The sequence below is a fragment of the Rhodococcus sp. JVH1 genome, assembly GCF_000280725.2.
Taxonomy (GTDB): domain Bacteria; phylum Actinomycetota; class Actinomycetes; order Mycobacteriales; family Mycobacteriaceae; genus Rhodococcus_F; species Rhodococcus_F jostii_A.
This window is the reverse complement of record NZ_CP166289.1, coordinates 3,541,030-3,653,674: the sequence shown is the minus strand read 5'-3', so window position 1 is coordinate 3,653,674 and position 112,645 is coordinate 3,541,030. Positions and strand designations below refer to the sequence as shown.

Sequence of the window (112,645 nt, the reverse complement as noted above, 5' to 3'; positions counted from 1 at the left end):
GGAGAACGACGTGATCGGCGCGGTTGGCCTTCGCGATGCCGGCCTTCTCCTCGGTGCTGACCACGGCGATCGTCTCGAGCCCCAGCGCGGCCGCGACCTGCAGGGCCGCGACCCCGACACCGCCTGCGGCGCCGTGCACCAGCACGGTCTCTCCGGAGCGGTAGCGGGCGCGCTCGTCGAGAGCGAAGTGCACGGTGAGGTAGTTCATCAGGAAGCCCGCCCCGGCCTCGAGCGACACCGAATCGGGCAGGGGGAACACCGAGTCCGGCTCCACCGCGACGGTCTGCTGCCACGCTCCGTCCGACGCGAGGACGGCCACCCGCTGCCCGGCACGGATGCCGCTGTCCGTGGGTGCGCTGCGGACCACGCCCGCGGCCTCGACACCGAGCACGAACGGCAGTTCCCGGACGAGCTGGTAGCTGCCCGTGGTCTGCAGAAGGTCGGGAAACGACACTCCGGCGGCGTGCAGATCCACGACGACGCGGCCGGTTCCGTCGGGTTCGTCGATCTCGACGAGCTGGACTCCGGCAGGGCCGGAAGCGGTGGTCAATTGCTGGGCATACACGTGGTGATCTCCTCCGTCGGTCCCTGACTATCCATACCAGACGCAACTGAACGGGCGCTAGATAAATTCGACCATTGACCCTGCCGATGACGCCGTGGTACTAACTTTAACGAGCGATCAGTAATCATGCCGAGGCGGAGGACGAGACGTGCCAGAACAGACGGAGACGACGGAGGCAGCCGCACTGTGGGAGCGGCGCGGAGGCATCGGCATCATCACGCTGAACCGCCCCAAGGCGCTCAATGCGGTGAACGGCGCGTTGTCGACCGCAGTGGGCAGTCTGCTCGAGCAGGCCGAGAACGACCCCGAGGTGCGGGTGGTCGTCGTGACCGGGGCCGGCCGCGCGTTCTGCGCCGGCGCCGACCTCAAGGCCCTCTCCACGGGCGGGAACATCGCTGCGGAGGGGCACCCCGAATGGGGCTTCGCCGGATACGCGCAACACTGGATCAGCAAGCCGACCATCGCCGCGGTCAACGGCTTCGCCCTCGGCGGCGGCACCGAACTGGTCCTCGCCAGTGACCTCGCGGTCGTCGATGAGGAGGCGAAGCTCGGGCTTCCCGAGGTCAAGCGTGGACTGTTCGCCGCCGCCGGCGGCGTGATCCGCCTGCAGCAGCAGATCCCGAAGAAGGTCGCGCTGGAGATCGCACTCACCGGCGAACCGATCACCGCGGCGCAGGGCAAGGAACTGGGCCTGGTCAACCGTGTCGCCCCGGCAGGCACCGCCCTCGACGTCGCGCTCGAACTCGCCGAGCAGATCGCTGCGAACGCACCGCTGTCGGTGCGCGAATCGAAGGCCATGATCCACCGCACCGCAACTGAACCCGACTGGGGCGACCGGGCGTGGGAGGCGAACAACGCCGCCATCGCCACCATCTTCACCAGCGCCGACGCCAAGGAAGGCCCGACGGCGTTCGCCGAGAAGCGCCAGCCGGTCTGGCAGGGCCGCTGACCCGTGAGTACTTGTTAACGCCCCGCGGTTAATAAGTACTCACAGGCGGCGCAGCCGCACACTTTCTCCTCCTCGAAAGGGAACATCATGACCAACGCTGTCATCGTGGACGTCGTCCGCCTCGCCTCCGGTAAGGGCAAACCCGGCGGTGCGCTGTCGGGCACCCACCCGGTGGAACTGCTCGCGCACGTGCTGCGCACCATCGTCGAACGCAACGGCATCGACCCCGCACAGGTCGACGACGTCATCGGCGGCTGCGTCGGGCAGGCAGGCGAGCAGGCCCTCAACATCTCCCGGACCGCGGTGCTGTCGGCGGGATTCCCGGATTCGGTTCCGGCCACCACCGTCGACCGCCAGTGCGGCTCGAGCCAGCAGGCGGCGCACTTCGCCGCGCAGGGCGTGATCGCCGGCGCCTACGACATCGTGATCGCCTGCGGTGTGGAGTCGATGTCCCGCGTTCCGATGGGCACGACGACCATCGGTCAGGACGCGTCCGGCCCGGGTATCGCCGCCCGCTACCCCGAGGGACTCGTCAACCAGGGCATCTCCGCCGAACTGATCGCCGCCAAGTGGAAGTTCGACCGCGACACCCTCGACGCATTCTCCGCGCAGTCGCATCAGCGTGCCGCCGACGCCCTGTCGAAGGGCCTGTTCGACAAGGAGATCGTCCCGATCTCGGTGACCAACGCCGCCGGTGAGACGGTGACGCATACCGCCGACGAGACCGTGCGCGCCTCCACCACCGCCGAGGGTCTGTCCGGGCTGAAGTCGTCGTTCTACTCCGCGAAGTACGCGGCCCGGTTCCCCGAGGCGCAGTGGCACATCACGCCCGGTAACTCGTCGCCGCTGACCGACGGCGCGTCCGCGGCGCTGATCATGAGCGAGGAGATGGCGTCGAAGCTGGGGCTGACCCCGCGGGCCCGGTTCCACTCGTTCGCCGTTGCCGGTGACGATCCGGTCTTCATGCTCACCGCGCCGATCCCGGCGACCAAGAAGATCCTCGCGAAGTCGGGGCTGAGCATCGACGACATCGACGCCTACGAGGTCAACGAGGCGTTCGCGCCGGTGCCGCTGGCGTGGGCGCACGAGTTCGGGGCCGACCCGGCCAAGCTCAACCCGTGGGGCGGCGCCATCGCGCTCGGACACGCCCTCGGCTCGTCGGGCACCCGCCTGCTCAGCACCCTCGTCAACAACCTCGAGGCCACCGGCGGACGCTACGGCCTGCAGACCATGTGCGAGGGCGCGGGCATGGCCAACGCCACCATCATCGAACGCATCTGACCCACCTCCCCGAAAAACCCTGCTTCCGAAAGGTATAGACATGATCGTCAACGACAGCGTCGCACTCGTCACCGGCGGTGCCTCGGGCCTCGGCCTGGCCACCACCAAGGCCCTGCTCGCCGACGGCGCCAGCGTCGTCATCATCGACCTGCCCTCGTCCAACGGTGAGACCGTCGCCAAGGAACTCGGCGACCGCGTGCGCTTCGCTGCCGGCGACGTCACCAGCGAGGCCGACGTGTCCGCCGCACTCGATGTCGCGGAATCGCTCGGACCGCTGCGTGTCGCCGTGAACTGCGCCGGCATCGGCAACGCCATCAAGACCGTGAGCAAGAACGGCGCGTTCCCCCTGGCCGACTTCACCAAGATCGTCACCGTCAACCTGATCGGCACGTTCAACGTGATCCGCCTTGCCGCCGAGCGCATCTCGAAGAACGAGCCGATCGACGGCGAGCGCGGCGTCATCATCAACACCGCCTCCGTCGCCGCATACGAGGGCCAGATCGGTCAGGCCGCGTACTCCGCATCCAAGGGCGGCGTCGTCGGCATGACCCTGCCGATCGCCCGCGACCTCGCGTCGCTGCTGATCCGCGTCAACACGATCGCGCCCGGCCTGTTCAAGACGCCGCTGCTCGGCTCCCTGCCGGAGGCCGCGCAGCAGTCGCTCGGCGGTCAGGTTCCGCACCCCTCGCGTCTCGGCGACCCGTCCGAGTACGGCGCGCTCGCCGCGCACATCGTCAGCAACCCGATGCTCAACGGCGAGACCATCCGTCTCGACGGCGCCATCCGCATGGCACCGCGCTGATCGGCGACCTGTGACTCTGCGCGAGGACGGGCCGACCATGACGGAGCCGCTGTACGCCGACTGGCGGACGTTCGAGGCCCTGCCGCTGACGCCCATCCTCGAGCAGGCATTGGATCTGTTCAACGAGAACGGTTACCACGGCACGACGGTGCGGCAGATCGCCCGTCGTGTCGGGGTGACCGTCCCCGCCCTCTACTACCACCACGAGAGCAAGGAAGCCGTTCTCGTGGCCCTGTTCGAACTGCAAATGCGCGAATTGAACGACCGCGCCGAGGCAGCCGCCCGCGAGGCCGGTGACGACGTGGTGGCGCAATTCTCCAACGTCGTCGAGGCGATCGTCCTGTACATGACGTACCGGGTGCGGCACGTCTCCCTCGACACCGAGTTGCGGCACGTCTCGGCCGACAGCCGCAGCCGCTACGCCGCGTCCCGCAAGCGGCTCGAACTGATGTTGGTCGACCTCGTCGCCGATTGCGTCGCCCGCGACGTGTTCCACAGCGGGGACGTCCCCGAGACCGTGCGCGCCCTTCTCGGGATGTGCCAGTCCATTCCGCGCTGGTACCAGCCGGGCGGGGCACTGACCCCCGAGCAGGTCGCAGACCGCTACGTCGACATCGCCCTACACACCGTCGGGTATCTACCCGCCCACTGACATCGCGCCGGGTCCACCGAGCCGAACTCGTCCCGGCGACAAGGAGAGACCATGCAGCGCACCCTTTTCGACAAGGATCACGAAGCGTACCGGGAGACCGTGCGCGAATTCCTCGCCCGCGAGATCGAGCCGAACTACGAACGGTGGGAATCCGAGCGGCTCATCGACCGCTCGGCGTGGCTGGCGGCAGGCAAGTCCGGGATCGTCGGACTCGGGGTGCCCGAGGAGTTCGGTGGCTCGGGCGTCACCGATTACCGGTTCCGGTACGTCGTCGCCGAGGAGATCGCCCGCACCGCGACGACGTCGTTCGGTTCGGGACTGTCCCTCCAGGACGACATCGCCATCCCGTACATCGTGAACCTCGGCACCGAGGAGCAGAAGCAGCGGTGGCTGCCCGGCATGGCCGCGGGCGAGCTGATCGGCGCAATCGCGATGACCGAGCCCGGTGCGGGCAGCGACCTGCAGGGCGTGAAGACCACCGCGGTGCGGGACGGCGACGAGTGGGTGATCAACGGTCAGAAGACGTTCATCACCAACGGCATTCACTCCGACCTCGTCATCGTCGTCGCGCGCACCGACCCGGGCGCCGGTTCCAAGGGCTTCTCCCTGCTCGTCGTGGAGCGGGGTATGCCCGGTTTCAGCCGTGGCCGCAAGCTGCACAAGGTCGGACTGGCCGGTCAGGACACGGCCGAGCTCGTGTTCGAGGACGTGCGGGTGCCCGCGAGCAATCTGCTCGGCACCGAGGGTCGCGGCTTCGTCCACCTCATGGAAAACCTTCCACTCGAACGTATTTCGATCGCGGTCAACGCGATCGCCGCCGCGAAGGCCGCCTACCAGTGGACGAGGGACTACGTGTTCGAGCGCAAGGCGTTCGGCAAGCCGATCGGCGATCTGCAGAACACCCGGTTCGCGCTGGCGGAGATGCTCACCGAGATCGAGGTGACCGAATCGCACATCGACCGGTGCGTACTCGCCTTGAACGCAGACGAACTCACCGCCGTCGACGCGTCGAAGGGCAAGTGGTGGGCCAGTGAACTGCAGAAGCGTGTCGTCGACCGCTGCGTCCAGTTGCACGGCGGCTACGGCTACATGATGGAGTACCCCATCGGCCGCGCGTACGTCGACAGCCGGATCCAGACGATCTACGGCGGCACCACCGAGATCATGAAGGAAATCATCGGCCGCGATATCGCGGCACGGTAGGCGGCTCCGCCGCCCGTGCGTGGTTGACGAGTCCCTGGACTCCTTAACCGCGCACGGGCGCGAAGCGCCTAGAGCAGGCGGGCTTTCGCGTCGGCGTACTCGCGGGTGAGGCGTTCGACGATCTCCGCGGCCGGGACGACGGCGTCGACGGCGCCGATGCCCTGTCCGGCGCCCCAGATGTCGCGCCAGGGCTTGGCTTCCGACTTCGCGGCGGTGTCCGCCTCCTCGCCGACACCGAAGTCCATGGCGGACGGGTCCGACACGGCGAGGTTGTTCGGGTCGAGTCCGGCGGCCTCGATGCTGCCGCGCAGGTAGTTGCCGTGCACCCCGGTGAACAGGTTGGAGTAGACGATGTCGGACGCGGTGGAGTCGACGATCATCTGCTTGTAGCCCTGGTCCGCGTTCGCCTCCTCGGTCGCGATGAACGCGGAGCCGACGTAGGCGAGGTCGGCGCCTGCGGCCTGCGCGGCGAGGACCGAGCGGCCGTGAGCGATGGAGCCCGACAGCAGGAGCGGCCCGTCGAACCATTCGCGGATCTCCTGGATCAACGCGAACGGCGACAGGGTGCCCGCGTGTCCGCCCGCGCCGGCCGCGACGGCGATGAGGCCGTCGGCGCCCTTCTCCACGGCCTTCTTCGCAAACTTGTTGTTGATGACGTCGTGGAGGACGATGCCGCCGTAGCTGTGGATGGCCTCGTTGACGTCGGCGCGGGCGCCGAGGGACGTGATGACGATCGGGACCTCGAACTCGACGATGGTCGCGAGGTCCTCGTCGAGGCGGTCGTTGCTCTTGTGGACGATCAGGTTGACCGCGTACGGCGCGGACGGTGTCTCCGGGTTGTTGGCGTCGTGCTTGGCGAGCTCTTCGGTGATGCGGGTGAGCCATTCACGCAACACCGGCTGCGGGCGGGCGTTGAGCGACGGGAACGATCCGACGATGCCCGAAATCGACTGGGCGATAACCAGGTCGGGACCCGAGACGATGAACATCGGCGACGCGACCACGGGCAGGCGAAGCCGGTCTTGCAGGATGGGGGGCAGGCTCATGAATTTCTCCTTGATGCAGTGGTTTACGACTGGGAGAGCTGGGCGGCCATCAGCGGGATGAGCGCCTGCAGGCCTTTCACGGGGCGGACCATCACCTTGAACGACGTGATCTGGTCGCGGTCGTTCCAGTGGACGAGGTCGATGCCGTTGACGTGGATGCCGTCGAGTTCGGTGGCGAATTCCAGGACCGCCGAACGGTCGCCGTACCACTCCTCGACGTAGTGGAAACCGGTGCCGTCGAAGACGGTCAGGGCGGCGCGGAGGTACGCGAGGACCTTCGCCTTCCCTTCCTGCGGAGTGAACACGGCGGGGGAGGAGAACACGGCGTCGTCCGCGATCAGGGCGTCGAGGGCGGTGAGGTCGCGATGGTCGACGACGTGGTGCCAGCGGTCGACGACGCCGGGGCGGGCCGGTAGTTCGGCGGTCATCCGCGGAACGCCGGGGTCGGGAGGTCTTCGCCGAACACGTCCGGCAGGTCGTCGCGCACGCTGTCGGGGAACACGGCCGGTCGTTTCTCGAGGAACGCGGAGATGCCTTCGCGCGCGTCCGGTCCGATGCCGCGGATGTTGATGCCGCGTGTCTCGACGCGGTGCGCGATCATCGGGTGCTCGGCGCCGAGCGCCCGCCACATCATCTGGCGCGACAGCGCCACCGACACCGGGGCGGAGTGCTCGGTCAGGCTCCGGGCCAGCGCGTACGCCTCGTCGAGCAGGGACTCGCGGGGGTACAGCTTGTACACGAGGCCGGCGTCGAACGCTTCTGTGGCGGGGAACACCCGGCCGGAGTACACCCAGTCGAGCGCCGTCTGCAGGGGGACGAGGCGGGGCAGGAACCAGGTCGAGCAGGATTCGGGGACGATGCCGCGCCGGTTGAAGACGAATCCGATGCGGGCGTCGTCGGCGGCGAGGCGGAAGTCGGCGGCGAGGGTCATCGTGATGCCCACCCCCACTGCCGGTCCGTTGATCGCGGCGATGATCGGCTTGCGGGATTCGAACATCCGGAGCACCACGCGACCGCCACCGTCGCGGCGGGAGTCGGCTCCCTCGTCCTCGTCCTGCCAGTGATCGAACGTGGCGGCCCCGGCGGACAGGTCTGCGCCTGCACAGAACGCTCGTCCGGCTCCGGTGAGCACGATTGCCCGGACGGAATCGTCCGCGTCGAGTTGGTCGTAGGCGGCAATCAGCTCGTTCTCCATGGTGGTGGTGAACGCGTTGAGCTGGTCGGGCCGGTTCAGGGTGATCGTCGCGATGCCGTCCGCGACGGCGAGTCCGATGTGATCCACCGCCCCAGCATGACATTGTTACCGAACGATCGCTAGAGCGGGTTCTGTGACGGGACCCACTACCCTGGAGTGGTCGTGTGACGATCGGATCGGGGACGGAGACCGAGGGATGTGCGCTGCAAAGGTGGCCGCCGTGGCAACGGGTACCGGGCGGCAGGTGATCCTCGACTCCGCGGTGGCCAACATGAACGAACGCGGCTATCACGGCACGTCCATGCGCGACATCGCCCGCGGCGCCGACATCACCGTCGCCTCGATCTACCACCACTTCGCGTCGAAGCAGGAGATCCTGCAGGACATCATGGTGCGCGCACTCCACGACGCCATCGCGATGACCCGCGGTGCCCTGCTGCGCTCGGGTGGCGCCCCCGCCGACCAGTTGCAGGCGCTGATGCGGGCGTGGGTCATGTTCCACACCACCCGGCAACTGGACGCAATGGTCGGCGCCACCGAGATACGCAGCCTCGACGACGCCGGCCGCCGGCTCGTCGTCGCCCTCCGCGACGAACAGGAGCACCTCTTCCGCGACGTCGTCGAGCGTGGTGTCGAGGAGGGCGACTTCGCGACCGAATTCCCGCGGGACGCCGTCCGCGGCATCATCAACATGGGTCAATCGGTGTGCACGTGGTGGCACGCCGACGGTCCGCTGAAGCCCGAGGAACTCGCCGAGCGCTACGCCGACCTCGCCCTGGCGATGGTGAAACCGACCGTCTGATCGCCGTGGCCGCAGCCCGGGCAGAATCGGGGTAGCGGGTGTCGCGGAAACGGAGCGTGAGATGAAGTTCGCCAGACGGCTCGACGCTCTCCAGCAGAAGTACCCGGCGATGGGCTTCCCGATCGCCGTCACGTACAAATTCCTCGACGACCAGGGTGTGTACCTCGCGGCGTTGATCGCCTACTACGGGTTCATCTCACTGTTTCCCCTCCTGCTTCTGCTCTCGACGGTGCTCGGGTTCGTGCTGTCGGGGCATCCGGAATTGCAGCAGGACATCATCGACTCGGCGCTGAGCCAGTTCCCGGTCATCGGCGCCGACCTGGCGGACCCGCACCGGATCGGCGGCGGGGTGACCGGCCTGGTGATCGGACTCGTCGGCGCCCTCTACGGCGGCCTCGGGGTGGCACTGGCCAGCCAGAACGCGATGAACACGGCGTGGTCGGTACCCCGCAACATGCGGCCCGATCCCATTCGCGGCCGGCTGCGGGGTCTGCTGCTGCTCGGCACGATCGGTCTCGCCGTCCTCGGCACGGCCGCGGTGGCAGCGGTCGGCGCCGCGACGCACCTGTCCGGATCGTTCACCGTGCTTCTCATGCTCGCCGCGATCACGATCAACTCGGCGATCTTCATCCTTGCCTTTCGGCTCGCCACTGCCCGGCCGCTGTCCGTCGCCGACGTCGCGCCCGGCGCCGTCGCAGCAGCCGTGGTGTGGCAGGTGCTCCAATCGTTCGGGGCGTACTACGTGAGCAAGGTGGTGAGCACGGCGTCCGTGACGAACGGGGTGTTCGCCGTCGTGCTGGGGTTGCTGGCGTTCCTCTTCCTCGCCGCCGCGGCGATCGTGGTGTGTGTGGAGATCAACGTCGTCCGCGTCGACCGGCTGCACCCCCGGGCGCTGCTCGGGCCCTTCACGGACAAGGCCGACCTCGTGGAGGGCGACAAACGGACGTTCACCGACCAGGCGAAGGCGCAACGCGCGGTACCGCACGAGGGCATCCACGTCACGTTCGACGAAGTTTCTGCGAAGATGGACAGGCCCAGGCCGCCGTCGAAGGAGGAACGATGACCGATCCGATCTTCGATAAGTCGGAGCAACTGAAACAGGTCCAGCAGGGCATCCTTCCCGGCGAGACGATCATCGCCGTGTACGACTGCATCGGCGCGGGTACCGGCTTCCTCGGGATCACGAACCTCCGCGTCGTCATCCAGGACAAGAGCTTCGTCGGCAAGCGCACCGCGATCACGTCCATCCCGTACAAGAACATCCGCTCGGTCTCGTTCCTCAGCAACAAGTCGTGGGCCGGCCAGTTCTTCTCCTCCAGCAGCATCGCCGTCAACGTCGCCGACACCACGTACGAGGCCGACTTCCGTGGCATGGACAAGGCCCACCACGTGCACACGGTCATCCTCGAACACATCACGTGACGTAGGTCGCTCTGCTCCGGTGGGTCGCCCCAGGTCACGGCGACGCACCCACACACCGCGCCGGTGAGTGGAATCACCCCCGCGTGAATTGTCAATTCGGTTGCAGCCTCGCCCATACTGGTACGAGCCGGTGTGCCACTATCTCGGCCCGGTTCATCCTCAGGCGAGTCCATTGGACGTGCTCGCCGATCCTACGATCAGCCCGACGGGAGTCTTGCTGCCATGACGCCGCCTGCAGTTCACCTCACCGAACCTGTGGTCACCGCTCGTCCGTCTCTGCGTCCGCGGATTCCGTCACCGAGTCGGCGGGGCGCGATGCTGGCGCTTGCCCTCGGCGGGTTCGGTATCGGCACAACGGAATTCGCGTCCATGGGCCTGCTGCCCGCGATGGCCGCGGGGACCGGGGTGTCGGAGCCGGTGGCCGGGCACTTCGTCTCCGCGTACGCGCTCGGCGTCGTCGTCGGGGCGCCCACGATCGCGGCGCTGGCCGCGCGCGTCGAGCGGCGCACGCTGCTCATCGCGTTGATGGCCACGTTCGTCGTCGGCAATCTCGCTACCGCCCTCGCCCCCGGGTACGAGTCGCTGCTGGCCGCCCGGTTCCTCGCCGGGCTGCCCCACGGTGCGTACTTCGGGGTCGCAGCGTTGGTCGCCGCGCACCTAGCGGAACCGGGCAAGCGTGCCAAAGCGGTCGCGACCGTGATGATGGGTCTGTCGGTCGCGAATGTGGTCGGGGTGCCTGCGACGGCGTTCTTCGGCCAGATCCTGGGCTGGCGGTCCGCGTTCGTGCTCGTGGTGATCATCGGAATCGTGACGCTGGTGGCGCTGGCACGTCTGGTCCCGCCGCTGGCCGGGGTGCACGTGAGCAACCCGGTGGCCGAACTCGGGGCACTGAGCCGGGTGCAGGTGTGGATGACGCTGATCTTCGCGACGGTCGGGTTCGGCGGTTCGTTCGCGGTGTACACGTACATCAGTTCGACGCTCACCGACGTGTCCGGGTTGCCGCACGCGATGGTTCCGGTGGCGTTGATGCTGTTCGGTTCGGGGATGATCCTCGGTAACGTCGTGGGTGGCCGCATCGCCGACAACGCGGTGGTCCCCGGGCTGTTCGGGTGCATGATCGCCCTGATCTGCGTCCTGGCCCTGTTCATCGTCGCCGCACACAACCCGGTGACGGCGCTGATCGTGCTGTTCTTCATCGGGATGGCGGTGACGGCGATCTTCCCGGCCGTCCAGTCGCGGCTGATGGACGCGGCGGGTGACGCGAAGACCCTGGCGTCGACGCTGATCCACGGCGCGTTCAATCTCGCCAATGCGGGTGGCGCGTGGATCGGAGGCGTCGTGATCGCGGCCGGATACGGCTACACCGCCCCGGCCGCCGTCGGCGCCCTCCTCGGCGTCGCCGGACTGATCGTCCTCACGATCGCGGTCCTCCTCGACCGCCGGCGCCGGCACGAACCGGCCGCCGACGGCTGACGGTTCAGGCGTGAACCCCGGCGGCGTACCGATCCCGTAGCGTGCCCTTGACGAGTTTCCCGGTGGGGGTTCGGGGGAGGTCGTCGCTGAACACGACGTTCCGCGGTACCTTGAACCGGGCGAGCCGTCCCCGCACGTGGTCGAGGAGTTCACCGGCCAGCGCGTCGTCCCCGATCACACCCGGAACGGTCTGGACCACGGCCAGCACCGATTCACCCATCTCCTCGTCGGGGATCCCGATCACCGCGACGTCGAGAACGGCGGGGTGTTCGGTGAGGGTGTTCTCGATCTCCTGCGGATAGATGTTGACGCCGCCGGAGATGATCATGAACGACTTCCGGTCGGTGAGGAACAGATACCCGTCCTCGTCGAGGTAGCCGACGTCGCCGGTGGTGGTCCACGTCGGGTGCTGTGGGTGCTGGGCGTCGCGGGTCTTCGCGGGGGCGTTGTGATATTCGAACGGCAGGGTGTCCCGCTCGAAGTAGAGGGTGCCGATCTCGCCCGGTGCGAGGTCGGCACCGTCGTCGCCGCAGATGTGGGCGAGGCCGAGCGCGGCGCGGCCGACGGTTCCGGGCTTGCGGAGCCATTCGTCCGAATTCACGAGTGTCATGCCGTTGAGTTCGGTGGACGAGTAGTACTCCGACAGGATCGGACCCCACCACTCGATCATCTGCCGCTTCACCTCCACCGGGCACGGGGCCGCGGCGTGGACGGCGACGCGCAGGCTGGAGACGTCGTACTTCTCCCGGGTCTCGGCGGGCAACTTCAGCATGCGGACGAACATCGTGGGCACCCACTGGCTGTAGGTGACGCGGTACTGCTCGATGTACGCGAGCGCCTTCTCGGCGTCGAAGCGGTCCATCACGACGACGGTGCCGCCGAGGGCCTGCACCGACGCGCAGGTGCGGAGAGGTGCCGCGTGATACAGCGGGGCGGGTGAGAGGTAGACGGTGTCCGGCGTGACTCCCCACACCGTCGCGTTCATACCGGTCATCGTGTCGCCGGGTTCGTGGATCTGACGTACGGGCAGTTCCGGTTTGATGCCCTTCGGGCGGCCGGTGGTGCCGGACGAATACAGCATGTCCGCCCCGCGGGGCTGGTCGGGGAGCGGGACGTCCGACTCCGCGGCGGCGGCCCGGTCGAGCGAGTTGTAGCCGGGAATGGTTCCCCCGAACGCGAGCCGGTGCTCGGTGGCCGGGGTGAGGGCGGTGAGGTCACGCGCAACCGCGTCGAGTGCGGCGTCGACGATCAGCGCCTTGGCACCGCAATCCTCGACGATGTAGGCGATCTCGGGCGGTGTGAGGTGCCAGTTCGCCATCGTGAGATAGAGACCGGAACGCATTGCCGCCCAATAGATGTCGAAGATCGCGGGAGTGTTCGTGGCCAGCACCGCGACGTGATCTCCGCGGCGCAGACCGAGGGCGTGCAGGTGGCGGGCGATCCGGATCGAGCGGGACTCGAGGTCGGCGAAGGTGACCGTCTGCCCGGTGCCCGCCATGATCACGGCCGGCTTGTCGGGGGTGGTGGCAGCATGAGCGCCGGGATACATGGTTACTCCGATTCGTGAGGGATCTCGAGGGGTGACATTGTCCGGCCGTCAGCCGAGTTGCTCCTGCGCGACCTTGGACCGGCGGGCCACACCGGCAACCGAGATCAGTCCGATCACCGCAGCGACGATCACGAAAACGGCAGGGGAGAGGACGTTTCCGGTCTTCTCCACCAGCCAGACGGCGACGAACGGGGCGGTGCCACCGGCGATGACGACGCCGAGGTTCCAGCCCATGGCGACACCGGTGAAGCGGACGTCCTTGTCGAACAGCAGCGGCATCAGCGTGTACGAACCGACCTGGGTTCCGACGGTGTTGACCATGATCAGCAGGTACGCGATCGCGGCGATCCACAGGCTGTGGTGCATGACGGCCATGGCGGGGTAGGTGATGATCGCGAATCCGGCGAGGCTGATCACGGTGAACCGCAACCGCCCGATGCGGTCGGCGAGCATGCCCCCGAGCGGCATCGCGAGCGCGACGACACCGATGACCGCGGTCGCGATCCAGTAGACCGGGGTGCGTTCGTAGCCGAGGCTCTTCATGAGATGGATGCTCATGTAGGTGAGGCCGATGTACGCGGTTCCGTTGCACGCCAGACTGATTCCGACCGACTGCAGGAGGGCGAGCGGCTGCCGCCGGAAGACGGCGACGACGGGCGCCTGGACCGGCCCGGAATCGGTGTCCTCACCGTGGGTTTCCTCGACCCGGGTGCGGGCCCACAGGCAGAGCAGCGTCAGCGGCAACGCGAGCAGGAACGGGACCCGCCATCCCCAGCTCTCGAGTTGCGCGTCGGTGGTCAACGCCGACACCGTGCCCGCGACCGCTGCGGCCATCGCGAATCCCATCGTGGATCCGAGCGGGGTGAACGCCCCGTAGGTGGCCTTGAGATGCCGCGGCGCGGATTCGGAGATGAACGTGGCCGAGCTGCCGACCTCGCCGCCCGCCGAAAATCCCTGGACCATCCGCACGACGACGAGCAGCACGGTGGCCCAGATCCCCGCTTGCGCGTGGGTGGGCAGGAATCCCATCGCCATGCTGCCGAGGCCCATGCAGACGAGCGTCGCGAGGAGGGCCTTCTTCCGCCCGAGCCGGTCGCCGATGTGCCCGAAAACGATGCCCCCGAGCGGACGCATGAGGTACGCGGTGCCGAACACGGCGAGTGCGGACAGCAGCGCGGTGGCTGGGTCGCTGCTGGGGAAGAAGAGCGGGGCCATCACGATCGCGAGGTAGCCGTACAGGCTGAAGTCGTAGTACTCGATCAGGGTGCCCACGCCGCCCGCGATCGCGGCGCGGCGCGCTCGGATGCGGTCTTCGGTCCGCCATTCGGTGGTGGCAGCAGACCCGGTCAACTGGTCCGTCATTGGTGTCCTGACCTTTTCGGAGGCGGGTGAGACGTGCATCACTTCTCGTGGATCATGCCAAGCGAACGATCGATTGGCAAGGTGTTCGGGTGGCGGGCCGTTCTCGGCAGTTCCGGGTATTTAGTCGCAGCATACGGAGATATTGACTTCCGACGTTCACTCGGTTGATGATGAGAACCTGCCGAACGAGCGTTTGGCTGAAGATTGAAGTACTCGAAAGGACGCAGCGGATGACGACGTCCCACGCCGAAGCGGACACCCACGAGGACCGGGAGGATTCGGCAGGCGTCGACCTCACCGCTCTCGCCCACTACCTCGACAGCGCACTCGACGGCGGTGTGCGCGGAGACCTCGCCGTCTCGCTCATCAGCGGTGGCCGATCGAACCCCACCTACCGCGTCGCCGACGCCGACCGGACATGGGTTCTGCGGCGGCCCCCGTACGGGCACGTCCTGCCCAGCGCGCACGACATGAAGCGCGAGTTCACCGTGATCAGGGGACTGGCCGGAACAGCCGTCCCGGTGCCCGACGCGGTGCTGCTGTGCGAGGACAAGAACGTGCTCGGAGCCGCGTTCTACCTCATGGAACTGGTGGACGGAACGCCCGTCGGAACGGTCGAGCAGGCGTCGGCGCTCACCCCGGACGACCGCCGCCGGCTCGGGCTCGATCTCGCCGACACCCTCGCCGCGCTGCACGGCGTCGACCCCGACGCGGTCGGGCTCGGCTCGTTCGGCCGCCCCGGCGGATACCTCGACCGTCAGCTCGACCGTTGGTCCCGGCAGTGGGAGGCCTCGCGCACCACCGATCGCCCCGAGGTGTCCGTGCTGCTCGACAAGCTGCGCCGGGCGCTGCCCACCTCGCACTTCCCGGGCATCGTCCACGGCGACGTCAAACTCGACAACGTGCTCGCGTCCCGCGACGACGCCGGGAAGATCGTCGCCGTTCTGGACTGGGAAATGGCCACGCTCGGCGACACGCTCGCCGACGTCGGGATCATGCTGAGCTTCTGGGACCAGCCCGGCGCCGTCGACAACCCGGTGACCAAGGGGCTCGCCCGACTCGACGGATTCCCCACCCGTACCGAACTTCTCGACCGTTACGCCACGCGGCGCGGCATCGAGATCCCCGACATCGATTGGTACACGGTGTTCGCCGACTTCAAGATCGCCGTCATCCTCGAGGGCATCAACGCCCGGCACGCGCAGGGCGACACCGTCGGTGGGGGTTTCGACGACGTCGGCGACATGGTCGGCCCGCTGTTGCAGCGTGCACTCGGACTCGCTGCCGTGTCGCCCGTGTCCGAACTCCGCCGCTGACCGCGGCACCACCGAAGAGATTGGAGCCACGGAAGTGGATTTCGACTACAGCCCGAAAGTGCTGGAACTGCAAGCGAAGCTGACGAAGTTCATGCAGGAGCGGGTACTGCCTGCCGAGACGATCGCCGAAGAGCAACTGGCGTCGAAGCCGGACCACTGGGGTGCGCCGCCGATCGTGGCCGACCTGAAGGCGGCCGCGAAGCGCGAAGGCCTGTGGAATCTCTTCCTGCCCGCGCGCGAGGGTGCCGGTCTGACGAACCTCGAATACGCGCCGCTAGCGGAACTCACCGGCTGGAGCCCGTTGATCGCACCCGAGGCGTTCAACTGCAACCCGCCGGACACCGGCAACATGGAACTGCTGCACCTGTACGGCACCGACGAACAGAAGCGGGAATGGCTCGAACCCCTGCTCGCGGGCGAGTTCCGGTCGTGCTTCTCGATGACCGAACCCGACGTCGCGAGCTCGGACGCCAACAACGTCCGCCTCGAGATCGCCGAGGACGGCGACGACTGGGTGCTGACCGGCCGCAAGTGGTGGTCCACCGCGGCCCTGCGCGACGACTGCCGGGTGGCGATGGTCATGGGCGTCACCGACCCAGGTGCCCCTGTCGGCAGCCGGCACAGCATCGTCCTCGTTCCCATGGACACCCCCGGTCTGACCATCGTCCGGTCCACGACGGTGCTCGGCTTCACCGACCGCCACGAAGGCGGGCACGGCGAGATCGTCTTCGACGAGGTCCGCGTCCCCAAGGCGAACCTGCTCGGACCGCGCGGCAAGGGCTTCGCCGTCGCGCAGGCGCGCCTCGGTCCGGGGCGCATCCATCACTGCATGCGGTTGATCGGCATGGCCGAGCGGGCGATTGCGCTGATGACCGAACGCGCCCGCACCCGGGTGGCGTTCGGCAGGCCCCTCGCCGACGAGGGTGTGGTGCAGGCGACCGTCGCGGACGCGCGGATCCACCTCGACGCCGCCCGGCTGCTGGTGCTGCGGGCCGCCTGGCGGATGGACGTCGAGGGCACGAAGGCGGCCCGTCACGACATCGCCGCCGCAAAGGTGATGGTCCCGCTCACGGTCAAGCGGATCGTCGACGACGCGATGCAGATCTTCGGCGGCGCCGGCCTGTCGCAGGACACGATCCTGCCGGTGCTGTACGCGCAGGCCCGGTTCCTGCAGATCGCCGACGGCCCCGACCAGGTGCACCGCCGCTCCCTCGCCCGGGCCGAGTTCGCCACCACCCCGGTCCTGAAGGAAGTCCGCGGGTGAACGAGGACACCACGCGCGCCCGGCAGCAGAGCATCGGCGACATTCCGCGGCGGTCCGCGGCGCGTTTCCCGGACAAGCTCGCCGTGGTGCACCGCGACGTCCGGCTCACGTTCGCCGAATTCGACACGCTGATCGACAGGGTCGCGGCGGCCCTGCACTCCGAGGGGTTGACGCGCGGCGACCGGCTCGCGTTGTTGTCGCACAACTGCTGGCAGTACGCGGTGCTGAACTTCGCAACCGCCCGGCTCGGTGTGGTTCTCGTGCCGGTCAACTTCATGCTGACCGGCGGGGAGATCGCATACATCCTCGACGACTGCGCAGCCGACGCGTTCGTCGTCGAGGACGCCCTGGTGCCCGTCGCCGAGAAGGCGCTCGCGGAATCGAAGGGAAGCGTCCGGGTGCGGGCGACCATCCCGCTCGGCGATACGGCCACACCGGGTGGCTGGCGTTCGGTGACGGACTGGGCGGAGGGTGAATTCGGTTCGCCGCCCGAGGTGTACGTGACAGACGACGACGTGGTCCGCATCATGTACACGTCGGGCACCGAGTCACGGCCCAAGGGCGCGATGCTCACCAGCCGGTCGCTGATGTGGCAGTACATCAGCTGCATCGTCACCGGCGGCATGAGCAGCGACGACGTGGAGGTGCACGCGCTGCCGCTGTACCACTGCGCTCAGCTCGACAACTTCCTCAGCACCGACATCTATCTCGGCGCGACGAGCATCATCGTCGACGGGCCCGACCCGCAGGTGTTGCTCCGCACCATCGAGGCCGAGCAGGTGACCAACCTGTTCTGCCCGCCGACGGTGTGGATCTCGCTGCTGCAGTTACCCGAGTTCGAGACCACCGACCTGCGTTCGCTGCGCAAGGGCTACTACGGCGCGTCGCCGCTGCCCGTGGAGATCCTGCGCGAAATGAACCGCCGGCTGCCGGGTATCCGGTTGTGGAACTTCTACGGGCAGACGGAAATGGCGTCACTCGCGACGGCGCTCGGGCCGGAAGATCAAGAGACGCGCGGTGGTTCGGCAGGCAAACCTGCTCTCAACGTGGAGACACGCATCGTCGACGACCGGGACCTGCCGCTTCCGGCGGGCGAGGTCGGCGAGATCGTGCACCGCAGCCCGCACGCCACCGTCGGCTATCTGGGACAACCCGAGAAGACCGCGGAAGCATTCGCGGGCGGGTGGTTCCACTCCGGCGACCTCGGCTACCTCGACGAGGACGGCTACCTGTGGGTGGTCGACCGCAAGAAGGACATGATCAAGACCGGCGGGGAGAACGTCGCGACCCGGGAGGTCGAGGAAACACTCTACGAACTCGACGGCGTCGGTGAGGCCGCCGTGTTCGCGGTGCCGCACCCACGGTGGATCGAAGCGGTCGCCGCGGTCGTGGTCCCCGCCGCCGGCGTCGAACTCGACGAGAAAGACGTCGTGGAGCATTGCCGCGGACGACTCGCCGGATACAAGGTGCCCAAGTACGTGATCGTCGCCGACTCCCTCCCGAAGAACCCGAGCGGCAAGATCCTCAAACGCGTTCTCCGAGACACATTCGGTTCCATTGCCCAAGACTGAGCAGGAGACCACCATGCCCACCGATTCGAACACACAACGCGCGGGCAAGCCCCGGGCCGCGCGCGCCTCGTTCGCGGCCGCCATCTCGACCTCACTCGAGTGGTACGACTTCTTCATCTACGCGACCGCCGCCGCGCTCGTCTTCAACGCCACGTTCTTCGCGACCGACAGCCAGGTCGTCGCCGCCCTCAACTCGTTCGCCACGGTGGCGGTCGGCTTCATCGCCCGGCCGATCGGCGGCGTCCTCGCCGGGCACTTCGGCGACAAGGTGGGTCGCAAACCGGTACTCGTCGCGGCCATCGTCATGATGGCCGTCGCGACCTCGCTGATCGGCCTCGTGCCCAACACCCAGCTCGTGTGGCTCGCACCGACGATCCTCGTGACCTTGCGGATCTGCCAGGGCCTCGCCGTCGGAGCGCAATGGGGCGGTGCCGTCCTCCTCGCCACCGAGAACGCCCCCGCCGGACGTCGCGGGTTCTACGGCAGCTTCGCGCAGCTCGGCGTGCCCATCGGCGTCGTGCTCGGAAACGTCGTCTTCCTGGTCATCACAGCGGTATTCGACTCCGAGTCGTTCCTCGCGTGGGCGTGGCGCATCCCGTTCTGGATCAGCCTCGTGATGCTTCCGGTCGCCTTCGTCATCCACCGCTACCTGGAGGAGACACCCGAGTTCCAGGAACTGTCGAAGAAGCTCGCCGAAGCTCCGGTCGCGCGGAAGTCGCCGATCCTGCAGGTGCTGCGCAACAATCCCGGCACCGTGCTCACCGCGGCCGGCGCGAACGCCATCGGCGTCATCTTCTTCTACACGATGATCACAGGGTCCGTGCAGTTCGCCACCACGTACCTCGGGATCGAACGTTCAACTGTGCTCGGCTTCATCCTCGCCGCCTGCGTTCTGATGATTCCGCTGGTCCCGCTGGCCGGATACCTCTCCGACATCTACGGCCGGAAGCTGATCTTCGGAATCGGCACCGCCGGGATGCTGCTGTGGGGAATCCCCATGTGGCTCATGATCGGACACTCGAGCCAGGGCACGCTGTGGCCGTTCGCGCTCGCCGTCTTCGGCGCCGTGATCGTCATGTCGTTCCAGACCGGAACGCAGGGAACACTGTTCGCGGAACTGTTCCCGCCCGAGATCCGATTCTCCGGTGCCTCCCTCGGCTACCAGATCTCCGCCATCATCGGTGGCTTCTCACCGATGGTCATGGTGCTGCTCATAAACGGCGACGCGTCCAACGCCTGGCGCGTCGGCGCGTTCCTCGCCGGCGCCGGAGCGGTCGGGTTGCTCTGCCTCGTCACGATCGTCCGCAAGTACTCGAAGCCCGGCATCCAGCAGGCGGCCCGCCAGTCCACCGTGGCGGTGTGAGGCGACGTGAGTGGCAAAGTGTGCTGGCGCACGCTTTGCCACTCACCTGTGATCGGAGGGCGAACATGAGTACCGAGTCCTGGAAGGACGTGCTGTCGCGATCGCAGCTGCACGGGATCCTCGAGGTTCTCGAGCTGTGCAGCGAGATCGACGACGCCGACGACTACAAACGGACCGTCGTGGAATCCATTGCGACGGTGTTCCGCGTCCGCGATGTCACGTTCTTCTTCGGGCCGACGTACGCCGACATCTTCGCCGACCCGGAGCCGTTGCTGACGGGCGCCGCCTCTCCGCTGCTGCACGAGTATCACGCCCGGTGGCGGGACAAGGACATCTTCGCGCTTCCCGAGGCACGCCGCTCGCTGACCGATACCGGGTTCATTTCCCTGGACCACCTGCACACGCTGCCCGCGCCGCAACGCTCGTACGTCGAGGACTACCTGCACCCGCACGGGATGGGAACGGCGTCGGCGCTGCACCTCCGGCTCGCCGACGGCGAGGCTCTGGTGGGCATGTTCGATCGTGAACGGAGCTGGGATGCGAGCGAGACTCTGGCGGTGCGGGTTCTCGCTCGCCAACTCCGCGCCCAGAGTAGGTCGATACGGCTGGCGGCGGTGGGGGACGACGGCACCGTCGATCCGCTGGGCAGTCTGACTCCACGCCAGATGCAGGTGGCCGAGCTGGTGAGCGACGGTTTGAGCAACAGCGAGATCGCCGGGGTGCTCTCGCTGTCCGAGTTCACCATCAAGAAGTATGTGAGCCGGATCTTCGAAACCACCGGTATCCGGAACCGGGCTTCGTTGGCTGCGTGCGTGCTTCGGCGAGAACAGCGACCTACGGTGTGAGCGGCGCGTAGGCGATGACCGTCAGTCCGTGGGGAGAACGAAGGACCACACGGCACTCGTGGTCGCCGACGGTCGGCTCACCCGCGTCCCACCCCGCCTCTCGCGCGAGTGCCGCGGCCGCGGCGACGTCGCGTGTCTTCCCCAGAAGGCACCAAGGCGGGACATCTGTTTCGTCGGACAAGCACAGCGTCGTGGTGTCGGTCGAAAACTTCGCCCACGCCCGCCCGTCGCTGAGGCCGGCCGGTCCGAGGATCTCGATGAGGTCGCCGAAGGTCCCCGCCCAGCGCGAGGTCGAATGCAGAATCGAGATCTTCTCGAACACGTGAGTCAAAGGGGAGTGTTCCATGGGGTCTCCTGACGCTGATCAATGATGGGCAGTGAGCAGTGCGTGGGTGAGGCGGTGGCCCAGCCGATCCCGCTTGGTCGAAAGGTAGTGGGAGTTGTCGTCGTTCGGTGCGGTCTCGAGAGGCGTGGTGTGGGCGACGGTGATACCGGCCGCAGCGAGGCCGGCGGCCTTGGCAGGGTTGTTGCTGAGCAGGTTGATGCAGTCGATGCGGAGGTCGCGGAGGATTGCTGCGGCGTCGGTGTAGTCGCGGGCATCGACGGGCAAGCCGAGTTGCAGGTTGGCGTCGACGGTGTCGAGGCCCAGTTGGTCCTGCAGTTGGTAGGCGGCGATTTTCGCGGCCAGTCCGATGCCGCGGCCTTCGTGCCCGCGAAGGTACAGCAGGACGCCGCGGCCGGCGTCGGCGATGCGTTCCAGTGCGGCGGAACGTTGGGGGCCGCAGTCGCAGCGCCGTGAGCCGAGGACGTCACCGGTGAGACATTCGCTGTGGACGCGGGTGAGTGCAGTGGTGCCGGCCGGCTGACCGAACACCATGGCAAGGTGTTCGATTCCTGTGTCGGATCGGTAGGCGACGGCCGTGAATGCGCCGTGGTCGGTGGGGATGACGGCGTCGGCGCAGCGGGCGACGGACCGAATAGGTTCCGCCGTGTTCACGCGGGGGTGAGCTGGTGGAAGGTGGAGGTGTAGAACAGCAGCGGGTCGGGGGTGTCGGTGGCGCCGAGTTCGACGACGCGGCCGACGACGAGGTCGTGGTCGCCGACGGGTTGGACGAGGTCGATGTGGCAGTCGATCCAGGCGTGGGCGCCGGCGAGGCGCGGTGATCCGGTGGTGGCGGGGGTCCAGTCGATTCCGTGGAACTTGTCGGTGCCACTACGGGCGAAGGCGCGGCCGAGTTCGTGTTGGTCGGCGGAGAGGATGTTGGCGCAGAAGCGGCCGGAGGCGGCGACCTTGGGGAAGGTGGTGGAGCCGCGGCCGACGAAGAAGGCGACGAGGGCGGGGTCGAGGGAGACGGAGCTGAAGGAGCCAACGGTCAGTCCGACGGGGTTGCCGGTGTCGTCGAGTGCGGTGACGGCGACGACGCCGGTGCAGAACTTCCCGAGGACGGTGCGGTAGGCGTCCGCGATGTCTTCGGGGGTGGTGGCGATGATGTGCGGTTCGGTGGGAGTTCGCATCGGTACCTTCTTCGGTGCTGATGGTCAGAGCCCGCCGAACAGGGGGCGGACTCTGACCGAGGTCTATCCGTGGATGGAGGGATTCGAGACGATGATCGACAACTCGTCGAGCGCAGCGCGATAGATCGACTCGATCGCCGTCGCCAGTTCCGATTCGGCAGCCTCCGAGCCAGCGGAGAAGTTCGCGGACCAATCCACCGTGCACTCCTCGGACGACACGCCGAGTACGGAGATGGTGGACCGGTACTGCTCCAACGGAAGCGGGCCGTCGATGTACTCGTAGGTGTATCGGCGTTCGCTGTCGCTGTGCTCGGCGATCCGCTCACGGGCCGGCTGACCGTCCGCGAAGACGATATGACGGATCTCCTGCTCCATCCGGGAGGCCGCCACCGACGGAATCCATCCGGCGATGGCGCCGGGGTCACCGACCCGGGCCCACACCGTGTCGGCGCCGACGGGAAACTGCTGGTGAATGTTGATCTCCGCCATCGGTCTACACCCGGCCCAACTCGGCCTCGTACTTCTTCGTCATGTGTTCGACGGCCTTCCGGTGCTCGTCCGCCTGCCCCTCCCGTACGCGGCGGGCCCTCTCGTCCGCGTCGAGCAGCGGCTGCGCCTGGCCCTGGAAGAACGGCATGACGTCCTGAGCGAACAGCTCGTACGAGCGCGCCGTGGCCTGCGGATTGGCCCAATCATGCCCCTGCAGAAGGAAAGTGCCGAAACCGCCGGACTGATCGATCAGACGCTGAACCTGCGCGCGGGCCTCTTCGGCGGTACCGATGACGCCGATCCCGGAGTTGTTGATGAAGTCGATCATCTCGCGTTTGTTCTCGCCCTCGACCGCCATCTGAGGGAACGCGGCAACGTGCTGCAAGTACTTGAACCAGTGCTCGATGCCGTGCTCGACGTCACGGTAGGCCTGTTCGCGGGTTTCGGCGATGTGGAAGGGGCCCACCAGTCGCCACTTCGAGCGATCGACATCCTCGCTTCGGCCGGCCAGCGTCGCGAATTCCTCCAGCATTCCCCAATGGTGTTGCAGGGCACTGAATCCGTCCGCAGTCAGCGTCGCGGCGATCGAGAGCAGACCGATTCCGTGGTGACCCGCCAACCGCGCCCCGGTCGGCGACGCGATCGCGGCCACGACCACGTCGAACAGGGGCGAGGAATACGGTGCCATCTGAATTCGAGCGTCGACGAGCTCATGCGTCCGCGTCTTGGCGCTCACGGTCTCGCCTCGCAGCAGACGCATGATGATGTCGGCGTTCTCCGCGAGTAGTTCACGGGTGTCGATCTGCGACAGACCGAGCATCGCTGCATCGGTCGGCAGAGATCCGGGACCGAGGCCGAACATGACGCGTCCGTGGGTCAGATGGTCGAGCATCACCATGCGCTCGGCCGCCCACAGGGGATTGTGGTACGACACCGACGTCACGCCCGTGCCCAACTTGATTCGACTGGTCCGTTCGCCGGCTGCGGCGATCATGATCTCCGGGGAGGCGTAGATCTCGGAGCCCGCCGAATGGTGCTCCCCGAACCAGGCCTCGTCGTAGCCCAGCCTGTCGAGCAACTGAACCAGCTCCAGGTCGCGCTGCAGCAGCAGCGTCGGATTCTGTCCCGGGGTGTGGATCGGCGCCAGAAACGTTCCGAACTTCAACTTGCTCATGATCACTCCTGTGTGACGGGGGCAACAGTGAGTGAAACGGTATGGCCGTGCGTACAGCGGGTGTAGTCCTCTAAAGAAGACACTTCGCACCGCGCGGGAGATCAGCGGGACAGTCGGCGCTGCCTCGCGTTGGCGGCGCCGACGAGCGCGCGCAGTGCCTGCGGCGCCCGCTTCGCGGTGCGCAGGATGGCCTGGTCGATCATCCCCAGCTTCGGCGCGAGTCGCGGAACGGTCCGGGGCGCGTGGTCCGCGTCGGTGAGGGAGTAGAGGGGCCAGCGGTCGGGCACGCCCTTGAGGTCGTGTTCCCCGGCGTCGGCGAACCGCAGTCCCGACCCCACCACGAGATCGCGCACGGTACGTGACACCAGCACTTCCCCGGCGCGGGCCGTCGCTCCGATGCGCGCGCCGATGTGGACGGTCATCCCGCTGACGTCGGGACCGTTGCGCTCGACCTGCCCCGTGTGGATGCCGGCCCGCACCTCGAGTCCGAGTTCGGCGGCGCCGTCGACGACCGCCCGCGCGCACCGGACCGCGGACGCGGGACCGTCGAAGATGCTGAAGGTGCCGTCGCCGGCGACGTTGAGGAGGCGACCACCTGCCTTCTCGACCTCGTCGCGGACCTGCCACTCGTGCGCGGCCCGGAGGTCGCGGTAGGCGGCGTCGCCGATCCGCGCGAGCACCTCGGTGGACCCGACGACGTCCGTGAACAGTACGGAGGCCAGGTATCGGCCGGCGTCGGATGCCGGGTGCCCACCGGTGGCCAACTGCTCGACGTGGTCGATGATCGGCTTCCAGGCCTCCCCGAGCGACGCGCCGGGAGGCGACGGCGGCAACAGGTGGAAGCTGCCGCCCGGGATGCGGTCCGCGACGTACTGCGCGGCGGCCACCGGCACCGGACTACCGGGGACCAGTATCGCCCGCGCCGGGCATTGGATGGACGGCAACGTGTCGGAGTAGTCGAGCCGGAAGATCCACTCGAGGTGGGCCTGTGCGACCGCAGGTGTCGCGGAACTGCGTTCGAGCATCGCCATCAGCCGACGGTTGAACGCCGAGTCCTCCCGGGGATCCCACAGGGGTACCGTGCCGCCCGACCCCCAGTTCCGGGCGGCCGCGCGCCACCCGTCGACGAAGTTGTCGCGTTCGGCGTCGCTCCAGCCGGAGGGATGGTCACCGCCCAGGAGGCGTTCTGCGAACGGCTGGATCAGGACGACGCCGGTGACCCGTTCCGGTGAGCGGGCGGCGACGAGTGCGACGGCACCGCTCCCGCTGGCCACCCCGACCAGCACGGCCTGCCGCATCCCGACCTCGTCCATGATCGCGACGATGTCGTCGGCCTGCTGCTCGAGTGTCGGCAGATGTTCGACCGGGTCGGACAGCCCCAGCCCCCGCTGCTGGAAGTACACCGTGCGGGCAAACGTGCTGCCCCGTTCCATCAGGTAGTGGATCTGCGGGTCCGTCCACATGAGGTCGAGGTGCATGTTGATCTCGAACAGCCACACCACGTCGCGTTCACCCGCGCCCACCACCTGGTATGCCAGCGCATGTCCGTCCCGCTGCACGTAGCGGACTGCCGGTGGGTCCATTTTCCCAGCGTAAACGCATGTGAGTGGCAAAGTGGGCGTCCGCACACATTGCCACTCACCTGGGGATGGTGCCCAACTCGCGGGCCCTGGCGATTGCGGAGGTCCGGGACTTGACGCCGAGTTTGCCGAAGATGTGGACGAGGTGGGACTTCACGGTCGTCTCGGAGAGAAAGAGTTCCTTACCGATCTCCCGATTGGATCGCCCGGCAGCCACCAACGTCAGAACCTGGATCTCCCGTGGGCTGAGGCTGGTGGCAGGTCGGCGTACACGCGTCATCAGTTTCGATGCCACGGCCGGGGAGAGGACGCTGTCGCCGGCCGACGCCGCGCGGACGGCGGCGAGGAGTTCGGGCGGGGGAGTGTCCTTCAGGAGATACCCGGCGGCGCCGGCCGCGACCGCGTCGAGGATGTCGGCGTCCGTGTCGTAGTTGGTGACGACCAGCACGTGCGGTGGGTTCGGCAGAGACCGCAGGTTCCGGGTGGCGTCCACGCCCGAGGTGCCGGCGCCGAACCGGAGGTCCATGAGCACGAGGTCGACCGGAGTCGTCGCGCACAACGCCACGGCGGTGTCGGCGGTGGCAGCCTCGCCGACCACCTCGATGTCGTCCTCGTGCTCGAGGAGGGCGCGCAGGCCCGCGCGAACGATCGCGTGGTCGTCGGCGAGCAGTAGTCGGATCATGCGCCGACCTCGAGCGGGAAGGACACCGCGACCGCGGTCAGTCCTGGTTCCGACTCGACCGACATCGACCCGTCGAGCAGCTCGACGCGACGGCGAATCGAATTCAGCCCGAACGCTTTCGACGGTTCACGGTCGAGGAGTTCGGCATCGAAGCCGATGCCGTCGTCGACGACGTCCAACCGGACCGCGTCCTCGTAGTAGGTGAGAGTGACCGCCATCCGGGATGAATGCGCGTGCCGGACCACGTTCGACACCGCACCCTGTGCAATCCGCACCAACGCCGCCTCGACGGGCATCGGCAACCGCACCGGCTCCCCCTCGACCACGGCAATGGTGTCGAACGTGTCGCTCCTCGCCTGCGTGCAGATCCGCGCGAGCGCGTCCGCGAGTGACTGCCCGTCGAGGACGGCGGGTGTGAGATCACCGATGAGCTGCCGGGTTTCGGCGAGGCTGTCGGCGGCCGTCTCCCGCGCCAATCGGATACGGTCCCGGGCGGGGTGGTCGGGGGCCGCGCGCTCGGCGGCGTGGAGCAGCATCTGAATGCTCGACAGATCCTGCGCGACGGTGTCGTGGATCTCGCGTGCGAGCCGCTCACGTTCGGCCAGGGAGCCGGCGGCACGTTCCTGCTCGGCGAGTTCGGCTCGGGTTCGGGTCAATTCGTCGATGAGGCGATCGCGTTCGACCGCCTCCCTGTACAACGCCCGGTAGCCGAGGCCGATCGCCACCGCGACGCACGCACCGATCACCGGACCGACGACACCCGCGACGCTCCAGCCGCGGTGCATTCCGGTACCCACGACCGCCACGACGGTCGCGGCTGCGACCGCAAGGACTCCCCAGCGTCGCGGCAGCAGATGCAGGTACAGGAAGAACAGCCCGAACGCGAGATAGGCGGCGTCGGGGGCGAGGACCATCAGCGCCACCCACAGTGCCGTCAGCGCTGCGAGCCACCACGTCCCGCGCAGCCGACGCGTCGCTCCCGCCGCGTACACCGCGAGGAACGCCACCGACAGCACCACGATCGCCGGTGCCTGTGGTGCGTCCGGAAGGACGGCGCGCAAGATCACGACTGCAGTGAGCGCCGCGATCAGCGCATGCAGTCCGAGTTGGAGTCCCGCGAACACGGGCGTGAGAGGGGAGCGGTGCACCCCGCCCAGCTTATCGACGCGAGCGAACCCGGCATCCATCGAAAGTCGGAACGCGCACCCGACCTTCGACCACCGAGAATTCCACCCCACGTGCGATGGAACCGTGTCGTGCCCGGGGCACGGTGAGTTCGGAGGCCGTGAGCGCCGCCCCGGCCCGTATCGACTGCGGCGCCGGTCGTGATCTGGAGAGGACCATCTGTGTTCGTCGCATCGAGAGACCTGCGTGCCGCGCGTGGTCGCTTCGCGCTGATATCCGTCGTCGTGGTGCTGATTGCGCTGCTCGTCACGTTTCTCAGCGGTCTCACGGCCGGACTGCGTCATCAGAACGTGTCCGTCGTGGAACGCATCGACGCGGAGTCGGTGGTCTTCGCCGCCTCCGCCGACGGTCCGTCGTTCGACGAGTCCGCGCTGACGTCCGAGCAGGTGGCCGTCTGGCGGCGGAGCGCCGACTCGGTGCAGCCGATCGGCGTCGGACGAGGCTCGGCGTCGGCGGTAGGAGGAGCGGCGAAGGGGGTGGCGCTAGTCGGCGCGGACGGCGGTGTGGGCGACCGTGCACCGTCCGCGCCGGGAACCGTGATCCTCGGGGCCGGCGCGGCGCGATCCCTCGGCGTCGGCGCCGGCGACAATCTCACCGTCGGCGACATCACCTTCACCGTGACCGCAGTCCGCGGCGACGACTGGTACGGCCACAGCCCGGCCGTGTGGATGACGCTCGCCGACTGGCAGCACGCGAACCCGCGTGGGGGTGCGGCGACGGTGCTCGCGGTGGCCGGCGGGGACGACGCCACGAACGCCGTCGCGGGGACGACCTCCCGAAGTGTGGCCGACTCCTTCTCCGCCATCGGCTCCTATACCTCCGAGAACGGGTCGCTGACGTTGATGACGGTGATGCTGTTCGCGATCTCCGCGCTGGTGATCGGCGCGTTCTTCACGGTCTGGACCCTCCAGCGGACCCCCGATGTCGCGACGTTGAAGGCGCTCGGCGCGTCCACCGGGTCGCTCGTGCGGGACGCGCTCGGGCAGGCGCTCGTCGTCCTGCTCGCCGGCGTGAGTGTCGGTGTCGGGATCGCGGCGGTGGCCGGGTCGATGATCGGCGATGCGGTGCCGTTCGTGCTCGACATCTCCACCACTGCGCTGCCCGCCACCGCCCTCGTCGGGCTTGGCCTCGTCGGCGCCGCGTTCGCGCTCCGCTTCCTGTTCACCACCGACCCCCTCACCGCCCTCGGGAGCACACGATGACCACACCCGCCCTCACCCTCGACGACGTCACCCTCACCTACCCCGACGGCGCGGGACGCGTCACCGCCCTCGACTCGGTATCGCTGACCGTCGGCCGGGGTGAGATCGCCGCGATCACCGGTCCGTCCGGTTCCGGAAAGTCGACGCTCCTCGCGGTGGCGTCGACGCTGATCCGGCCCGACTCGGGCTCCGTCCGGCTGGGCGCCACCGAACTCACCGCGCTGAGCCGCCGCGCGGCGTCCACACTGCGCCGCGACCGGATCGGCATCGTGTTCCAGCAGTCCAACTTGGTGTCGTCGTTGACGGCCCTCGAACAACTGGAGGTGATGGCGCATCTCGGGCAGAGGTTGTTCGTGCCGCGGCGGGCAGGGCGCGCGAAGGCTCGCGATCTGCTCGACGCCGTCGGCCTCGCAGACCACGCCGGGAAGAGGCCTGCGCAGTTGTCCGGTGGGCAGCGGCAGCGGGTGACCCTGGCCCGGGCGCTGATGAACGATCCGTCGCTGCTGGTCGTCGACGAGCCGACCAGCGCGCTCGACCAGGAACGCGGCGCCGCGATCATGGATCTGATCCTCGGTGTCGTGCGAGAGCGCGAGGTCGCAACGCTGCTGGTGACACACGACCACACGCATCTGTGCAGAATGGATGCAGTCCACCGCGTAGTCGACGGCTCCCTCACCCGTGAGCACTTGTTAACCGCGGAAGGTTAATAAGTACGCACAGGTGTGAATAACATGTTTCTTCCAAAGTCAAGGGTTGACGTTTCTCATGTGCGTAAGATTACATCTTAGTGGTAAGCCTTTGAGGGCTTAAGTAAATGCCTCGACCCGACCCTGAGGATGCTCATGACGACGGTATCGCCCGCCATGGCTGCCACAGCTGAGATGATCAGCGCCCGACTCGAACGCCTGCCGATGAGCAGGTGGCATATCAAGGCCCGCGTCATCGTCGGCGCCGTCACGTTCTTCGACGGCTTCGACCAGTTGATGATCGCGTACTCTCTCCCCGTCCTCATCCCCAAGTGGGGTCTGACCCCCGGCGACATCGCCTGGGTGATCGCCATCGGCGGCATCGGCATGCTCGTCGGCGCCCTCGCCGGCGGCTGGTTCGCCGACCGCGTCGGCCGGCTCAACGTCATCATTTTCTCGCTCGCGCTCTACGCAGTGATGAGCCTCGGCATGGCGTTCACCGACAGCCTGATGCTCTTCCTCGTCTTCCGATTCGTGCAGGGTATCGGCCTCGGCGCCGAGGTCCCGGTGGCAGCGAGCTACATCGGCGAGATCACCAAGGCCCACAAGCGCGGACGATTCGTGCTGCTCTACGAGGTGATCTTCCCGATCGGGCTCGTGATGTCGGCAATCGTGTCGGCGTGGGTGGTCCCGAACTACGGCTACAAGATCCTGTTCGCGCTCGGTGCGCTGCCCGTCGTGCTCCTGCCGCTGCTGTGGAAGCTGCCCGAGTCGCCGCGCTGGCTCGCGTCCCGTGGCCGCTACGAAGACGCGCACAATGCCATGACCCGCATCGAGAACGAGATCACCGGAAAGTACGGCAAGACGCTTCCGGCTCCGCAGCCGCTGCCCGCCGTCACCGTCGATCCCCGCCGCGGAACCTTCGCGGAGGCCTTCCGGGGTATCTACCTGCGTCGCACTCTCATGCTCGCGGCCATCTGGGGCTGCGCCTACTTCGTCAACTACGGCATCGCGTCCTGGCTGCCGACGCTGTACCGATCCGCATTCGACGTCAGCGTCGACACCGCCCTGCACTACAGCATCGTCACCAGTGTCGCCGGCCTGATCGGCTGCATCCTCGTCGCGTTCCTCATCGACAACCTCGGTCGCCGCATCTGCATCACGGCGTCGATGGTCCTGTGCTCGTCGCTGCTCTTCCTGCTCGCCGCCTCCGGCGCCGACACCGCGACGAAGGTCCTGTTCTGGTCGGCCGGATCCGCCCTGTTCGTCTTCGCGGTCAACATGGCGCTCTACGTCTACACCGCGGAGCTGTACCCGACCCGGATGCGAGCCATCGGCTGCGCGATCGGCGGAGCGAGCGGACGCCTCGGCATCATCGTCGGTCCCCTCGCCGTCGGCGCCATCCTCGACGGGGGCGGCACACTCACCGTCGTCTTCGGAATGTTCGCCGCGGTCGCAATGATCGGTGCCCTCGTGGTCGGCTTCTTCGCCGTCGAAACCCGCGAAAAGACCCTCGAGGAGATCTCCCAGTGACCATCCTCGACACCGCACCACACACACTGCCGTTCATCCCGGTCGCCGACCGGATCCTCGTCGCCGGGCAGTGGCGGCAGGCGAACGGCCCCGCCTTCGCGGTCACGGACCCGTCGACCGGCGAAACGCTGCAGGTGATTCACCAGGCCACTGCCGACGACGCCGACGAGGCGGTCCGGAAGGGCCGCGCCGCCGCCGACGACCCGGCGTGGCGCGCGCTGCTCCCGCACCAGCGGGCGAAGTACCTGCACAGCATCGCCGACGCGATAGAGGCGAACACGTCCCGGCTGGCGCTGCTGCAGAGCTACAACACCGGTAAGACGATCGCCGAGACCACGGCACTCGTCGGCAGCGCGGCGGGCACGTTCCGCTACTTCGCCGCCGTCCTCGAAACCGCGGACGACGACCTCACCACCCCGCGCGGCAACTTCCTCACGATGAGCGTTCTCGAGCCCATCGGCGTGGTCGGCGCCATCGCACCGTGGAACTCGCCGGTGGCCAGCGACGCGCAGAAGATCGCGCCCGCTCTGGCGGCTGGCAACGCCGTCGTCCTCAAGCCCGCCGAATGGACGCCGCTGGTGTCGCTGGAACTGGCGCGGCTCATCGACCAAACACAACTGCCTGCCGGCCTGCTGTCGGTGCTGCCGGGCAAGGGCTCGGTGGTCGGCGACGCGATCGTCACCCACCCCGGTGTCGGGAAGGTGACGTTCACCGGCGGCACCAACACCGGACGGTCCATCGCGCACGCGGCAGCCGACAAGCTGATGCCCGTATCGTTGGAACTCGGCGGCAAGTCGCCGACGATCGTGCTGGACGACGCCGACCTCGACGCCGCCGTCCACGGCGTGATGTACGGGATCTTCTCGTCCACCGGGCAGAGCTGCATCGCCGGATCCCGGCTGTTCGTCGACCGCCGCATCTACGACGAATTCCTCCGGAAACTGGTGGCCAAGACGCAACGACTGCGACTCGGGCCCGGCCGCGACCCCGGCACTCAGGTCGGGCCGATGGTCCACCGCAAGCACCGCGACAGCGTGGCCGCGTACGTCGACCTCGCCCGCGAAGAGGGCGGACGAGTGCTGTGCGGCGGGGCGATCCCCGACGACGACCGGCTCCGCGACGGCGCGTACTACCTGCCGACGATCATCGACGGGCTCCCCAACAATTCACGCACGTGCCAGGAGGAGATCTTCGGACCCGTCCTCGTGGTCCTGCCGTTCGACGGCGACGCGGATCTGGTTGCACAGGCCAATGATTCGGTGTTCGGACTGGCGTCGGGAATCTGGACGGGCGACTACCGCCGCGCCTGGAAACTCGCCCGCCGGCTCCAGGCCGGCACCGTGTGGATAAACACCTACAAGCAGTTCAGCATCTCGACGCCGTTCGGCGGCGTCAAGGAGAGCGGACTCGGGGTGGAGAAGGGGCGCAGCGGTATCGCCGCCTACTCGCGGCAGAAGAGCATCTACTGGGGCCTCGACGAGGAACCCAATCCCTGGGCTGACTGAAGCTTGCTCGCCGAATGTCACACGGGTTCCGCCTGACTGAACCGCTGTCACATCGGCCCACGGGGAAGCTGAAGTAGTAGGTCGTCCGGAAAGAAATTCTCGTCAGCTCTGTACGGCCTATTACTTTAGCGCTAAGATATTGAGACCTAAGCAACTGGAGGCATGCGATGAACCAACCCATAGCCCGGCTGCGGTGCCTGCGCTCCGTCGAACTGCGCACACAGGCCAGCATCGAATCCACCGACTTCTACTCGGAGGTGTGGGGACTGCGCGTGGTCGAGCAGGGCACGGACGGTGCCTGGCTGCGGGGGACCGGTGAGCACCACCACGCGCTGCAACTCACCCAGGCCGAGCGGAACGGCCTCGGCCGCATCACGTTCGCCGTCGCCACGCCGGCCGAGGTCGACGAGGCCGCCCGGCGACTCGAACTCCGCGGCGTCCCGGTCGTCAGCGGCCCGGGGCCGGTCGACGATCTCGGCGGCGGCTACGGCGTGAGCCTGGTCGACCCCGAGGGTCGCGTCGTCGAACTGCTCGCCGACGCGCTCGCCGTCCCGAAGCTCGGTCGCGAGGACGCCGTCCCGGTGGGCGTCACGCACGTCGTCCTCAACACCGTCGACATCGACGCCGCGGTGACGTTCTACTGCGACGTCCTGGGCATGCGGGTCTCCGACTGGTCCGAGCACCAGATGGCGTTCCTGCGCTGCAACACCGACCATCACAGCATCGCGTTCAACCAGGCCGAGTGGACGTCGGTGAACCACGTCGCCTACGAGATGCCCACCGTCGACCACTTCATGCGCGGCATCGGCCGGCTGCGTCACCACGGCACCGTGCCGCTGTGGGGTCCGGGCAAGCATGGCCCCGGCGACAACACCTTCTCCTACTTCGCCGACCCGGCAGGGCTGGTGTGCGAGTACACGTCCGGCATCGCACAGGTCGACGAGGACCGGTGGCTGTGCAAGGTCTGGCGCCGGGTTCCGGAACTCTCCGACCTGTGGGGCACCGCGGGCCCGCCGTCCAAGCAGGTCCGCGACCACATGGCCGGCATCCCCGACCCCGGTGCGTTCGAGCGGTTCGACCTCGGGCGGGCGTCGTGACGCACGTCGTCGAATCCGGTTCCGGCCCCGCGCTGCTCATGCTGCACGGGATCGGGGGCGGCGCAGACAGTTTCGCGCCGCAGTTCGACGAACTGTCGTCGTCGCTGCGACTGCTGGCCTGGGACGCTCCCGGATACGGCCGCAGCGACGACCCCGGCCGTCCGTTCGACCTCGACGACTACGCCGACGCCGCCGCCGACGTGATCCGCGACCGGTGCGGCGACGCGGGAGCGCACGTCCTCGGAATGTCGTGGGGCGGCGTGATCGCCACCCGGCTGGCTATGCGGCACCCCGCGCTCGTGCGGAGTCTGCTGCTCGGCAGTTCCACCGTCGGCTCGGGAGCGGACGGCGACGCCGCCGGCCGGATGCGCGCCCGGGCCGCGACGCTCGAGCAGGAAGGTGCGGAAGCTTTTGCCGCCGAACGGGCCCCGCGGCTGTTGTCCGGGACCGCCGCCGACGACGTGACCGCGAAGGCCACGGCGATCATGGCGTCGTCGATCCGCCTGCCCGGCTACGGGTACGCCGCCGAGTCGATGGCGGCCACCGATCACACGGCCGATCTGCCGAAGATCGACATCCCCACGCTCGTCCTCGGCGGAGACGAGGACAGGGTGACCGGGGTTCCCGCGAGTCAGGTTCTCGCAGGCGGAATTCCGGGCGCCGTGTTCGTCACCATCCGGGGTGCCGGACACCTCGCGAACCAGGAGCGGCCGGAGGCCTTCAACGCCTGGGTCGAATCCTTCATCCACATCACCGAACGCCTACGCAACCACCTCTAGAGAAGGAGCACGACATGACACTCGAATACGGCACCGCCGATCTGAAGGAATTCACCGACTCGCTGATCCTCACCCGTGGCTCCCGCCACGAGGACTGGGACACCCTGGGTTTCCAGGCCAAGGCCGGCGACCAGTTCAAGCGCGCGCAGATCCGCTACGTCGGCTCCGGCGCGACGGGTAACCACGAGAGCGACAACCGCACGATCGGATCGCGCGGATTCACGTTCTCCAACATGCTGCTTCCCCCCGGTGCCGAGGGCCCGGAGCACACCCACCATGACGCCGAGGAAGCCTTCTTCGTCCTCGAGGGCGAGGTGGAGGTCGGTGTTCACCGCGACGGCCAGGTGGAGAAGCGCACCCTCGGCTACCGCGACATGATCGTCGTCCCGGCCGGTGTTCCGCGCAGCCTGAAGAACAACGGCGACAAGGACGCTCTGTTCTGCGTCATCATCGGCGCGCAGAAGCCGCAGATCCCGACGTACCCCGAGACGTCGGCCATGCACGGCGTGACGCGGGACTGACCGTGAATCTCGACGGCCGCAGCATTCTCGTCACCGGGGCGGGGCGGGGTCTCGGTCTCGCCCTGGCCCGCCGGCTCGGCGAGGACGGCGCCACCCTGTGGCTCGCCGACATCCGCGAGGACTGGGGCGAGGACGCGGCGGCAAGCCTGCGCGCCGACGGCGTCAAGGCACAGTTCGTCCGGGTCGATCTCCGCGACGCGGAGTCCGTCGACGCGATGGCGGCGACCGTCACCTCCGGTGGCCCGCTGTACGGCCTCGTCAACAACGCGGCCCTCGCGGACGGCGTGGGCGGCAAACCGATTCACGAACTCGATATCGACGAGTGGGACCGGGTGCTGGGCGTCAACTTGCGCGGCACGTTCCTCGTGAGCAGGGCGATCGTTCCCTCCATCATCGGGAACGGAGGCGGACGAATCGTCACCATCGGCTCGGACGCCGCCCTGTACGGTTCGCCGCGTCTCGCGCACTACATCGCGTCCAAGGGTGGGGTGGCCGCGCTGACCCGCGCCATGTCCCGCGACCTCGGCCCGCACGGTATCACCGTCAACACCGTCTCGCCCGGTCTGACCGAAAGCGAATCGGCGCAGAAGGTTCCGGAGCACCGGCACGAGCTGTACCGCCTGGGTCGTGCGCTCGAGCGGCCGCAGCAGCCGTCGGATCTCGTCGGCGCCGTCGCGTTCCTGATGGGACCCGAGGCGTCGTACATCACCGGCCAGCAACTCGTCGTCAACGGCGGATTCGTCCTGCACTAGAGAAGGGGACCACGTCGTGGACCTGCAACTGAAAGACCGCACCCACCTGGTGACCGGCGGAAGCTCGGGAGTCGGGCTCGCCACCGTCGCGATGCTGCTCGAAGAGGGTGCCAACGTCGTCACCTGCGCGCGCGACCGCGACCGGCTCGACTCCGTGATCGCGCCGCTGCCCGGCAGCGACCGCGTCCTCACCGCGTCCTGCGACGTCCGGGACCCGGCCGCGGTCGCCGCGCTGGTCGACGCCGGAGTCGCCCGATTCGGCGGCCTCGACGGTCTGGTCAACAACGCAGGCAAGTCCCGCATGGTCCCGCGCGGCGAGGCGACCCTCGACGACTGGCGTGACGAACTCGACCTCAAGTTCTCCAGCGTCCTCAACACCGTCGAGGCCGCCCTGCCGGTGCTGCGCAAGTCCGACGCCGCGTCCATCGTCAACATCTCGGCGGTGCTCGCACGTCAGCCCGAGCCGCGGCTGGTGACCACCAGCGCCGCCCGGGCCGGGCTGCTGAACCTCAGTAAGTCGCTGTCGCTCGAACTCGCCGCCGACGGCATCCGCGTCAACTCGGTGTCGCTCGGACTGGTCGACACCGGCCAGTGGCGGCGCCGCTACGAAGAGTCGGGCACCGACGCCACATTCGCCGAATGGGAGGCGGAGATCGCCCAGGACCGCGGTATCGGCCTCGGCCGGTTCGGCCGCGCCGACGAGGTGGCCGCCATGATCGTGACCCTGCTGTCCCCACGCTCGTCCTACGTGACGGGCACCAGCCTCGACGTCTGCGGAGGCGTCGCGCGCTATGTCTGAGAGGAACACCATGTCTGCAGGAAACGACAAGCAGGTGGGTAATGGGGGTGACCTGCTCGTGAAGGTGCTGCGCGAGGCCGGTGTCGACACAGTCTTCGGCATCGTGAGCGTCCACAACCAGCCCCTGGTGCAGGCGGTCAGCAAGCACCTGCGGTTCGTGCCGGTCCGGCACGAGGCCACCGCGGTCAGCGCCGCCGACGGGTACGCCCGGGCCACCGGCGGACTCGGCTGTGCTCTCACGAGCACCGGCACCGGTGCCGGCAACGCGGCCGGGTCACTGATCGAATCGCTCAGTGCCGGAACGTCGGTGCTGCACGTGACGGGCAACGTCGAGAGCCGGTACCTCGGCTCGGGTCGCGGCTTCATCCACGAGACCAAGGATCAGCTGGGGATGCTGACGGCGACGTCGAAGCACGCCGCCACCATTCTCGACACCGACAGCGCCGGAAAGGTGTTGCGGGAAGGCGTCGCTGCCGCGCTCGCCGCGCCCGGCGGCCCGTCGAGTATCGAATGGCCCATCGACCTCCAGTACGCGGAACACGTCATCGACGTGCTCGAACCGGTGTCGGAGTCGCCGCGCACACCGGACGTCGACGAGTTGGCCGTGGCCTTCGCCCTGCTGCAGTCGGCGGAACGCCCGGTGATCTGGGCGGGCGGCGGTGTCGCCACGGCCGGTGCCGAGCTGACCGAACTGGTGGAGCGGTGGGGAGTCCCGTTGCTCACCAGCAACTCCGGGCGCGGCGCCGTGCCCGAGGACCACCCGCTGTGCATCGGCAACTACGGCAACACCCCCGTGGGGCGCGAACTCCTCCAGGATGCCGACCTGCTGCTGTCGCTGGGTACCCACTTCCGGTCCAACGAGACCGGCGACTACTCCATGCCCGTTCCCGCCGTGCACATGCAGGTCGATATCGACGCGGCCGCGATCGGACGCGTCTACCCGGCGCAGGCCGGGGTCACCGCCGACATCGCCACGTTCCTCCGGCAGCTGTCGCGCCTCGCGCCCGTCGACGCCGCCTGGACCGAACGTGCCCGCACCACCCGCGAACTCGTCCGCAGCAAGCAACGCGCCGGACTCGGCGATCACGCGGTGCTGTGCGACGCCGTGCGTGCCGCGTTCCCGCAGGATTCGGTGATCGCCCGCGACGTCACCATCGCGTCGAGTTCCTGGGGAAACCGGCTGCTGCCGATGTTCGACCCCAAGTCCAACGTCTTCCCCCGCGGCGGCGGCATCGGGCAGGGCCTGGGCATGGCCATCGGTTCCGCACTGGCCGACGAGACCCGGCCAACCCTGGCGCTCGTCGGCGACGGCGGCCTGGCCGTCCACTTCGGCGAGATCCTGACCATGGCGCAGGAGAAGCCGTGGCTGGTGCTGCTCGTGTTCAATGACGGCGGCTACGGCGTGCTGCGCAACATGCAGAAGGGCGGCGGCGACGACACCTACGCCGTCGATCTCGTCACCCCCGACTTCCCGTTGCTGGCGCAGTCCATCGGTGTGCCCTACCTGCGGATCGGTGCCGCAGGCGAGGCCCACGACGTGCTCGCCGACGCCGTGTCGCGGCAGGCGCCGGTGATCGTCGAGGTCGATCTCGTCGCCTACGGCGACATGCCGGCACCGTTCACGCCTCCCGTCACGGTGCCCGGAAAGGGTGCACAGTGACCACGGTCGCCGTCTGCGGCGGCGGCATCGGTGGACTGGCGACGGCGATCGCCCTCCGCAAGTTCGGTCTCGACGTCACGGTCTACGAACAGGCGCGGCAGTTCGCGCGCGTCGGCGCCGACATCAACCTCACCCCCAACGCGGTCCGGGCTCTCGACGGACTCGGCATCGGGCCGGCGATCCGCGAATCAGCCGCCCGGCCCCAGTTCCGGATCAGCCGCACGTGGGACACGGGAGCCGAAACGTCCCGGCTGCCGATGGGCGACAGCGCGGAACAGCACTACGGCGCACCGCAGTTGACCATGCACCGGGGCGACCTGATGACCGCGCTCGAGAACCGGCTGCCGTCGGGTGTCGTCGAAATGGGTCGCCGGGTCAGCGGCGTCGCCGAAGGCCGCATCGAGTTCACCGACGGCAGTACGGTTTCCGCAGACGTGATCGTCGGTGCCGACGGGATCCACTCCGCGGTCCGAACCTCGCTGCTCGGGCGGGAACAACCGACGTTCACGGGGGTCGTGGCGTTCCGCGCAGTCGTCCCCACCGAACGCGTCGGCAACCTGCCGAACCTCGACTGCTTCACCAAGTGGTGGGGGCCGGATCCGTCCACGCAGATCGTGACGTTCCCCCTCAACCAGGGCAAGGACATCTTCGTCTTCGCCACCTGCGCGCAGGAGGAGTGGACCGAGGAATCCTGGACCACACCGGGATCCGTCACTGAACTACGCGAGCTGTACCGCGACTTCCACCCCGATGCGCGAGCCCTCCTCGACGCCTGCGACGACGTCCTGAAATCCGCTCTCTACGTGCGCGACCCGCTGGCATCGTGGACCGACGGACGCTCCGTGCTCCTCGGCGACGCGGCCCATCCGATGATGCCGTTCATGGCGCAGGGCGCCGGCATGGCCATCGAAGACGCCGTCGTGCTGTCCCGCTGCCTCAGCCTGTTCGGCGACCCCGCAGTCGCGCTGCAGACCTACCAGGACACGCGACTGCAGCGGACCTCACGCATCCAGCGGGGCTCCCGGTCCAACGAATGGCTGAAGGTCGCAGGCAGTGGCGACTGGGTCTACGAATACGACGCCTGGCACGTGCCACTGGAGTTGGCCGCCGCCCGAACGGACGCATGAATGGAAGCCGTCGGCGGACACGCTCTGTCGAGGCGGCGGGCGCTGGCCCTGCTGGGGTCCGCCGCCACTGCCGTCGCCGCGACGAGCTGCGCGTCCCACACCTCGGACGCGCAGCCGAGTGGCGCGACGCCACCGGATGCCTACGAGTTGTCCGGTGACGTCGACGGTTACGCGACGACGCTGATTCTGCTCGGCACGGCAGCCGGTCCCATCGCCGTGCCGGGGCGGAGCGGCACGTCCAGTGTGCTCGTCGTCGGCGACAGACCGTATCTGATCGACGCGGGTCCCTGGTCGAGCCGAAAGCTGATCCAGGCTGGTATCGCCGCGGATTCGCTCGGTGGCGTCTTCGTCACGCACATGCACAGCGATCACATCGCCGACCTGTTCAACGTCTTCTGGCTGCCCGGCGGGACACCGTCCTACACGTTCCGCGACGTGGTGCCGGTGTACGGCCCCGGCTCGGCGGGCAGATTGTCGGGGTGCGTCCGCCGACAACACGGCGCCGGAGATGGAACCGTTCCCGGTGTTCGAAGACGACCGGGTCCGGGTCACCGCGACGCTGGTTCCGCACGGCCCCGTCTATCCCTCGCTGGCGTACCGGTTCGACACGGAGGACGGTGCGGTCACGTTCTCCGGCGACACCGCGAAATCGGCGAATGTCGTCCGGCTCGCCCGAGGATCCGACATCCTCGTCCACGAGGTGATCGACGTCGACTTCTACGCGCAGACTTCGGGTCCCGCACTGGTCGAGCACATGATCAGGCGCACTCCACCGCGCAGGACGTCGGGCGCGTCGCCACGGACGCGGATGTCCGTCAGGTGGTGCTCTCCCACATCGGGCCGGGCGACCCCCGGCAGGTCACCGACGACCAGTGGGAACGAGGCGTGAAGTCCACGTTCGCCGGCACCGTGACAGTCGGGCACGATCTCGTCCGGATCGGCGTCGGGCAGCGGCGGTAGCGCCATCTCGGACCGGCAGGATCTTGCGCGCCGCCGCTGTCCCGAGAAGGCTTGTCCTCACGACACCGTGACGTGATCGGAGCCAGGGATGGACACCACGATTACCGAGATCGCTCCCGACATCTACCGGTTGTCCACGTATCTGGACGAGCCCAACCTGATCATGAACCAGTTTCTCGTCGACGGTGAGGAACCGCTGCTGTTCCACACCGGTCAGCGTGCGCTGTTCCCGTCCGTGTCCGCGGCGGTCGGCCGGCTGATTCCTCTCGACAGACTGCGGTGGATCACGTTCGGGCACGTGGAGGCCGACGAGTGCGGTGCGATGAACTCGTGGCTGGCGGCCGCGCCGAACGCCGTGGTCGCGCACGGGGCGATGGGTTGCTTCGTGCAGGTCAACGACCTCGCCGATCGCATGCCGCGTCCCCTGCAGTACGGCGACGTGATGGAGACGGGCACCAGGCGGGTCCGTCATCTCGACACTCCGCATGTTCCGCACGGGTGGGACGCCGGGCTGGTTTTCGAGGAGACGACGCAGACGCTGTTCTGCGGCGACCTGTTCACCGCGTTCGGGCATCATCCGCCTGCCACGGAGGAGGAGATCGTCGGCCCGGCCATCGCGGCGGAGGACATGGGGAACGCGACGTGCCTGTCACCGGCGCTCGGCCCCACGATCCGGGGACTCGCCGATCTGGAACCCCTGCTGCTGGCGCCGATGCATGCGCCGGTGTTCACCGGTGACTGCGTGCAGGCTCTGCACGACCTCGCACAGGCATACGAGGAGCGGCTCGCGGCCGAGACCGTGCGGTACCGCGAAGCGGAGTAGCTCGGCCTGTACTCGACGAATTTCCCCTCAACTGTGGCGCACGATACATCTTAGTGCTAAATTATTGAGCACTAAGGAACTATGCCTTCGGTTGAGCCTGGGAGTGAGCGATGACAACAGACGCAGACACCGTCCCCATGATGGTGCGTCAGATGCGGGTCGAGTCCTCGGGCGTGGTGTCGCTTCGCCTCGAACGACAGGACGGCGGCGCGGTCGACCGGTGGACGCCGGGCGCCCACCTGGACCTGCACCTGAACCGCGGGACCATCCGTCAGTACTCCCTCTGCGGAGACCCCGACGACAAGACCGGGTACCGCGTCGCGATCCTCCACGAGGTGACCGGCCGAGGCGGTTCCCGGCACGTCCACGAGACGCTGCGGCCCGGCGACAGCCTGTCGGTGAGCGCACCCCGCAACAATTTCGAACTCCTGCCCTCGCCGCGCTACGTGTTCATCGCCGGCGGCATCGGCATCACGCCGATCCTCACGATGATCGGTGAAGCCGAACGCATGGGCGCCGAATGGGAACTGCACTACGGCGGCCGTGCCCGCGCGTCGATGGCGTTCCTCGACGAACTGTCCGGATACGGCGACCGCGTGCACGTCGTCACCGAGGAGGCCGCCGGCATCCTCGACCTCGCCGGCATCCTCGGCGCCGCCCGTGAGGAGACGCTCGTCTACGCCTGCGGCCCCGAGGGTCTGCTCGGCGCGGTCGAGGGGTACACGGATTCCTGGCCGGACGGCGCGATCCGGCTCGAGCGGTTCAAGGCGAAGGAGATCCCCGCCGACACCCTCGCCGGCGACCGTCCCGTCCGCGTGATCTGCGAACGATCCGGCATCTCGGCCACCGTCGCCCCCGACCGGACCATCCTCGACACCCTCGAGGAATCCGGCGTCGACGTCCCCAACTCCTGCCGCGAAGGCATCTGCGGGACGTGCGAAACCCGCGTCCTCGCCGGCACCCCCGACCACCGCGACTCCCTGCTCTCCAGCTCCGAGCAGGAGTCCGGCACCACCATCATGATCTGCGTTTCCCGCGCCCGCTCCGACGAGCTCGTGCTGGATCTCTAGAAGGGAAGAACCATGAGCCTGTATCTGCAACCACGCCAGTCCGGCACGGCACCCACCCCGTACGAACGGAAGCTGGCCGGTGCGATCGAAGAGGTCTTCGGCACCGGTGTGCACCACCTCGAAGGCCTGGTGAAGGGTTTGAACGCCCTCGGCATCCACAGTCCCGGCGGCGACGCCTGGACCACCGACACTTTCACGGACGAGATCCGACGGATGGGGGCCTGACATGGTGAACCGACTGCACAAGGCGGCACTGACCGGCGACGAGATCTTCGCGACCGGGATGCGTGACCAGTGGCACGCGGTGTGCCCGTCCGACTTCGTCGCGCGCGGCGACATGAAGAAGGTGCGGCGCCTCGGCGAGGACTGGCTGCTGTTCCGTCAGTCCGACGGCACCCTCCGCATGCTCGCCGACCGCTGCCCGCACCGCGGCGCCCCGCTGTCGCAGGGTCAGCACCTCGGCGATCGCGTCGCCTGCCAGTACCACGGCGTGCAGGTCGACGGCGGCGGCACCGTCGTCTCCGTCCCCGGAATGCCCGGCTGCAACCTCGAGGGCAAGCGGCTGGTTACCAGCCTCCCCGTGCGGGAGGTGGCCGGCGCCGTGCTCGCCTGGTTCGGCACCGACCCCGACGCCGAGCCCGCGCCCCTCGAACTCCCCGAGCGACTCACCGACGACGGCATCTCGAACTTCCTCTGCTACGCGGAGTGGAAGGCGCCGTGGCGGTTCACGCTGGAGAACCTGCTCGACCCGATGCACGGAGCGTTCCTGCACCGCGAATCGCATTCGATGTTCGGCGGCGAGACGTCCGCGAAGTTCCGGATCCGCGAAACCGATCGCGGGTTCTTCTTCGAGAAGACCGACCAGCGGGGCGTGAACTTCGACTGGGTCGAATTCTGCCGGACCGGCATCGACTGGGTGGACCTCGAGATTCCCTACCCGCCGACCGCGGGCCCGGGTGGCTCGTTCGGCATCGTCGGCATGGGAACGCCGATCGACGCCGAGACCACCGCGGTGTTCTTCTGGCGGTACCGCCGCGTCGAGGGCTGGGAACGCGACGTCTGGCGGTTCCTGTACCGCACCAAGCTCGAGGAGCGGCACTGGGTGGTGCTCGAGCAGGACCGCGCCATGCTCGAGGCGATGGCATTCGACGCGGACCAGGCGGAGAACCTGTACCAGCACGACCTCGGCGTCATCCGGCTCCGCCGGCTCTACCGGGCTCAGGCCGAAGCCCAGGCGAAGGCACTTCAGGAGGCGTAGGGTCGCCCGGGTTGACGTGAATGAAATGTCAACTAAGAATGTGTGACGGCCGACACGTCGGGCGCCGGCCGGGGTACGAGGAGGCGCGAGCGGTGCTTACGAACGGTGACGATCGAGGTCGGCTCGCGTTGGTCGAGGCGGCGGGGCGGTGCTTCGCCGAGCTGGGATACGAGCGCACCACCGAGGCGGTCATCGCCGCTGCCGCCGGAGTGTCGCAGGCCGAATTCTCCGCCCGGTTCGCATCCCGGGACGACGCGTTCCGTGCCGTCGCGGCCGCGGTGTTCGACATGTTCGTCGAGGCTCAGCGCATCCCGGTCCCGCCGGACGCGGACCCGCGCACCGTCCTGCGCGCGGCCACCGCGGCGTTCATCGAGACCGTCTACAGCAGCGGCCGCCTGTTCACGATGATCGAGGACCGCGCCGCCGTCGACCCGGTGATCGGGGAACAGCTCGAGGCGGCCCACAACCGGATCCTCGGCCGGTACATCCGGTTCATCGAACGGCTCAACCAGGCCGGGATCGCGACGCCGTGCGCCGAACCCGCCCAGCTCGCCCGCAAGCTGTCCGAGGCGCAGTGGACGGGTGCGGCGCGCCTGATCGGTGCATCGCAGGACGAGCAGCGACGTTTCATCGTGGAGATGACGGCGGCGTCCGAACGGTTCATCGGATTCGGTGAGGTCGCCGACCTGACCGCCCGCGCGGCCAGCTGAGTCCTCCGCTCAGGCGGTGGGGGCCTGGTTCTCCACGATCGAGTGCTCGAGCTTGCGGAGCAATTCGGCCAACGCCGCCTGATCGTCCTGCGACATCCCGCTGAGGATCTGCGACTCGTTGGCGAAGTGGGCCTCCGCGACCTTCTCGATCACCCGCAAGCCCTCGTCGGTGAGTTGCGCGTGCACGATGCGGCGGTCCTCGGCGTCACGCTCCCGCTGCACCAGTCCCGCCTTCTCCAGGCGGTCGACGCGCAGTGTGACTCCGCCGGTGGTGACGAGGGCGGATTCCGCCAGCTGTCCGGACGTCATCCGGTACGGCGGACCTGAACGTCGGAGGGCGGCCAGAACGTCGAACGACGCCATGTTGATGCCGTGCTCCTCGAACACGGCGGCGAGGGACGTCTGGTAGCGCAGATACGAACGGTGCAGGCGGCCCAGCACTTTCAGCGGACTCACATCCAGGTCGGGCCACTGGTGGGCCCACTGGTCGACGATGTCGTCGACGGCATCGCGATCTGGAACGGGGCGTTGCGTCACCGGGCGCACCTCCTGGATCCTCGAGGGTCTCATCTGTTTAGTACCAAGATATCGAACGAGCATAGGTGACGGCGACGCGCCGCGGGTCCCCGTCGATTCCTCGGAACGGGGACCCGCGGCGCTGCCGGGCGGGGTGCGCTGTCAGCGTCCCTCGACCGCCGCGACGGCGTCGATCTCGGCGATGGCGCCGTAGGGGAGGCTGCTGACCTCCAGGAAGGTGCGCGCGGGACGCGGCTCGTCGAAGATGCGCTCGAACTGGCGGTTCGCCTCCTCGCGCAACGACAGGTCGGTGACGTAGTAGGTGAGCTTGACGACGTCCTTCAGCTGTCCGCCGACGGTGGCGAGGCGATCGACCATGCGGTCGACGGCGGCGTCGAGCGCCTCGGTGCGGCCGGGGACGGCGGTGCCCTCGGCATCGACGGACAGTGCGCCGGAGACGAACGCGAGTCCGCCGGCGACCACGGCCGGGCTGTAGGGGTGGTGGGCGGTGACTTCGGTGAGGGACATGGAGGCTCGCTTTCTCGGTGGGCTTCTCCGGTGATTATATCTTAGCGCTAAACTAATTGACAGGGTTGCGCGAATGAAGCTCCGCCCGACGGGTACTCGACGCCCATGCCCCGAGCCACGAAGCCCTCGGCCGCACCGTTCGTGCCGGACACCGTCGACCTCGACGCGCTGTCCCGCGCGGCGGACGGGTGCCACGGCTGCGATCTGTACCGCGACGCCGAGCAGACCGTCTTCGGCGCGGGCAGGCGATCCGCACGGATGATGCTCGTCGGCGAACAACCCGGCGATCAGGAAGACCGCGTCGGTGAACCGTTCGTCGGTCCGGCAGGAAAACTCCTGAACAAGGCGCTCGACGCGGCGGGCATCGACCGGGACCTCACCTACGTCACCAACGCGGTCAAGCACTTCAAGTTCGTCCCCGCCGAACGCGGCAAGCGTCGAATCCACAAGAAGCCGAACCGCACCGAGATCGTCGCGTGCCGGCCGTGGCTGATCGCCGAACTGGCGGCGGTCCAGCCCGACGTCCTCGTGTGCCTCGGGGCCACCGCCGCGCAGGCGTTGCTCGGCCCGTCGTTCCGCCTCACCGAACACCGCGGGGAGCTGCTGCACCTCGACGGCGAGGTCGACGTCGACGTGGATCCGGACGTCTTCGTGACGATTCACCCGTCCGCCGTGCTCCGCGGACCTGCGGAGGATCGGGACGACGCGTTCGGCGCCCTCGTCGCCGATCTGAAGAAGGCCGCCGCAGCCCTGTGATCAACCAGCCGAATCTCTGGCGCGACGGACCGCCGAGGACGAGATTGTTGGCATGACGAATTCCAACCCGAAGCAGACCATGAAGGCAGTCTCCTACTCGTCCTACGGTGGTCCCGAGGTGCTCGAGACCCACGACGTCCCCGTCCCCGAACCCACCGGCAACCAGGTACGCCTCGTCATCCGGGCCGCCGGAGTGAACCCCATCGACTGGAAGCTGCGGTCGGGCTCGATGGCCGAGGTGATGTCGGTGCAGTTCCCGAAGATCCCGGGCAGTGAAGTCGCCGGCGTGGTCGACGCGGTCGGTCCGGACGCGACCGGCGTGGTGGTGGGTGACGAGGTGTTCGGCTGGTCCGACACCGGCGGCTACGCCGAATACGCGCTCGCCTCGATCGTCGTGCCGAAGCCGCAAGGGTTGAGCTGGACGGACGCCGCCACCATCCCCGTCGCCGGCGAGGCAGCCACCCGTGGACTGCGGCCCCTGAAGCTGAAATCCGGTGAGACGTTGCTGGTGAACGGCGCATCGGGGGCGGTGGGAACCCTTGCGGCGCAACTGGCGCTGGATTCGGGTGTCACCGTGATCGGCACCGCGAGCGAGAAGCACCACGACGCGCTGCGGGAGCTGGGCGTGACCCCCACGACGTACGGCGAGGGGCTGGCGGGCCGGGTCCGCGAACTGGCCCCGAACGGTGTCGACGCCGTCCTCGACGTCGGCTTCGGCGGACTCGAGGCGGCGATGGACCTGCGCGGGGGCACCGACCGGATCGTGACGCTGTCGGACGGTGCCGCGTTCGGGCTGGGAATCACGTTCTCGTCCGGCAACGCCGGCGACCGGAACGCGGAGACACTGCGCCGGCTGGGCGCCCTCGCCGCGGACGGGAAACTGGCCCTCCCGCCCGCCCGCACGTTCCCGCTGACCGACGCGGCCGACGCGCAGCGCGCCGGCGAGAAGGGCGGCAGCCGCGGAAAGATCCTCTTGCGCTGACGCGCCCGTGAGTACTTATCAACCGCCGCACGTTAACAAGTACTCACGGGTCAGGCGGTGGTGGCAAGGGCGGCGGCGAGACCGAACGGAACGGCCATCACCACCACCTCCACGATCGCCCGTCGCAGGGACCCTTCGGCGCTGATCCGGTGCGCGGCCGCCTGCCCGACCCACGTTCGCCGCCACCACCAGCCGAGTCCGAGGAGCGCCGCCAACGCCACCGCCTTGGCGAGCACGATGCGGCCGTAACCGGTGTCGAACAGCGGCGTCACCCCGCCCAGCCGGACCGCGGCGTCGACGATCCCGGTCGCGGTCAGCAGCCACACGCACCGCCACGCGACGACGGAATACCGCGGCAGCCACGACGACCAGTCCCCGCGCGACCGGAGCGTCAGACCGAGGGCGGCGAGGAGCCCGAACCACACGGCGGCGGCGAGGGCATGGACGACGTCGAGGACCGAGCCGAGAACCTGCTGCGACATGTGGCCGGTGATCGGGCGGGCCACCAGGGCGAGCGCCGCGAGCACCAGCACCGGGACGGGGAGCCGGGCGTCGCTGCGGCGGAACGCGACCGCCGACCACGCGGTGGCTGCGGCCGTGCACACGAGAACGGCGAGGTCGACGCGTCCCGCGCTGATCTCGGTCACGTACGCGCCGAACCGTCCGACCGACAGCTCGGACAATCCCAGGGCGTCGGCCTCCGCCGCCGTCATCGACAGCAGCACCGCCTCGGCGAGCATCCACGCACCGGCGACGGCGGTCGACAACCGCCACAGCCGTTGGTCCCGCACGAGGGGACGGTTGTCCGCGCGACTCCACCAGCCCAGCGCGGCGAGTCCGAGCACCGCCGAACCGAGCACCAGGCACAGCGCCCGGACGGCGCTCGACGGTGAGGGGTCTTCCGGTTGCGCCAACGCCCAACCGCACGCGACCCCGACGAGCGATGTGGGTACCGCGAACAGCAGCCAGGACTGTCGCGCCGTACCCACCGGGCTCAGTTCTCGCCGCGAGGCTTGCGGAGCGCGAACCACAGCCCGCCGCCGAACACGACCACACCGGCAACGATGAACGGCCACAACGGAACTCCGCCGCTGCCGGTTTCACCCGAGCTGTCCGCTGCGGCGCCGGGGGTGCCCGACCCCTCCTCGGTGAGGGTGAACGTGCGGGTTCCGCTCACCGGATGCCCGTCGGCGGACGTGACGCGGAACGCGACGGTGTACACACCGGCCGGCCCCAGCTCGCCGAGTTCGGCACTGACCGTGGGGCCCTCGACGGCCGGGTCACCCTTGGTCCACAGGTTGCCGTCGGGGCCCACCACGGTGAGGGACGCGAACGATTCCTGCAGCGCCTCGTTGAACGTGACGCTCACCCGTTCCGGGCCGGCCGCGATCTGCGCGCCGTTCTCGGGGGTCGAACTGATCACGACGGAATGAGCGACCGCGGTGCCGGCCCCGAGCATGCTCGCGAGCATGGTCAGCAGCCCGACCGCGATCACCTTCACCGACGTGAAGGTGGTGGGTCTTCTCATGAGCGACGGCTCCGGACCATGGCGCCGAGGCCGAGGGCCGCACCGAGCGCGCCGAGGACCAGGCCGATGCCGCCCAGCCAGCGGGCGGTGTCGTCGGTGCCGGACGCCGTCGTCTCGGTCTCCTCGGACGTCGTGGCGCCGCCCGCGTCGTGGCTGTGGTCTTCACCGCTCGCCGCGGCCAGCGTGAGCGTGGGTGCCGGCTTGTCGGGCTCCGCCCCGTCGGCGCCGACCGCCTGATCCCAGTTGACGACCTCGCCGTCGCTGTATGTCTGGGCGGCCGGGAACGACACCTCGTCCTGCTCCGGCAGCGGTCCGGCGGACAGTTCGAACTGCTGGAACTGGCCGGGCGCGACACCGACACCGGGGTCGGCGGTCCACGTCACGGACTTCGCGAGCTTGGACGTCGGGTCCTTCTCGACGACGGACGTCCACCCCGGCAGCGGTGTGGTTCGCGCCGACTTCAGGTCGGGGAGCGTGACGGTCAGCTTGGTGGTGGACGCCGTCTCGGATTCGGTGGGAACGCGGAACGTCAGGACGGAGTAGCCGCCCTGCTCGGCGCCGGGGGCGACGACGGTCACGTGGGCGGCGGCGACACCGGCCGCGAGCAGCATGGCGCTACCGGCGGCACCGGCCGTGAAAAGGGCACGGGAAACGAGGGAATTCATCGAAGGTCCTTTGAGGGTCTGAACGGAGAAGAGGTGAGAGTCAGACCGGGACCGGGGGACCGCGACGCGAAATGCTCGCGCGCAGCAGGGCGACCACGGGATTCGCGGGACGCGCGGGGACGTGTGCCGTGGTCACCGCCGAGACGGGCTGCGGTGCGCCGCGGAGCACCACCCGCCAGACGTGAACGAGGGGGCCGTACAGACGCTCGGCGTTCGCGACCAGCAGGGCGCATATCGCGGTGGCGGCCGCGTGCGCGGCGAGCATCGGCAAGGCCGGGACCACCGAGTGCACGTGCGAGGTGAGCGTCAGTGCGAAGTGTCCGGCCACCTGGCCGACACCGAGGGCACCCATCAGCGCGAGCGGTCCGTGGAAGCGGGCGGGCAGTTGCGCGGTGACCGCACCGACACCGCTGCACGTGACGAGCAGCAGGGTCAGCGCGGCGGATTCGGGGAGGCCGCCCCCGCCGATGCCGTGCGCGGCGACCGCGAGAGCGGCCACGAGCGCGCCGACCGCCGAGCCCCGAAGGGTGGCGGTCGCGGCGGGGCGGGCAGGGGACATTGCGGTGGGTCGGGTCGTTCAGCGCACGCCGAGGCGGGCGAGGAGATCGGCTTCGACTCCGTCGAGTTCGGACGAGATGGCGTGATGAGCGGCCTTACGGCGGGCCTGCGGCATCTGCTCGGCCGCGCGGACCGCGGTACTGAGATCACCGAGGCGGTCACGGATCGCGGCGGCGAACTTCTGCGTCTCCGCGTCGTCCGGCTTCTGCCCGAGGATCTCCGTGGTGGAGCTTTCGGCACCGGCGATGCGGGCGCTGAGCTTGGCGCCGTGCCCGGTGAAGTTGGCGAGCTGGTCGATGTCGACGCCCATCCGGTCGGCACGGCGGGCATCGATCTGCCCGCGCACGACCGTGGCGGCCCGGTAGGCGATCGGCAGCAGCACCGGCGTCAGCAGGCGTGCGACACCGAGGTACCTGCGGACGGCGGCGACCGTGAAACCCTTCTGGGCCGCGGCCTTCTCCTCGGCCTTCAACGCAGCGATCTGAGCCTTCTCGACCTTCTTCAGCGACTTCAGCTCGGCAGCCTCGAGCTTGCGGCCGACCTTGGCGGACTGCTTGTCGCGCTTCCGTTCGTTCTTCGCGCTCAGCTTCGCCTCCACTCCGGCCTTGTGCCTGAGTGCCTTGGCTTCCGCCTTGCGGGTGGCTCGGGACTTACGTTTCTTGAACAACCCCATCGAAAAGACCCCTTTTCCTGGTGTTTCAGCGCAGCCCACGCTACCAACTGCATCCGGTGCTTCGGGATCAGCCTAGGGGAGCACATAATCTTCGTCATCGTGTGTTCCCATATCGGTCAGCAATCAGAACCCGACGCCTCTCCCGGAAAGGCGTCGGGGACGGTGATCGATGCCAGCGCACTGACGCGGTGCCGCCACCGGGTGCACCTCGATGCGGCGTTCCCCGAACAACTCGCGGCCGCGCCAGAGGACCCGGGCGTCCGCCAGCGTCAGGATGCCGCCGCCGCCAAGCGTGAAGACGTCCGCCGGATCCTCACCGGCCACGCACCGGAACGGTGGGTCCAGATCGACACCGAGCAGAGCCTGCGCCTGCGGGCCGAGGACACCCTGGCCGCGTGCGAGGCGGGCGCCGACCGCATCTGGGGAGCCGTGCTCCCACTCGACCGGGACGCCGGCCGGCGGGCGCGCTGCGAGATCCTCATCCGTGACGAGGACCACGGCGGGTACATCCCCGTGATCGTCGTCAATCACAAGGTCACCGATCCCGGCCGCGGCGCGCTGACGTCGGACATGTTCGAGTGGCGACCGCGGGAGGACGCGACGCGGAAGCCGCGCAGCCAGGTCCGCGACCAGATGCGCGTCGCGCAGGTGTATCGGATGCTCGAGCGGCACGGGTTCGCGAGTCCGGCCCTGGTGGCCGGCGCGATCGGCTACGGCTCCGACGTCATCTTTGTGCACGACCTCACCACCATCCTCGACGACTACGACGAACGCTTCGCCGACCGGCTCGCCGTCGCCCGCGGGGAATCGGCGACCGTGCCGTCGAGGATCGGCGAATGCCGTTCCTGCCCGTGGTGGCCCGGGTGCGAGGAGCAGTTGACCCAGACACACGACGTGAGCCTGGTGGCCACCGGTTCCCGCGCCGACATGCTGCGCGACGCGGGCTGCCACACCATCGACGACCTCGCGGCGTGGGACCGCGAACCGCTCGAGGACTGGCCGCACGGCGCGTTCGAGGACGCCGTCGTCACCGCGAAGGCGTGGCTCGCGGGAGCACCGCTGGTGCGACGGTTCCCGGAGATCCGGGTGACCCGCGCGGACGTCGAGGTGGACGTCGACATGGAGAGCTACCAGGAACACGGCGCCTACCTGTGGGGCACGCTGCTCAACGTGGACGGGGTGTCGGCGTACCGGCCGTTCGTCAGCTGGGATCCGGTGCCGACGCAGGACGAGGCACGGTCGTTCGCGGAATTCTGGACGTGGCTGATGGCCGAGCGCGAAGCGGCGGCCCTGAGCGGCAGAACCTTCGCCGCGTACTGCTATTCGCGGTCCGCGGAGGACAAGTGGTTGCTGGACTCCGCCCGCCGGTTCGCCGGGGCACCCGGAATCCCTACCGAAGCCGACATCCGCGAATTCATCGACAGCCCACAATGGGTCGACATCTATCAGGCCATCAGCGACCAGTTCATCTGCCCGGGCGGCAAGGGCCTCAAGAAGATCGCCCCCGTCGCCGGATTCCGGTGGCGCGACGCCGACGCCAGCGGTGAAGCGTCGATGAGCTGGTACCGCGAAGCCGTCGGCTACGACGGCGAACCCGACCTCACCCAGCGCGAACGACTGCTGCAATACAACGAGGACGACGTCATCGCCACGAAAGTGCTGCGCGAATGGATGTCGGATCGGGCCGAGAAGGAGATCCCGCTCGCGTCCGACCTCTAGGCTGCAAAGCAGGCCCGATTCGGTAGGGGTGGTCAGGTGGAGGTGCCGAAGACATCCACGACGCTGCGGTTCGCTCTGCTCCTCACCGCCGCGGGCGGCTTCCTCGACGCCTACACCTACATCAGCCGCGGCGGCGTCTTCGCGAACGCCCAGACCGGCAACGTCATCCTCATGGCCATCGACCTGTCGGAGCGGCACTTCCACGCCGCCCGGGCACACCTGTGGCCGATCCTCGCGTTCATCGTCGGTGTCGCGTTCGCGCACCTGCTCAAGAGCGAACTCGCCCACAGCGTCTTCGACCACCCCATCCGGATCGCCATGGTCGCGCAGATCGTCGTCCTCGTCGCCGTCGCGTTCGTTCCCCCCAACGTCCCCAACGCGCTGGTCACCGTTCCCATCGCGTTCGTCGCCGCCATGCAGTTCGGCCTGTTCCGCACCATCGGGTCGCTGTCGTACATCGCCGTCGCCACCACCGGCAACCTCATGCGCTTCACCGAGTCGGCGTACGCCGGATTCATCGAGAAGGTCCCCGAATCGCGTCAGCACACCCGGGTGTACGCCGCCATCGTCACCAGCTTCGCCGGTGGGGCCGTCGTCGGAGCGTTCGCCACCCGCTACTTCGGCGGATCCGCCGCCTGGATCCCCGCCGCCCTCCTGTGCGGAGCCCTCGTGCTGTTCTACATCGACGACAGGCGGCGCCGCCGCCTGTGAGCGGTCGACGAGTCCCTGGACTCCTCAACCGCGCACGGGTGGCGAAGCCGCAACTCCGAGAGAATAGGCGCCGACGATCTTCGGCGCGGATGTCTCGTAGAACCGGTCGAGGTCCCGGACGTCGAATCCGGCGTTCGTCACCAGGGTGGGAATGTCGCGGGTGAGGTGGCATCCACCGGCGACGGCCTTCTGGATCGGTTCGAGCCGGCGCTGCCACCGCTGGACGTTGGCGTCCGGGGCGAGACCGTGCTCGACGAAATGCAGTGTGCCGCCAGGTTTCAGGACACGTCGGACCTCCCGGAGTGCGGCGTCGACATCCGGGATGGTGCACATCGTCCACGTCGACAGTGCGGTGTCGAAACTGTTGTCCGGGAAGGGGAGTGACTGGCCGTCCAGACCGGACCGCTCGACCGGTGTCGTCGACGCCGCCAGACGCTTGCCCGCCAGCTTCCAGCCGAGGTCGGCCGGTTCGACGGCGCTCACCGAATCGACGGCGGCCGGGTAGAACGGGACGTTGAGACCCGACCCGAATCCGATCTCCACCACACGCCCGTGCAGACCGGCGCAGACGCGTCGCCGCGTCGGCTCCGTGAACCTCATCCCGCAACTGATGTCGACGAGCCGCGGAACGATCCGGTCCGAGTAGAACCCCATGCCCACCTCCCAGCGAAGGGCGCTTCGCGCCCCGTGCGCGGTTGAAGAGTCCAGAGACTCGTTAACCACGCACGGGTGGCGGAGCCGCCTACCGCGGCGCCATGCGCAGAGCGCCGTCCATACGAATGGTCTCACCGTTGAGGTAGTCGTGTTCGACGATCATCTGGGCGAGCTGGGCATACTCGGCGGGCTGACCGAGGCGCGAGGGGAACGGCACGCCCGCTTCGAGGCCCTTGCGGTATTCGTCGGTGACGCCGGCGAGCATCGGGGTGTCGATGATGCCGGGGGCGATGGTGTTGACGCGGATGCCGAACTGCGCGAGGTCGCGGGCGGCGGGGACGGTCATGCCGTGCACGCCACCCTTGGACGCGGAGTACGCGATCTGCCCGATCTGGCCCTCGAACGCGGCGACGGATGCGGTGTTGATGATGACGCCGCGCTGCCCGGACTCGTCGACGGTGTCGGTCTTGGCGATGGCGTCGGCGGCGAGGCGCATGACGTTGAACGTGCCGAGCAGGTTGACCGTGATGACGGTGCGGAACAGTTCGAGGTCGTGGGGGCCCTTCTTCGACAGGATGCGCCCGGCCCAGCCGACGCCGGCACAGTTGACGACGATGCGCAGCGGCAGACCCGATTCGACGATCTTCTCGATAGCGGCCTGGACCTCGTCGCCGCTGGTGACGTCGGTGGCGAGGAGGGTCACGCCGTCGGGGACGTTGTCGCCGGCGCGCTCGATGGACTGCTGCAGGTCGAGTCCGAACACGGTGGCTCCGGCGTCGGCGAGGCGCTTGGCGGTGGCGGCGCCGAGGCCCGAGGCTGCTCCGGTGACCAGTGCGGCGGTTCCCTGAATTTCCACAGTTCGCATCCTTACTTTCCCGGCGGCCTCCATTGGCCGACCCTGGTGACCTGCACCATAACGCCCGCTCGGTGTGACGGCAGCAGCGAGGGAAATGTGGTGGGCGGCGGACCGGGTAGTTTGTCTTCTCGCGCGGATCAGGGGACGCGCAGGACCGTAGGGGGACGGATGAGCGAGGACCGGCTCGAAGTGGATCGCGACGCGTTGGTGCGGTGCATCGCCGCGTGCGAGGTGTTGGCTGCCGACATGCAGGACCTGCGAGAGCGAGCGCATCGCGAACTCGCGCCCGGGAGCTTCGGTCTCGGCGAAACCCATCTGCGGTCGGCGGCAGACCTGGCGGCCCGGTTCCGGGCGACGGCGATCGGCGGCCAGGGCGTCGCCGTCGAGAACTCGGCGGTCGGGACGTTCGCGGCGCACGAGCGTTACGCGCTGGACCTGAAGGCGACGTTCGAAGCGGCGCTGGCCCGGTACGACGAGCAGGATGCGGCGACGGCACACCGCCTCGAGCAACTCTGACCACTCGCGTCAGTGAATGTGCGCCTGCCAGTCCGCCGGAACCCGAGGGGCGGGACCGGGGACGGTCTGGTCGATCGGATGATGTTGCGGCGGGGCAAGGTCGGGTCCTTCGAAGGCAATCTCGGTGGCGTAGTTCCAGAACCAGATCTCGCCCGGTTCGAAGCTCCGCACGACGGGGTGCCCGGTGTCGGCGGCGTGCTTGGTGGCGTGCTGCTCCGGGGAGGTGTCGCAGCAACCGATGTGGCCGCACTGCGCGCACCGGCGCAGGTGCACCCACCACCCGCCGTCGCGGTCGCACTCGGCGCACCCCTCTCCGCTCGGCGGCACGCTCGGGTCGATTCCCTCCAGCTCACCCATCTGAGGCTCCTTCTGCTGCTGCGACTTCGGGTTCGATCGGGATGCGGACCTGGAACCGGGTGTCGCCCGGTTCGGACTCCACACGCAGGTCGCCGCGATGCTTCTTCACGACGATCCGCCACGAGATGTCGAGGCCGAGTCCGGTTCCCTCACCCACGGGTTTCGTCGTGAAGAACGGTTCGAAGATGCGCGACCGGATCTCTTCGGGCACACCCGGTCCGGTGTCGCCGATCTCGATGAGGGCCATGTCGCCGTCGCGGCGGGTGCGGACGGTGAGGGTGCCGTGGCCGTCCATGGCGGCGACGGCGTTGTCGATGAGGTTCGTCCACACCTGGTTGAGTTCCGCGGCGTACGCCGGGATCTGCGGCAGCGTCGGGTCGTACTCTTTAACCACCGTGACGGAGTCGCCGATCTTGCGGCCGAGCATCACCAGCGAGCTGTCGAGCAGTTCCCGCAGATCGACGCGCTGGTAGGGGGCGCGGTCCATCTGCGAGTACTGCTTCGCGGCGTTCACCAGGGTGGACACCCGGGCGGTCGAGTCGGCGATCTCGTTCATCAGCAGTTCGGTCTCGATGGTGTAGTTGAGCCAGCGGATCGCGCTCTCGACCATCGATTCGTCGTCGACGCTGGCGACGATCCGCTCGAGCCACGGCACGTCGAGACCCGCCTGCACGAACGTGGGCGCCAGGTCCCAGCCACCGGAGACGCCGTGGTCGTCGAACCAGTCGCCGAGTTCGTCCTCGCGGTCGGACGCTTCGAGCGGGGTCAGCGTCGGCGCCTTCGCGACCAGTTCGGCTGTCTCCTCCTGCAAACGGATCAACGTGGCCAGCGCCTGCCGGTCGTACACGCCCGAGGCGATCACGCTCAGTTTCTGCCGCATGTGCGACACCCGGTCGCGCAGCGACGCCGTCGCCCGGACCGCGGCGGCCGCCGGGTTGTTGAGCTCGTGGGTGAGCCCCGCCGACAGCGACCCCAGCGCGAGGAGGCGTTCCCGCTGATCGACGACTTGCTTCGCGTTCTGGCTGCCGAAGAACAGCCCCTCCAGCAGGTGTACGGCCATCGGGAACCATTCGCGCATCAGCTGCCCGAAGCGGTCGGCGTCGAGGACGAAGAACCTCGACGGGGCGGTGACGCGCATCGACGCGGTGTACGTCTGGGGTGCTCGGTCACCGAGATACGACTGCCAGGCCCCGGAGTACACGCCGCGCTGGGACGTCCGGCTGAACTCGATCTCCTCGCCGCCCGACAGCTTGCTCAGCACGAGCTCGCCTTCGATCAGCACGTAGAAGCACGTCGCAACCTCACCTTCCGCGAACACGGGGCCGGGTTCGATCAGTTCGACGTGCCCTTTCTCGCACAGCTGCTCGAGCTGGTGGTCGGTGAGCTTCTCGAAGAGGAACAACGTCCTCAGCTCGGGGGGATTGCACGGGAGTTGGCTCATGGTCTGCCCCTGGTCACGGTTGGCCGATGTAGCGGTGGACGAGCATCACGGCCATGGCGCCTTCCCCGACCGCCGACGCCACCCGCTTCGCCGATTCGGAGCGCACGTCACCCGCCGCGAAGATCCCCGGGACGCTCGTCTCGAGGTGATGGGGGAGACGGTCGAGGGGCCAGCCGCTCGGCGGTTTCCCGTCGACGACGAGGTCGGGTCCGGACACGACGAACCCGTTCTCGTCCCGCGCGACGACACCTTCGAGCCACTCGGTCCGCGGGATGGCGCCGATGAACAGGAACAGGAACCCGGCGTCGACGGTCTCCTCGTCGCCGGTGGCGTTGTTGCGCAGCCGGACCTTCTCGAGGTGACCCTCGCCCTCGACGCCGATCACCTCGGTGCAGGGCCGGACGCGGATGCGCGGGTTCCGTTCGATCTGCTGGACGAGGTAGTACGACATCGAATCCTCGAGCGACTGCGCCCGGACGACGATGGTGACGGACCGGGCGCCCCGCGACAGGTAGACCGCCGCCTGTCCGGCGGAGTTGGCCCCGCCGACGATGTAGACGTCCTGGTCGGTGCAGCGGGCGGCCTCGGTGACGGCGGATCCGTAGTAGACGCCGCGACCGGTGAGGTCGTCGACTCCGGGAGCGGGGTGACGCCGGTAGGAGACGCCGGTCGCCAGGATCACCGTGTGCGCGTCGATGGTGTCCCCGTCCGCGAACCGGACGGTCCGCGCCGATCCGTTGACCTCGAGCGCCACCACGTCGCGGGTGGTGATCAGTTCGGCCCCGAATCGGGTGGCCTGCCTGCGGGCCCGCTCGGCGAGCTGCGCGCCGGACACGCCGTCGGGGAAACCGAGGTAGTTCTCGATGCGGGAACTCTGACCCGCCTGCCCGCCGGTCGCGGTCCGTTCGATCAGGGCGGTGCGCAGACCCTCCGAGGCCCCGTACACGGCGGCGCCCAGACCGGCCGGTCCGCCGCCGACGACGACGAGGTCGTAGAAGTTCTCCGACGGGTCGGTCCGGAGTCCGAGATGCCGTCCCAGTTCGGTGTCCGACGGCTCCACCAGGCATTCGCCGTCGGAGCAGATCACCACGGGCAGGCGCCGGCCGTCCTCGCCTGCGGCGGTGAGCAGCCGCCCGCCCTCCGGCTCGTCCGACATGTACCAGCGGTACGACAGCTGGTTGCGGGCCAGGAACTCGCGCACTTCCGAAGACCGCGGCGCCCAGCGATGACCCACGACCTTCGTCTCCTCGGCGGGGTGGTGATCCGACGACGCCCACGCCTCGAGCAGCGCGTCGACCACCGGGTACAGCTTCTCCTCGGGCGGGTCCCACGGTTTGAGCAGGTAGTGGTCGAGGTCGATGACGTTGATCGCCTCGATGGCCGCGTCCGTGTCGGCGTAGGCCGTGAGCAGCACGCGCCGCGCGACCGGATACAGGTCCATGGCCTTCTCGAGGAACTCGATCCCGCTCATCGACGGCATCCGGTAGTCCGCGAGGATCGCCGCGACGGGATCCCCGCGCAGCTTCATCTGCTTCATCGCGTCGAGTGCGGACTCGCCGGATTCGGCGCGGATGATCCGGTACTTCTCACCGTATCGGCGCCGCAGATCGCGGGCGACCGCGCGCGAGACCCCGGGATCGTCGTCGACGGTGAGAATCGCAGGCTTGCCGCTCGCTACGGGATGGTTCACACACGCCCTCTCGTCCGTGAGAACTGCGAGGTACTCCAAGACTTCCGAGTATTGCCCGAGGGCGCGTCTTTGTCGACCGGGTTCAGTCCTGGTGCTGCATCTGTTCGGGCTCAGCCGCGGCACCGCGGCGGCGCCGCGACCACACTGCGCGACCGGCCGCACCGGCCAGCGCCAGAACGACGACGGCGGCGCCGGCGATCGGGCCGGCCACGTTGCCGGGGAGCAGGCCCTCGAGCAGCAACCAGATGCCGAACGCGAAGAACAGAACGGCCGCACCGATGCGGATGACACTCTCGGGCAGATGCTTACCCAGCACGGCGCCGACGACGATGGCGAGGGCGTCGGCCGCGACCATGCCGACGGTCGAGCCGATCCACACGCCGATCGTGTCGTGGTCGGTGGCGAGCGTGATGGTGGCGAGCATGGTCTTGTCGCCGAGTTCGGCGAGGAAGAAGGCGGACGTGACTGCCAGGAACGCCGAGCGGGTGGCCCGCCCTGCCTTGAGCTGCTCGTCCTCGCTGAGGTCGTCGCCGCGCAGCGTCCACGCACCGAAGATCAGGAAGGCCGCACCGCCGACGATGCTGATCGCCGCGGTCGGGAGCGCGACACCGAGGTAGTGGCCGACGGCGACGGACACCAGGTGGACCACGGTGGTCGCGACGGTGATGCCGGCTATCACGACCCACCAGCGGTAGCGCAGGGCGAACGTCATCGCCATCAGCTGGGATTTGTCTCCCAGTTCGGCGACGAAGATCACGCCGAAGCTCAGTAGTGCTGCGGTCAGCACGGGCATCCTCCTCCTGTGTCGGTCGGAGGATGGGGGGTGGATTCCTCCGGCCTGGCAGACGCGGGTACGTCTGTCCGGCCGAAGGTCTCGCCCACCGGCGCCGAGTGATCCGGCGGCGGTTCGCCAGGCCGGGTCCGGTGCGGTGAAGCAACGAGCCAGTATGTCGACACAGGCGATTGGGGGCTACTCCCCTTCGATGTCCGTAACGTTAGCGTGACTTATTTGAAAAGGCAAAGGCGGCAATAAGTTTGGGGCACCGACCGCAGAAACTTCGGGTACCCTCACGAGGCGAGCAGCATGGCCAAAACGGCCGTGTCGGGATCGCTGATCGGGTCGATGCCGACCCGGCTGACCATGGACGTCACCGTCCCGTCCGCTTCTGCCTCCACCCACGCCGCCCGGTGTTCCAGCCCCAGGTGGGGGAGTCCGGGGAGCAGGACGCAGCCCGACGCGGCGCCCGCGCACTCCGGGAGCGACGGGGTCGTCTCGGACGGCGGGTGCAGCATCATCAGCGCCGGCGGCTGATGATCCGCGAAGCGGCCGGGAGCGAGCGCGAACTCCCCGAGAACTGTGCCCTCGGCCACCACGAGGCCGACGGTCTCGGGTTCGGGCTCCTCCGGCAGGTCCTCGTGCGCACCGAAGACGGTCGTGGTGTGGAGCAGCCCCGGAACGCACGCCACCCGCACGGCGAGCGCGAGCAACTGGGCCCATTCCTTGGTGGTGTCGGGCCAGCGCCCGGAAATGACGAATCCCCGCAAAGTACCCGCGGCCTGGAAGGGCGAGATGCCGATGTAGCCGTCCCTGTTCATCTCTGCCTCCTCGGTGTGATGACACGCTTCGAACATGATTCGTTCTGCACACCTCGTTGGGTACTTGAAGAATGCGCCCGACAGTGCCTGGCACACAAGAGCAGGCGAGTGCTAAAGGGTCTTCACGCGGGCGAACATCTCAGAGAATCCTCAGAATCGCCACAATCTGCCGCTACGAAAGCCACCTATCCTCACCGGAATGACCTCTGAGCGCGCACGGAATTCCGCGAATCACGCCCGAACCGAGTCGACGCGAAAGGTCCTCACTTCGCGGCGCGTCGCCGCGGCCACGATGGCAGGCCTGGTCCTGGCGTCCGCGGGGGGACTCGGGTACGTGTTCCTCGGTGACAGCGCGGCAGACAGCCGGACCGTGGCCATCGTCAACACCGACGCCGGCGCCACCGTGGACGGAAAACCGGTGCGTGCGAGCGACACCCTCATCGAGAAGCTCGAGGCGAACGAGGTCTTCGACTGGCAGGTGGTCGACGCGGACGCAGCGGCGGGCGGCGACTGGTTCGCCACGGTGACCGTGCCCGAGGACTTCAGCGAGGCGGTGTCCTCGGTGTGGGGCGCGAAGCCGCGGCAGGCGACCCTCGACCTCGACGTCGCGGGTTCCGACACCGGTGCGTCAGAGGAACTCTCCGGAGTGGTGTCCTCCCAGATCGGCGCGGACGGCATCACGGATCTGCTGGCGGACATGTCCTCGTCGCGGACGCGGTTCCAGCAGGCGGGCATGACGGCCGGGTTCCTCGCCGCCGGCACGGCCGCGGCGGACGATGCGGCGCAACAGCTCACGGAGGGCGCCGACACTCTCCTCCCGTATCTCGAGAAGGCACGTTCCGGCTCGGTGCAACTGCTGGGCGCCGCCGACCAGGTGGCCGGTGTGGTCGACCAGACGTCGGGAACGGCCGACGACCTCGCGGACCGGTTGAGCGCGCTGGGCCTGACGCTGGGCGAAGCGAACGACAGCGCCACCCGGATGCGCACCAGAATCGACGAGGCGATCCGCGTTCTCGACGCCACACCCGTTGCATCGGACGTGGTCCCGTCGCTCCGACAGGTCAGTGCCGACCTCGAACTCTTCTCCGCACAGCTGGGTTCGGTGCCCGGACTGGTGGGCGGAGGAGTCGGCCCCGACACGGACTTGGGCGAACTCGTGCGCGTCGCGATGGGTCAGCTCACCGACGCCAGCAATCAGCTGAGCAGCGGGGCACGGCAACTGAACGACGGCATCGTTCCGATCGCCGATCAGGCACCGGAGATGCTCGAAGGCGCCACCTCGCAGATCGTCGACGGGTTCGCGAAACTGAAGACGTTGTCGGGGCAGCTGTCCACCGACCTCAACAACGGTGTCGCGGCGATGCCGGTGCGTACGGCGGCTCAGCAGAACCAGTTGGCGACGGTGCTCGCCGAACCGGTCGCGGTGACCCGCACACTGTCCGCGCCGTCACCGCTCCTCACCGCCGAGCACCTCGCCGTCGGCTTCGGGATCACCACCGTGCTGCTGGCGGGTGCCGTCGTGTGGATGGGCCTGCGGCGCAGGGCCTGACCGTCAGCGGGCGTCCTGGATACGACGCCACGGTGTGGCCTGCTCGAGCTCGAACGCCAACTCGAGCAGCGTCCGCTCGTCGCCGTGGTCGGCGGAGAAATGCGACGCCAGCGGCAGGCCGCGGGACGTCTCGTGCAGCGGCAGCGAGATGGCCGGTCCGCCCGAAGCGTTGTTGAGCGGCGTGAACGCCGTATAGGCGATCAGCTTGTCGAAGAGCTCCTCGAAACTCTGTGTCGGCGAGAGGTATCCGAGCTCCGGCGTCGTGTGAGCCAGGGTGGGCGACAGGATCACGTCGTACTTCTGGAAGATCTGCGCGTACTCACGGTACGTGCGCCGCAACCGGTAGAGCACCCGCGGAGTCTTCGCGATCTTCCTGCGGTACATCGCGGCGAGTCCGCGCGTCAGGTTGTCGGTGGCGTCGCGGTCGAAGTCCGGTCCGAGCATCCGCTTGCCGTTGCTGGAGATGACGAACGACAGGAATCCCCAGTAGATGCAGAAGTCCTCGACGAACGAGGAGTTCACCGGCATCGGGCACTCCTCGACGTGGTGCCCGAGGTCGGCCAGCAGATCGGCGGTCGCGTGGACCGACTTGCGGGTCTCGTCGTCCGTGCGGGAGGCGGTGACCGAGTCGACCACCACCCCGACCGTCAGCCGGGTGCTGCTCGGCCCCTCGACCAATCGGATGGGTGGCAGCGCCGGATTGCGGTAGTAGCGTTCGGCGGCCGCCATCCACTGTGCGGTGTCCCGCACCGAGCGGGTGACGGCGCCCTGCGCGATGATCCGGATCGGCAACGTCTTGTCCATGGCGTCGGGGACCGTCCGCCCGCGGGACGGTTTCAGGCCGACGAGCCCACACGCGGCCGCGGGAATGCGGATGGATCCGCCACCGTCGTTGGCGTGCGCGATCGGCACGACACCCGAAGCGACGAGCGCGGCCGAACCACCCGAGGACGCTCCCGGCGAAAACGCGGGATTCCACGGATTGTGCACGGCCTCGGCGTCCATGAACTCGGTGGACGCGCTGAACCCGAACTCGGGGAGCCGGCTCTTCCCCAGCGAGAGCACACCTGTGGACAGGTACTGCGTGACGAAGTCGCTGTCGACCGGGGCGGGCTGCGCGGCGAAGGCGACGCTGCCGTGCTGCGTGGGCAGGCCGGAGACGTCGACGTTGTCCTTGACGACGGTCGGCACCCCCGCGAAGGCGCCCTCGTGCGGGCGGTCCGCCTCCGTCAGTGCACGGTCGAAGTCGGCGAACGCCAGGGCGTTCAGGGCGGGTCCGACGGATTCGGCGCGCGCGATCGCCGCCTCCGTCACCTCGCGGATCGACACCTCTCCGGAGGCGATCCGTGCCGCGAGGCCAGTGGCGTCGAGGTCGCCGAGCGCGTCGTCGCGGAATGCGTGGACGACGGTGTCGTCCCGGGCGGGGTTGCTGAACTCGGTCACTTCCGAAGCCTATTGGACGCTCGGCCTGCTCGGAAGGAATTCCGGACCCGAAACGAGCACGGGCGCACGGACACACCCGAGAGTGGTCCGTGCGCCCATGGCTGCGAAGAAGAAACTAGACGATCAGGCCCGCGGTCTGCGTGCGTGCCTTCTCGAAACGAGCGGCGACGTCCGCCCAGTTCACGATGTTCCAGAAGGCCTTGACGTAGTCGCCCTTGACGTTCTGGTAGTCGAGGTAGAAGGCGTGCTCCCACATGTCGAGGAGCAGCAGCGGCGTGAGGCCGATCGGGATGTTGCCCTGCTGGTCGTACAGCTGGACGATGAGCAGGCGCTGGCCGATGGAGTCCCAGGCCAGGATGGACCAGCCGGAGCCCTGGATGGCGTTGGCGTTGGCCGAGAAGTGGTTGCGGAACGCGTCGAAGCCGCCGAACTGGTCGTCGATCGCGGCAGCGAGCTCACCGGTCGGCTTGTCGCCACCGTCGGGCGAGAGGTTGTTCCAGAAGACGGAGTGGTTGGTGTGGCCGCCCAAGTGGAAGGCGAGGTTCTTCTCGTGCAGGTTGACCACGGCGGGCAGGGTGTCCGACTCGCGGAGCTCGGCCAGCTTGTCGAGGGCCGTGTTGGCACCGGTCACGTACGCGGCGTGATGCTTGTCGTGATGCAGTTCCATGATCTTGCCGGAGATGTGCGGCTCGAGAGCTGCGTAGTCGTACGGGAGTTCCGGCAGCGTGTAAACAGACACGAGGGTCCCTTCATCTATGGGCGTGTGAGCCCTTGTGTTTCCGGGTGCCGACGACACGTGGGCACGCGTCTGACACCCGCCTTTGGCGAATCGTTCTCGGGTATATACCCAATCTCATTGGTACACCCTGCGCAACAGTTGGGGTCACCGAGCGATTCCCTCACAGGAAAGTTCGGGCACCCGAAAAAATGCTGACGAGGTGACACTGGATGTCGTGAGAATTCGTCCGACCGGTGAACGGAACCTTAAGCTGACGCGATGCCTTCGCTGATACCTGTTGCAGATTCGCATGCGGCCGCGCCGCGTGTGGAGCTCACGGGCGCGAATCTGCTCCGCTTCTTCGCAGTTCTGGCCGTGATCTACTCGCACATCTCGTTCTATCTGATCGACGACCTCGGAACCGGATGGTGGTTCATCGACGTCGTCTATCAAATCTTCATCGAGCGGGGCGGTCTCAACCAGCATCTGTCCTTTCTCGGGGTCGCCGTCTTCATGATGCTGACCGGGGTGTTGATCACCCGTTCGGCCATTCGTCACGAGCCCGGGCAATTTCTGTTCAACCGGCTCGGACGAATCCTGCCCGCATTCTGGGTGGCCGTTCTCGCCGCGATCGTGCTCGTCCGCCTCGGCATCAACGGCATGTTCAGCGGCCAGGACGGGGTGTCGAATGTCGACGCGGCCCTGAGTTTCGTGCTCGGCGGTTTCTTCCTCAAACCCGAGGTGGCGGTTCTCGGGGTCACCTGGACCCTCGCCGTGCAGATCTGCTTCTACCTCGCCTGCGTGGCCGCGCGCCCCGTGCTGCGCACGCTGCCCATCGCGATGCCGATGGCCGGCGCCGCGGTCTGCGCGCTGATCCTGCTCTACAACCTGTACGCGCCGCAGCCGTACACGGTCCCGATGCTGTCCAAGATCGCCGCGACGCTGCCTGCCGTGTTCCTCGGGCAGATCATCTACCTCGGCTGGGCGCGACTTGCGGACTGCCGGTGGATCGTCGTCGCCGGGCTGGCCCAGGTCGAGGTCATCCGCCTCGCCACCGACTTCCGCGTGTACTGGGCCGGCGACCACTACCTCTGGACATTCGCCGTCGTCACCGCGTGCGTCGTGCTGGTGGGCCGATACGACGGTCCCGCGGCGCACTGGGCCGTCGTGCGGTGGACCGCGACGCGCAGCTACGCGATCTACCTCGTCCACACCCTGATCCTCTACCGCGTGTACGAGCACACGGTCGGCTCGTTCGGCGAGACCGGGGCGGTGATCGCATTCCTCGTGGTGACGGCACTCGTGTCGGAGGCGCTGTACCGGTGGGTGGAGATCCCCGCGACGGGGTGGGTCACGGCTCGCGTCGAGCGGATGCGCGCACAGTCGGCGCTCGCGCGGGAGGCCACCCCGGCACCGCGCGTAGCATCGAATCATGTCTTGGTACGACGAGCTTCTGGGTCGAGCAGCCGCTAAGTCCGTGATGGTCACCGCCGAGGATGCCCTCCCCGGACGTAGTCAGCCGATTCCCGTTCCGGCGACGCACTTCGTCAACGGTCACCCCCTGCAACCCCCGTTCCCCGAGGGCATGCAGACCGCGGTGCTGGGCATGGGATGTTTCTGGGGCGCCGAGAAGGAGTACTGGCAACTCGACGGCGTCTACACCACCGCGGTGGGATACGCCGGCGGCTACACGCCCAATCCCACCTACGAGGAAACGTGCTCCGGTCGCACCGGGCACACCGAGGTGGTGCTCGTGGTCTTCGATCCCAAGGTGATCTCGTACGCCGAGATCCTCAAGGAGTTCTGGGAGAACCACGACCCCACGCAGGGCATGCGGCAGGGCAACGACCAGGGAACGCAATACCGTTCGGCCATCTACACGATCGACGAACAGCAGGTGGAGATCGCCGAGGCCACCGGTGAGGCCTTCGAGAAGAGGCTCGCCGAAGCCGGATACGGGGCGATCACCACGGAAATCGCCCCGCTCACCCAGTTCTACTACGCCGAGGACTACCACCAGCAGTACCTCGCGAAGAACCCCGGCGGTTACTGCCCCGTGCACGCCACCGGCGTCAGCTGCCCGGTCGGTCTGCTGAAGCAGGACGAGGTCCCGGCGCAGACCGACATCCTGCCGCCCTCGTAGTCCCCCGTCTCAACCGCGGGTCGCGGACCACGTGAGCACCGCAGACGCCGCGACGGCGCTGACGGTGCGCACGTGGTTCCACCCGGTCCATCCCGACACGTAGTCGCGCCAGTACGCCGCCGAGTCGGCAGCGGTGGGGTCGATCGCGTCCAGCGCGTTGTTGTGCGGCACGTGGTAGACGATGGTCAAGACGATCCCCACGAGATACAGCGCGCATGCGATCACCGCGTAGACGGCCGAACCGTCGTGCCGCACCACACTGACGACCGCGAGCACGATCGACGTCAGTGCGGTGCCGAACAACGCCGTCATGAACCAGAAGTTCGGCGCCTCGCGGTTGATCGCATGCATCGCCGCGATGCCCTGAGCCGGTTCCAGGCGACCGAGCCCGGTCATGATGAACGTGGAGAACGCGAACATCACGCCGCCCACCACGCCGGCGCCCACCGCCGTGACGATCGTCAGATAACGCTCCATCGGTCAGACCCTCCAGACACCGGCCGCTGCTGCGGCACGGACGTAGTCGGTGAAGTCGCGGGGCGCGCGCCCCAGTGCGCGTTCCACCCCGTCGGTGAGTGATGCGTTGCGCCCGTCCAGCACTTCGTCGAACAGGTAGGTGAGCAGGCCGATCGCATCGGACGGTACCCCCTGCCCGGCGAGTTCCGTCGAAGTCACTTCGGAAGTGACTGGGGTGTACCGGATTTCGCGACCCGTTGCCTCCGAGATCTCGGCGACGGCGTCACCGAACGACAGCAATCGTGGCCCGGTCAGTTCGTACAGTTCGCCGGCGTGACCGTCCCCGGTCAGTGCGGCGACGGCGATCTCGGCGAGATCGTCGGCGTCGACGAAGGGTTCGAGCACGTGCCCGTCGACGGGCAGTGCGAGCTCGCCCGCGAGCAGTGAGTCGAGCATGAAGCTCTCGCTGAAATTCTGGCTGAACCAACTGGACCGGAGGATCGTCCACTCGGCTCCCGCCTTGCGGATCGCGAGTTCGCTGCGCTCGGCCTCGGTTTCGCCGCGACCGGAGAGCAGGACGAGTCGCCGGGCGCCGTTCGCGACGGCCAGGCCCGCGAATTCCTCGACGACCTCCGCCGCTCCCGGCACCGCGAGATCCGGGTAGTAGGCGATGTACACCGAGGTGATTCCTTCCAGCGCAGGACGCCACGTGTCCCTGTTCTCCCAGTCGAACGGGGGACGGCCGGAGCGGGAACCGCCCCGCGCGGGTACTTCCGCGGCGGCGAGCTGGGCGAGGACGCGGCTGCCGATCTTGCCGGTGCCGGTGAGGACGAGTGTGTGCGGTGTCGTTGTCATGTCTTTCAGTCAAGACGCCGGCGCTGAGACTTTCCATGGCTGAAACGCGCTGATCCATACGCGAGCGTCTACGCTGGATGTGTGGATCCTCTCGCCGGTCTCATCAGTGGTCCCCGCGCCGCAGGCGCGTTCGTGCTCCGCTCGATCATGGAACCGCCGTGGTCGCTGCAGATCGACGACCACGCGCCGCTCAGCCTCGTCGCGATGGGTCGGGGCGAGGCGTGGATCCTTCCGCACACCGGCGACCCGGTGCAGCTCACCGAGGGTGACGTCGCGATAGTCCGCGGACCCGAGCGCTACGTCGTCGCCGACCATCCGGACACCCCGCCGCACGTGATCATCAACCCCGACCAGAGTTGCACGACCCTCCGCGGGGAACCGCTCGCCGAGGCGATGGACCTCGGCGTGCGCACCTGGGGAAACAGTGCGGACGGCCGCACGGTCATGCTGACCGGGACGTACCAGACCCCAGGCGAGATCAGCATGCGACTGCTGACCGCGCTCCCGGAACTCGTCGTGCAACGCCGCGCCGACTGGGACTCGCGGCTGGTCACCCTCATGCACGACGAAGTGGTGCGGGACGAACCCGGACAGGAAGCGGTGCTCGACCGCCTGCTCGACCTGCTGCTGATCGCGGTGCTGCGCGCCTGGTTCGCGCGGCCGGCGGCCGAGGCGCCGTCGTGGGTGCGGGCGCAGAGCGACCCGGTGGTGGGCAAGGCGATGCGCATCCTGCAGAACAACCCCTCCCGCCGGTGGACCGTGGGGTCGCTCGCCGCGGAAACCGGCATGTCGCGGGCAGCCCTCGCACGACGGTTCACGGACCTCGTCGGAGAACCGCCCATGACGTTCCTCGCCGGCTGGCGGCTGTCCCTGGCAGCGGATCTGCTCCGCGAACCCGACGCCACGGTCGCGTCGGTGGCCCAGCGGGTGGGGTACGGGAGCGGATTTGCGCTGAGTGCGGCGTTCAAACGCGTGCGCGGAGTGAGCCCCAAGGAGCATCGTGAGATGGCGGGGAGCAGATGAGTGTATTACGGCACAGTGCCCAAAGACACACCGGATTAACTTGATCTTGTTTGCCTTGCGTACGACCCTGGACGGTAGGGAATTGTCGGCGAGAGGACCGGATCCGGAATGTGGAACAACTCTCAAGCACGGGGGCTGCGTAAGCGGTCGGCCCGTCAGCGGCACAACCCGCTACTCCGACGCTCGGACCGGATCGAGAACATGCTCACCCTCGCGGTCGTGGTGCTCGCGTTCGCGATGCTCCCCCTGGCCATCCTCGTGGGTGCCCGGACCATCGACAGTCAGCTGACGCTGGCGGAGAAGCAGGTCGCGGACTACCGCACCGTCTCGGCCACCACGCTCGCCGACTCCACCGGCGTGTCCGTCACCTCCGACGTCGCACCGTCGGGCGTCGACACCGCCCCCGCCAAGTGGACATGGGGCAACGAAACCCGCCACGCCGACATCACCGTCGACCCCGCCACGCCTTCGGGGACGAAGGAAGACATCTGGGTCAACGCCGACGGCAACCTCACCACCGAACCGATGTCGCCGTCCGCGGCACGAGTCGCCGGCGTGATCGCCGGCCTGTTCACCTGGTTCGCGGTGATGATGATCGCGCTGTCCGGCTTCCTCATCTGCCGCGCGTCCCTGAACCGCGCCCGCGACGCGCAGTGGGACCGCGACCTCCGCCAATTCCTGGATTCGACCACCCGGCACTGAGCTCGCTCAGCTGATCGACCCCCTGAACTCGACTGCCTGCTGCGCAGCCTGCGTGGTGACGGCGATGTCGGCGACCGGGTAGACGTGGAACTCGAAGAAAGGTCCGAATTTCGTCGGACCGTCCAAGATGTCGTTCGGGTCATCCGCCTCGACGAAGGCGAATCCCCCGGTTCCGTCCAGACGACCGAGGAAATGATGGAAGGTCGTCCCTTCCGCCGGCGTCCATCTCGCGAACACTTCCAGGCTCCGCCGCGCAGCTGCCTCGTTCTCGGCGGCGGACCCACCGTCACGCAGCGTCCAGGTAATCACGTATTTCATCGCACCCTCCCGAGGGTGTGCCGGGATCAGCTCGCAGGGATCGCGCCGAGCTGCTGAAGGAATCCGAGTGTGTCCCACACCTGCCAGGTCTCGGCGATCTTGCCGTCGGCCAGCCGATGGATCGAGATCGCATCCACTCGGATCTTGTTTCCGGTCGGCGGAATCCCGTTCACCTCACCGACGTGCGTTCCCGTGCCCGTCCAGCGCACGACGACGCGGTCGCCGGCCGAGAACATCTCCTCGATGGTCCAGTGCCCGTCCACCCCGTTCTGATAGACCGAGATCGCCGCAGCCATTCCCGCGGGACCCGGCCCACCCGGGACCTGGGGATCGTGCATCTCGTGGTCGCTGCTGAACAGCTCCTCCGCTATCTCGTTCTTCCGATCGTTGTTCATCTCCTCGTAGAATCGACGCACTACCGCTTCTTCCGCAGAACCCACGACAACCTCCGGCGCACTCGAGTGACACGGCCGTTCCGGTCGTACTTCGAGCATTCCACCGCTGGAAAGGGAACGGAATGGTGCTGAGCACGCCGAATGACCCGGGCAGTCGTCGAGCGGAGGGGTGATGGGCGCGGAGTCCCGACTACGTGATCTGGGGCTGGTGCTGCCCCGCGCCGTCCAGCTGCCGCCGGGGGTGGAGTTGCCGTTCAGCTGGGTACGCGTGCACGGCCGCAGGGTGCTGGTGTCCGGTCACGGGCCGCTCGCCGAGGACGGCACACCCGCCGGACCGTTCGGGTCCGTTCCCGCCGACGTGTCGGCCGCCGATGCCACGCACTCCGCCCGGCTCACCGCCCTCGCGGTGCTGGCGGGGGTTCGCCGCGCGGTGGGCGATCTCGACCTCATCGGTGCGTGGCTCACCGTCACGGGGTTCGTCAACGCCGAACCGGGCTACGACCAGACGACCGCGGTGCTCAACGGGTTCTCCGAGGTGGTGCTCGACGTATTCGGCCCGGATGTCGGCGACCACGCCCGGACGGCGATCGGGGTGGCCGCGCTGCCCCTGAATCTGCCCGTCGTCGTGGCCGCCGAACTCGAGCTCGCCTAGCCCAGTTGCGGAACGACCTCACTGGCGACCAGTTCCAGGTGGTCGAGGTCGCTGAGATCGAGGGTCTGCAGGTAGATCCGCTGCGACCCGGCCTCGGCGTAGCGGCCGATCTTGTCGACGAGCTCGGCGGGCGACCCGGCGAGTCCGTTCTCGCGCAGCTCGCTCACTTCGCGTCCGATGTTCATGGCGCGTGTCGCGATCTCCTCCTCGGTGCGCCCGCAGCACAGGACGAGCGCGTTGGAATACACCAACCTGGTGGGGTCGCGATCGATCGACTTGCACGCGAGCCGGACCCGTTCGAACACGTCCCGCGTCTCGTCGACGGACTGGAACGGGACGTTGAACTCGTCCGCGTACTTCGCGGCCAGCGCTGGCGTCTTCTTCTTGCCGGTGCCGCCGATCAGGATGGGCGGGCCCTGCGGCTGCCGCGGCTTCGGGAGTGCGGGCGAATCCTTGACGGTCAGGTGCGTCCCGTCGTAGGAGAAGGTCTCACCGAGCGGAGTGCGCCACAGCCCCGTGATGACGGCGAGGGTTTCCTCGAGCCGCTCGAACCGCTCCTTCAGCGGCGGGAACGGGATGCCGTACGCCTGGTGCTCCTCCTCGTACCAGCCGGCGCCGATGCCGAGGTCGACGCGGCCGCCGCTCATCTGATCGACCTGCGCCACCGAGATCGCGAGCGGTCCGGGATGCCGGAACGTCGCGGACGTGACGAGGGTGCCGAGGCGGATCGTGGACGTCTCACGGGCGAGACCCGCCAGCGTGATCCACGCATCGGTCGGTCCGGGAAGGCCCTCGGTGTTCATGGCCAGGTAGTGATCCGACCGGAAGAACGCGCCGTATCCGAAACGTTCGGCGGCCTGCGCCACCGCCAGAAGATCGTCGTAGGTGGCACCCTGCTGGGGTTCGGTAAAAATTCGCAACTCCATGTGAACCACTCTGCCCGATCCGTGATCGGTACGCTGATTTCATGGCCAAGATCCCACTGAACCTGCCGAAACCGCTGGCCGACAAGCTGCCCGACGCGTTCGGGGGCTCCGGCGCCGGCGTGGTGCCGGTGGTCCGGCTGCAGGGCATGATCGCGTCCGGCGGAGCGGGTTTCGGGCGCGTGCTGAGTGCGGAATCGGTCGAGGAACCGCTGCGCCGCGCGTTCACCACGCACGGTGCGAAAGCGGTGGCGCTGCTGATCAACAGTCCCGGCGGGTCGCCGACGCAGAGCGAATACATCGCCGCCCGCATCCGTCAGCTCGCCACCGAACACGAACTGCCCGTACTCGCGTTCTGCGAGGACGTCGTCGCGTCCGGCGGCTACTGGCTGGCTTGCGCGGCCGACGAGATCTACGCGACCGCCACGTCGGTGGTCGGCTCCGTCGGTGTCATCTCGGCGGGCTTCGGGTTCTCCGAACTGATCGACCGCCTGGGCATCGAGCGGCGGCTGCACTCGGCCGGCGAGGCGAAGGCCCGCCTCGACCCGTTCTTCGCGGAGAAGTCCGAGGACGTGCAGTGGCTCGAACAGATCCAGGAAGGCATCCACGACGAGTTCCGCGACTGGGTGGTGGGCCGCCGTGGGGACAAGCTGAAGGCGGACGGGGCCGAGTTGTTCAACGGCGACGTCTGGCTGGGGCGCCGCGCCGTCGAGCTCGGCATCGTCGACGGGATCGGCACGCTGCGCGAGGTGGTGGAGAAGCGGTTCCCCGACGCGACCCTCGAGATGACCGGGCCGCGCCGCTCGTTGTTCGCGAAGCTCGGGCTGCCCGCCGCGAGCTGGGACGAGGTGGCTGCCGCGATCGTCGGTGCGGCCAGTGCCCGCGTCGCGTGGTCGCGGTACGGGCGGTAACTACTTCGGCACGACGACCCCGACCGGGCCTGCGCCGATGCACAGCGACAGGTCCGGGGTCAGGGTGCTCACCCGTACGCTCTGCCCGCCGCCGGTGAGCCGCACGAACACCGAATTCGGGCCGCGCTGCACCGGCACCCGCACCGGGCTGCCGACCTCCATCGCGACGGCGATCTCACCGTCCGCGGTGGCCATGTAGTTGAGCTGCGCAGTCCACTCCCAGCCGGTCAGCGGTCCGTCGAGGGGGAGGGACACGAAACTGCGCTGATCCACCAGGTTCCCGCAGTCGGGGACGGGTCCGGGCTCGATCGCGCGCACCCACGTGACCTGGGCGTCGACCACCGAACCCGCGTCGTCGATCATCCGGAGGTCGGGGGTGCTGTCGGAGAACGCGGGGCGGTCCCGCAGCGGAGCGAAGACCCGGCTCACCAGATTGTTCGGGTACGCCACCGGCAACAGCACCCAGATGGACGCGGGCTGCTGGAGGATCGGCGCGTCGTCCCGTTCGGCGAGCGACGCACGCGCGGTCGCGAGGTAGGCCGTGGTCGGGTTCTCCTCCCAGCTGCGGGTGAACGTGTATGTCGACCACAGGCTGCTCGCGACGAACGCGACCACGGCGGTGACGGCCACCAGCGGCCGCACCCGGACGGGGTCGGCGCGTCGGCGGGGTGCACGGGCGATCACCGCGACGCCGATCGCGAGGATCACGGCGGTGTCCGTGAAGTAGCGCAGCGTCTGCGCGAGTTCGTAGGTGGTGTCCGCGCCCCAGCGGGTGACGACCATCGCCGTCACCGACAACAGAAAGTACGCGGCCGTGAGGATCCACACCCAGCCGATGCGGCGCTTCAGCCGGACCGTCGCGACGACCGCCGCGACGAGGACCACCCAGCCGACCACCTCCAGCGCCGTCGACGGGGAGGCCCACGGGGGACTCGGAATCCACCGGTCCCACGTCCACGGCCCACCCACGAACGTGGGCAGCAACCCGAGCGACGTGCCGTGGTGGAACAGTTCGAACGCGCGCGATGCGCCCGCCCATTCCCACTGCGACGCGACGGTGGAGACATAGAACGCCGCCCAGACCGCCAGCACCGCCGCCGACGGGACCCAGAGGGCCGCACCTCGCCGCAGCGTCGACCGCACCGGCCGCTCCCGCTCGCCGACGTACGCGAGCAGCGCCACGGTCGCGAACGCGACGAACGGGACCACGACCGACTTCTCGAAGAACAGCAGCGACGCGATCAGCACGAGCGTGCCCGACACCGCGTACCGCCGCCGCCCGGTGCGGCACAACTCGAGGGCGTCGCGCGCCACCCACGCCAGCGCGATCTGCAGCGGCAGTGCGTTGAGCGCCGCCGCCCACCAGGCGAAAGCCGGCACGGTCAGCGGAGAGAACAGATAGATCGCCAGCGGAACCAGCAGGACCGGACGCAGACCGAGAATCGTGCGAAGCAGCCGGAAGACCGCATACGACGCCACCGCCTGCAGCGCGATCATCGTCAGCATCGGCAGGATCCACTCGTACGGCGCCAACCGCGTCGCGATACCCGCCACCAGGAAAGCGCCGGGCATGAGGTGACCGTCGTGGTCGTAGAGCAGGAGGTCGGCGGAGAGCAGCGGGAGGCTTCCGCCGCGCCCGGCGAGGATCAGATCGTCCCAGTAGAAGTCGCTGCTCGCGGCCACCCACGTCCGCACGAGAAGTTGCACCACGACGAGGGCGGCCGCCACCTGGAGGACACGGGCGGGCCCGAGGTGCCACCGCGATCCGACGTCGTCCGTCATCGTTTTCCGAGATTACAGATCAGGTGGAACCAAACCGCGCCGGGCTGCGTCAGATCAAGTGTCGGGGCATTTTCGCCCGGCACAGGTGGGGGAGACGACGGCCGGTCCGGAGTTCTCGGGTCGCTTCGCGGGCGATCCGAACTGGAGGGGTAATTCCGGGCCGAGCCGTCGGTCACCGAGTCCGATTGTTCACCGAGCTGCGATGTCAAATTCATCCACCGTTGTGGACCGTTCATCCGAAGCTGTCAACAATCCCGGATTCGCATGCGCTCTGACCTGTGTATGAGCACTACTCACACTGTCCATAACTGTGTATGAACCTGTGGAAACTGTGGATAACTCGGCATTTTCCGTGGTGCAGCTCACACATTCTCCCCAAAAAGGACGATTCGGTCGTGGGCTGCCCGCATTCGCGGGTCGTGACAGAATCGGCAATGTGAAGTGGGTGCGGAGGGGATGAGCGTCGTCGTTCAGGTGTGCGCGCGATGCGCGGCTCGGTGGCCGGTCCTCGGCTCCCCGGCGCAGTGGTGCCCCCGTTGCCACGGCGTGCTGCTCGCCCCCGTCCGCACCGACCAGCACCAGCCACCCGCGAGCCGGGGATTCCGCTGGATCGCGCGATCCCCGCTGCGGCGGAGTGGCCTCGCGGCCGAGCCGCCGGCGCCGAGCCCCACCCCGCACTACACCGAGATCCCCCGCTGGGGACTCCACGATCACGTCGAGACCGCCGCTACGCGGCGCGACTGGCCGGAACTGCTCGCCGGCAAGGCGGCCTTCTTCCTCACCCTGACCGCCGGTCTGTACGCGTTCGCCGTGATCGCCGAACTGGGCCGGTACGCCGTCCTCCTCCGCAACCGCACGCGGCTGATCGACCCCACCCTGCTCGCCGTGTCCGACATCGCGGTGTTCCTCGGCCAGGCCGGCGGGATGCTCCTCGCGCTGCTGTCGGGCATCGGCGGTGTGTGCTGGTTGCTGCGGATGCGTCGCCGCACGTTCGCCCGAGCCAAGACGTCCGACCCGCGCACCCCCACCGAGGTGATCGTCGGTTGCGCGGTGCCGGGCCTGAACCTGGTGATGCCGGGGGTATACCTGCTCGAGGTGATTCGCCGCGACCCCCGCGCCGTCCTACTGGTCCGAGCCTGGTGGAGCCTGTGGGTCTTCGGCGCCGTGCTCGTCGTCTTCAACTGGTTCTGGCGGTCCAGGCCCGGACTGCAGGCCATGGCGGACGGTGTCCTGCTGGCCGCCTTCACGGCGCTGGTCGCCTCCGCGACGGCCGTACTCGCACTGATGGTGCTCCGACGACTCGAGGGCCGGACGCTGAAGGGGGCGAAGGAACCCGTCACCCGCTGGGTGATCGCCACCGACCCGCCGCCGCAGACGGACGCGGAGAAGTCCGCGGAGAAGACGTCCGAGGCCGGCGACCGGGAAGCCGTCGCATCGTGAGCCCCGACCGGCGCGGACCCCTGGTCGTGGCGCACCGCGGCGCCTCGGCGGCCATGCCGGAACACACCCTCGCGGCGTACGAGCTGGCGCTGGAAGAGGGCGCGGACGGACTCGAATGCGACGTGCGGCTCACCCGCGACGGCCACCTCGTGTGCGTCCACGACCGCACCGTCGACCGGACGTCCACCGGAACCGGCGTCGTCAGCGAGATGACCCTCGAGGAGCTCGCGGAGTTCAATTACGGCACCGAAGAGGAGCCCGCCGAACTCCTCGAGCTGAGTGCGCTGATCGCGCTCACCCTGGACTGGTCGGCGCGCCCGGTGAAACTCTTCATCGAAACCAAGCACCCCGTGCGTTTCGGCGGCCTCGTCGAGAGCAAGGTGCTCGCCGAACTGCAACGCTTCGGCATCGCCGCACCGCCGTCCGCCGACCACTCCCGCGCCGTGGTGATGTCGTTCTCCGCCGGAGCGGTGTGGCGGATCCGCCGGTCGGCGCCGATGCTCCCGACCGTCCTGCTCGGCGAATCCGCCCGGTACCTCGGCGGGGGAGCCGCGACCACCGTCGGCGCCACCGCGGTCGGTCCGTCGGTGAAGACGCTGCACGAACACCCGGACATGGTCGACAAGGCCGCCGCCGCAGGACGAGCCACCTACTGCTGGACCGTCGACAACCGCAGCGACGTCGAACTGTGCCGCGAACTCGGGGTCAGCTGGGTGGCCACCAACCACCCCGGCCGCACCAAGAAGTGGCTGGCGTCCTGACCGGACCGGCGTCGGCGTGTAGGTTTTGGCGTCGTGGCAAAGAAGAGCAAGAGAAACAGTGGTCCGAAGCCCGGTAGTGCCCGCGCCGAGAAGCTCGCGCAGCGGCAGGCGGAACGGGAGAGCGCCGCAGCGGCCGTGACCCGGCCGTTCGAAGGCCTCGCCGCCGAATGCGATCTGGTGGCGCTGCGCGAGTTCGTCCCGTCGGCGACCGCCCCGCTGCCCGTCAAGGATTCGTCCCGTCCGGTGACCCTCGCGACCGTGCTGCCCGGTGCCGTCGCGGCGTTGGTCCGCGACGAGGGCGACAGTGCAACCGGGTTCGTCGGTGTGCAGGTCCAGGCGCATTCCGCGGATCTCGGCGCCGATCTGGCCGCCTCCGTCGCCTGGGTCCGTGACGCCGCGGCCGGCGAATCGCTGACCTCCGCCAACCCCGGATCCGACACCCCGGCACTGGCCGACGTGATCGACGCGGACGCACCGCTCGACATCACCGTGCACCAGGATTTCAACTGGTGGATTCCCGAAGGCGTGGAGCCGGCCCCCGAGGTCGCGACCACCGTGCAGCACGCGAATGCGGCGATCATGCCGTCCGCGCGCGTCGAGGCCGAAGGTGTCGTCGCGGCGTGGTGGGTCGATGCGGGAGAGAAGGCGCACATCCGCTGGGTGCGCCCGGAGAACGAAGACGACCTGATGCTGGCCCTGGCGCGCGTGCACGCGACCGGCGGCCTGCACCTCGGTGAGGGTTCGCGCTACGCGGGGTCGTTCCGGACACACGGCCTGCTGGTCCCGGTGTTCGACCTGGACCGCGAAAAGCATGCGAACGAGTGGGCGGCCGCCACCGTCGAACTCGGTCAGCGACTGGCCGAAGCGCTCGCCGTCGACGCGCCGCTGAGCACCGAGGAGCGTCGCGCCCGCGACGGACTGCGCGGCCGCCAGGTCACGTTGCGATAGGCCCTACGGGCCCGTGAGTGGTTGAGGAGCGCAGAGACTCGTCAACCCCTCACGGGCGGCGGAGCCGCCTAGATGGAACCACCGGCCGCGTGCGGTGCCCCGGACGTGTCTGCGGGGCCGCTCATCTCGCGCGCGACGAACTCCTCGAGATCGAACAGGTTGCTGCCCGCGCGGTCGGCGATGGTCAGCAGCGTCGTCATGCTCGCGACCTCCTCGACCTGCTCCTTGAGGAACCACTGCATGAACTGCTCGCCGAGGTAGTCGCCCTCCTCGCGGGCGGTGCTCGCCAGCTGCACGATCTGCTCGGTGACCGTCTGCTCCTGCGTCAGGGCGAGGGCGATCGGCTCGCGTGTGTTCTCGAACTGGCCCTTCGCCGCGTCGACACCCGACAGTTCCACGGAGATGTCGCGGTCGAGGAAGTACTGGACGATCATCATGGCGTGGTTGCGCTCTTCGACGGCCTGCTTGTAGAAGTGCTTGGCCAACTGCGGCAGGTCCGCATTGTCGAAATAGATGGCAGTCGCGATGTACTGATGTGACGCGTTGAATTCGTTGCGAATCTGGTCGTGGAGCAGAGCGTGGAATTTCGTCTTGTGCGCGTCAGCGGAAGTCATGAAATGGATAATATCGCTGGTCAGAGCGGGTGTCATCCAAGTTCAACCTAATTTTGGGAAGCGTTCCCAAACTAAAGTCAACCTAATTTCGGGACCATTCTGATGTCATTTTCCTAACCTGAGCTGGCGGCGGAGGCTCGACGGGAACGGGGCAAACCACGTCGGCGGGCGCCCGCCCGTGTATAAAATTCACAGCGTTCCGACGGTGCGGAGGGGCAGGCACATGTTGAGACGATTCGGTACGTGGCTCGCGTTGATCCTCGGTGCCCTTTTCCTGGGGGCGACCATTCCCGCCCCGGCGCAGGCCGAACCGTTGTATCCGTGGCCGGATCCCGACCCCTTCTATCTCGCTCCGCCCGACCTCGGGGTCCTTCGTCCCGGCGACGTCGTCCGGACGCGGCGGATCGACACCTGGATGTACGCGAACTCGGACGGGTGGCAGATCGCGTTCCGGTCGACGAACTCGACGGGGCATCCGATCCTGGCCGTCACGACGGTGCTGCTTCCCCGCGGTGTCGCGAATCCTCCGCTCGTGTCGTATCAGGCGATCGTGAATTCGCTCGGAACCAAGTGCGCCCCGTCGCGGTCGTTGTTCAATCTGGAACTGCAGGAGTCGCCAGGCCTGTATCTGGGTCTGCAGCGCGGCTGGGCGGTCTCGGTGCCCGACCATCTCGGCCCGACCGGCGCGTACGGTGCCGCGAAACTCGGCGGCATGATCACCCTCGACAGCGTCCGGGCGGTGCAGCGGGTGGCCGAACTGGGGTTGTCGCACAGCCCGGTGGCGCTCGCCGGATATTCGGGTGGGGGAATGGCCAGTGCCTGGGCCGCCGCGCTGGCCCCGAGTTATGCGCCGGAGCTGAAACTCGACGCGGTGGTGGCGGGTGGGATTCCCGCGGACCTCGAACAGATGGCCCAGGGCCTGGGCTTCAATCCGCACCCGGGGTTCGGGCTCGCGTTCGCCGCCGCGATCGGCTTGGAACGCGAATACCCGGACCAGCTACCGATTTCGTCGCAGCTCAACGAGACCGGGCTGTGGCTGCGCGAGTGGATGTCGAACGAATGCCGCCGGTTCCTCCTGTTTCACGGCGCCTTCCGCAGCGCCGGACAGCTGGCGGCGTCGACCAGTCTCATGGCGAGTTCGGGTGCGCATCAGGTGTTGCGCGACAACAGTCTGCGGTATTTCGAGGGTGTCCCGACCGCGCCTCTCTACCTGTGGCACGGCACGCTCGACGGGCTGACACCGTTCGATTCGGTTGCCGAGACCGCGCACCGCTATTGCGCTGCAGGCGCCAGACTGACGTTCGTCCCGTACGAGATCTCCGAGCACATGACGACGGCAGTGGTGGGCTTTCCGGACGCGTACGAATACGTCGCCGCGCGGTTCCGCGGCGAACCGGCGCCCACCCGCTGCTGACCCGGAAGGGTCAGACGCCGCCGCCCGCCCTCTTCGGCGCGCCCGGACGGATCGGTGAGTTCCCGCTCATCTCGCGGGCGATGAAATCCTCGATGTCGAACAGGTTGTCGCCGGCACGCTCGACGATGGTGAGGAGCGTGTGCATGCTGGCGACCTCCTCGACCTGTTCTTCGAGGAACCACTGGATGAACCGCTCGCCGAGGTAGTCGCCCGTGTCGCGGGCCGTGCGGGCGAGCTTGGTGATCTGTTCCGTGACGGCGCGTTCCCGTTCCACCGCCAGAGCGACGGGGGCGCGCACCGAATCGAAATCGGTGACCACGTCGTCGATGCCGGGGACGGTCACGCGGAGATTGTTGTCGATCAGGTACTGGATCATCATCAGCGCGTGGCCGCGCTCCTCGGCGGCCTGCGAATAGAACCGGCGAGCCAGTTGCGGGAGATCGTGCGAGTCGAAATAGACGGCCACCGCGATGTACTGCTGGGATGCGGTGAACTCGTTGCGGATCTGCTGCTGCAGGAGGGCATGGAACTCGCTGGGTGCTTTCGGCGCCGACTGAGACATGGGTGTCAGTTTACGGGCGTCGGTCACGGTCCGGTGGTGACCAGTTCGGCCGGGACCTGACGATCGTTCGCCAGCGCGTCGAAGAACTGGGACGCCCGCTCGTGATCCCAGAGCAGCACGTTCCCGGCACCGTCGACGTCCTCGAAACCGCCCACGGGGACGGTGGTGGTGACCATGTCGCCGCGTACCGCCCAGGCGAGTGCGGCGAGGTGCCAGATGTGGTCGCTCTCGTCGACACGCAGCGATGCGGCGGTGTCGGTGACGAGCGGCCAGACACGGAACGGGTTGAGCCACGTCGCGGGACTGGTGGCCTTCGACATCAACGCCGCCATGAACATCCGCTGATGGTTCATCCGGTCGATGTCGGCGAGCGCCGTCGCGCGGCTGCGGACGAAGCCGAGGGCCTGCGCCCCCGACAGTTCCTGGCAGCCGGGCGCGAGGTTGATCCCCGCGAGCGGATCGTCGATGGCGGTGTCCAGGCACATGTCGACGCCGCCGATCGCGTCGACGATGCCGGCGAAACCACCGAACCCGATCTCGGCGTAGTGGTCGATGTGCAGACCGGACGCCTCCTCGACCGTCTGGGTCAGCAGTTGCGGACCACCGAACGCGAACGACGCGTTGATCTTGTCCTCGCCGTAGCCGGGGATCGACACGTACGAGTCGCGCGGGATGCTCACCATCGTCGCCGGTCCGCCGCCGCTGGGGACGTGCACCACGATGATGGTGTCGGTGCGGTCGGGGCCGCTGTTGCCGCCGGTCGACAACTCCTGTTCCTGCTCGGGGGTCAGCCCGGTGCGGCTGTCCGAACCGACGAGCAGCCAGTTCGTGCCGGGGGTGTCGTCGATCCGGCCGGGGTAGTCGGCCAGCGCGTCGATCCGGTTCAGTGAACTGTCGAGGTAGTACGTCATGCCCGCGAGAGCCAGGACCAGCACCAGGAACAGGATGCCGATACGCCGGCCCCAGTTCCGCTTGCGCTTGGGACGTCGCTGCGCCGGGGGCTCCGGGGTCCGCGGCGGTGCGAGCGGAGGGGGTGGTGGTGGCGTGCGAGGGGGACGCCGGTCGGGCACCCGAGGCGGCGGTGGCGGCGCGTCGCGGTACGGCTGCGGCGTCTGGGTGGGCGCGTAGCCGCGCGGACCCTGCGGCGGCGCCGACCGGGACAACTGCGGTTCGGGGGCCTGCGACCACGCCTGCTGGGGCGGCGGCGGGGCGCCCCGACCGTCGCGGCGGATCACCTGGGTGCCCTCCGGCGGCGGCGCCGGGGGACCCTGCCGGGGAGCGGGGTGTCGCGGGCGGGGCGCAGGAGGTCCCTGTTGCGGGGGACCCTGCGGTGGCACCCGCCGCGTCTGCGGAGGAACCCGCTGGTCAGGTGGCGGCATTCGGCGGTTCGGGGGCGGCGGCACCTGCTGCCCGCCCTGCGTCCGCCGGGGCGGACGGGGCGGCAGCGGAGGGTAGGGGGCGTCGCCGGTCACCCGCACGACTTTACTGGTCCCGCCGGATTACGGAATCCAGCCGACGTGCCCGCGCAGGGCGGCGTAGCCGACGAACGCGACCGAATCGATGGTGGCGTGGGCGATCACGAGAGGCCACAACCGTCCAGTCTTCTGCCAGTACCGGCCGAACACCAGACCCATGGCCACGTTGCCCAGCCCGCCGCCGAAACCCTGGTAGAGGTGGTACGTCCCGCGGAGCACCGCCGACGCGAGCAGCGACGAATTCTCGCTCCACCCGAGTTGCCGCAGCCGGGTGACCAGATATGCGACGACGAGCACTTCCTCCGCGCCGGAGTTCGCGATCGCCCACAGGATCAGGGCCGGCAGCCGCCACCAGTGATCCCCGATCGTGCTGGGCACGACGGTGAGGTTGGCGCCGATCGCGCGGGCCAGCAGGTAGAAGCCGAGCCCGGGCAGACCGATCAGGGCAGCGAGCCCGACACCCTGCGTCGCGTCGGGACGCCAACGGGGTCGGCCGAGCCCGACGGCGCGCGGCCCGAGGCCGCTGCGCCACAGGAGATACAGACCCAGCGCGCCCCAGGCGAGAAGTTTCACCACGCCGAGCAATTGCCGGGCGACGTCGATGATCTGGTTCTCCGCGCGGGAGACGTTGAGGGCGACGGCCTGATCGGCGAGGTTGCCCGGGGTCAGCAGCGATTCGGACAGCGACAGCAGTCCCGACAGTCCGCTCGTCCCGAACGTGACGAGCAGCACGATCGTGATCTCGATCCACAGGGCACGCCGCTCACTCCCGGTGGCCGGCGGAGCGGCCGGTTCGGGTGATGCGGGCCGTATCCAGGAGGCGAGCGTTGCACGCGAGATCACGCGGCACACGCTAGCGCGCGCCGAACCGGAATGCCGATCAGCCGCGCGCGCGGAGTCCGTTCACGAACGGGCACCCCACCAGCAGCCGGATCGCCCTGCTCAGCGCGACGGCGTCGTCGACCGGCGCGGAGAACGGCATCCAGATGTCGCGGTCGCCGTGATCGTTCTCGACGCGCAGTCGCAGTCCGTACCGGTCGATGCCCAGCGGGCGGACACGTCCGCGTCGCATGTGGGGCGGCAATTTACGGGCCAGCATGTCGATGAGGTCACGGTGGTCCTCGTCGAGGTGCTGGAGCCAGGCGGTTTCCATTTCCCAGAACGGGTCGGGCCGGGCGGCGAGCAGGTCGTCGAGGGCGACGGGTTCGGCGCCACTGGAATCGGCGACCACCGCCGACTCGAGGCGGAGTTGCAGCAGCGTCGCATCGTGCCCGACGTCGAGAAGTCCGGGGTGCGGGTATTCGGACGCCACCTCGTCGGCCAGCGTCCGGGTGTGTGCCTCGCAGAGCGCGTGGAGGTTGCCGCGCAGCCAGACGAGCGACCGCACGGGCTCACGCAGCGCGAGCGGTGAGTTGTCGGTCAGCTCGAGCACGGCGGGGATCCCACCGCCACCGGCGAGCCAGGACAGCGTGGCGGCCGCCGATTCGGTGGGCACGGCGACCACGACGTCGCCGCTGGACCGCAGGTGGTGTACCGACGTGACGGTCGGTGCGCTGCCTTCGACGGCGAGTACCGCGTCCTGGGTCCGTGCGCACGAGCTACGCACACGCTCGGCGGTGGACGGACCGGTGGTCGTGACGGGCATGGAGCCTCCTTCAGGGTTCCGCGATACTGAGGTAACCCTAACCTAATGTGGGCGAGTCGGCGATGGCAAGACCCCGAGACGAATCCGGTCCTCGAGGTGGGCATTACGGTGGGGAGGTGGCTATACCCCTCTCCCTCGGTGTCCCGCGCTCCCGCGAACCGCAGTCGTTGCTCACCGAACTTCTCAGCGGATCCCAGGACACCGGCCCGGCCGCAGGCGGCGCACTCGGACCGCGGGTCGTTCCGGCGTCCGCGCTGCTCGACGCCGCCGGGACCGACGCCGGCCGCATCATCGTGGGTCTCGACGTCGACCCCGCCGCTCTCCGCACCAGCGAGCAGGCCTCCTACGAGGCGGTCCGGTTCCACCTCGACTGCCCCGCGGACCAACTCGGCGACGCGGTGGCGCTCCGGCTGCCGTCTCCGCTCGCGGTGTTCGTCACCGCAGACGGCAGCGACGACCCCGGTCTCGCCGAGACGGCGCAGCAACTCGCGGACGCAGGCCGCATCCCGGGCCTCGCGAGCGGGCACGCCATCGGCGACGTCGCCGACTTCCTGGCCGTCCTCGCGCACGCGGGCGTCGGATACGTGGCCAGGGCCCGGGACACGGCCGAGGTGCTCGCGCTTCTGTCCGGGACGGTCGCGTCCCTGCGCGGCGACGACGTGCGGGCGGCGCTCGCGGCACCGGATCCGACGAGGCTCACCTCGCTGATCCCCGAGGCCGCGGAGGCCGTCCGCGAGGTCCTGCTGGGGGTCGAGGTACCCGACCCGGCGCTCGTCGCCCGTGAGCTGGCGGACGCGGGTCTGCGGTAAACATTCACCGACAATGCGCCGGTCCGTCAACGCTCGGTGCGTAATCTCGTAGGCGTGCCAAAGATCGCGTATTTCGGACCCTCGGGAACCTTCACGGAGATGGCGCTCGCCCAGCTCGAGGCCGCGGGTGCCTTCGACGGCCCGGTCGAGCGGGTCGCCGCGACCAGTCCGCCCGCCAGCCTGGCCAAGGTGCGCGACGGCGTCGTCGACGGTGCCGTCGTTCCCATCGAGAGCTCCGTCGAGGGGGCCGTGGTGCCCACCCTCGACTCGCTCGCGCTGGGCGACCGCCTGCAGATCGTGGCCGAGACCGAGCTCGACGTGGCGTTCACGATCCTCGGCAGGGCCGGCATCGAGCGGCTCGATCAGGTGCGCACCGTGCGGGCGTACCCGGTGGCGGCCGGTCAGGTGCGAATCTGGCTGGAGGAGAACTGCCCCGGCGCCGAACTGCAGACGGCGTCCTCCAACGCGGGCGCCGCCGAGGACGTTGCGAACGGCCTCGCCGACGCCGCCGTGTCCACCGCCCTCGCGGGCGAAAGGCTCGGGCTGCGCAGCCTCGCCGACGGGGTGGCGGACGAGAAGAGCGCCCGCACCCGATTCGTTCTCGTCACCGCGCCGACCCAGGTGCCCGCACGCACCGGCGGCGACCGCACGTCGGCCGTGCTCGAACCCCACAACACCCCCGGCTCCCTCGTCGGTGTGCTCTCCGAGTTCGCTACCCGCGGAATCGATCTCATCCGGATCGAATCGCGCCCGGTGCGCACCACCCCCGGCTTGTACCGCTTCTTCGTCGACTGCATCGGGCACATCGACGACCCGCTCGTCGCCGAGGCGTTCCGTGCGCTGCACCGCAAGTCGCACGTGCGGTTCCTCGGGTCCTGGCCCGCGGCGAACCCCAGCGGCCCGCCGCCGCCGTCCGACGGAGACGCAGCGGACTGGATCGAACGAATCCGTCAGGGAGAGAGGGAATCGTGAGCGGCAAGCTGATCCTGGTCCGGCACGGGCAGACCGAGGCCAACGTCGAGCGCAGGCTCGACACCCGGCTGCCCGGTGCCCGGCTGACACCCGAAGGGCTCTCCCAGGCCGAACGGCTGGGCACCGACCTCGCCGCGAAGGCGACGACGGTCGCCCTCGTGTCCTCGCAGGCACTGCGCGCCCGGCAGACGGCGCGCTTCGTCGAACTCGCGTCGGGCATCGCCGTCCAGGTACGGGAGGGCCTGCACGAGGCCCAGGCCGGTGAACTCGAGGACCGCAGCGACGAGGAGTCGCACAAGCTGTTCATGAAGACGTTCCACCTGTGGCACACCGGCGAACTGGACGCCCGCGTCCCCGGCGGGGAATCCGCCCACGACATCCTCGAACGGTATGTCCCGGTCGTGGACTCCCTGCGTGAGCAATACCTCGACGACCCGGCGGAATCGGGAGACGTCGTGCTGGTCAGCCACGGCGCCGCCATCCGGCTCGTGGCAGCGCAACTCGCCGGGGTGCCCGGGCTGTTCGCCGCCAACAATCATCTGGCCAACACACAGTCGGTCGAGCTGACACCACTCGCGGGTGGCGGCTGGGAGTGCGTGCGCTGGGGAACCGTCGAGCCACCGTTCGAGCACCGGGTGATCCCCGGCGCCGACGACCCGATGGGGTGACGTCGTTGCGTGCACCCTGGGGTTGCGCGACGATGGAGGAAACCGTCCTCGAGGAGTGACGGCGGTGGATTGGTTCGTTGGCGATGACTATTCGCTCGGTCGGCTGCTCGTCACCGAGGGGCTCGCCGCGATCTATCTCGTCGCGTTCGTGGCTGCGAGAAACCAGTTCAGGCCGCTCGTCGGCAGCAACGGGATGCTGCCGATCCCGAACTTTCTCCGCGCCGTCACGTTCGGACGTTCACCGAGCATCTTCCATTTCCACTACTCGGACCGATTCTTCGAGGCGGTCTGCTGGACCGGCGCCGGACTGTCCCTCGCCGCGCTGCTCGGTCTGACACAGGTCATTCCGCTCGCGGCGTGCATGTTCGTGTGGTTCGCCCTGTGGGTGCTGTACCTCTCGATCGTCAACGTCTCCCAGATCTGGTACAGCTTCGGCTGGGAGTCGTTGCTGCTCGAGGCGGGTTTCCTCGCGATCTTCCTGGGCAATGCCTCGGTCGGTCCGCCGATTCTCGTGCTGCTCGTGCTGAGGTGGTTGCTGTTCCGCCTCGAATTCGGCGCCGGGCTGATCAAGATGCGCGGCGACCGATGCTGGAAGGACCTCACTTGCCTGTACTACCACCACGAAACCCAGCCGATGCCCGGGCCGTTCAGCTGGTACTTCCACCGGCTGCCGACACCGCTGCACAAGGTGGAGGTGCTCGGCAACCACTTCGCCCAGTTGGTGGTGCCGTTCGGGCTGTTCGCACCGCAACCGGTCGCTGCCGTGGCCGCGACGATCATGATCGTCACCCAGCTGTGGCTGGTGGCGAGCGGTAACTTCTCGTGGCTGAACTGGACGACCATCGTGCTGGGACTGTCCGTCATCCCGGACAGCGTGTACGAGAAGGTGCTGCCCGTCGACGTCCCGGCCGCCGGCGACTCGGCGCCGATGCCCTTCGTCGCGGCGGTGATCGCGGTGACGGCGCTCGTCGTCGTGTTGAGCTACTGGCCGATTCGCAACTTGATCTCCCACGGGCAGCGCATGAATGCGTCGTTCAACAAGTGGCATTTCGTCAACACGTACGGCGCGTTCGGCAGCATCACCCGGGTGCGTTACGAGGTGATCGTGGAGGGCACGTCGGACGCACATGCGAGTGTGAGTTCCGAGTGGAAGGAGTACGAGTTCAAGGGGAAACCGGGAGACGTTCGCCGGCGGCCGCGCCAGTTCGCGCCGTATCACCTTCGGCTCGACTGGTTGTTCTGGTTCACGGCGATCTCGCCCGGCTACGCCGAACCGTGGTTCCGGGGTTTCGTCGAGAGGCTGCTGCGGAACGATCGCGACACTCTGAAGCTGTTGCAGTACAACCCGTTCCCGGAGGAGCCGCCGAAACACGTGCGTGCGCGCATGTACCGGTACGAGTTCACCACCTGGAAGGAGCGCCGCGAGACCGGCGCATGGTGGAAGCGGCAACCGGTGTAGGTCAGCGGAGCCGGTCGGCCAGCGACTCCAGCGCCTGCCGCAGGCGCTGCGGGGTGCCGGGGCTGAGCGACGACCACGCCACCCCGTGCGCGGAAACACTGGACGTGCGCCGACGTGTCGAAGACCGTGACGGGCCCACCCACGGGATCGTATCGTCCGTCGCCGTAGACGATCCCGACGATCTCGGCGTAGGTGGTGCAGGCTGCCATCCCGTTGCCGAGGACGGTCGCGTCGGCCGCCGTCACCCCGAGTGCGGTGAGGGCGGCGGCGAGCGACTTGCCGTCCCCACCCTGATCGAAGACTTCGCCGAGCTGGACCGTGGGTGCGTTGACGACGCCGACGTTCATCGGGTCCGCGGCCCCCAGCGCTCCGATGACGGGGGCGAAGATGTCGGCGCCCGCATCCTGGACGACGTACGTGTCGCCGGCGCGCAGGGCCAGCACCGAGAGGGTATCGCCCCAGGAGATGCACAACCTCGAGATGCTGCCGTCGACGTACCAGCGCAGGGCGATCTCCCACAGCGGTCGGGCGAGAACCCGGAGGCGGTCGGCGAGTTCGGGGTGAACCCCACCGCCCGGGAGCAGATCCCGGGCGGCGAGGGTGTCGACGGCGCCGCGAAACGCTGCGTCCCTCGCGTCGTACGTGTCGTACCGCGGGATGGCGTCGAGCACCACCGGCAGCACGTCGAGTGCGAGCGTGTCGACGAGATAATCCATTTCGTCGAGGCTCAGGGTCACCGCCGGGAGGGTCGGTACGCCCGGCTGGGTGCCCAGATCGATCACCGTCCGGACTCCCGGTGGTCGGGGTTCGCGCCGATGACCGACGGAATGACGGTGCGCCCGTCGGAGAAGTGCTCGAAGTTCTTCAGGTAGTCGGGGGTCTCCCGCTCGTCCTCGTCCTGTGAACCCGCCCCGGCCGCGCCGCGCCCGACCGTCATCGGTCCGCTACCGGTGGTGCCGCGCGCCGCCGCAGCCGGGTTCACTTCGGCGCGAACGTCTCCGATCACCCCGCCGGGTGCCGTTGCCGGTGCGCCGGGCCGCGCGCCCTGGCCGCCGTCCGTCTTGCCCCAGCCTTCGGGCAGGGTCGCCCCGCCTGCGGCGCCGGCGCCGATCGCACCGACCGAGGTGCGGGCTGCCGCAGCGCTGGTCGAGGCGGAGCCGCCACCGTACGCGCCACCGGACACCATCGGCGCGCCGCCCACCATCGGCGTGACGCCGCCACCGGTGACCGCGGACAGCGCCGCGCCACCGATGTTGCTCGCCGCCGACGTGGCGGTGGAGACCGTGGTGCCCGCGATGCTGCCGACCTGCGACGCGGCCGTGGTAACGGCCGGGTTCTGGCCGGCGGCCATCAGGGCGGCAGCCGCGGCACGGGTCGGATCGAATTCACCGTCGGACGGGATTTCGTCGAACGTCCCGACCTCCTTCGAATCGGCCTTCGTGACGATCCGAGGGGGCTGCCTGTACGTGCGCTCGAGCGCCAGGATGTTCGACGCGGCCTCGTAACCCTCCATCACGAGACCGGCGCGAATGTCCATCGCGCGGTCCGCGGCTTCCGCGGCCGCGGCGGTGCCGTTGAGCGCCCCACCCGTCGAATACGCGGTGGCCTTCGCGGTCTTCACGGCGACGATCTCGGGGATGCTGGGCATGATGAGCGCGGCAGTGGTGTAGGCGCCCGCTTCGAGCCCCGCCTTCGCTGCGGTGTCCGCGGCGAGCTCGGCGCATTCGGCGGTCCACACCGTGAACGGCGTGATCTTCGCGAGCGCCGCGGCCGCCGAGACACCTTGCCAGCCGGCCGCGAGTTCGGCCATCACGCGGACCAGTGTGAGGTTGGCGTCGACGAAGCTCGTGGACAGCGCAGTCCACGCCGCGCTCGCCACGCTCAGCGGCACCGGGCCCGCGCCTGCGGCGAGGGTGGTCGAGTTGACGGTCGCCCCTCGGGGCAACCAGATGACACCTGTCAGTCCCATGGTCATGCTTGATCTCCTAGTGGTCTCGAGCCGCCGGCCGTCACATGCCCGCAGCGAGGGACGCGCCGAGCGCGAAGTCCTCGGCGACATACAGCGCGGCCTGGGTGCGGAGCGTGTTCGCGGTCTCGCGCATCTCGAGAATGCCCTGGGCGACAGCGGGAGTGAACGTGTTGGCCACGGTGTCGAAGTAACCGGCCGCGTGCAGAGACACCTCTTCGCTCCCGGAGGGGAGCACGCGGATGGCCGCGGAGTTGAGAGCGACCGCGGTCTCGAGACGCGCGGCGAGAGCGTCGAGTTCCACGGCGGCGGCGACAAGAGCTTCAGGTGCGACGTGCAGAGCTGGCATGGCGTCGAACTCCTTCTTGACCTAGGCAGGCGGAAGGCAGTTGCCCCCCGGCAAACGAACTGCATGTGCAGCTGTCCCTACACACTTGGACGCTGCAACGCGCTCTTCGGTTCCCCCCGATCCCGAGAATTTCTTCTCGGGAAAACCGTTCATCCCCAGCCGAGCTCGTGCAAGCGATCTTCTTCTATCCCGAAGTAGTGCGCAACCTCGTGTATCACGGTGACGGCCACCTCGTGGACGACTTCCTCCTCCGAACTGCAGATTTCGAGGAGGGCGTCGCGATAGACGGTAATCGTATCGGGCAGCGATCCGCCGTAATGGCTGTCCCGTTCCGTCAGCGCGATCCCGTGGTAGAGGCCCAGAAGATAGGGGTCCTCGTCGTTGCGGTCGTCGACGAGGACGACGACATTGTCGATCGCGGCCGCGAGTTGGGGTGGGATCAGATCGAGTGCGTCGCCCACCAATTCCTCGAATCGGTCGGGCGTCATGCTCACCGCCACATCAGTTCCCGGGGACCGGAGCTGCGCCGGGAAGCGGCGTCGGCATCGACCTGCCCTCGGGAACCGGCGGCGGCGGCACGGGCGCCGCGCCGTTGATGAGGATCTCGCCCTTCGCCGAACCGGTGATGGTCGAGAAACCGCCGGCGTCGGTCTCCTTGCCCACCGAGCAGTTCACCCGCCTGCTGCCCGCGAGCCAGCTGTCGAGTTCCAGGTTGTCCCAGAACAGCGTGAGCGTCTTGTTCCGCAACGCGTCGGCGGAACCGAGGTACTCGTTGGCGGCCTGCGTGCACACACCCTCGAGGTACTTGTCCTGGTCTTCGACGGTCGGCATCGACGAGGGGAACTGGGTGGCCAGGTCGACGACGGAGATCACCTCGAAGGCGTGCGGTTGCGCGCAGTCGACGGGATCGGTGGGCACGTTCTGGTTGATGCCGATGCAGGTGCCCGGATCCCAGATGTTGGATTGGTCCTGCTCGGCCACCTTGCCGGCGAACGGCAGCAACGTCCCTGCGGTGCTGGAGAATTGGAGGCCGCACCGCAGTGTGCGCTCGCCCGCCGCCCAACCGGACTCGCTGGGGAACATGAGACCCACGCTGAACTTGCCGTACGGATCGAACTTCGCGCCGAGGTAGGTATCGACGGCGGGCACACAGTGTTCGTCGCGCAGCGCGGCGAACCGCAGCGCACCCGGGTAACGCGAACCCGGACCGAACTCGGCACCCGGATACACGCTGAGATCCAGCGGAGCCGCCACCTCGAACCGGTGTTCCTCCGAGCAGTCGACCTTCGCGACGTCCTTCCGGTCTTCCTGCGGATCGTTCGACGGCGTCCAGTCGAGGCAGTCGCCTGCCGCCGCCGAAGCGAACGCGTCGCCCTCCACCGAACCCGTCGCCTGCGGTCCGGCACCGGTCGAGTGCGCGGGGAGGTTCTCGCTGCGGTTGAAACCGCCGGCGATCGCGAACGTCGCGATCGCCGCCACCACGGCACCTGCCGCGACGGCCGCGAGCGCGCGACGCGTCGTGGTCGCGGACATGCTGCGGGGCGCCTTCTCCGGTTGCCCGGCATTCTTCGGCTGGGGTTCGGCGCCGTTCGACTGATCTGAGGACATCGATTTCCATAATGCCTGTTCCGATCGTGGAAGCAGAACAACTCCCGCAATCGGCTCGAACCTGGCGTAACTTCGACGACCATGAGTGACGATCCTCAGCAGTCCGCCGAGCCGGTGGATCCTGAACTGCAAGAGCTCGCCGGGCGCGTGTTCGACACGGCACGATCCGGTGACGCCGTGTCCTTGGCCACGTATCTCGACGCGGGCGTCCCGGTGAACCTGGCCAATCAGAACGGCGACACCCTGGTGATGCTGGCCGCCTACCACGGTCATGCCGAGACCGTTCAGGTCCTGATCGACCGCGGCGCCGACGTCGACCGCCTCAACGACAAGGGGCAATCTCCGCTGGCGGGGGCGCTGTTCAAGGGTGAGGACGCCGTTGTGCGGACCCTCGTCGCCGGTGGCGCCGACGCCACGGCCGGCCACCCGACCGCCGTCGACGCCGCCCGCATGTTCGGCCGCGAGGACCTTCTGAGCCTGCTCGAACCGAAACCGGAGTGAGCCGCTCAGCGGCGCCCGGTAGGGTTTGAAGCCGTGATTGACCTGAAGTTCCTCCGCGAGAACCCCGACGCCGTCCGCGAGTCGCAGCGCACCCGTGGCGAAGATCCCGCCCTGGTCGACGCCTTGCTCGAGGCCGACGCGTCCCGGCGCGCCGCCGTTCTCGCCGGCGACAATCTGCGTGCCGAGCAGAAGGCGTTCGGCAAGAAGGTCGGGCAGGCATCCCCGGAGGAGCGTCCGGCGCTGCTCGAGGGCTCCAAGGAACTCGCGGCCAAGGTCAAGCAGGCCGAGGCCGAGCAGCACGAGGCGCAGGCCGCGCTCGACGCCGCGCACCGGGCGATCTCCAACGTCGTCCAGGAGGGCGCACCCGCGGGCGGCGAGGACGACTTCGTCACCCTCGAGACGGTCGGCGACATTCCCGCGTTCGACTTCGAACCCAAGGACCACCTCGAGCTGGGTGAGTCGCTGGGGCTGATCGACATGGAGCGCGGCGCGAAGGTTTCCGGCGCCCGCTTCTACTTCCTCACCGGCTTCGGCGCGATGTTGCAGCTGGGAATGCTGCAGCTGGCCGCGCAGAAGGCGATGGCCAACGGCTTCCAGATGATGATCCCACCGGTGCTGGTACGGCCGGAGATCATGGCGGGGACCGGGTTCCTCGGCGCCCACGCGGACGAGGTCTACCACCTCGCCGACGACGACCTGTACCTCGTCGGCACGTCCGAGGTCCCGCTCGCCGGGTACCACTCGGGCGAGATCCTCGACCTCGCCGACGGCCCCAAGCGGTACGCAGGCTGGTCGACGTGCTTCCGCCGCGAGGCCGGCAGCTACGGCAAGGACACCCGCGGCATCATCCGGGTCCACCAGTTCGACAAGGTGGAGATGTTCACGTACTGCAAGCCCGAGGACGCCGACGCCGAGCACCAGCGACTGCTCGCGTGGGAGCGCGAGATGCTCGCCGCCATCGACGTGCCCTACCGGGTGATCGACGTGGCCGGCGGCGACCTGGGGTCGTCGGCGGCCCGCAAATTCGACTGCGAGGCCTGGGTGCCCACGCAGCAGGCGTACCGCGAGCTCACCTCGACGTCCAACTGCACGACGTTCCAGGCGCGTCGTCTCGGTGTCCGGTACCGCGACGAGAACGGGAAGCCGCAGACGGCCGCGACCCTCAACGGCACCCTCGCCACCACCCGGTGGATCGTCGCCATCCTGGAGAACCACCAGCAGTCCGACGGCACCGTCCGGGTGCCCGAGGCGCTCGTGCCGTTCGTGGGGACGGATGTCCTGAAGCCATAAAAGCAGGCCCAGGGTTTTGGGAAGGCTACCCTTGCGCGAATTCCGAAATGATGTAACCCTTACCTAATCGAGTCGGTAAGGAGCTCCACATGTTCGTGTGCATCTGCAAGGCAGTGACGGAAGACGAAGTGCACGAGCACTGCGCCGCCGGAGCTGACAGTGCCGATGCCATCGGTGAGCGTTGCGGCGCCGGATGGGGATGTGGGACGTGCGTCGATCGGTTGAAGGAGATTCTGGAGCGGTCGGCCGCGAACAGCGTGGCCGCGTGACGCTACCGCAGCACAACTGAATCCCGCGATCTTCGACATCGCGGTTACTGCCGGTGGTACGTTCGCCTCAACCAGGGCGAACGGAGAAGTCATGCGCGGCGACGACGAAGTAATTGCTCTTCTCAACGAGCAGTTGACCAGTGAGCTGACTGCGATCAACCAGTACTTCCTGCACTCCAAGATGCAAGCCAACTGGGGCTTCACCAAACTGGCCGACAAGACTCGGGCCGAGTCCATCGAGGAAATGAACCACGCCGAGATCCTCACCGACCGGATCCTTTTCCTCGAGGCGCTTCCGAATTATCAGAAGCTGCTGCCGCTGCGCATCGGGCAGGACCTGCGCGAGCAGTTCCATTCCGACCTCGCCATCGAAGTCGAGGTCGTCGAGCGACTGCGTCCGGGAATCCAGATGTGCCGCGACAAGGGCGATGCCACGTCGGCGAAACTGCTCGAGACGATCCTCAAGGAAGAAGAGGATCACATCGACTACCTGGAGACTCAGATCGAATTGATGGACAAGATGGGCGACCAGCTCTACATGGCCCAGCTCGTCGATCAGCCGCCGACCGTCGGATAGGTCGAAAACGGGGTGACACCCCCGGCGCGGAGTGCGAAACTGGGCGCGTGAGATATCCCGCCGCCCAGCCTTGACCCAGTTCGCAGCGTTCTCTCGCCGTCCGCGTGGTCGGCTACGTGTCCACGCGCGACCTCATCCCGCTCTACGGTCTGTACGACCTATTCTTCGCCGACCACGGACTGAGTGTCGGTCAGATCTCGTCCCTGTTCGTCATCTGGTCGGTTGTGTCCTTCGTCGCGGAGGTGCCGTCCGGCGCGTGGGCCGACACCGTGTCTCGACGTGGCCTCCTCGTGTTCGCGTCCGTGCTGTGCACGGCCGGATTCACCGTGTGGATCCTCGAGCCGTCGTACGCGGGATTCGCCGCCGGATTCATGTTGTGGGGCATCAGCGGCGCCATCCAGTCGGGCACGTTCGAGGCGCTGCTGTACGACGAACTCGTGGCGCGCGGCGCTGCCGGTGACTTCGCGAAGTTGCTCGGCTACGCCAACTCCGGCGCCATGGTGTGCAACCTTCTCGCGACGCTGACGGCGGCGCCGCTCTACATCATCGGCGGATATCCGCTGGTCGGGTGGGTCAGCGTCGGCGCGACCGTGGTCCACGGAAGCTTCGCCCTGCTGCTGCCCGCGGCACCCAGGGTCGAGGAGGCGGACGAGACTCTCGAAGCCGCGGACGAACGACGGGGACTCGCGGCCCGGTACGCCACGATGCTTCGGGCCGGCCTCGGCGAGGTGACCCGCGAGGCGGTGGTCCGGCGCGGAGTGCTGCTGTCGGCGGTGCTGATCGCGTTCCTGGCGTTCGACGAATACTTCGGGCTGCTCGCGCGCGACGGCGGAACATCGACGGCGTCCGTTCCGCTGCTCGTCGCGATCACGGTGAGCGGTCAGGTCGTCGGCACAGCCCTCGCCGGACGCACGGCGACGATGCGTGCCCTCGCGATGGGGCGGGCCGTCGCCCTCGCCGCGATCCTGCTCGGCGGGGGAGCGCTGCTCGGCGGTGTCCCCGGATTCCTCGCACTCGGCGTCGGCTACGGCATCCTCGGCAACGCGATGATCGTGTCGGAAGCGCGCGTGCAGGATGCGATCACCGGTCCCGCACGCGCCACCGTCACATCGGTGGCCGGATTGCTCGGTGAGGTGGCCGCGGTGCTGATCTACGCGGGCATCGCCGTCGGATCACTGTGGCTGTCGGTCACGACGCTCGTCGCGGCACTCGCCGTTCCGGTGCTGCTGTCGGCGGTCCTGGTGCGTCGGTGGCTGCCGCCCGTCCGAGCCGACGCCCCCTCTGCCGGGTGAACGTAACGTTCGCCGCCTCAGGTGCGCCGAAGGGTACGTTCGCCCGCCGGGGTCAGAGCTTCGTGGACCGCAGTTCGTGGCCCTTGGACGTCTTGCAGCGCCCCGATTCGAGGTCCCACTGCCAGCCGTGCAGGTTGCAGGTGAGGTTGGTGCCGTCGACGACGCCGAACTTCGACAGGTCGGCCTTCAGGTGCGGGCAGCGGCGCTGGATCTCGTACCCGCCGAGTTCGATCGACGCGGAGTCGTCGTGGGCTTCGGCGAACCAGCCGTCGGCGTAGGCGATGCGCTCGTCGGTGAGGCACTTGAAGAACGTGTAGAGGAATTCGTTGTATCCGCCGACGCGCCACGCCTCGAAGCGGGTGGACAGGAAGATGGTGTTCACCCAGTCGGGCTCGTCGTCGCGCAGCACCGTGCGCACCAGTTCGGGGGCGATGCGGAAGCCGTACCGGTACTTGCCGTCCTTCTCGCCGCGCGGGCGGACGGTGCGCTGCGGGAAGTCGAGGACGACGGTCTCGTCGCCCATCACCAGGCCGACGGGGTAGCCGATGCCGTCGCAGATCAGGTCGGACTGCTTCATGATCGGCTCGAACTTCGCCTTGAGCGCCTCGAGGAGCGGCTCACCCTCGGCGGGGGCCCACGTGGCCTTCTCGGCAGCGAGGACCGGCGCCATGCGCTTCGCCATGTCCTCGATGTACGCGGCCTTGTCGGAGAAGATCTTGTCGACCTCGGCGTCCGGGATCGGGTGCGTGAGCGTCAGCTCGCCGCCCTTCAGGTCCGCGGTCGACCCCGGGATCATCAGGACGCCGCCGTCGTTGCCGTGGATCCGCATCTGCTCGAGGAACGTGATCTGGTCGGGGAAGATGTTGCCCTCGTCACCCCGGTCGTCGTTCAGGTAGCGCAGTGCGTCGTCGAGGAACACCGGCGGTCCGGCGGACGGCACCACCCACGTAGCCGCGACCTGCTCGATGTAGCTGCGGCAGCGGTCCATGCCGCGCTGACGCTTCTGCTTGCCGAAGTTGGCCTTCGTCTTGGTGGGGATGTCGTACACCATCGGGTACCAGATGGCGCCCGAGTACTGCAGCAGGTGGATGTCGATCTTGCCGAATTCGTCGTGCAGGACGTCCATGTCGACGGGGCGTGCGTCGTTCATGTTGAAACACGTGGTCTCGCCGTCGGACACCACGAGACCCGAGTCGCCGATCGGACCGTCCGCGGGGGCGCGCAGCGCGATGATCATGATGTCGAGGTCACCCTTGGGGCCGGTGACCTTGTGTTTGACCGAATCCTCGGTCTCGAAGAACTTGTGGAAGCCCAGCGCCTCGAGTTCACGCCTGAGGTCCGGCACCGGGTAGTCGGGGAGCAGCACCGTCGCGTCCTTGTTGACGTGCTTGCTCAGGTTCTCCGGATCGAAGTGGTCCTTGTGCAGGTGCGACACGTACAGGTAGTCGCAGTTGCCCAGGGCGTCCCAGTCGAGCTGGGTGTTGTCCGGGAACGGGAACCAGGACCCGAAGTACGCAGGGTTCACCCAGGGGTCGCACAGGATCGAGCCTGCCTCGGTCTGGATATGGAATCCGGCGTGTCCGACGCTGGTGACCTGCACTGGTATGCCTCCTGGGAGCTGAGCGACTGTTCCAGAGTAGGCGTTCCCCCCAGGTGAGTGGCAATGCGCGCTCCAGCACACCCTGCCACTCACGTGCGGTCAGGTCACTTCGCCCAGGCAGTAGCCGTCGGGGCCGATGGACAGCGTGACCTGCCTGGTGTTCGTCACACCGGACACGTCGGTGACCGGAACGGACACTTCCAGGTAGTCGCCGCGGACCGGGGTGGCGGTCATCGCGTCGGCGGCGAACGCCGTGGTCCCGGCCAGGACGTCGGGGTCGAGCTGGAGTGGCGGCCGGCCCCCGTTGCCGGTGCCGGACGGGTCCCAGGGGCTGAATCCGGGGCAGATCAGCGGGTAGGCGGCTTCGGTGTCCGCCCTGTTCACCGGCGCGCCCGACTCCCGCGACAGGAAACGGGTGACGGCGTACTCGGCGTCGGCGGGGGAGTAGAAGTCGACGGTCCCGGCGGGGTGGACGTGCGGGCAGGCGTAGCCGGAGGCGATCTCGCTGCGTTTGACGGACACCGTGGTGCCGCCGCCGGTCCACGAGACCGTGAACTGTCCGTCGACGCCGGGCCCCGCGAGCGCCCCGAGGATCGCGGACGTGTCGGCATACTGGCCGGCGGCCTGGGCGGGCGGCAGCGTCCAGCACTTCGCGGGGACGGTGCCGGGCCGGGTGACAAGGTCGGTGGCCCAGGCGCGGACGGCGTCGACCGCTGCGGGGTTGCCGGGCACCTCGCCGACGATCACCTGAGGCACCGGGGTGGGCGGCACGGTGGTCGTGGGCTCGGCCGCGGACGTCGGCGCGGAAACGGTGTCGGCCGGAGGCTCCTCCGTCGGGATGCCGGACTGCGAATCGCACGCCACCCCCGCGCCGAGGATCACCGCGACGACCGGCGCGATGAGCGCCCTCCTGCCCCTGCCAGCCATCTCCAGCGCGCCCTTTCTCTCGACTCCCCACCGAATGTCCGTCCCCGACGGCGGGCCAGATCGCGGATACCCGGCTACGCTAGCCGATTGTGGAACCCGTCTACCGAACCGTCATCGGCATCGCCCGCACCGTATTCGCCCTCGAGGGGCTGAAGTTCACGGTCGAGGGCGATCAGCACATTCCGTCGACGGGTGGGGCGGTGATCGCGATCAATCACACCGGCTACATGGACTTCACCTACGCCGGACTTCCGGCCCGCAGGGTGAAGCGGTACGTCCGCTTCATGGCGAAGAAGGAAGTGTTCGACAACAAGATCTCGGGCCCGATCATGCGCGCGCTCAAGCACATTCCGGTCGACCGGGCCGCCGGCGCGGATTCGTACAAGGCGGCCGTCGACTTCCTGCGCCGCGGCGAACTGGTGGGCGTCTACCCGGAGGCCACCATCAGCCGGAGCTTCGAGATCAAGGAATTCAAATCGGGTGCCGCGCGCATGGCGATCGAGGCGAATGTGCCGATCATCCCGGTGGTCATCTGGGGTGCGCAGCGGGTGTGGACCAAGGGGTTCCCGAAGCGGCTGGGCCGCACGAACACTCCCATCTCGATCGCCGTCGGCGAGCCGATCCAGCCGTTCGAACCCGCATCCGAGCTGACCGCGAAGCTGCACGCCACGATGACGACGATGCTCGCCGACCTCCAGCAGGGCTACGACCACCCGGCGGGCGAGTACTGGGTGCCCGCGCGCCTCGGGGGCAGTGCGCCGACGCTCGACGAAGCGAACAAGATGGACGCCGCCGACGCCGAGGCGAAGGCGCAGTCCCGTCGGGCCCGGGAGACCGGCAGCTAGAGAAGGTGGCGGTGGAGCCTGTCTACGCGGCTGTCGAGGCGACGGCCAAGGCGTTGTCCCTGTTCCAGGGGTTGAGGATGACGCGAGTCGGCCTGGACAACATCCCCACCGAGGGTGGTGCGGTACTCGCGGTCAATCACACCGGCTACCTGGATTTCGTCCAACTGGCACTGGCGGTCGGTGCGGTGGACCGCAAACTGCGGCTCATGGCCAAGGCCGAACTCGCGAACAACAGGGTGATGGCGTTCCTGATGCGTGGGTGCGGGGTCATCCCGGTCGACCGGACCGCAGGCGCGGGCGCGTACCTCGCTGCGGTGGAGCGGCTGCGCGAGGGCGAACTGGTGGGTGTATACCCGGAGGCGACCATCAGCCGGAGCTTCGAGATCAAGGAACTGAAGTCCGGTGCGGCGCGCATGGCGATCGACGCCCGGGTGCCGCTCGTGCCCGTCATCGTGTGGGGAGCCCAGCGGATAGCGACGAAGGGCAGACCGAGAAACCTTGGGCGGCATCGGTTCCCGGTCACCGTCGAGGTCGGCAGGCCGATCGAGCCGCGGGAACCGGCGGAGGCCCTCACCGCGACCCTGCACACGGAGATGGACGCGATCCTGCGCCGGGTGCAGGACGGCTTCGACCATCCGGCGGGCGCGTACTGGGTGCCCCGGCGACTCGGCGGCAGCGCGCCGACCATCGAGGAGGCCACCGAGATGGACCGCCGCGAAGCCGAGGAACGGCGGGCCCGGTAACGGCCGCCCGGTGGCGCCGCAGACTCGGCAGGCAGAATGGCTGGGTGAGCCCAGACCGACCGAGCCTTGTAGCGTCCGATGTCGACGGCACCCTGATCGGGGAAGACGAGCGCATCAGTGCCCGCACCCGCGACGCCGTCGCGTCGGTGGTCGCGTCGGGAACCCCCTTCGTGCTGGCCACCGGCCGGCCCCCGCGCTGGATCCATCCCGTCGTCGACGGCCTCGGCTACGCGCCGCTCGCCGTCTGCGCGAACGGCGCCGTCATCTACGACAGCGACAGTGACCGCGTGCTCAGCGCCGCGACCCTCGACGTCGACACCCTCACCTGGCTGTCGGAGATCGCGCTCCGCGTGCTGCCCGGCGCCGGGCTCGCGGCCGAGCGTGTCGGGGTCAGCGCCCACGACGCCGCGACACCGCAGTTCGTGAGCTCCCCCGGTTACCAGCACGCCTGGCTCAACCCCGACAACACCGAGATGTCCGAGAACGAGGTCGTCGCGGCTCCCGCGGTGAAGCTGCTGATCCGGGTGCCGGAAATGTCCAGTCAGGCAATGGTCGACGCGCTGGCTCCGCACATCGGTCGCCGGGCGGATGTCACGTTCTCCACCGACAACGGGCTGATCGAACTGTCGGCGTCGGGAATCACGAAGGCGTCGGGTCTCGCGCTGGTGGCGGAACGGCTCGGCGTGACGGCGTCGCGGATCGTGGCCTTCGGTGACATGCCCAACGACATTCCGATGCTGAACCTCGCGGGCCGGGGTGTCGCCGTCGAGAACGCGCACCCCGACGCCAAGGCCGCCGCCGACGAGGTGACGGCCACCAACTGGGACGACGGCGTCGCGAAAGTGCTCGAGCGCTGGTGGTCCTGAGACCACCAGCGCCCGAGAGGGTGAAACCCGATCAGCCGGCCGGAACCGGTGCCGGCTCGACGGGTGCGGGAGCCGGGTCGGGTGCCGGAGCCGGCTCTACCGGGGCCGGCGGAACCTGCGCCGGGTCCGCGGGCGGTGCGACGGGGGCCGCGGCATCGACCCGGGCACCGTTCTTGTAGGCCTCCGCGTATGTGTCGTTGTAGGTCTTCAACACCTTGGTGACGATGCCGGTGATCTCGTTGAAGATCAGCGAACCGTTCTCGAAGTCGGTGCGCAGACCGCCCGGGATCGGGTACTCGTCACTGGTCGGCAGGCCCAGTTCGCCGTTGTCGGCTCCGAGGTTCTGCCACGTCTTGAAGATCTGGCCGAGGACCGCCCACACACCGCCGTTGGGTGAGGTGAAGATGGCGCCGTTGGCGAACTGTGCGCCCGAGTTACCGGCCTTGGCCTGCAGCAGTCCGGTGAGGGCCTGGCCGAGCCGGCCGGTGTCGCCGCCTTCCGCCACCCACTTCTGGGCGACCGGCGACGGGTCGGTGAGCCGCAGCAGCTCGTTGACCAGGGCGGGGATTCCGGCGCCGAGACTGGCGCTGGCGTCCGTGCCGGGTCCGCCGGACGGCGCCGGAGCCTCACCCGCGGGTGCGTCCGAGGCCAACGAGGCGTTGCCGCCGCCGAGGCTGGCCGCCGCGATCTGCCGGATCTCGTCCATGTGTGAGTACGCCGCGTCTCCCGGGCAGGACGTGTTGCCGACGTCGCGGTGCGCGAAGATCACCGGAAGATCGACGGCCTCACCCTCCGCGTAGGGAGTGAATTCGGTGCCCTCGGAGTACATCGTCGTCTCACCGAGTGGGTCGAGTCCGGCCTTGCCGAGCTTCCAGCCCAGGAACTTGCCGACGGCGTCGAGGGCGGCCTGCGGCGGATCCTCGGACGAGAAGTCGCCCATCATCGCGACTCCGGTGGTGTTCTCGTTGAACCCGCCGGCGTGCGCGCCCTGGACCGGACGGTCGAGACCGCCTGCGCGACCCTCGAAGATCTGGCCGTACTTGTCGACCAGTGCGTTGTATCCGATGTCGCACCAGCCCAGCGTCTGCGCGTGGTAGGCGTAGATCGCGCGGACGATCTCCGCCGATTCGGCCTTCGAGTAGTCGTTGGCTCCCGCGGTGTGGTGCACGGTGGCACCGCCGATGAAGTCGTCGTAGTCGGGGTCCTGGCACCGGATGGACTCGTCGGCACCCCACTGCTGGCGGCTGATGACCTTGGGGCCGCCGCTGTCGAGCGGGCTCGCGATGTCGCCGAGCGTCGCGTCGCCGGGGCCGCTGCCCGGTTCGATGAGGACGGCCGTCACGTCGTCGGCGCCGGCGCGTGCCGGCTGCTGCCGCAACGGCGTGTTGACGGCGGCGGGGGTGTAACCGAGCGGTGCGGCACCTCCGGCGGCGGGTGCCGGTGCGGGAGCGGGGGCTTCGGGTGCCGGTGCGGGAGCGGGAACTGCAGCGGGTGCACCGGCCGCAGCGGGCGTCGAGGTGGGCGTCAGGATCTGGATCGCCTTCGTCAGCCCGACGTAGACGGGTTCGGTGGCGACCTTGCCGTCCGACGCCGTCTTGTCCGTCCGCCGCGTGTCGATCATGTCGGGGGACACCCACTGTCCCCACGTTCCGTCGGCCTGCAGCGCGCGGACCTTCGACTCCGCGGACGCGAGGGTCTCGGAGGTGAGAGCCACCATGCTGAACGGGGTGTCGCGGGACAGTTCCTTGACGATCGCGCCGGGCTGCTGATCGGCCGGGGGCAGGATCGCGGGGTCGGAGACGTCGCCCGGGGTGGGGAGTTTCAGCGGGATCTGCAGGTTCGGGATCTGGATTCCGCCGGGGAGCTGCACATTGCTGGGGATGTGGAGGTACGGCGGGATCTTCAGGTTCCGCAGGTCGCCGATGTTGACGTCGGGCAGGTTCAGCCCGGTCAGTTCCTTCAGCGGAATCACGATGTCCGGGATCTGCGACAGCACGACCTGCGCGATCTCGGTGGACACTGCGGAGTTGGAGGTTTCGTTCGTGGATTTGACGTCGGAGGGTGCGCTACTGATGCCGTAGACCGCAACGGGACTTGCGACAGCCAGAGCGGCGACAGCCCCGAGGACAATCGAGGGCTTCGGTCGACGGTGCGGCAAGGGGGACTCTCCTCAGTTGTAGTTTCCTGCGAGCGACCTCGCGTGTCTGCAACTCGTGATGCTCGTGTGACTGAAGAGACTGTTGTTGCTAACTCCAACCACTCTTGCCACACTAGTCACACAGGTCCATAACGCTCAACCTTACATTGAGACTTTATCCCGAATTTCTCCGACCCGCTGAGACGAGGTGCACGCCCCGTTTCAGCGCTCGTTGTTCAGCGATGAGGAGTGCAGTGATGGCGAAGACCGAATTCGGGGTTCGTGCAGGTAGACCTGCCTGGACCCGCAGGAGGCGGTACATCGCGGGCCCTCCCACCCCGCGCGGATTCAGGGCCAAGCTTCTGCGCGCGTCGGCGCTCGGCATCGCACCCGTCCTCGTCATCGGCGCCGTCACCGGCGTCGTCGTGCAACTGCGCTCCTCCGGCCAGGACGTCCGGGAAACCGTCGCCTCCGACACGCCGTTCACGCTCTCCGGGCACGGCAACGGCCACGGCCGCGGGATGGGCCAGTGGGGCGCCTACGGATACGCGAAGGATCAGGGGTGGGCGGCCGAGCGCATCCTCGGCCACTACTACGGCGGCACCACGCTCGGGACCCTCGCCGACGCACAGATCAGCGTCCGGCTGCAGGCACGTGACGATCAGCCGCTCGACGTCTACTCGGACGCCGGCGCCGTCGTCGCCGGCAAACCCGTCGGGCCGGGGGAGGCCGTCCACCTCACGCCGACCGCCGACGGCGGCGCCAACGTCGTGGTCACCCGCGGATGTGCCGGCGAGGTCCTGTGGCAGGACGCCACCGACCACCCGTGGGTGGACCCGGTCGACCTCGCCCCGGACCGTCCCGCCAACGAGCACCTCAAGCTGTGCGCCGGTGACACCCCCTACCGCGGCGCCCTCGGGGTCGCGCTCGACGGCGCCGCCGTGCGCACCGTCAACGTCCTCGACATGGACGACTACCTCCTCGGTGTCGTGCCCGCCGAGGCGAAGGCCGGCTGGGCCGACAGCGGTGGGGCCGAGGCGCTTCGGGCGCAGGCCGTCGCGGCCCGCTCCTACGCCGCCGCCGAGAACCGGGAAGAGTGGGCGAAGACCTGCGACACCCAGAGCTGCCAGGTGTACGGAGGTTCGGCGAAGGAAGACCCGCGGACCACCGACGCCGTCCGTTCCACCAAGGGCATGATCCTGACGAAGGACAACAAGCCCGTCGCCGCCGAATTCTCCTCGTCCACAGGCGGATACACCGCGGGCGGCGAGTTCCCGGCCGTCGAGGACCAGGGCGACACCGTGTCACCGAACCACGACTGGACGGTGACCCTCACCGCGGGCGACATCGCGTCCGCATTCAACGTCGGAGACCTCGAATCGTTCGAGGTGGTCACCCGCAACAACTTCGGGGTCGACGGCGGGCGCGTCACCGGTGTGAAGGTGGTCGGATCGTCGGGCACCGCCGAGGCGACGGGCGCCGAGGCGCGGTCGAAGCTGAAGCTCAAGTCCGACTGGTTCACGGTCGGTGAGGGGCTCGGCGTCCCCGCGCCGCCCGCCGCTCCCGAACCCGAGTCCACCCTCGCGTCCGCGGGTGAGGACGAGGACACCGTCGGCACCACCGAGGGTTCGCCTATCGCCGAGAAGTACAAGGAACTCGGCGGCGTCAACAGCACGCTGGGAGCGCCGATCGGTCCCGAGTTGATGCTGCCTTCGGAGGCGGGGAAGTTCCGGATGTACACCAACGGAACCATCATCTGGACCAAGAAGCTGGGTGCACAGGTGATCGACGCCAGCGTGCTGCGCGAGTGGTTACCGACGGGCGGCAGTTAGGCCGGGCAGCGAGGACCGGTTCCCTCGAGCACCGCGAGCATCCCGTCGACGGACTCGCCCCAGCCGAAGTCCTCGGCCCGCCTGCGGGCCGACGCCCGGCGCGTACGCGACGGGATCGCGAGAATGCCGCTGACCGCTTCGGCGAACGCGGGACCGCGGTCCCGGGCCAGGGCGCCGCACCCGGGTGTGATGATCTCGGCGAGCGCCGACGACTGTGACGCGACCACCGGGGTGCCCGCCGCGAGTGACTCGAGCGCCGACAGGCAGAACGTCTCGTGCGGTCCGGGTGCCAGCGACACGTCCGCCGACGCGAACAGCGACGCCAGGCGGCCCTTGTCGCTGATGAACCCGGTGAAGTGCACGGGGAGCCCCCGGGCCCGGTACTGCAGCGCCTCGCGTCGCGGACCGTCCCCGGCGATGACCAGCCGGGCGTCGTGACCCTGCCGCCGCAGCAGCCGGACGGCGTCGATGCTCCGTTCCACCTGCTTCTCCACCGACAGCCGACCGCAGTGCAGAAGGAAACGCTGCGCCGGGTCGGCGAACGAGTCGCGCATCACCTGGTCGTGTTTGCCGGGGTGGAACAGGGTCAGGTCCACGCCGAGCGGCACGCGGTGCAGGTTGGGGGCCCCGATGCGGGTGAACTCCTCGCTCGCGAAGTCCGTCGTGCAGACGACGGCGTCGTAGTTGCGGGCCATCCGGCGGTTCGCGACATCGGCCCAGCCGCGGGCCATGCGGCGCGGAGCGACTTGGCCGAGCAGCCGGTCGAGGCGTTCGTGTGAGACGACCACACTGCGCACCCCGCGGGCGCGGGCCCAGCCCCCGAAACCGCGCAGTGTGAGCCGGTCGGACACCTCCAGGACGTCGGGCCGCAGACCGCTGACCACGTCGGCCACCCGCCGCGGATTGACCACGCGATAACCCCCGGTCGCGGGGATGGTGGGAGCCGACCGGGTGATCCGCAGGACCCCGCTCGGCAGCAGCTCCTCGCAGTCGCGCTGACCTGGGACGACGAGGATCACCTCGTGTCCGCGTTCGACGTACCCCTGACCCCAGTTGTGGAGGGCGGTGCGGAGCCCCCCGGACCGCGGTCCGTAGAAGTTCGCCAGCTGGACGATGCGCACCCGCTCATCAAGCGCGATCGCCGCGTCGGCGGGAACAACGAGGTCTGCAGAACCGGTGAATACAGGGAGAACTCCTCGTGCGTGCCGAGGGGGTGCTTGCCCCCTTGGCCGCGCACGGGCGGCGGAGTCGCTTACCCTGGTTCATCGTGACCGCTGCAACCCCAGAGACAACCGCCCCTGGCCGGTACGACCTCATCGTCGTCGGCTCCGGATTTTTCGGACTGACCGTCGCCGAGCGTGCAGCAACACAGCTGGGTAAGCGTGTGCTGGTGCTCGACCGTCGTCATCACCTGGGCGGAAACGCCTATTCGGAGGCCGAGCCCGAGACCGGCATCGAGATCCACAAGTACGGTGCGCACCTGTTCCACACCTCGAACAAGAGGGTGTGGGACTACGTCACCCAGTTCACCGAATTCACGAACTACCAGCACCGGGTGTTCGCGCTGCACAAGGGGCAGGCGTACCAGTTCCCGATGGGGCTGGGCCTGGTGTCGCAGTTCTTCGGGCGCTACTTCACCCCGGACGAGGCGCGGAAGCTGATCGCCGAGCAGTCCAGCGAGATCGACTCCGCATCTGCGTCCAACCTGGAGGAGAAGGCGATCTCCCTGATCGGGCGGCCGCTGTACGAGGCGTTCGTGCGCGACTACACCGCCAAGCAGTGGCAGACGGACCCCAAGAACCTGCCCGCGGGCAACATCACCCGCCTGCCGGTGCGGTACACCTTCGACAACCGCTACTTCAACGACACGTACGAGGGCCTGCCCGTCGACGGCTACACCGCGTGGCTCGAGAACATGGCGAAGGACCCGAAGATCGAGGTCCGGCTCGAGACCGACTGGTTCGACGTCCGCGACGACCTGCGCGCCGAGAGCCCCGACGCCCCCGTCGTCTACACCGGCCCCCTCGACCGCTACTTCGACTACTCCGAGGGCGAGCTGGGCTGGCGCACCCTCGACTTCGAGACCGAGGTGCTGGAGACCGGTGACTTCCAGGGAACCCCGGTCATGAACTACAACGACGCCGACGTGCCCTTCACCCGGATCCACGAGTTCCGCCACTTCCACCCGGAGCGGGAGTACCCGAAGGACAAGACGGTCATCATGCGGGAGTTCTCGCGGTTCGCGGAGAGCAAGGACGAGCCGTACTACCCGATCAACACCCCAGACGACCGCGCGATGCTCGCCGCCTACCGCGACCGTGCGAAGGAGGAGATGGCGTCGAACAAAGTTCTGTTCGGTGGCCGCCTCGGCACCTACCAGTACCTGGACATGCACATGGCGATCGCCAGCGCGCTGTCGATGTTCGACAACTCCCTGCGTCCGCACTTCGAATCCGGTGCGGCCCTCGTGGGGGATGCCGAATGAGCGCCCGACATCTGCTCGAATCCGAGAAGGTCACCGAGGACGCCCCGTTACTCGGCAAGTCGCTGCTGCAGCGGGTGATCCTGCCGCGCGCCGGTGAGCCGCTCGACGTCCGCACCCTCTACCTGGAGGAGGCGAAGACCAACAGCCGTCGCGCGCATTCGCTGTCGCGCACCTCGCTGTCGGTCGGCGCCGAGGCGGAGGCGTCGTTCTGCACCTACTTCAACGCGTTCCCGGCCAGCTACTGGCGCCGGTGGAGCACCCTGAACTCGGTGGTGCTGCGTCTCGAGCTGTCGGGGCACTGCCGCATCGACGTGTACCGCTCGAAGGCCGACTCGTCGCGGATCCATGTCGAGGGCCGCGAGTTCCAGGACGGTGACGCCGCGCTGGAATTCGAGATCGAACTCGCCCCGTTCGAGGACGGCGGCTGGATCTGGTTCGACATCACCACCGACACCGAGGTCGTCCTGGAGAGCGCCGGCTGGTACGCACCGGTCGACGCCCCCGGTGAGGCCACCGTCGCCGTCGGCATCCCCACGTTCAACCGGCCCACCGACTGCGTCAAGGCACTGACGGCGCTGGCGTCCGACGAACTCGTCATGGACGTCGTCAAGGCCGTCATCATCCCGGACCAGGGCACCCGCAAGGTCAAGGACGAACCCGGCTTCACAGAGGCCGCCGAAGCGCTCGGCGACCGGCTGGCCATCCACGACCAGGCGAACCTCGGCGGGTCCGGCGGCTACAGCCGGATCATGTACGAGGCGCTGAAGACCACCGACTGCCAGCACATCCTGTTCATGGACGACGACATCGAGATCGAGCCCGACTCGATCCTGCGCGCGCTGGCGATGTCGCGGTTCGCGAAGACGCCGATGCTCGTCGGCGGGCAGATGCTGAACCTACAGGAGCGCAGTCACCTGCACTCGATGGGCGAGGTCGTCGACCGGTCCATCTTCATGTGGACGGCCGCCCCGAACGTCGAGTACGACCACGACTTCTCCCGCTACCCGCTCAGCGACCGCGAGAACTCGCGTCTGCTGCACCGCCGGATCGACGTCGACTACAACGGCTGGTGGATGTGCATGATCCCGCGGCAGGCCGCCGAGGAACTCGGTCAGCCACTGCCGCTGTTCATCAAATGGGACGACGCCGAATACGGCCTGCGTGCCCGCGATGCCGGTTACCCGACCGTCACCATGCCCGGCGCGGCGATCTGGCACATGGCGTGGAGCGACAAGGACGACGCCATCGACTGGCAGGCGTACTTCCACCTGCGGAACCGGCTCGTCGTCGCGTCCCTGCACATGCCGGGCAACGGCCGCGGCCTCGTGATCAACACGGTCAAGGCCACGATCAAGCACCTGCTGTGCCTCGAATACTCGACCGTCGCGATCCAGAACCAGGCCATCGCCGACTTCCTGCAGGGCCCCGAGCACATCTTCGAACTGCTCCCCACCGCGCTCGGCAACGTCCACGCGATGCGCAAGGAGTACCCGGACGCGGTGGTCCTGCCGTCGTCGACGAGCCTGCCGCTGCCCTCGGGTGAGGAAGTCGGTGCGGTCGGCCTGCCCACGAACCCGCTCGCGAAGATCGTGCGCCTCGGCAAGGGCCTGATCCACAACGTCAAGCCCGCGCACGAGCAGCACCACGAGCGTCCCCAGCTCAACGTGCCCACCATCGACGCGCGGTGGTTCCTGCTGTCCCAGGTGGACGGCGTCACCGTCACCACCGCGGACGGGCGGGGAGTCGTCTACCGCAAGCGCAACCCCAAGCTGGCGCTCGCGCTGCTGAAGGAAGCGATCCGGCTGCGCCGCGAACTGGGCCAGCGGTTCCCCGAACTCAAGCGCGAGTACCAGGACGCCGTTCCTGCACTGACCAGCAAGGAGAGGTGGGAACGTGTCTTCGGCATCAAGTGAGGTCCAGATCCTGCAGGCCGTCCAGTCGACGATCGCGAGCCGTCCCGGCGTCGTCTCGACGGCACGGGGTATGTCCCATTTCGGTGAGCACGCCCTCGGGTGGGTGGCCGTCGCCGGCATCGGCGCGGCACTCGACAAGCCTCGTCGCCGGCAATGGGCGGGAGTCGCGGTGGGTGCCGTCGGCGCCCACGCCGCGTCGATCGTGATCAAACGCATCGTCCGCCGCCCCCGGCCGAACGACCCGTCGATCCAGGTCAACGTGTCGACGCCCAGCAAATTGAGCTTCCCGTCGTCGCACGCGACGTCCACGACAGCAGCTGCCGTGCTGCTCGGCCGCCTCACCGGGCTACCCTTGCCTGCGTTGTTGGTACCGCCGATGCTGCTCTCCCGGCTCGTTCTGGGAGTGCACTACCCGACCGATGTGCTCGCCGGATCTGCCCTGGGGGCCGCCTCTGCGGTCGCGGTGCTGAAGGCCGAGCAGAAGTTTGGAGAGAAATGAGCGAGGAACCGGCCGTCGTCACCGGACCCCCGACATCCCTGGCGGCAGGCATCGTCAAGGCCGTTCGCCCGCGTCAGTGGGTCAAGAACGTCCTGGTCCTCGCAGCTCCCGTCGCCGCGGGCACGGCGACGGAATCCGACGTCCTGCTTCCCGTCGCACTCGCCTTCGTGGTGTTCTGCATGGCAGCGTCCGGCATCTACCTCGTCAACGACGCGATGGATGTCGAGGCCGACCGCGCGCACCCCACCAAGCGATTCCGCCCCATCGCGGCCGGTGTGCTGCCCGTCAACCTGGCCTACGGCATGGCGGTCGTGCTGCTCGGTGCGTCGATCGCCCTGTCGTTCCTCGCCAACTGGCAGCTGGCGGTGGTGATGGCCGTCTACATCGGCATCCAGCTCGCGTACTGCTTCGGTCTCAAACACCAGGCCGTCCTCGACATCTGCATCGTCTCGTCCGGGTTCCTGCTGCGCGCCATCGCAGGCGGTGTCGCCGCCGAGATCGCACTGTCGCAATGGTTCCTGCTGGTCATGGCATTCGGTTCGCTGTTCATGGCGGCCGGTAAGCGGTACGCCGAACTGCAGCTCGCCGAGCGCACCGGCGCGAAGATCCGCAAGTCCCTCGAGAACTACACCACCACGTACCTGCGTTTCGTCTGGACGCTCAGCGCCACCGCGGTCGTGCTCTGCTACGGGCTGTGGGCGTTCCAGCAGGACGACCTGAAGGCCACCAACTGGTACGCCATCTCCATGGTGCCGTTCACCATCGCGATCCTGCGTTACGCCGTGGACGTCGACGGCGGCGAGGCGGGGGAGCCCGAGGAGATTGCGCTGGGCGACCGCGTGCTCCAACTCCTCGCGATTGCCTGGATCGGAGTGGTGGGTGTCGCTGTCTACCTCGTCTGACTTGGTAGGAGGCGCCGAGGACTCGGACGCCGCCGCGGAGCGGACCACCGAACGCCACCGGAAGGCCATCCTCTCGAGGGTGGTCTTCCTCGGGGGTGTGGCCGTCTCGGCTCTCCTGATGTTCTGGGGTGCCTGGGAACGGCGATGGATTGCCGACGACGGCCTGATCGTGCTGCGCACGGTCCGTAACCTCCTCGCAGGCAACGGTCCCGTCTTCAACTCGGGCGAGCGTGTCGAGGCCAACACCAGCACAGCGTGGACGTACATCGTCTACGCGTTCAGCTGGCTCTCCCAGGCCCGGCTCGAATACGTCGTCCTGACGATCGCGCTGATCCTGTCCACGGCGGCGATCGTGCTCGCCATGTTCGGCACCGCGCGCCTGTACCGCGGTGGGTCCTTCGCCGGCGGCGGCACGCTGTTCCTGATGCCCGCCGGTGTGCTCGTCTACATCGCGGTGCCCCCGGCCCGCGACTTCGCGACGTCGGGTCTCGAAAGCTGCCTCGTCATCTTCTGGATCGCGCTGCTCTGGCTGCTGCTGGTCCGGTGGAGTCAGGCGACCACCCCGTCCACCACTTCGGTGCTCGTGCTCTCGTTCGTCGCGGGCATGGGACCCCTCGTGCGCCCCGAACTGGCGATCCTGGGTGTGCTGTCGCTGGCCATGATCTTCCTCGCGCCCGGTCTCACCTGGGGGGTGCGCGTGGCGATGGTGTTCGTCGCCGGCATCGTTCCGGTGGGCTACCAGATCTGGCGCATGGGCTACTACGCCCTCCCGTACCCCAACACCGCGGTGTCGAAGGACGCCGGCGGCGCCAAGTGGTCGCAGGGTTTCGCCTACCTCTGGAATCTGCTCGGCCCGTACCTCCTGTGGCTGCCGCTGGTCTTCCTTTTCGCCGGCGCCGTGATCGCCTGGCGGGGCCGGGACAAGTCCATCGGAGATGGTGTTCGTCACACCGAGGGGAATCGGCTGACGCGTCTGCGCGGATGGCTGCGGACGCAGAATGCCGTCGTCGTCTTCATTCTGGCGAGCGGGCTGATCCTCGGTCTGTACTCGTTGCGCGTCGGCGGCGACTTCATGCACGGCCGCGTTCTTCTCCCCGTTCTGTTCTGTTTCATCGTTCCCGTCGCCGTAATTCCGGTGCGAATTCCGGACCGGGCCGCGTGGGGGCGTAATAGGGAATCGTCGATTTTCCTCGCAATGGCTTCTCTGTGGGTCGGCACCGTCGTGTGGGCATTCTTCGCGTCGAACACGACGGGAATGCCGGAGGGTGTCGTTATCGGACGGTCCGGAATTGTCGACGAACGCGCCTTCTACGTTCTCAACACCGGTCATGCGCACCCGATTCGAGCGGACGATTATCTGGACTACCCGCGGATGCGCGCCATGGTCCAGACCATCTCGGACACCCCCGACGGCGGCCTGCTCATCCCGTCCGCCGATTACACGTACTGGTTCGTCGTTCCTCCGCCCCTTCCGATCCCGGACGGCGGCGCAGGCCACACCGTGTACTTCCTGAACCTCGGCATGACGAGCATGAACGTCGGCCTCGACGTGCGGGTGCTGGACCAGATGGGTCTCGCCTACCCGCTTGCGGCGCACACCGAGCGGTTGGACGACGGCCGTATCGGGCACGACAAGGCCCTCTACCCCGACTGGGTCGTGGTGGACACGGGAATGATCGACAAGCACCCGTGGATGCCCGGATTCCTCGACGAGGAATGGGTGACCGAGGCGCGGGTCGCGCTCACGTGCCCCGAGACACAGGACCTGCTGACGTCGTACCGGTCCGAACTGACGTGGCCGCGATTCAAGCAGAATTTCAAGGATGCGCTGCATTTCGCGAGTTATCGATTCGAGCGAGTGCCCGCATATGAAATTCAGCGGTGCAATCTCGAGCCACCGTTCCCGGAACCGGCCAAATAGGGCGAACCGGGCGGTGCGTGTGTCACCGGGGCGTCCCGGGCAGATCTCGATGTCGGAACATCAGATCTCGTTTGTGTAACGCTGGAACTGTCGTCGACGATGTACGTCGATGATGAGTCATCGGTGACGGTGGTCTGGAAGTTCCTCGAAAAACGCTCCGTGAGCGTTTGTCAGGGAAGTTCGTGTGACATACAGTCCACCAAGCGCAGTGTGACTTGGAAGAGGTCCGCTGCCGACCCGGTTTCAACGCCCGGGCCGGCAGGTCGCCTGTTCCCCGACGGAATCCGCCGGAGCCGCCCAGTGGCGGAGTCCGCAGACGAAGAGAGTGAGCAGTATTCATGCGTTTTGCCAGACCGAGGTTGTCTCAGCGCCTCAAGCAGCGTGCGATGGCCATCGGTGCCGTCGCACTGGTACTGCCTGTGGGCGCAGGAATCGCTGGTGGAGCCGTCGCCGCAGCAGCACCGACGCACGCGGGTCCCGCCAAGACCGCGCCGGCCGGTGGCTACGAGGAACTGTGGGTTCCCTCTTCCATGGGACCGATCAAGGTCCAGGTCCAGTGGGCAGCCCGCGGCGGTAGCGCCGCGCTGTACCTGCTCGACGGACTGCGCGCCCGCAACGACCGCAACGCGTGGAGCTTCGAGACCAACGCGTTCGACCAGTACCGCAACGACAACGTGACCCTGGTCATGCCCGTCGGCGGCGAGTCCAGCTTCTACTCCGACTGGTACTCGGCGAGCAACTTCAACGGTCAGCCCGTCACGTACAAGTGGGAGACGTTCCTGACCAAGGAACTGCCCGACTTCCTCGCCAACTACGGCGTCTCGCGCACCAACAACGCCGTCCTCGGCCTGTCGATGGGTGGCAGTGCCGCCCTGACCCTCGCCGCGTACCACCGCGACCAGTTCAAGTTCGCCGGTTCGCTGTCCGGTTACCTGAACATCTCGGCTCCCGGCATGCGTGAGGCGATCCGCGTCGCGATGATCGACGCCGGCCGCTACAACGTCGACGCGATGTGGGGCCCGCCGTGGAACCCGGCGTGGCTGCGTAACGACCCGTTCGTGTTCGCCCCGCGCCTGAACGGTCTGTCGATGTTCATCTCGGCTGCCAGCGGTCTGCCCGGCGAGTTCGACCACCCGCGCGCTCCGATCGACTACTACAACACCGCCAACGGCATGGGCCTCGAGGCTCTCGCCCTGGCCAACACCCGCGCCTTCCAGGTGCGTCTGGCCACCCTCGGTGTCCCGGCCACCTTCGACTTCCCCGCCAACGGCACGCACTCGTGGCCGTACTGGGGTGCCGAGCTGTGGAAGGCCCGCGGCCAGATTCTGGACACACTGGGCGCCTGGTGATCTGACACCACCCCCGTGACGAATGCCGCCCCGCCGATCCGGCGGGGCGGCACTCGTGCGCTCCGGGGTGCCCGCGCCCCGGCCGGGTACGTGAGGGAAAACCCAGGATTCCCTTCCCCGGGAGTGCACAACGGAACGTTTTGTCAGTAAGGTGATCCCGTCGAGACGCCACCCGCGCAGCGAGCGCTGCGCGGGTGGCGTCTGTACGTGAGATTTTCACGAGAGTTATCGAGAGGTTGCCGCGGCCGCGGCGCGAGACGGATCAAGCGGAGGGAAGACGAGTTCATGCGAGTTGGGGGTTCGACGAGAACAAGCGGATGGGCCAGGCGTACCGCCGCCGCAATTGCTCTGGCGGTCGCACTGCCACTGGGCGTGACCATGGTGGGCGGCGGCGCAACGGCATCCGCAGCCTTCGACCCCGCCGCACAGGACTTCTGGGTCGACTCCGCCATGGGACCGATCAAGAGCCGCATCTGGCGTGCCGCCGACGGCAACACCAACCGGGTCGTCTACCTGCTCGACGGTCTGCGCGCGCAGGACGACCTGAGCGGCTGGGAGGTCAACACCGACGCGGGCCCGTTCCTCGCCTCGCAGAACATCAACGTCGTCCAGCCGGTCGGCGGG

Annotated in this window: 116 protein-coding genes and 1 pseudogene (2 of these 117 running past the window's edge); 67 read left to right on the top strand and 50 right to left on the bottom strand. The window is 68.3% G+C overall.

Annotation, left to right across the window (positions count from 1 at the left end; genetic code table 11):
• A protein-coding gene (locus JVH1_RS16740) for an NADPH:quinone oxidoreductase family protein (RefSeq protein ID WP_009477030.1) crosses the window boundary here: on the bottom strand, positions 1–565 show its 5' portion. It extends 407 nt beyond the left edge of the window; the window shows 565 of its 972 coding nt (coding positions 1–565); it begins with the start codon at positions 563–565; its stop codon lies beyond the left edge, outside the window.
• 148 nt (positions 566–713) lie between these two features.
• On the opposite strand from JVH1_RS16740, the gene JVH1_RS16735 reads away from it, so the two are divergent.
• From JVH1_RS16735 to JVH1_RS16715, 5 genes are all read left to right on the top strand, one after another.
• Positions 714–1,514, top strand: a complete 801-nt coding sequence (locus tag JVH1_RS16735; protein WP_009477031.1) for a crotonase/enoyl-CoA hydratase family protein — start codon at positions 714–716, stop codon at positions 1,512–1,514.
• Between the two features lie 87 nt (positions 1,515–1,601).
• Positions 1,602–2,795: a thiolase family protein gene (locus JVH1_RS16730; RefSeq protein ID WP_009477032.1), complete on the top strand. Its 1,194-nt coding sequence runs from the start codon at positions 1,602–1,604 to the stop codon at positions 2,793–2,795.
• 40 nt (positions 2,796–2,835) lie between these two features.
• On the top strand, positions 2,836–3,597 hold the full coding sequence (locus tag JVH1_RS16725; protein ID WP_005264856.1) for a 3-hydroxyacyl-CoA dehydrogenase: 762 nt from the start codon (positions 2,836–2,838) through the stop codon (positions 3,595–3,597).
• 37 nt (positions 3,598–3,634) lie between these two features.
• Complete coding sequence (locus JVH1_RS16720; RefSeq protein ID WP_043780469.1) at positions 3,635–4,249, top strand: TetR/AcrR family transcriptional regulator; 615 nt, start codon at positions 3,635–3,637, stop codon at positions 4,247–4,249.
• Positions 4,250–4,300: 51 nt separating this feature from the next.
• Positions 4,301–5,452 carry an acyl-CoA dehydrogenase family protein gene (locus tag JVH1_RS16715; protein WP_009477034.1) on the top strand — a complete coding sequence of 384 codons (1,152 nt, stop codon included), beginning with the start codon at positions 4,301–4,303 and terminating at the stop codon, positions 5,450–5,452.
• A 68-nt stretch (positions 5,453–5,520) separates the two neighbouring features.
• Here JVH1_RS16715 and JVH1_RS16710 read toward each other — a convergent pair whose 3' ends face one another.
• The 3 genes from JVH1_RS16710 to JVH1_RS16700 are packed head-to-tail and all read right to left on the bottom strand — an operon-like array spanning position 5,521 to position 7,780.
• Positions 5,521–6,498 (bottom strand): nitronate monooxygenase family protein, encoded by a 978-nt coding sequence (locus JVH1_RS16710; protein WP_009477035.1) that lies wholly within the window; start codon positions 6,496–6,498, stop codon positions 5,521–5,523.
• 23 nt (positions 6,499–6,521) lie between these two features.
• Positions 6,522–6,926, bottom strand: coding sequence for a nuclear transport factor 2 family protein (locus JVH1_RS16705; RefSeq protein WP_009477036.1), 405 nt, complete (start codon positions 6,924–6,926; stop codon positions 6,522–6,524).
• Positions 6,923–7,780 carry a crotonase/enoyl-CoA hydratase family protein gene (locus JVH1_RS16700; protein ID WP_009477037.1) on the bottom strand — a complete coding sequence of 286 codons (858 nt, stop codon included), beginning with the start codon at positions 7,778–7,780 and terminating at the stop codon, positions 6,923–6,925. Before JVH1_RS16700 ends, JVH1_RS16705 begins: the two co-directional genes overlap by 4 nt.
• Before the next feature lie 109 nt (positions 7,781–7,889).
• Between JVH1_RS16700 and JVH1_RS16695 the strand changes: the two genes are divergently transcribed.
• From JVH1_RS16695 to JVH1_RS16680, 4 genes are all read left to right on the top strand, one after another.
• Entirely contained in the window at positions 7,890–8,495 is a 606-nt protein-coding gene (locus JVH1_RS16695) for a TetR/AcrR family transcriptional regulator (RefSeq protein WP_011596490.1), read from the top strand.
• A gap of 61 nt (positions 8,496–8,556) precedes the next feature.
• The gene (locus JVH1_RS16690) at positions 8,557–9,558 is read left to right on the top strand and encodes a YihY/virulence factor BrkB family protein (protein ID WP_009477039.1); all 1,002 of its coding nucleotides are present in this window, start codon (positions 8,557–8,559) and stop codon (positions 9,556–9,558) included.
• Positions 9,555–9,917 (top strand): PH domain-containing protein, encoded by a 363-nt coding sequence (locus JVH1_RS16685; RefSeq protein ID WP_009477040.1) that lies wholly within the window; start codon positions 9,555–9,557, stop codon positions 9,915–9,917. Before JVH1_RS16690 ends, JVH1_RS16685 begins: the two co-directional genes overlap by 4 nt.
• Before the next feature lie 222 nt (positions 9,918–10,139).
• Positions 10,140–11,390: an MFS transporter gene (locus tag JVH1_RS16680; RefSeq protein WP_009477041.1), complete on the top strand. Its 1,251-nt coding sequence runs from the start codon at positions 10,140–10,142 to the stop codon at positions 11,388–11,390.
• Between the two features lie 4 nt (positions 11,391–11,394).
• Here the strand turns inward: JVH1_RS16680 and JVH1_RS16675 are convergent, their stop codons facing one another.
• Together JVH1_RS16675 and JVH1_RS16670 are read right to left on the bottom strand one after the other, a co-directional pair.
• Positions 11,395–12,939, bottom strand: a complete 1,545-nt coding sequence (locus JVH1_RS16675) for an acyl-CoA synthetase (protein ID WP_009477042.1) — start codon at positions 12,937–12,939, stop codon at positions 11,395–11,397.
• Positions 12,940–12,987: 48 nt separating this feature from the next.
• Positions 12,988–14,301, bottom strand: coding sequence for an MFS transporter (locus JVH1_RS16670; protein WP_009477043.1), 1,314 nt, complete (start codon positions 14,299–14,301; stop codon positions 12,988–12,990).
• A 230-nt stretch (positions 14,302–14,531) separates the two neighbouring features.
• Here JVH1_RS16670 and JVH1_RS16665 point away from each other — a divergent pair, with 230 nt between their 5' ends.
• The 5 genes from JVH1_RS16665 to JVH1_RS16645 all read left to right on the top strand — a co-directional run bounded on the left by JVH1_RS16665 (position 14,532) and on the right by JVH1_RS16645 (position 20,660).
• A complete protein-coding gene (locus tag JVH1_RS16665; protein ID WP_009477045.1) occupies positions 14,532–15,617 on the top strand; it encodes a phosphotransferase family protein in 1,086 nt (361 codons plus the stop codon).
• Positions 15,618–15,651: 34 nt separating this feature from the next.
• Positions 15,652–16,881 (top strand): acyl-CoA dehydrogenase family protein, encoded by a 1,230-nt coding sequence (locus tag JVH1_RS16660; protein ID WP_009477046.1) that lies wholly within the window; start codon positions 15,652–15,654, stop codon positions 16,879–16,881.
• On the top strand, positions 16,878–18,452 hold the full coding sequence (locus tag JVH1_RS16655; RefSeq protein WP_009477047.1) for an acyl-CoA synthetase: 1,575 nt from the start codon (positions 16,878–16,880) through the stop codon (positions 18,450–18,452). The genes JVH1_RS16660 and JVH1_RS16655 overlap by 4 nt, the downstream gene beginning before the upstream one ends.
• Positions 18,453–18,465: 13 nt before the next feature.
• On the top strand, positions 18,466–19,815 hold the full coding sequence (locus JVH1_RS16650; protein ID WP_009477048.1) for an MFS transporter: 1,350 nt from the start codon (positions 18,466–18,468) through the stop codon (positions 19,813–19,815).
• A gap of 65 nt (positions 19,816–19,880) precedes the next feature.
• The gene (locus JVH1_RS16645; RefSeq protein ID WP_009477049.1) at positions 19,881–20,660 is read left to right on the top strand and encodes a LuxR C-terminal-related transcriptional regulator; all 780 of its coding nucleotides are present in this window, start codon (positions 19,881–19,883) and stop codon (positions 20,658–20,660) included.
• On the opposite strand, the gene JVH1_RS16640 is transcribed toward JVH1_RS16645, so the two are convergent.
• From JVH1_RS16640 to JVH1_RS16605, 8 genes are all read right to left on the bottom strand, one after another.
• Positions 20,650–21,006, bottom strand: coding sequence for a hypothetical protein (locus JVH1_RS16640; RefSeq protein WP_009477050.1), 357 nt, complete (start codon positions 21,004–21,006; stop codon positions 20,650–20,652). The genes JVH1_RS16645 and JVH1_RS16640 overlap by 11 nt on opposite strands.
• Positions 21,007–21,024: 18 nt before the next feature.
• Complete coding sequence (gene ribA, locus JVH1_RS16635) at positions 21,025–21,657, bottom strand: GTP cyclohydrolase II (RefSeq protein WP_009477051.1); 633 nt, start codon at positions 21,655–21,657, stop codon at positions 21,025–21,027.
• Positions 21,654–22,175 carry a flavin reductase family protein gene (locus JVH1_RS16630; protein ID WP_009477052.1) on the bottom strand — a complete coding sequence of 174 codons (522 nt, stop codon included), beginning with the start codon at positions 22,173–22,175 and terminating at the stop codon, positions 21,654–21,656. Before JVH1_RS16630 ends, ribA begins: the two co-directional genes overlap by 4 nt.
• A 63-nt stretch (positions 22,176–22,238) precedes the next feature.
• Positions 22,239–22,664 carry an SRPBCC family protein gene (locus tag JVH1_RS16625; RefSeq protein WP_009477053.1) on the bottom strand — a complete coding sequence of 142 codons (426 nt, stop codon included), beginning with the start codon at positions 22,662–22,664 and terminating at the stop codon, positions 22,239–22,241.
• 4 nt (positions 22,665–22,668) lie between these two features.
• Positions 22,669–23,838, bottom strand: coding sequence for an LLM class flavin-dependent oxidoreductase (locus JVH1_RS16620; RefSeq protein ID WP_009477054.1), 1,170 nt, complete (start codon positions 23,836–23,838; stop codon positions 22,669–22,671).
• A 101-nt stretch (positions 23,839–23,939) separates the two neighbouring features.
• On the bottom strand, positions 23,940–25,421 hold the full coding sequence (locus JVH1_RS16615; protein WP_009477055.1) for an adenylate/guanylate cyclase domain-containing protein: 1,482 nt from the start codon (positions 25,419–25,421) through the stop codon (positions 23,940–23,942).
• A gap of 55 nt (positions 25,422–25,476) precedes the next feature.
• The gene (locus JVH1_RS16610) at positions 25,477–26,100 is read right to left on the bottom strand and encodes a response regulator transcription factor (protein WP_009477056.1); all 624 of its coding nucleotides are present in this window, start codon (positions 26,098–26,100) and stop codon (positions 25,477–25,479) included.
• Positions 26,097–27,287, bottom strand: coding sequence for a sensor histidine kinase (locus JVH1_RS16605; RefSeq protein WP_043780471.1), 1,191 nt, complete (start codon positions 27,285–27,287; stop codon positions 26,097–26,099). Before JVH1_RS16605 ends, JVH1_RS16610 begins: the two co-directional genes overlap by 4 nt.
• 159 nt (positions 27,288–27,446) lie before the next feature.
• On the opposite strand from JVH1_RS16605, the gene JVH1_RS16600 reads away from it, so the two are divergent.
• The 17 genes from JVH1_RS16600 to JVH1_RS16520 all read left to right on the top strand — a co-directional run bounded on the left by JVH1_RS16600 (position 27,447) and on the right by JVH1_RS16520 (position 43,767).
• Complete coding sequence (locus tag JVH1_RS16600; protein WP_009477059.1) at positions 27,447–28,487, top strand: ABC transporter permease; 1,041 nt, start codon at positions 27,447–27,449, stop codon at positions 28,485–28,487.
• The gene (locus JVH1_RS16595; RefSeq protein ID WP_009477060.1) at positions 28,484–29,194 is read left to right on the top strand and encodes an ABC transporter ATP-binding protein; all 711 of its coding nucleotides are present in this window, start codon (positions 28,484–28,486) and stop codon (positions 29,192–29,194) included. The genes JVH1_RS16600 and JVH1_RS16595 overlap by 4 nt, the downstream gene beginning before the upstream one ends.
• A gap of 129 nt (positions 29,195–29,323) precedes the next feature.
• A complete protein-coding gene (locus tag JVH1_RS16590; RefSeq protein WP_043780474.1) occupies positions 29,324–30,706 on the top strand; it encodes an MFS transporter in 1,383 nt (460 codons plus the stop codon).
• Complete coding sequence (locus tag JVH1_RS16585; protein ID WP_009477062.1) at positions 30,703–32,211, top strand: aldehyde dehydrogenase; 1,509 nt, start codon at positions 30,703–30,705, stop codon at positions 32,209–32,211. The genes JVH1_RS16590 and JVH1_RS16585 overlap by 4 nt, the downstream gene beginning before the upstream one ends.
• A gap of 167 nt (positions 32,212–32,378) precedes the next feature.
• A complete protein-coding gene (locus JVH1_RS16580) occupies positions 32,379–33,308 on the top strand; it encodes a VOC family protein (protein ID WP_009477063.1) in 930 nt (309 codons plus the stop codon).
• Positions 33,305–34,087: an alpha/beta fold hydrolase gene (locus JVH1_RS16575; protein WP_009477064.1), complete on the top strand. Its 783-nt coding sequence runs from the start codon at positions 33,305–33,307 to the stop codon at positions 34,085–34,087. Before JVH1_RS16580 ends, JVH1_RS16575 begins: the two co-directional genes overlap by 4 nt.
• A 14-nt stretch (positions 34,088–34,101) precedes the next feature.
• The gene (locus tag JVH1_RS16570) at positions 34,102–34,608 is read left to right on the top strand and encodes a cupin domain-containing protein (protein WP_009477065.1); all 507 of its coding nucleotides are present in this window, start codon (positions 34,102–34,104) and stop codon (positions 34,606–34,608) included.
• 2 nt (positions 34,609–34,610) lie between these two features.
• Positions 34,611–35,360 carry a 3-oxoacyl-ACP reductase family protein gene (locus tag JVH1_RS16565; RefSeq protein ID WP_009477066.1) on the top strand — a complete coding sequence of 250 codons (750 nt, stop codon included), beginning with the start codon at positions 34,611–34,613 and terminating at the stop codon, positions 35,358–35,360.
• 16 nt (positions 35,361–35,376) lie between these two features.
• Positions 35,377–36,159, top strand: a complete 783-nt coding sequence (locus JVH1_RS16560) for an SDR family oxidoreductase (protein ID WP_009477067.1) — start codon at positions 35,377–35,379, stop codon at positions 36,157–36,159.
• Positions 36,152–37,819 carry a thiamine pyrophosphate-binding protein gene (locus JVH1_RS16555; protein ID WP_051033741.1) on the top strand — a complete coding sequence of 556 codons (1,668 nt, stop codon included), beginning with the start codon at positions 36,152–36,154 and terminating at the stop codon, positions 37,817–37,819. Before JVH1_RS16560 ends, JVH1_RS16555 begins: the two co-directional genes overlap by 8 nt.
• Positions 37,816–38,946 (top strand): FAD-dependent monooxygenase, encoded by a 1,131-nt coding sequence (locus JVH1_RS16550; protein WP_009477069.1) that lies wholly within the window; start codon positions 37,816–37,818, stop codon positions 38,944–38,946. The genes JVH1_RS16555 and JVH1_RS16550 overlap by 4 nt, the downstream gene beginning before the upstream one ends.
• Positions 38,947–39,906: an MBL fold metallo-hydrolase gene (locus tag JVH1_RS16545; protein WP_009477070.1), complete on the top strand. Its 960-nt coding sequence runs from the start codon at positions 38,947–38,949 to the stop codon at positions 39,904–39,906. It begins immediately after the preceding gene.
• 88 nt (positions 39,907–39,994) lie between these two features.
• A complete protein-coding gene (locus tag JVH1_RS16540; RefSeq protein ID WP_009477071.1) occupies positions 39,995–40,729 on the top strand; it encodes an MBL fold metallo-hydrolase in 735 nt (244 codons plus the stop codon).
• Between the two features lie 110 nt (positions 40,730–40,839).
• Positions 40,840–41,799, top strand: coding sequence for a PDR/VanB family oxidoreductase (locus JVH1_RS16535; protein WP_009477072.1), 960 nt, complete (start codon positions 40,840–40,842; stop codon positions 41,797–41,799).
• Between the two features lie 12 nt (positions 41,800–41,811).
• On the top strand, positions 41,812–42,024 hold the full coding sequence (locus JVH1_RS16530) for a recombinase-like helix-turn-helix domain-containing protein (protein WP_005248918.1): 213 nt from the start codon (positions 41,812–41,814) through the stop codon (positions 42,022–42,024).
• Between the two features lies 1 nt (position 42,025).
• Positions 42,026–43,057: an aromatic ring-hydroxylating dioxygenase subunit alpha gene (locus JVH1_RS16525; RefSeq protein WP_009477073.1), complete on the top strand. Its 1,032-nt coding sequence runs from the start codon at positions 42,026–42,028 to the stop codon at positions 43,055–43,057.
• A gap of 20 nt (positions 43,058–43,077) precedes the next feature.
• A complete protein-coding gene (locus JVH1_RS16520; protein ID WP_043780478.1) occupies positions 43,078–43,767 on the top strand; it encodes a TetR/AcrR family transcriptional regulator in 690 nt (229 codons plus the stop codon).
• Positions 43,768–43,776: 9 nt separating this feature from the next.
• Here JVH1_RS16520 and JVH1_RS16515 read toward each other — a convergent pair whose 3' ends face one another.
• Both JVH1_RS16515 and JVH1_RS16510 read right to left on the bottom strand, forming a co-directional pair.
• Positions 43,777–44,337 carry a MarR family winged helix-turn-helix transcriptional regulator gene (locus tag JVH1_RS16515; protein WP_192817853.1) on the bottom strand — a complete coding sequence of 187 codons (561 nt, stop codon included), beginning with the start codon at positions 44,335–44,337 and terminating at the stop codon, positions 43,777–43,779.
• A gap of 108 nt (positions 44,338–44,445) precedes the next feature.
• Positions 44,446–44,811 (bottom strand): RidA family protein, encoded by a 366-nt coding sequence (locus JVH1_RS16510; protein WP_009477076.1) that lies wholly within the window; start codon positions 44,809–44,811, stop codon positions 44,446–44,448.
• Between the two features lie 105 nt (positions 44,812–44,916).
• On the opposite strand from JVH1_RS16510, the gene JVH1_RS16505 reads away from it, so the two are divergent.
• Both JVH1_RS16505 and JVH1_RS16500 read left to right on the top strand, forming a co-directional pair.
• A complete protein-coding gene (locus JVH1_RS16505) occupies positions 44,917–45,567 on the top strand; it encodes a UdgX family uracil-DNA binding protein (RefSeq protein WP_009760482.1) in 651 nt (216 codons plus the stop codon).
• Positions 45,568–45,619: 52 nt separating this feature from the next.
• On the top strand, positions 45,620–46,549 hold the full coding sequence (locus tag JVH1_RS16500) for an NADP-dependent oxidoreductase (protein WP_009760483.1): 930 nt from the start codon (positions 45,620–45,622) through the stop codon (positions 46,547–46,549).
• 50 nt (positions 46,550–46,599) lie between these two features.
• Here JVH1_RS16500 and JVH1_RS16495 read toward each other — a convergent pair whose 3' ends face one another.
• The 5 genes from JVH1_RS16495 to JVH1_RS16475 are packed head-to-tail and all read right to left on the bottom strand — an operon-like array spanning position 46,600 to position 49,973.
• The gene (locus JVH1_RS16495) at positions 46,600–47,538 is read right to left on the bottom strand and encodes a CopD family protein (protein ID WP_009760484.1); all 939 of its coding nucleotides are present in this window, start codon (positions 47,536–47,538) and stop codon (positions 46,600–46,602) included.
• A 5-nt stretch (positions 47,539–47,543) separates the two neighbouring features.
• Positions 47,544–48,077, bottom strand: a complete 534-nt coding sequence (locus tag JVH1_RS16490; RefSeq protein WP_009760485.1) for a copper resistance CopC family protein — start codon at positions 48,075–48,077, stop codon at positions 47,544–47,546.
• A complete protein-coding gene (locus JVH1_RS16485; RefSeq protein ID WP_009760486.1) occupies positions 48,074–48,742 on the bottom strand; it encodes a YcnI family protein in 669 nt (222 codons plus the stop codon). Before JVH1_RS16485 ends, JVH1_RS16490 begins: the two co-directional genes overlap by 4 nt.
• 40 nt (positions 48,743–48,782) lie before the next feature.
• Positions 48,783–49,301 carry a hypothetical protein gene (locus JVH1_RS16480; protein ID WP_009760487.1) on the bottom strand — a complete coding sequence of 173 codons (519 nt, stop codon included), beginning with the start codon at positions 49,299–49,301 and terminating at the stop codon, positions 48,783–48,785.
• Positions 49,302–49,319: 18 nt separating this feature from the next.
• Positions 49,320–49,973, bottom strand: a complete 654-nt coding sequence (locus JVH1_RS16475) for a DUF6474 family protein (RefSeq protein WP_009760488.1) — start codon at positions 49,971–49,973, stop codon at positions 49,320–49,322.
• A gap of 162 nt (positions 49,974–50,135) precedes the next feature.
• Here JVH1_RS16475 and JVH1_RS16470 point away from each other — a divergent pair, with 162 nt between their 5' ends.
• Together JVH1_RS16470 and JVH1_RS16465 are read left to right on the top strand one after the other, a co-directional pair.
• Entirely contained in the window at positions 50,136–51,692 is a 1,557-nt protein-coding gene (locus JVH1_RS16470; protein WP_009760489.1) for a TM0106 family RecB-like putative nuclease, read from the top strand.
• 36 nt (positions 51,693–51,728) lie between these two features.
• On the top strand, positions 51,729–52,403 hold the full coding sequence (locus JVH1_RS16465) for a YoaK family protein (protein ID WP_009760490.1): 675 nt from the start codon (positions 51,729–51,731) through the stop codon (positions 52,401–52,403).
• Positions 52,404–52,427: 24 nt separating this feature from the next.
• Here the strand turns inward: JVH1_RS16465 and JVH1_RS16460 are convergent, their stop codons facing one another.
• Both JVH1_RS16460 and JVH1_RS16455 read right to left on the bottom strand, forming a co-directional pair.
• Positions 52,428–53,057: a class I SAM-dependent methyltransferase gene (locus JVH1_RS16460; RefSeq protein WP_009760491.1), complete on the bottom strand. Its 630-nt coding sequence runs from the start codon at positions 53,055–53,057 to the stop codon at positions 52,428–52,430.
• 88 nt (positions 53,058–53,145) lie between these two features.
• The gene (locus tag JVH1_RS16455) at positions 53,146–53,913 is read right to left on the bottom strand and encodes an SDR family NAD(P)-dependent oxidoreductase (protein ID WP_005562584.1); all 768 of its coding nucleotides are present in this window, start codon (positions 53,911–53,913) and stop codon (positions 53,146–53,148) included.
• A 168-nt stretch (positions 53,914–54,081) separates the two neighbouring features.
• On the opposite strand from JVH1_RS16455, the gene JVH1_RS16450 reads away from it, so the two are divergent.
• A complete protein-coding gene (locus tag JVH1_RS16450; protein ID WP_043780504.1) occupies positions 54,082–54,429 on the top strand; it encodes a hypothetical protein in 348 nt (115 codons plus the stop codon).
• Positions 54,430–54,438: 9 nt separating this feature from the next.
• On the opposite strand, the gene JVH1_RS16445 is transcribed toward JVH1_RS16450, so the two are convergent.
• The 5 genes from JVH1_RS16445 to JVH1_RS16425 all read right to left on the bottom strand — a co-directional run bounded on the left by JVH1_RS16445 (position 54,439) and on the right by JVH1_RS16425 (position 59,513).
• Positions 54,439–54,786, bottom strand: coding sequence for a UBP-type zinc finger domain-containing protein (locus JVH1_RS16445; RefSeq protein WP_009477078.1), 348 nt, complete (start codon positions 54,784–54,786; stop codon positions 54,439–54,441).
• Positions 54,779–56,227: an ATP-binding protein gene (locus tag JVH1_RS16440; RefSeq protein ID WP_011596526.1), complete on the bottom strand. Its 1,449-nt coding sequence runs from the start codon at positions 56,225–56,227 to the stop codon at positions 54,779–54,781. Before JVH1_RS16440 ends, JVH1_RS16445 begins: the two co-directional genes overlap by 8 nt.
• Positions 56,228–56,240: 13 nt before the next feature.
• Positions 56,241–57,917: an FAD-dependent oxidoreductase gene (locus tag JVH1_RS16435; RefSeq protein WP_009477080.1), complete on the bottom strand. Its 1,677-nt coding sequence runs from the start codon at positions 57,915–57,917 to the stop codon at positions 56,241–56,243.
• A gap of 82 nt (positions 57,918–57,999) precedes the next feature.
• Entirely contained in the window at positions 58,000–58,710 is a 711-nt protein-coding gene (locus tag JVH1_RS16430; RefSeq protein ID WP_016884395.1) for a TMEM165/GDT1 family protein, read from the bottom strand.
• Positions 58,711–58,985: 275 nt separating this feature from the next.
• Entirely contained in the window at positions 58,986–59,513 is a 528-nt protein-coding gene (locus JVH1_RS16425) for a hypothetical protein (RefSeq protein ID WP_005248897.1), read from the bottom strand.
• A gap of 199 nt (positions 59,514–59,712) precedes the next feature.
• On the opposite strand from JVH1_RS16425, the gene JVH1_RS16420 reads away from it, so the two are divergent.
• Complete coding sequence (locus JVH1_RS16420; RefSeq protein WP_009477082.1) at positions 59,713–61,062, top strand: membrane protein; 1,350 nt, start codon at positions 59,713–59,715, stop codon at positions 61,060–61,062.
• A gap of 3 nt (positions 61,063–61,065) precedes the next feature.
• Here JVH1_RS16420 and JVH1_RS16415 read toward each other — a convergent pair whose 3' ends face one another.
• Positions 61,066–62,505, bottom strand: coding sequence for an amidase (locus JVH1_RS16415; protein WP_009477083.1), 1,440 nt, complete (start codon positions 62,503–62,505; stop codon positions 61,066–61,068).
• Between the two features lie 115 nt (positions 62,506–62,620).
• Entirely contained in the window at positions 62,621–63,244 is a 624-nt protein-coding gene (locus JVH1_RS16410; RefSeq protein ID WP_005248891.1) for a superoxide dismutase, read from the bottom strand.
• A 258-nt stretch (positions 63,245–63,502) separates the two neighbouring features.
• Here JVH1_RS16410 and JVH1_RS16405 point away from each other — a divergent pair, with 258 nt between their 5' ends.
• Together JVH1_RS16405 and msrA are read left to right on the top strand one after the other, a co-directional pair.
• A complete protein-coding gene (locus JVH1_RS16405; protein ID WP_009477085.1) occupies positions 63,503–64,696 on the top strand; it encodes an acyltransferase in 1,194 nt (397 codons plus the stop codon).
• Positions 64,656–65,366: a peptide-methionine (S)-S-oxide reductase MsrA gene (gene msrA / locus JVH1_RS16400; RefSeq protein ID WP_043780509.1), complete on the top strand. Its 711-nt coding sequence runs from the start codon at positions 64,656–64,658 to the stop codon at positions 65,364–65,366. Before JVH1_RS16405 ends, msrA begins: the two co-directional genes overlap by 41 nt.
• A 9-nt stretch (positions 65,367–65,375) precedes the next feature.
• Here msrA and JVH1_RS16395 read toward each other — a convergent pair whose 3' ends face one another.
• Both JVH1_RS16395 and JVH1_RS16390 read right to left on the bottom strand, forming a co-directional pair.
• Positions 65,376–65,843: a DUF1772 domain-containing protein gene (locus JVH1_RS16395; RefSeq protein WP_009477087.1), complete on the bottom strand. Its 468-nt coding sequence runs from the start codon at positions 65,841–65,843 to the stop codon at positions 65,376–65,378.
• Positions 65,844–65,846: 3 nt separating this feature from the next.
• Positions 65,847–66,677 (bottom strand): NmrA family transcriptional regulator, encoded by an 831-nt coding sequence (locus JVH1_RS16390; RefSeq protein WP_009477088.1) that lies wholly within the window; start codon positions 66,675–66,677, stop codon positions 65,847–65,849.
• 81 nt (positions 66,678–66,758) lie between these two features.
• On the opposite strand from JVH1_RS16390, the gene JVH1_RS16385 reads away from it, so the two are divergent.
• Both JVH1_RS16385 and JVH1_RS16380 read left to right on the top strand, forming a co-directional pair.
• Positions 66,759–67,700: an AraC family transcriptional regulator gene (locus JVH1_RS16385; RefSeq protein ID WP_009477089.1), complete on the top strand. Its 942-nt coding sequence runs from the start codon at positions 66,759–66,761 to the stop codon at positions 67,698–67,700.
• 108 nt (positions 67,701–67,808) lie between these two features.
• Entirely contained in the window at positions 67,809–68,402 is a 594-nt protein-coding gene (locus tag JVH1_RS16380) for a hypothetical protein (protein ID WP_009477090.1), read from the top strand.
• Between the two features lie 6 nt (positions 68,403–68,408).
• Here JVH1_RS16380 and JVH1_RS16375 read toward each other — a convergent pair whose 3' ends face one another.
• A complete protein-coding gene (locus JVH1_RS16375; protein WP_009477091.1) occupies positions 68,409–68,720 on the bottom strand; it encodes a DUF3303 domain-containing protein in 312 nt (103 codons plus the stop codon).
• 26 nt (positions 68,721–68,746) lie between these two features.
• Positions 68,747–69,136: an ester cyclase gene (locus JVH1_RS16370; protein ID WP_016884402.1), complete on the bottom strand. Its 390-nt coding sequence runs from the start codon at positions 69,134–69,136 to the stop codon at positions 68,747–68,749.
• A 151-nt stretch (positions 69,137–69,287) separates the two neighbouring features.
• Between JVH1_RS16370 and JVH1_RS16365 the strand changes: the two genes are divergently transcribed.
• Positions 69,288–69,767 (top strand): RidA family protein, encoded by a 480-nt coding sequence (locus JVH1_RS16365; RefSeq protein WP_009477094.1) that lies wholly within the window; start codon positions 69,288–69,290, stop codon positions 69,765–69,767.
• On the opposite strand, the gene JVH1_RS16360 is transcribed toward JVH1_RS16365, so the two are convergent.
• Positions 69,764–70,693 (bottom strand): LLM class F420-dependent oxidoreductase, encoded by a 930-nt coding sequence (locus JVH1_RS16360; RefSeq protein ID WP_011596535.1) that lies wholly within the window; start codon positions 70,691–70,693, stop codon positions 69,764–69,766. The genes JVH1_RS16365 and JVH1_RS16360 overlap by 4 nt on opposite strands.
• Positions 70,694–70,734: 41 nt before the next feature.
• On the opposite strand from JVH1_RS16360, the gene JVH1_RS16355 reads away from it, so the two are divergent.
• Positions 70,735–71,601 carry a S49 family peptidase gene (locus tag JVH1_RS16355; protein WP_009477096.1) on the top strand — a complete coding sequence of 289 codons (867 nt, stop codon included), beginning with the start codon at positions 70,735–70,737 and terminating at the stop codon, positions 71,599–71,601.
• On the opposite strand, the gene JVH1_RS16350 is transcribed toward JVH1_RS16355, so the two are convergent.
• A complete protein-coding gene (locus JVH1_RS16350; RefSeq protein WP_009477097.1) occupies positions 71,602–73,383 on the bottom strand; it encodes a hypothetical protein in 1,782 nt (593 codons plus the stop codon).
• A gap of 456 nt (positions 73,384–73,839) precedes the next feature.
• Here JVH1_RS16350 and JVH1_RS16345 point away from each other — a divergent pair, with 456 nt between their 5' ends.
• Genes JVH1_RS16345 through JVH1_RS16335 form a run of 3 tightly spaced genes read left to right on the top strand, consistent with a single transcriptional unit; the run spans position 73,840 to position 76,532 of the window.
• The gene (locus tag JVH1_RS16345; RefSeq protein ID WP_043780513.1) at positions 73,840–74,823 is read left to right on the top strand and encodes a DUF4328 domain-containing protein; all 984 of its coding nucleotides are present in this window, start codon (positions 73,840–73,842) and stop codon (positions 74,821–74,823) included.
• Positions 74,820–75,584, top strand: coding sequence for a glycerophosphodiester phosphodiesterase (locus tag JVH1_RS16340; RefSeq protein WP_009477100.1), 765 nt, complete (start codon positions 74,820–74,822; stop codon positions 75,582–75,584). The genes JVH1_RS16345 and JVH1_RS16340 overlap by 4 nt, the downstream gene beginning before the upstream one ends.
• Before the next feature lie 33 nt (positions 75,585–75,617).
• Complete coding sequence (locus tag JVH1_RS16335; protein WP_009477101.1) at positions 75,618–76,532, top strand: DUF5926 family protein; 915 nt, start codon at positions 75,618–75,620, stop codon at positions 76,530–76,532.
• A gap of 68 nt (positions 76,533–76,600) precedes the next feature.
• Here the strand turns inward: JVH1_RS16335 and JVH1_RS16330 are convergent, their stop codons facing one another.
• Positions 76,601–77,146, bottom strand: coding sequence for a ferritin (locus JVH1_RS16330; RefSeq protein WP_029539686.1), 546 nt, complete (start codon positions 77,144–77,146; stop codon positions 76,601–76,603).
• A gap of 223 nt (positions 77,147–77,369) precedes the next feature.
• Between JVH1_RS16330 and JVH1_RS16325 the strand changes: the two genes are divergently transcribed.
• On the top strand, positions 77,370–78,560 hold the full coding sequence (locus JVH1_RS16325) for a lipase family protein (protein ID WP_009477103.1): 1,191 nt from the start codon (positions 77,370–77,372) through the stop codon (positions 78,558–78,560).
• A 10-nt stretch (positions 78,561–78,570) separates the two neighbouring features.
• Here JVH1_RS16325 and JVH1_RS16320 read toward each other — a convergent pair whose 3' ends face one another.
• The 4 genes from JVH1_RS16320 to JVH1_RS16305 form a co-directional block, all read right to left on the bottom strand.
• Complete coding sequence (locus JVH1_RS16320) at positions 78,571–79,122, bottom strand: ferritin (RefSeq protein ID WP_043780610.1); 552 nt, start codon at positions 79,120–79,122, stop codon at positions 78,571–78,573.
• Positions 79,123–79,145: 23 nt separating this feature from the next.
• Positions 79,146–80,357, bottom strand: a complete 1,212-nt coding sequence (locus tag JVH1_RS16315; RefSeq protein WP_009477105.1) for an LCP family protein — start codon at positions 80,355–80,357, stop codon at positions 79,146–79,148.
• A gap of 264 nt (positions 80,358–80,621) precedes the next feature.
• Positions 80,622–81,440 carry a CPBP family intramembrane glutamic endopeptidase gene (locus JVH1_RS16310; RefSeq protein WP_009477106.1) on the bottom strand — a complete coding sequence of 273 codons (819 nt, stop codon included), beginning with the start codon at positions 81,438–81,440 and terminating at the stop codon, positions 80,622–80,624.
• Positions 81,441–81,477: 37 nt separating this feature from the next.
• Positions 81,478–82,242: a DUF2470 domain-containing protein gene (locus tag JVH1_RS16305; protein ID WP_009477107.1), complete on the bottom strand. Its 765-nt coding sequence runs from the start codon at positions 82,240–82,242 to the stop codon at positions 81,478–81,480.
• 116 nt (positions 82,243–82,358) lie between these two features.
• On the opposite strand from JVH1_RS16305, the gene JVH1_RS16300 reads away from it, so the two are divergent.
• Genes JVH1_RS16300 through JVH1_RS16285 form a run of 4 tightly spaced genes read left to right on the top strand, consistent with a single transcriptional unit; the run spans position 82,359 to position 86,150 of the window.
• A complete protein-coding gene (locus JVH1_RS16300) occupies positions 82,359–83,051 on the top strand; it encodes a hypothetical protein (RefSeq protein WP_043780515.1) in 693 nt (230 codons plus the stop codon).
• 54 nt (positions 83,052–83,105) lie between these two features.
• Complete coding sequence (gene pheA, locus JVH1_RS16295; RefSeq protein ID WP_009477109.1) at positions 83,106–84,023, top strand: prephenate dehydratase; 918 nt, start codon at positions 83,106–83,108, stop codon at positions 84,021–84,023.
• Positions 84,020–84,691 (top strand): histidine phosphatase family protein, encoded by a 672-nt coding sequence (locus tag JVH1_RS16290; RefSeq protein WP_009477110.1) that lies wholly within the window; start codon positions 84,020–84,022, stop codon positions 84,689–84,691. Before pheA ends, JVH1_RS16290 begins: the two co-directional genes overlap by 4 nt.
• Before the next feature lie 55 nt (positions 84,692–84,746).
• Positions 84,747–86,150, top strand: coding sequence for a lipase maturation factor family protein (locus JVH1_RS16285; protein WP_043780517.1), 1,404 nt, complete (start codon positions 84,747–84,749; stop codon positions 86,148–86,150).
• 1 nt (position 86,151) lies between these two features.
• On the opposite strand, the pseudogene JVH1_RS16280 reads toward JVH1_RS16285, so the two are convergent.
• The 5 genes and pseudogenes from JVH1_RS16280 to JVH1_RS16260 form a co-directional block, all read right to left on the bottom strand.
• A pseudogene (locus JVH1_RS16280) lies at positions 86,152–86,932 on the bottom strand (ESX secretion-associated protein EspG).
• The gene (locus JVH1_RS16275) at positions 86,929–88,125 is read right to left on the bottom strand and encodes a PPE family protein (protein WP_009477113.1); all 1,197 of its coding nucleotides are present in this window, start codon (positions 88,123–88,125) and stop codon (positions 86,929–86,931) included. The pseudogene JVH1_RS16280 and the gene JVH1_RS16275 overlap by 4 nt, the downstream one beginning before the upstream one ends.
• Positions 88,126–88,159: 34 nt before the next feature.
• On the bottom strand, positions 88,160–88,465 hold the full coding sequence (locus tag JVH1_RS16270) for a PE family protein (protein ID WP_009477114.1): 306 nt from the start codon (positions 88,463–88,465) through the stop codon (positions 88,160–88,162).
• 149 nt (positions 88,466–88,614) lie between these two features.
• Positions 88,615–88,965, bottom strand: coding sequence for a metallopeptidase family protein (locus JVH1_RS16265; RefSeq protein WP_009477115.1), 351 nt, complete (start codon positions 88,963–88,965; stop codon positions 88,615–88,617).
• A 1-nt stretch (position 88,966) separates the two neighbouring features.
• Positions 88,967–90,073 carry a septum formation family protein gene (locus tag JVH1_RS16260; RefSeq protein WP_009477116.1) on the bottom strand — a complete coding sequence of 369 codons (1,107 nt, stop codon included), beginning with the start codon at positions 90,071–90,073 and terminating at the stop codon, positions 88,967–88,969.
• An 81-nt stretch (positions 90,074–90,154) separates the two neighbouring features.
• On the opposite strand from JVH1_RS16260, the gene JVH1_RS16255 reads away from it, so the two are divergent.
• The 5 genes from JVH1_RS16255 to JVH1_RS16235 all read left to right on the top strand — a co-directional run bounded on the left by JVH1_RS16255 (position 90,155) and on the right by JVH1_RS16235 (position 94,002).
• Positions 90,155–90,574 carry an ankyrin repeat domain-containing protein gene (locus JVH1_RS16255; protein ID WP_009477117.1) on the top strand — a complete coding sequence of 140 codons (420 nt, stop codon included), beginning with the start codon at positions 90,155–90,157 and terminating at the stop codon, positions 90,572–90,574.
• Between the two features lie 33 nt (positions 90,575–90,607).
• Complete coding sequence (gene serS, locus JVH1_RS16250; RefSeq protein WP_009477118.1) at positions 90,608–91,864, top strand: serine--tRNA ligase; 1,257 nt, start codon at positions 90,608–90,610, stop codon at positions 91,862–91,864.
• An 89-nt stretch (positions 91,865–91,953) separates the two neighbouring features.
• Positions 91,954–92,133: a bacterioferritin-associated ferredoxin gene (locus JVH1_RS16245; protein WP_009477119.1), complete on the top strand. Its 180-nt coding sequence runs from the start codon at positions 91,954–91,956 to the stop codon at positions 92,131–92,133.
• A 91-nt stretch (positions 92,134–92,224) separates the two neighbouring features.
• On the top strand, positions 92,225–92,710 hold the full coding sequence (gene bfr / locus JVH1_RS16240) for a bacterioferritin (protein WP_009477120.1): 486 nt from the start codon (positions 92,225–92,227) through the stop codon (positions 92,708–92,710).
• 104 nt (positions 92,711–92,814) lie between these two features.
• The gene (locus tag JVH1_RS16235; protein WP_009477121.1) at positions 92,815–94,002 is read left to right on the top strand and encodes an MFS transporter; all 1,188 of its coding nucleotides are present in this window, start codon (positions 92,815–92,817) and stop codon (positions 94,000–94,002) included.
• Positions 94,003–94,054: 52 nt separating this feature from the next.
• Here the strand turns inward: JVH1_RS16235 and JVH1_RS16230 are convergent, their stop codons facing one another.
• Both JVH1_RS16230 and JVH1_RS16225 read right to left on the bottom strand, forming a co-directional pair.
• On the bottom strand, positions 94,055–95,602 hold the full coding sequence (locus JVH1_RS16230) for a Rieske 2Fe-2S domain-containing protein (protein ID WP_009477122.1): 1,548 nt from the start codon (positions 95,600–95,602) through the stop codon (positions 94,055–94,057).
• A gap of 99 nt (positions 95,603–95,701) precedes the next feature.
• Complete coding sequence (locus tag JVH1_RS16225; protein WP_009477123.1) at positions 95,702–96,529, bottom strand: hypothetical protein; 828 nt, start codon at positions 96,527–96,529, stop codon at positions 95,702–95,704.
• A gap of 89 nt (positions 96,530–96,618) precedes the next feature.
• Here JVH1_RS16225 and JVH1_RS16220 point away from each other — a divergent pair, with 89 nt between their 5' ends.
• The 3 genes from JVH1_RS16220 to JVH1_RS16210 are packed head-to-tail and all read left to right on the top strand — an operon-like array spanning position 96,619 to position 98,983.
• Entirely contained in the window at positions 96,619–97,374 is a 756-nt protein-coding gene (locus JVH1_RS16220; RefSeq protein ID WP_009477124.1) for a 1-acyl-sn-glycerol-3-phosphate acyltransferase, read from the top strand.
• An 11-nt stretch (positions 97,375–97,385) separates the two neighbouring features.
• On the top strand, positions 97,386–98,117 hold the full coding sequence (locus JVH1_RS16215; RefSeq protein WP_009477125.1) for a 1-acyl-sn-glycerol-3-phosphate acyltransferase: 732 nt from the start codon (positions 97,386–97,388) through the stop codon (positions 98,115–98,117).
• A 44-nt stretch (positions 98,118–98,161) separates the two neighbouring features.
• On the top strand, positions 98,162–98,983 hold the full coding sequence (locus JVH1_RS16210) for a Cof-type HAD-IIB family hydrolase (RefSeq protein ID WP_009477126.1): 822 nt from the start codon (positions 98,162–98,164) through the stop codon (positions 98,981–98,983).
• 31 nt (positions 98,984–99,014) lie between these two features.
• On the opposite strand, the gene JVH1_RS16205 is transcribed toward JVH1_RS16210, so the two are convergent.
• Positions 99,015–101,141 carry an N-acetylmuramoyl-L-alanine amidase gene (locus tag JVH1_RS16205; protein ID WP_009477127.1) on the bottom strand — a complete coding sequence of 709 codons (2,127 nt, stop codon included), beginning with the start codon at positions 101,139–101,141 and terminating at the stop codon, positions 99,015–99,017.
• Positions 101,142–101,377: 236 nt separating this feature from the next.
• On the opposite strand from JVH1_RS16205, the gene JVH1_RS16200 reads away from it, so the two are divergent.
• The gene (locus JVH1_RS16200; protein WP_043780520.1) at positions 101,378–102,952 is read left to right on the top strand and encodes a SpoIID/LytB domain-containing protein; all 1,575 of its coding nucleotides are present in this window, start codon (positions 101,378–101,380) and stop codon (positions 102,950–102,952) included.
• Here the strand turns inward: JVH1_RS16200 and JVH1_RS16195 are convergent.
• A complete protein-coding gene (locus tag JVH1_RS16195; RefSeq protein WP_009477130.1) occupies positions 102,949–104,073 on the bottom strand; it encodes a glycosyltransferase in 1,125 nt (374 codons plus the stop codon). The two genes, JVH1_RS16200 and JVH1_RS16195, sit on opposite strands and share 4 nt — an antisense overlap.
• Positions 104,074–104,219: 146 nt before the next feature.
• Here JVH1_RS16195 and glf point away from each other — a divergent pair, with 146 nt between their 5' ends.
• The 7 genes from glf to JVH1_RS16160 form a co-directional block, all read left to right on the top strand.
• A complete protein-coding gene (gene glf, locus JVH1_RS16190; RefSeq protein ID WP_009477131.1) occupies positions 104,220–105,437 on the top strand; it encodes a UDP-galactopyranose mutase in 1,218 nt (405 codons plus the stop codon).
• Positions 105,434–107,350, top strand: coding sequence for a glycosyltransferase (locus JVH1_RS16185; RefSeq protein ID WP_009477132.1), 1,917 nt, complete (start codon positions 105,434–105,436; stop codon positions 107,348–107,350). Before glf ends, JVH1_RS16185 begins: the two co-directional genes overlap by 4 nt.
• Positions 107,331–107,849: a phosphatase PAP2 family protein gene (locus tag JVH1_RS16180; RefSeq protein ID WP_009477133.1), complete on the top strand. Its 519-nt coding sequence runs from the start codon at positions 107,331–107,333 to the stop codon at positions 107,847–107,849. Before JVH1_RS16185 ends, JVH1_RS16180 begins: the two co-directional genes overlap by 20 nt.
• Positions 107,846–108,751: a decaprenyl-phosphate phosphoribosyltransferase gene (locus JVH1_RS16175; protein WP_009477134.1), complete on the top strand. Its 906-nt coding sequence runs from the start codon at positions 107,846–107,848 to the stop codon at positions 108,749–108,751. The genes JVH1_RS16180 and JVH1_RS16175 overlap by 4 nt, the downstream gene beginning before the upstream one ends.
• A gap of 1 nt (position 108,752) precedes the next feature.
• Positions 108,753–110,672 carry a flagellar motor control protein ZomB gene (zomB, locus tag JVH1_RS16170; RefSeq protein WP_009477135.1) on the top strand — a complete coding sequence of 640 codons (1,920 nt, stop codon included), beginning with the start codon at positions 108,753–108,755 and terminating at the stop codon, positions 110,670–110,672.
• 338 nt (positions 110,673–111,010) lie between these two features.
• A complete protein-coding gene (locus JVH1_RS16165) occupies positions 111,011–112,021 on the top strand; it encodes an alpha/beta hydrolase family protein (protein ID WP_009477136.1) in 1,011 nt (336 codons plus the stop codon).
• A gap of 285 nt (positions 112,022–112,306) precedes the next feature.
• Positions 112,307–112,645, top strand: partial view of an alpha/beta hydrolase family protein gene (locus JVH1_RS16160; RefSeq protein ID WP_009477137.1) — the 5' end (the start) only. 657 nt of this gene lie beyond the right edge of the window; the window shows 339 of its 996 coding nt (coding positions 1–339); the start codon lies at positions 112,307–112,309; the stop codon falls past the right edge of the window.

Excerpts from the sequence above, each read along its gene's own strand:
- JVH1_RS16460 (WP_009760491.1), bottom strand. The coding sequence starts at position 53,057 with ATGGGGTTCTACTCGGACCGGATCGTTCCGCGGCTCGTCGACATCAGT.
- JVH1_RS16200 (WP_043780520.1), top strand. The coding sequence starts at position 101,378 with ATGGCGAAGACCGAATTCGGGGTTCGTGCAGGTAGACCTGCCTGGACC.
- JVH1_RS16405 (WP_009477085.1), top strand. The coding sequence starts at position 63,503 with ATGCCTTCGCTGATACCTGTTGCAGATTCGCATGCGGCCGCGCCGCGT.
- JVH1_RS16275 (WP_009477113.1), bottom strand. The coding sequence starts at position 88,125 with ATGACCATGGGACTGACAGGTGTCATCTGGTTGCCCCGAGGGGCGACC.
- JVH1_RS16675 (WP_009477042.1), bottom strand. The coding sequence starts at position 12,939 with ATGTATCCCGGCGCTCATGCTGCCACCACCCCCGACAAGCCGGCCGTG.
- JVH1_RS16345 (WP_043780513.1), top strand. The coding sequence starts at position 73,840 with ATGAGCGTCGTCGTTCAGGTGTGCGCGCGATGCGCGGCTCGGTGGCCG.
- JVH1_RS16645 (WP_009477049.1), top strand. The coding sequence starts at position 19,881 with ATGAGTACCGAGTCCTGGAAGGACGTGCTGTCGCGATCGCAGCTGCAC.
- JVH1_RS16325 (WP_009477103.1), top strand. The coding sequence starts at position 77,370 with ATGTTGAGACGATTCGGTACGTGGCTCGCGTTGATCCTCGGTGCCCTT.
- JVH1_RS16630 (WP_009477052.1), bottom strand. The coding sequence starts at position 22,175 with ATGCGAACTCCCACCGAACCGCACATCATCGCCACCACCCCCGAAGAC.
- JVH1_RS16330 (WP_029539686.1), bottom strand. The coding sequence starts at position 77,146 with ATGACTTCCGCTGACGCGCACAAGACGAAATTCCACGCTCTGCTCCAC.
- JVH1_RS16270 (WP_009477114.1), bottom strand. The coding sequence starts at position 88,465 with ATGCCAGCTCTGCACGTCGCACCTGAAGCTCTTGTCGCCGCCGCCGTG.
- JVH1_RS16530 (WP_005248918.1), top strand. The coding sequence starts at position 41,812 with ATGAGCCTGTATCTGCAACCACGCCAGTCCGGCACGGCACCCACCCCG.
- JVH1_RS16350 (WP_009477097.1), bottom strand. The coding sequence starts at position 73,383 with ATGACGGACGACGTCGGATCGCGGTGGCACCTCGGGCCCGCCCGTGTC.
- JVH1_RS16605 (WP_043780471.1), bottom strand. The coding sequence starts at position 27,287 with ATGGATGCCGGGTTCGCTCGCGTCGATAAGCTGGGCGGGGTGCACCGC.
- JVH1_RS16225 (WP_009477123.1), bottom strand. The coding sequence starts at position 96,529 with ATGGCTGGCAGGGGCAGGAGGGCGCTCATCGCGCCGGTCGTCGCGGTG.
- JVH1_RS16665 (WP_009477045.1), top strand. The coding sequence starts at position 14,532 with ATGACGACGTCCCACGCCGAAGCGGACACCCACGAGGACCGGGAGGAT.
- JVH1_RS16730 (WP_009477032.1), top strand. The coding sequence starts at position 1,602 with ATGACCAACGCTGTCATCGTGGACGTCGTCCGCCTCGCCTCCGGTAAG.
- JVH1_RS16720 (WP_043780469.1), top strand. The coding sequence starts at position 3,635 with ATGACGGAGCCGCTGTACGCCGACTGGCGGACGTTCGAGGCCCTGCCG.
- JVH1_RS16485 (WP_009760486.1), bottom strand. The coding sequence starts at position 48,742 with ATGAATTCCCTCGTTTCCCGTGCCCTTTTCACGGCCGGTGCCGCCGGT.
- JVH1_RS16570 (WP_009477065.1), top strand. The coding sequence starts at position 34,102 with ATGACACTCGAATACGGCACCGCCGATCTGAAGGAATTCACCGACTCG.
- JVH1_RS16590 (WP_043780474.1), top strand. The coding sequence starts at position 29,324 with ATGCTCATGACGACGGTATCGCCCGCCATGGCTGCCACAGCTGAGATG.
- JVH1_RS16420 (WP_009477082.1), top strand. The coding sequence starts at position 59,713 with ATGACCTCTGAGCGCGCACGGAATTCCGCGAATCACGCCCGAACCGAG.
- JVH1_RS16650 (WP_009477048.1), top strand. The coding sequence starts at position 18,466 with ATGCCCACCGATTCGAACACACAACGCGCGGGCAAGCCCCGGGCCGCG.
- JVH1_RS16165 (WP_009477136.1), top strand. The coding sequence starts at position 111,011 with ATGCGTTTTGCCAGACCGAGGTTGTCTCAGCGCCTCAAGCAGCGTGCG.
- JVH1_RS16320 (WP_043780610.1), bottom strand. The coding sequence starts at position 79,122 with ATGTCTCAGTCGGCGCCGAAAGCACCCAGCGAGTTCCATGCCCTCCTG.
- JVH1_RS16445 (WP_009477078.1), bottom strand. The coding sequence starts at position 54,786 with ATGGGTGAGCTGGAGGGAATCGACCCGAGCGTGCCGCCGAGCGGAGAG.
- JVH1_RS16425 (WP_005248897.1), bottom strand. The coding sequence starts at position 59,513 with ATGAACAGGGACGGCTACATCGGCATCTCGCCCTTCCAGGCCGCGGGT.
- JVH1_RS16640 (WP_009477050.1), bottom strand. The coding sequence starts at position 21,006 with ATGGAACACTCCCCTTTGACTCACGTGTTCGAGAAGATCTCGATTCTG.
- JVH1_RS16185 (WP_009477132.1), top strand. The coding sequence starts at position 105,434 with ATGAGCGCCCGACATCTGCTCGAATCCGAGAAGGTCACCGAGGACGCC.
- JVH1_RS16615 (WP_009477055.1), bottom strand. The coding sequence starts at position 25,421 with ATGGACCCACCGGCAGTCCGCTACGTGCAGCGGGACGGACATGCGCTG.
- JVH1_RS16625 (WP_009477053.1), bottom strand. The coding sequence starts at position 22,664 with ATGGCGGAGATCAACATTCACCAGCAGTTTCCCGTCGGCGCCGACACG.
- JVH1_RS16480 (WP_009760487.1), bottom strand. The coding sequence starts at position 49,301 with ATGTCCCCTGCCCGCCCCGCCGCGACCGCCACCCTTCGGGGCTCGGCG.
- JVH1_RS16365 (WP_009477094.1), top strand. The coding sequence starts at position 69,288 with ATGGGCGCGGAGTCCCGACTACGTGATCTGGGGCTGGTGCTGCCCCGC.
- JVH1_RS16705 (WP_009477036.1), bottom strand. The coding sequence starts at position 6,926 with ATGACCGCCGAACTACCGGCCCGCCCCGGCGTCGTCGACCGCTGGCAC.
- JVH1_RS16355 (WP_009477096.1), top strand. The coding sequence starts at position 70,735 with ATGGCCAAGATCCCACTGAACCTGCCGAAACCGCTGGCCGACAAGCTG.
- JVH1_RS16680 (WP_009477041.1), top strand. The coding sequence starts at position 10,140 with ATGACGCCGCCTGCAGTTCACCTCACCGAACCTGTGGTCACCGCTCGT.
- JVH1_RS16360 (WP_011596535.1), bottom strand. The coding sequence starts at position 70,693 with ATGGAGTTGCGAATTTTTACCGAACCCCAGCAGGGTGCCACCTACGAC.
- JVH1_RS16490 (WP_009760485.1), bottom strand. The coding sequence starts at position 48,077 with ATGAGAAGACCCACCACCTTCACGTCGGTGAAGGTGATCGCGGTCGGG.
- JVH1_RS16395 (WP_009477087.1), bottom strand. The coding sequence starts at position 65,843 with ATGGAGCGTTATCTGACGATCGTCACGGCGGTGGGCGCCGGCGTGGTG.
- JVH1_RS16475 (WP_009760488.1), bottom strand. The coding sequence starts at position 49,973 with ATGGGGTTGTTCAAGAAACGTAAGTCCCGAGCCACCCGCAAGGCGGAA.
- JVH1_RS16510 (WP_009477076.1), bottom strand. The coding sequence starts at position 44,811 with ATGTCCCTCACCGAAGTCACCGCCCACCACCCCTACAGCCCGGCCGTG.
- JVH1_RS16545 (WP_009477070.1), top strand. The coding sequence starts at position 38,947 with ATGGAAGCCGTCGGCGGACACGCTCTGTCGAGGCGGCGGGCGCTGGCC.
- JVH1_RS16430 (WP_016884395.1), bottom strand. The coding sequence starts at position 58,710 with ATGCCCGTGCTGACCGCAGCACTACTGAGCTTCGGCGTGATCTTCGTC.
- JVH1_RS16305 (WP_009477107.1), bottom strand. The coding sequence starts at position 82,242 with ATGCCCGTCACGACCACCGGTCCGTCCACCGCCGAGCGTGTGCGTAGC.
- JVH1_RS16525 (WP_009477073.1), top strand. The coding sequence starts at position 42,026 with ATGGTGAACCGACTGCACAAGGCGGCACTGACCGGCGACGAGATCTTC.
- JVH1_RS16725 (WP_005264856.1), top strand. The coding sequence starts at position 2,836 with ATGATCGTCAACGACAGCGTCGCACTCGTCACCGGCGGTGCCTCGGGC.
- JVH1_RS16580 (WP_009477063.1), top strand. The coding sequence starts at position 32,379 with ATGAACCAACCCATAGCCCGGCTGCGGTGCCTGCGCTCCGTCGAACTG.
- JVH1_RS16595 (WP_009477060.1), top strand. The coding sequence starts at position 28,484 with ATGACCACACCCGCCCTCACCCTCGACGACGTCACCCTCACCTACCCC.
- msrA (WP_043780509.1), top strand. The coding sequence starts at position 64,656 with ATGTCTTGGTACGACGAGCTTCTGGGTCGAGCAGCCGCTAAGTCCGTG.
- JVH1_RS16690 (WP_009477039.1), top strand. The coding sequence starts at position 8,557 with ATGAAGTTCGCCAGACGGCTCGACGCTCTCCAGCAGAAGTACCCGGCG.
- JVH1_RS16670 (WP_009477043.1), bottom strand. The coding sequence starts at position 14,301 with ATGACGGACCAGTTGACCGGGTCTGCTGCCACCACCGAATGGCGGACC.
- JVH1_RS16520 (WP_043780478.1), top strand. The coding sequence starts at position 43,078 with ATGAAATGTCAACTAAGAATGTGTGACGGCCGACACGTCGGGCGCCGG.
- JVH1_RS16380 (WP_009477090.1), top strand. The coding sequence starts at position 67,809 with ATGTGGAACAACTCTCAAGCACGGGGGCTGCGTAAGCGGTCGGCCCGT.
- JVH1_RS16710 (WP_009477035.1), bottom strand. The coding sequence starts at position 6,498 with ATGAGCCTGCCCCCCATCCTGCAAGACCGGCTTCGCCTGCCCGTGGTC.
- JVH1_RS16610 (WP_009477056.1), bottom strand. The coding sequence starts at position 26,100 with ATGATCCGACTACTGCTCGCCGACGACCACGCGATCGTTCGCGCGGGC.
- JVH1_RS16375 (WP_009477091.1), bottom strand. The coding sequence starts at position 68,720 with ATGAAATACGTGATTACCTGGACGCTGCGTGACGGTGGGTCCGCCGCC.
- JVH1_RS16440 (WP_011596526.1), bottom strand. The coding sequence starts at position 56,227 with ATGAGCCAACTCCCGTGCAATCCCCCCGAGCTGAGGACGTTGTTCCTC.
- JVH1_RS16685 (WP_009477040.1), top strand. The coding sequence starts at position 9,555 with ATGACCGATCCGATCTTCGATAAGTCGGAGCAACTGAAACAGGTCCAG.
- JVH1_RS16175 (WP_009477134.1), top strand. The coding sequence starts at position 107,846 with ATGAGCGAGGAACCGGCCGTCGTCACCGGACCCCCGACATCCCTGGCG.
- JVH1_RS16390 (WP_009477088.1), bottom strand. The coding sequence starts at position 66,677 with ATGACAACGACACCGCACACACTCGTCCTCACCGGCACCGGCAAGATC.
- JVH1_RS16255 (WP_009477117.1), top strand. The coding sequence starts at position 90,155 with ATGAGTGACGATCCTCAGCAGTCCGCCGAGCCGGTGGATCCTGAACTG.
- JVH1_RS16695 (WP_011596490.1), top strand. The coding sequence starts at position 7,890 with ATGTGCGCTGCAAAGGTGGCCGCCGTGGCAACGGGTACCGGGCGGCAG.
- JVH1_RS16535 (WP_009477072.1), top strand. The coding sequence starts at position 40,840 with ATGACAACAGACGCAGACACCGTCCCCATGATGGTGCGTCAGATGCGG.
- JVH1_RS16515 (WP_192817853.1), bottom strand. The coding sequence starts at position 44,337 with ATGAGACCCTCGAGGATCCAGGAGGTGCGCCCGGTGACGCAACGCCCC.
- JVH1_RS16715 (WP_009477034.1), top strand. The coding sequence starts at position 4,301 with ATGCAGCGCACCCTTTTCGACAAGGATCACGAAGCGTACCGGGAGACC.
- JVH1_RS16260 (WP_009477116.1), bottom strand. The coding sequence starts at position 90,073 with ATGTCCTCAGATCAGTCGAACGGCGCCGAACCCCAGCCGAAGAATGCC.
- JVH1_RS16555 (WP_051033741.1), top strand. The coding sequence starts at position 36,152 with ATGTCTGAGAGGAACACCATGTCTGCAGGAAACGACAAGCAGGTGGGT.
- JVH1_RS16450 (WP_043780504.1), top strand. The coding sequence starts at position 54,082 with ATGAGCGAGGACCGGCTCGAAGTGGATCGCGACGCGTTGGTGCGGTGC.
- bfr (WP_009477120.1), top strand. The coding sequence starts at position 92,225 with ATGCGCGGCGACGACGAAGTAATTGCTCTTCTCAACGAGCAGTTGACC.
- JVH1_RS16540 (WP_009477071.1), top strand. The coding sequence starts at position 39,995 with ATGGACACCACGATTACCGAGATCGCTCCCGACATCTACCGGTTGTCC.
- JVH1_RS16500 (WP_009760483.1), top strand. The coding sequence starts at position 45,620 with ATGACGAATTCCAACCCGAAGCAGACCATGAAGGCAGTCTCCTACTCG.
- JVH1_RS16505 (WP_009760482.1), top strand. The coding sequence starts at position 44,917 with ATGCCCCGAGCCACGAAGCCCTCGGCCGCACCGTTCGTGCCGGACACC.
- JVH1_RS16245 (WP_009477119.1), top strand. The coding sequence starts at position 91,954 with ATGTTCGTGTGCATCTGCAAGGCAGTGACGGAAGACGAAGTGCACGAG.
- JVH1_RS16620 (WP_009477054.1), bottom strand. The coding sequence starts at position 23,838 with ATGAGCAAGTTGAAGTTCGGAACGTTTCTGGCGCCGATCCACACCCCG.